Source organism: Escherichia sp. MOD1-EC5990 (assembly GCF_002965285.1).
GTDB lineage: Bacteria > Pseudomonadota > Gammaproteobacteria > Enterobacterales > Enterobacteriaceae > Escherichia > Escherichia coli_F.
Map to the genome: position 1 here is coordinate 230,687 of NZ_PTRV01000003.1, position 103,776 is coordinate 334,462.

At 50.1% G+C, this 103,776-nt stretch carries 98 protein-coding genes and 1 riboswitch (1 of these 99 running past the window's edge); of the genes, 67 read left to right on the forward strand and 31 right to left on the reverse strand.

Translation table 11 applies throughout. The annotated features are described in order from the left end of the window. Together BEB42_RS05145 and BEB42_RS05150 are read right to left on the reverse strand one after the other, a co-directional pair. Nucleotides 1–683, reverse strand: partial view of a flotillin family protein gene (locus BEB42_RS05145; RefSeq protein WP_032185149.1) — the 5' end (the start) only. 979 nt of this gene lie to the left of the window's left edge; 683 of the gene's 1,662 nt are visible here — the first part of the coding sequence; the start codon lies at nucleotides 681–683; the stop codon falls past the left edge of the window. Nucleotides 684–709: 26 nt separating this feature from the next. Continuing rightward, nucleotides 710–1,339: an OB-fold-containig protein gene (locus BEB42_RS05150; protein ID WP_105267200.1), complete on the reverse strand. Its 630-nt coding sequence runs from the start codon at nucleotides 1,337–1,339 to the stop codon at nucleotides 710–712. A gap of 269 nt (nucleotides 1,340–1,608) precedes the next feature. Between BEB42_RS05150 and glgS the strand changes: the two genes are divergently transcribed. Next, the gene (gene glgS / locus BEB42_RS05155) at nucleotides 1,609–1,809 is read left to right on the forward strand and encodes a cell surface composition regulator GlgS (RefSeq protein ID WP_001296424.1); all 201 of its coding nucleotides are present in this window, start codon (nucleotides 1,609–1,611) and stop codon (nucleotides 1,807–1,809) included. Nucleotides 1,810–1,843: 34 nt separating this feature from the next. Here glgS and ubiK read toward each other — a convergent pair whose 3' ends face one another. Beyond that, nucleotides 1,844–2,143 (reverse strand): ubiquinone biosynthesis accessory factor UbiK, encoded by a 300-nt coding sequence (ubiK, locus tag BEB42_RS05160; RefSeq protein ID WP_000566827.1) that lies wholly within the window; start codon nucleotides 2,141–2,143, stop codon nucleotides 1,844–1,846. A gap of 121 nt (nucleotides 2,144–2,264) precedes the next feature. Further along, a riboswitch (FMN riboswitch) is annotated at nucleotides 2,265–2,413 on the forward strand. Nucleotides 2,414–2,516: 103 nt separating this feature from the next. On the opposite strand from ubiK, the gene ribB reads away from it, so the two are divergent. Next, a complete protein-coding gene (gene ribB, locus BEB42_RS05165) occupies nucleotides 2,517–3,170 on the forward strand; it encodes a 3,4-dihydroxy-2-butanone-4-phosphate synthase (protein WP_105267201.1) in 654 nt (217 codons plus the stop codon). Between the two features lie 53 nt (nucleotides 3,171–3,223). Here ribB and BEB42_RS05170 read toward each other — a convergent pair whose 3' ends face one another. From BEB42_RS05170 to BEB42_RS05185, 4 genes are all read right to left on the reverse strand, one after another. Further along, on the reverse strand, nucleotides 3,224–4,279 hold the full coding sequence (locus tag BEB42_RS05170) for a pilus assembly protein (RefSeq protein WP_105267202.1): 1,056 nt from the start codon (nucleotides 4,277–4,279) through the stop codon (nucleotides 3,224–3,226). Next, nucleotides 4,276–5,016 (reverse strand): fimbrial biogenesis chaperone, encoded by a 741-nt coding sequence (locus tag BEB42_RS05175; protein WP_001352929.1) that lies wholly within the window; start codon nucleotides 5,014–5,016, stop codon nucleotides 4,276–4,278. The genes BEB42_RS05170 and BEB42_RS05175 overlap by 4 nt, the downstream gene beginning before the upstream one ends. 15 nt (nucleotides 5,017–5,031) lie before the next feature. After that, nucleotides 5,032–7,554 (reverse strand): fimbria/pilus outer membrane usher protein, encoded by a 2,523-nt coding sequence (locus BEB42_RS05180; RefSeq protein WP_105267203.1) that lies wholly within the window; start codon nucleotides 7,552–7,554, stop codon nucleotides 5,032–5,034. Between the two features lie 86 nt (nucleotides 7,555–7,640). Then, the gene (locus tag BEB42_RS05185; RefSeq protein WP_000915006.1) at nucleotides 7,641–8,204 is read right to left on the reverse strand and encodes a fimbrial-like protein; all 564 of its coding nucleotides are present in this window, start codon (nucleotides 8,202–8,204) and stop codon (nucleotides 7,641–7,643) included. 581 nt (nucleotides 8,205–8,785) lie between these two features. Here BEB42_RS05185 and BEB42_RS26370 point away from each other — a divergent pair. Further along, nucleotides 8,786–8,935, forward strand: coding sequence for a hypothetical protein (locus BEB42_RS26370; RefSeq protein WP_000469269.1), 150 nt, complete (start codon nucleotides 8,786–8,788; stop codon nucleotides 8,933–8,935). An 82-nt stretch (nucleotides 8,936–9,017) separates the two neighbouring features. Here the strand turns inward: BEB42_RS26370 and zupT are convergent, their stop codons facing one another. Continuing rightward, nucleotides 9,018–9,791, reverse strand: coding sequence for a zinc transporter ZupT (gene zupT, locus BEB42_RS05195; RefSeq protein WP_001295627.1), 774 nt, complete (start codon nucleotides 9,789–9,791; stop codon nucleotides 9,018–9,020). Nucleotides 9,792–9,933: 142 nt separating this feature from the next. On the opposite strand from zupT, the gene ygiD reads away from it, so the two are divergent. Then, on the forward strand, nucleotides 9,934–10,722 hold the full coding sequence (gene ygiD, locus BEB42_RS05200; protein WP_001364330.1) for a 4,5-DOPA dioxygenase extradiol: 789 nt from the start codon (nucleotides 9,934–9,936) through the stop codon (nucleotides 10,720–10,722). 37 nt (nucleotides 10,723–10,759) lie between these two features. Here the strand turns inward: ygiD and BEB42_RS05205 are convergent, their stop codons facing one another. The 3 genes from BEB42_RS05205 to tolC form a co-directional block, all read right to left on the reverse strand. Next, nucleotides 10,760–11,920: a glutathionylspermidine synthase family protein gene (locus tag BEB42_RS05205; protein WP_000442860.1), complete on the reverse strand. Its 1,161-nt coding sequence runs from the start codon at nucleotides 11,918–11,920 to the stop codon at nucleotides 10,760–10,762. A gap of 5 nt (nucleotides 11,921–11,925) precedes the next feature. Further along, nucleotides 11,926–12,597 (reverse strand): DUF1190 family protein, encoded by a 672-nt coding sequence (locus BEB42_RS05210; RefSeq protein ID WP_000831534.1) that lies wholly within the window; start codon nucleotides 12,595–12,597, stop codon nucleotides 11,926–11,928. A 147-nt stretch (nucleotides 12,598–12,744) separates the two neighbouring features. Then, nucleotides 12,745–14,226: an outer membrane channel protein TolC gene (gene tolC, locus BEB42_RS05220; protein ID WP_000735298.1), complete on the reverse strand. Its 1,482-nt coding sequence runs from the start codon at nucleotides 14,224–14,226 to the stop codon at nucleotides 12,745–12,747. A 204-nt stretch (nucleotides 14,227–14,430) separates the two neighbouring features. Here tolC and nudF point away from each other — a divergent pair, with 204 nt between their 5' ends. Genes nudF through parE form a run of 5 tightly spaced genes read left to right on the forward strand, consistent with a single transcriptional unit; the run spans nucleotide 14,431 to nucleotide 18,837 of the window. Further along, a complete protein-coding gene (gene nudF / locus BEB42_RS05225) occupies nucleotides 14,431–15,060 on the forward strand; it encodes an ADP-ribose diphosphatase (RefSeq protein WP_000917127.1) in 630 nt (209 codons plus the stop codon). Beyond that, nucleotides 15,061–15,483, forward strand: a complete 423-nt coding sequence (locus BEB42_RS05230; RefSeq protein WP_000833393.1) for a DUF1249 family protein — start codon at nucleotides 15,061–15,063, stop codon at nucleotides 15,481–15,483. 24 nt (nucleotides 15,484–15,507) lie between these two features. Continuing rightward, the gene (gene cpdA, locus BEB42_RS05235; protein ID WP_000444741.1) at nucleotides 15,508–16,335 is read left to right on the forward strand and encodes a 3',5'-cyclic-AMP phosphodiesterase; all 828 of its coding nucleotides are present in this window, start codon (nucleotides 15,508–15,510) and stop codon (nucleotides 16,333–16,335) included. Then, nucleotides 16,335–16,916, forward strand: coding sequence for an esterase YqiA (yqiA, locus tag BEB42_RS05240; protein ID WP_000105733.1), 582 nt, complete (start codon nucleotides 16,335–16,337; stop codon nucleotides 16,914–16,916). The genes cpdA and yqiA overlap by 1 nt, the downstream gene beginning before the upstream one ends. A 28-nt stretch (nucleotides 16,917–16,944) precedes the next feature. Further along, nucleotides 16,945–18,837 (forward strand): DNA topoisomerase IV subunit B, encoded by a 1,893-nt coding sequence (gene parE / locus BEB42_RS05245; RefSeq protein WP_000195269.1) that lies wholly within the window; start codon nucleotides 16,945–16,947, stop codon nucleotides 18,835–18,837. A gap of 47 nt (nucleotides 18,838–18,884) precedes the next feature. Here parE and BEB42_RS05250 read toward each other — a convergent pair whose 3' ends face one another. Both BEB42_RS05250 and mdaB read right to left on the reverse strand, forming a co-directional pair. Then, nucleotides 18,885–19,199 carry a putative quinol monooxygenase gene (locus BEB42_RS05250; protein ID WP_000633737.1) on the reverse strand — a complete coding sequence of 105 codons (315 nt, stop codon included), beginning with the start codon at nucleotides 19,197–19,199 and terminating at the stop codon, nucleotides 18,885–18,887. A 30-nt stretch (nucleotides 19,200–19,229) separates the two neighbouring features. Next, a complete protein-coding gene (mdaB, locus tag BEB42_RS05255) occupies nucleotides 19,230–19,811 on the reverse strand; it encodes an NADPH:quinone oxidoreductase MdaB (protein WP_000065430.1) in 582 nt (193 codons plus the stop codon). 316 nt (nucleotides 19,812–20,127) lie between these two features. On the opposite strand from mdaB, the gene BEB42_RS05260 reads away from it, so the two are divergent. Next, nucleotides 20,128–20,460 carry a DUF2645 family protein gene (locus tag BEB42_RS05260; protein ID WP_000912122.1) on the forward strand — a complete coding sequence of 111 codons (333 nt, stop codon included), beginning with the start codon at nucleotides 20,128–20,130 and terminating at the stop codon, nucleotides 20,458–20,460. Nucleotides 20,461–20,505: 45 nt separating this feature from the next. Here the strand turns inward: BEB42_RS05260 and qseC are convergent, their stop codons facing one another. Both qseC and qseB read right to left on the reverse strand, forming a co-directional pair. Next, nucleotides 20,506–21,855: a quorum sensing histidine kinase QseC gene (gene qseC / locus BEB42_RS05265; RefSeq protein WP_000673371.1), complete on the reverse strand. Its 1,350-nt coding sequence runs from the start codon at nucleotides 21,853–21,855 to the stop codon at nucleotides 20,506–20,508. Then, the gene (gene qseB, locus BEB42_RS05270; protein ID WP_001221493.1) at nucleotides 21,852–22,511 is read right to left on the reverse strand and encodes a quorum sensing response regulator transcription factor QseB; all 660 of its coding nucleotides are present in this window, start codon (nucleotides 22,509–22,511) and stop codon (nucleotides 21,852–21,854) included. Before qseB ends, qseC begins: the two co-directional genes overlap by 4 nt. Nucleotides 22,512–22,662: 151 nt before the next feature. Between qseB and ygiW the strand changes: the two genes are divergently transcribed. From ygiW to BEB42_RS05315, 9 genes are all read left to right on the forward strand, one after another. Next, on the forward strand, nucleotides 22,663–23,055 hold the full coding sequence (gene ygiW / locus BEB42_RS05275) for an OB fold stress tolerance protein YgiW (RefSeq protein WP_000712658.1): 393 nt from the start codon (nucleotides 22,663–22,665) through the stop codon (nucleotides 23,053–23,055). A 52-nt stretch (nucleotides 23,056–23,107) separates the two neighbouring features. Beyond that, nucleotides 23,108–23,590: an AraC family transcriptional regulator gene (locus tag BEB42_RS05280; RefSeq protein WP_000654138.1), complete on the forward strand. Its 483-nt coding sequence runs from the start codon at nucleotides 23,108–23,110 to the stop codon at nucleotides 23,588–23,590. A gap of 108 nt (nucleotides 23,591–23,698) precedes the next feature. Then, complete coding sequence (locus tag BEB42_RS05285) at nucleotides 23,699–25,306, forward strand: ABC transporter substrate-binding protein (RefSeq protein WP_001352933.1); 1,608 nt, start codon at nucleotides 23,699–23,701, stop codon at nucleotides 25,304–25,306. Between the two features lie 137 nt (nucleotides 25,307–25,443). Beyond that, complete coding sequence (parC, locus tag BEB42_RS05290) at nucleotides 25,444–27,702, forward strand: DNA topoisomerase IV subunit A (protein WP_001281881.1); 2,259 nt, start codon at nucleotides 25,444–25,446, stop codon at nucleotides 27,700–27,702. Between the two features lie 233 nt (nucleotides 27,703–27,935). After that, nucleotides 27,936–28,673 (forward strand): 1-acylglycerol-3-phosphate O-acyltransferase, encoded by a 738-nt coding sequence (gene plsC / locus BEB42_RS05295; RefSeq protein ID WP_000965713.1) that lies wholly within the window; start codon nucleotides 27,936–27,938, stop codon nucleotides 28,671–28,673. A gap of 74 nt (nucleotides 28,674–28,747) precedes the next feature. Continuing rightward, a complete protein-coding gene (ftsP, locus tag BEB42_RS05300; protein WP_000059405.1) occupies nucleotides 28,748–30,160 on the forward strand; it encodes a cell division protein FtsP in 1,413 nt (470 codons plus the stop codon). A 50-nt stretch (nucleotides 30,161–30,210) separates the two neighbouring features. Then, on the forward strand, nucleotides 30,211–31,635 hold the full coding sequence (locus BEB42_RS05305; protein ID WP_000348903.1) for a hypothetical protein: 1,425 nt from the start codon (nucleotides 30,211–30,213) through the stop codon (nucleotides 31,633–31,635). 261 nt (nucleotides 31,636–31,896) lie between these two features. Beyond that, entirely contained in the window at nucleotides 31,897–32,571 is a 675-nt protein-coding gene (locus BEB42_RS05310) for an ankyrin repeat domain-containing protein (RefSeq protein ID WP_227456947.1), read from the forward strand. A gap of 115 nt (nucleotides 32,572–32,686) precedes the next feature. Beyond that, entirely contained in the window at nucleotides 32,687–34,906 is a 2,220-nt protein-coding gene (locus BEB42_RS05315; protein WP_000095185.1) for a YgiQ family radical SAM protein, read from the forward strand. 38 nt (nucleotides 34,907–34,944) lie between these two features. Here BEB42_RS05315 and BEB42_RS05320 read toward each other — a convergent pair whose 3' ends face one another. The 5 genes from BEB42_RS05320 to yqhD form a co-directional block, all read right to left on the reverse strand. Continuing rightward, nucleotides 34,945–35,175 carry an LPP leucine zipper domain-containing protein gene (locus BEB42_RS05320; protein ID WP_001037461.1) on the reverse strand — a complete coding sequence of 77 codons (231 nt, stop codon included), beginning with the start codon at nucleotides 35,173–35,175 and terminating at the stop codon, nucleotides 34,945–34,947. 17 nt (nucleotides 35,176–35,192) lie between these two features. Further along, nucleotides 35,193–35,450: a lipoprotein YqhH gene (gene yqhH / locus BEB42_RS05325; RefSeq protein WP_000848528.1), complete on the reverse strand. Its 258-nt coding sequence runs from the start codon at nucleotides 35,448–35,450 to the stop codon at nucleotides 35,193–35,195. A gap of 50 nt (nucleotides 35,451–35,500) precedes the next feature. After that, nucleotides 35,501–36,427, reverse strand: coding sequence for a YbjP/YqhG family protein (locus BEB42_RS05330; RefSeq protein ID WP_105267204.1), 927 nt, complete (start codon nucleotides 36,425–36,427; stop codon nucleotides 35,501–35,503). Between the two features lie 199 nt (nucleotides 36,428–36,626). After that, nucleotides 36,627–37,454, reverse strand: coding sequence for a 2,5-didehydrogluconate reductase DkgA (gene dkgA / locus BEB42_RS05335; RefSeq protein ID WP_000013131.1), 828 nt, complete (start codon nucleotides 37,452–37,454; stop codon nucleotides 36,627–36,629). Nucleotides 37,455–37,558: 104 nt separating this feature from the next. Next, nucleotides 37,559–38,722, reverse strand: coding sequence for an alcohol dehydrogenase (gene yqhD, locus BEB42_RS05340; RefSeq protein ID WP_001058802.1), 1,164 nt, complete (start codon nucleotides 38,720–38,722; stop codon nucleotides 37,559–37,561). A gap of 193 nt (nucleotides 38,723–38,915) precedes the next feature. On the opposite strand from yqhD, the gene yqhC reads away from it, so the two are divergent. Then, nucleotides 38,916–39,815 (forward strand): DNA-binding transcriptional regulator YqhC, encoded by a 900-nt coding sequence (gene yqhC, locus BEB42_RS05345; RefSeq protein WP_001332907.1) that lies wholly within the window; start codon nucleotides 38,916–38,918, stop codon nucleotides 39,813–39,815. Nucleotides 39,816–39,854: 39 nt separating this feature from the next. Here yqhC and yghB read toward each other — a convergent pair whose 3' ends face one another. Together yghB and metC are read right to left on the reverse strand one after the other, a co-directional pair. Beyond that, nucleotides 39,855–40,514 carry a DedA family general envelope maintenance protein YghB gene (gene yghB / locus BEB42_RS05350; protein WP_000268419.1) on the reverse strand — a complete coding sequence of 220 codons (660 nt, stop codon included), beginning with the start codon at nucleotides 40,512–40,514 and terminating at the stop codon, nucleotides 39,855–39,857. A gap of 138 nt (nucleotides 40,515–40,652) precedes the next feature. Then, complete coding sequence (gene metC / locus BEB42_RS05355; protein WP_001352935.1) at nucleotides 40,653–41,840, reverse strand: cystathionine beta-lyase; 1,188 nt, start codon at nucleotides 41,838–41,840, stop codon at nucleotides 40,653–40,655. 251 nt (nucleotides 41,841–42,091) lie between these two features. Between metC and exbB the strand changes: the two genes are divergently transcribed. Both exbB and exbD read left to right on the forward strand, forming a co-directional pair. Further along, nucleotides 42,092–42,826: a tol-pal system-associated acyl-CoA thioesterase gene (gene exbB, locus BEB42_RS05365; RefSeq protein WP_000527844.1), complete on the forward strand. Its 735-nt coding sequence runs from the start codon at nucleotides 42,092–42,094 to the stop codon at nucleotides 42,824–42,826. Nucleotides 42,827–42,832: 6 nt separating this feature from the next. Continuing rightward, nucleotides 42,833–43,258, forward strand: a complete 426-nt coding sequence (gene exbD / locus BEB42_RS05370) for a TonB system transport protein ExbD (protein WP_001240714.1) — start codon at nucleotides 42,833–42,835, stop codon at nucleotides 43,256–43,258. A gap of 158 nt (nucleotides 43,259–43,416) precedes the next feature. On the opposite strand, the gene yghA is transcribed toward exbD, so the two are convergent. Further along, on the reverse strand, nucleotides 43,417–44,301 hold the full coding sequence (yghA, locus tag BEB42_RS05375; RefSeq protein WP_000018753.1) for an NADP(+)-dependent aldehyde reductase: 885 nt from the start codon (nucleotides 44,299–44,301) through the stop codon (nucleotides 43,417–43,419). A gap of 190 nt (nucleotides 44,302–44,491) precedes the next feature. Here yghA and BEB42_RS05380 point away from each other — a divergent pair, with 190 nt between their 5' ends. Then, the gene (locus BEB42_RS05380; protein ID WP_000439331.1) at nucleotides 44,492–44,986 is read left to right on the forward strand and encodes a TIGR00645 family protein; all 495 of its coding nucleotides are present in this window, start codon (nucleotides 44,492–44,494) and stop codon (nucleotides 44,984–44,986) included. Between the two features lie 39 nt (nucleotides 44,987–45,025). Here BEB42_RS05380 and gpr read toward each other — a convergent pair whose 3' ends face one another. After that, nucleotides 45,026–46,066: an L-glyceraldehyde 3-phosphate reductase gene (gpr, locus tag BEB42_RS05385; RefSeq protein ID WP_000262181.1), complete on the reverse strand. Its 1,041-nt coding sequence runs from the start codon at nucleotides 46,064–46,066 to the stop codon at nucleotides 45,026–45,028. Between the two features lie 156 nt (nucleotides 46,067–46,222). Between gpr and yghX the strand changes: the two genes are divergently transcribed. The 10 genes from yghX (at nucleotide 46,223) to hybG (ending at nucleotide 54,250) form a co-directional block, all read left to right on the forward strand. Continuing rightward, nucleotides 46,223–47,110 (forward strand): YghX family hydrolase, encoded by an 888-nt coding sequence (gene yghX / locus BEB42_RS05390; RefSeq protein ID WP_001360974.1) that lies wholly within the window; start codon nucleotides 46,223–46,225, stop codon nucleotides 47,108–47,110. Nucleotides 47,111–47,228: 118 nt separating this feature from the next. Then, nucleotides 47,229–47,516, forward strand: coding sequence for a DUF2623 family protein YghW (gene yghW, locus BEB42_RS05395; protein WP_001059139.1), 288 nt, complete (start codon nucleotides 47,229–47,231; stop codon nucleotides 47,514–47,516). A gap of 188 nt (nucleotides 47,517–47,704) precedes the next feature. Then, nucleotides 47,705–48,823: a hydrogenase 2 small subunit gene (gene hybO / locus BEB42_RS05405; protein WP_000145410.1), complete on the forward strand. Its 1,119-nt coding sequence runs from the start codon at nucleotides 47,705–47,707 to the stop codon at nucleotides 48,821–48,823. Between the two features lie 2 nt (nucleotides 48,824–48,825). After that, nucleotides 48,826–49,812 (forward strand): hydrogenase 2 operon protein HybA, encoded by a 987-nt coding sequence (gene hybA, locus BEB42_RS05410; protein WP_001081887.1) that lies wholly within the window; start codon nucleotides 48,826–48,828, stop codon nucleotides 49,810–49,812. Then, on the forward strand, nucleotides 49,802–50,980 hold the full coding sequence (hybB, locus tag BEB42_RS05415; RefSeq protein ID WP_000017703.1) for a Ni/Fe-hydrogenase cytochrome b subunit: 1,179 nt from the start codon (nucleotides 49,802–49,804) through the stop codon (nucleotides 50,978–50,980). The genes hybA and hybB overlap by 11 nt, the downstream gene beginning before the upstream one ends. Next, nucleotides 50,977–52,680: a hydrogenase 2 large subunit gene (gene hybC / locus BEB42_RS05420; protein WP_000083074.1), complete on the forward strand. Its 1,704-nt coding sequence runs from the start codon at nucleotides 50,977–50,979 to the stop codon at nucleotides 52,678–52,680. Before hybB ends, hybC begins: the two co-directional genes overlap by 4 nt. Next, entirely contained in the window at nucleotides 52,680–53,174 is a 495-nt protein-coding gene (locus BEB42_RS05425; protein WP_001221942.1) for a HyaD/HybD family hydrogenase maturation endopeptidase, read from the forward strand. Before hybC ends, BEB42_RS05425 begins: the two co-directional genes overlap by 1 nt. Further along, on the forward strand, nucleotides 53,167–53,655 hold the full coding sequence (hybE, locus tag BEB42_RS05430) for a hydrogenase-2 assembly chaperone (protein ID WP_001001337.1): 489 nt from the start codon (nucleotides 53,167–53,169) through the stop codon (nucleotides 53,653–53,655). Before BEB42_RS05425 ends, hybE begins: the two co-directional genes overlap by 8 nt. After that, the gene (gene hypA / locus BEB42_RS05435; RefSeq protein ID WP_000544953.1) at nucleotides 53,648–53,989 is read left to right on the forward strand and encodes a hydrogenase maturation nickel metallochaperone HypA; all 342 of its coding nucleotides are present in this window, start codon (nucleotides 53,648–53,650) and stop codon (nucleotides 53,987–53,989) included. Before hybE ends, hypA begins: the two co-directional genes overlap by 8 nt. Before the next feature lie 12 nt (nucleotides 53,990–54,001). Next, the gene (gene hybG / locus BEB42_RS05440) at nucleotides 54,002–54,250 is read left to right on the forward strand and encodes a hydrogenase maturation factor HybG (protein WP_000334896.1); all 249 of its coding nucleotides are present in this window, start codon (nucleotides 54,002–54,004) and stop codon (nucleotides 54,248–54,250) included. Between the two features lie 122 nt (nucleotides 54,251–54,372). Here hybG and yghU read toward each other — a convergent pair whose 3' ends face one another. Further along, entirely contained in the window at nucleotides 54,373–55,239 is an 867-nt protein-coding gene (yghU, locus tag BEB42_RS05445) for a glutathione-dependent disulfide-bond oxidoreductase (RefSeq protein ID WP_001352936.1), read from the reverse strand. Nucleotides 55,240–55,443: 204 nt separating this feature from the next. Here yghU and gss point away from each other — a divergent pair, with 204 nt between their 5' ends. Beyond that, nucleotides 55,444–57,303, forward strand: coding sequence for a bifunctional glutathionylspermidine amidase/synthase (gene gss / locus BEB42_RS05450; RefSeq protein WP_001352937.1), 1,860 nt, complete (start codon nucleotides 55,444–55,446; stop codon nucleotides 57,301–57,303). Between the two features lie 291 nt (nucleotides 57,304–57,594). Continuing rightward, nucleotides 57,595–59,094: an inorganic phosphate transporter PitB gene (pitB, locus tag BEB42_RS05460; protein ID WP_000933296.1), complete on the forward strand. Its 1,500-nt coding sequence runs from the start codon at nucleotides 57,595–57,597 to the stop codon at nucleotides 59,092–59,094. A gap of 48 nt (nucleotides 59,095–59,142) precedes the next feature. Here the strand turns inward: pitB and BEB42_RS05465 are convergent, their stop codons facing one another. After that, nucleotides 59,143–59,835 carry a dTMP kinase gene (locus BEB42_RS05465; RefSeq protein WP_001190762.1) on the reverse strand — a complete coding sequence of 231 codons (693 nt, stop codon included), beginning with the start codon at nucleotides 59,833–59,835 and terminating at the stop codon, nucleotides 59,143–59,145. A gap of 173 nt (nucleotides 59,836–60,008) precedes the next feature. Between BEB42_RS05465 and BEB42_RS05470 the strand changes: the two genes are divergently transcribed. The 7 genes from BEB42_RS05470 to lptG are packed head-to-tail and all read left to right on the forward strand — an operon-like array spanning nucleotide 60,009 to nucleotide 66,478. Then, nucleotides 60,009–60,722, forward strand: a complete 714-nt coding sequence (locus BEB42_RS05470) for a dTMP kinase (protein ID WP_105267205.1) — start codon at nucleotides 60,009–60,011, stop codon at nucleotides 60,720–60,722. A 30-nt stretch (nucleotides 60,723–60,752) separates the two neighbouring features. Then, nucleotides 60,753–61,511, forward strand: coding sequence for a hypothetical protein (locus BEB42_RS05475; protein ID WP_074500947.1), 759 nt, complete (start codon nucleotides 60,753–60,755; stop codon nucleotides 61,509–61,511). Nucleotides 61,512–61,556: 45 nt separating this feature from the next. Further along, complete coding sequence (locus tag BEB42_RS05480) at nucleotides 61,557–62,906, forward strand: lipopolysaccharide biosynthesis protein (RefSeq protein WP_000896872.1); 1,350 nt, start codon at nucleotides 61,557–61,559, stop codon at nucleotides 62,904–62,906. Then, nucleotides 62,906–63,730 carry a hypothetical protein gene (locus tag BEB42_RS05485; protein WP_000984954.1) on the forward strand — a complete coding sequence of 275 codons (825 nt, stop codon included), beginning with the start codon at nucleotides 62,906–62,908 and terminating at the stop codon, nucleotides 63,728–63,730. Before BEB42_RS05480 ends, BEB42_RS05485 begins: the two co-directional genes overlap by 1 nt. An 11-nt stretch (nucleotides 63,731–63,741) precedes the next feature. Continuing rightward, nucleotides 63,742–64,302: a YtfJ family protein gene (locus BEB42_RS05490; protein ID WP_001298770.1), complete on the forward strand. Its 561-nt coding sequence runs from the start codon at nucleotides 63,742–63,744 to the stop codon at nucleotides 64,300–64,302. Nucleotides 64,303–64,331: 29 nt separating this feature from the next. Continuing rightward, nucleotides 64,332–65,402, forward strand: coding sequence for an LPS export ABC transporter permease LptF (gene lptF / locus BEB42_RS05495; RefSeq protein WP_000779656.1), 1,071 nt, complete (start codon nucleotides 64,332–64,334; stop codon nucleotides 65,400–65,402). Beyond that, nucleotides 65,399–66,478 (forward strand): LPS export ABC transporter permease LptG, encoded by a 1,080-nt coding sequence (gene lptG / locus BEB42_RS05500; RefSeq protein ID WP_001352940.1) that lies wholly within the window; start codon nucleotides 65,399–65,401, stop codon nucleotides 66,476–66,478. The genes lptF and lptG overlap by 4 nt, the downstream gene beginning before the upstream one ends. A gap of 34 nt (nucleotides 66,479–66,512) precedes the next feature. On the opposite strand, the gene spt is transcribed toward lptG, so the two are convergent. From spt to BEB42_RS05520, 4 genes are read right to left on the reverse strand one after another with little or no spacing between them, the layout of a single operon-like run. Then, nucleotides 66,513–67,685, reverse strand: a complete 1,173-nt coding sequence (gene spt, locus BEB42_RS05505) for a serine palmitoyltransferase (protein WP_000524932.1) — start codon at nucleotides 67,683–67,685, stop codon at nucleotides 66,513–66,515. Beyond that, the gene (locus BEB42_RS05510; RefSeq protein WP_000248097.1) at nucleotides 67,685–67,933 is read right to left on the reverse strand and encodes an acyl carrier protein; all 249 of its coding nucleotides are present in this window, start codon (nucleotides 67,931–67,933) and stop codon (nucleotides 67,685–67,687) included. The genes spt and BEB42_RS05510 overlap by 1 nt, the downstream gene beginning before the upstream one ends. A 31-nt stretch (nucleotides 67,934–67,964) precedes the next feature. After that, on the reverse strand, nucleotides 67,965–68,879 hold the full coding sequence (locus tag BEB42_RS05515) for an NAD-dependent epimerase/dehydratase family protein (RefSeq protein WP_001077120.1): 915 nt from the start codon (nucleotides 68,877–68,879) through the stop codon (nucleotides 67,965–67,967). Then, entirely contained in the window at nucleotides 68,876–70,585 is a 1,710-nt protein-coding gene (locus BEB42_RS05520) for a fatty acyl-AMP ligase (protein WP_071986652.1), read from the reverse strand. Before BEB42_RS05520 ends, BEB42_RS05515 begins: the two co-directional genes overlap by 4 nt. Before the next feature lie 371 nt (nucleotides 70,586–70,956). Between BEB42_RS05520 and yghO the strand changes: the two genes are divergently transcribed. Next, nucleotides 70,957–72,099 (forward strand): protein YghO, encoded by a 1,143-nt coding sequence (yghO, locus tag BEB42_RS05525; RefSeq protein ID WP_001352942.1) that lies wholly within the window; start codon nucleotides 70,957–70,959, stop codon nucleotides 72,097–72,099. A gap of 138 nt (nucleotides 72,100–72,237) precedes the next feature. Here yghO and glcC read toward each other — a convergent pair whose 3' ends face one another. After that, on the reverse strand, nucleotides 72,238–73,008 hold the full coding sequence (glcC, locus tag BEB42_RS05530) for a transcriptional regulator GlcC (protein ID WP_001352943.1): 771 nt from the start codon (nucleotides 73,006–73,008) through the stop codon (nucleotides 72,238–72,240). Between the two features lie 250 nt (nucleotides 73,009–73,258). Here glcC and glcD point away from each other — a divergent pair, with 250 nt between their 5' ends. From glcD to BEB42_RS05660, 24 genes are all read left to right on the forward strand, one after another. Then, nucleotides 73,259–74,758, forward strand: coding sequence for a glycolate oxidase subunit GlcD (gene glcD, locus BEB42_RS05535; RefSeq protein ID WP_000026098.1), 1,500 nt, complete (start codon nucleotides 73,259–73,261; stop codon nucleotides 74,756–74,758). Then, nucleotides 74,758–75,810 carry a glycolate oxidase subunit GlcE gene (gene glcE / locus BEB42_RS05540; RefSeq protein WP_000943039.1) on the forward strand — a complete coding sequence of 351 codons (1,053 nt, stop codon included), beginning with the start codon at nucleotides 74,758–74,760 and terminating at the stop codon, nucleotides 75,808–75,810. The genes glcD and glcE overlap by 1 nt, the downstream gene beginning before the upstream one ends. A gap of 10 nt (nucleotides 75,811–75,820) precedes the next feature. Next, a complete protein-coding gene (glcF, locus tag BEB42_RS05545; RefSeq protein ID WP_001194807.1) occupies nucleotides 75,821–77,044 on the forward strand; it encodes a glycolate oxidase subunit GlcF in 1,224 nt (407 codons plus the stop codon). A 4-nt stretch (nucleotides 77,045–77,048) separates the two neighbouring features. After that, nucleotides 77,049–77,453, forward strand: coding sequence for a heme-binding protein (locus tag BEB42_RS05550; RefSeq protein WP_105267206.1), 405 nt, complete (start codon nucleotides 77,049–77,051; stop codon nucleotides 77,451–77,453). Between the two features lie 21 nt (nucleotides 77,454–77,474). Then, complete coding sequence (gene glcB / locus BEB42_RS05555; RefSeq protein ID WP_000084047.1) at nucleotides 77,475–79,646, forward strand: malate synthase G; 2,172 nt, start codon at nucleotides 77,475–77,477, stop codon at nucleotides 79,644–79,646. Nucleotides 79,647–80,001: 355 nt separating this feature from the next. Then, nucleotides 80,002–81,684: a glycolate permease GlcA gene (glcA, locus tag BEB42_RS05560; protein ID WP_000259279.1), complete on the forward strand. Its 1,683-nt coding sequence runs from the start codon at nucleotides 80,002–80,004 to the stop codon at nucleotides 81,682–81,684. A gap of 494 nt (nucleotides 81,685–82,178) precedes the next feature. Then, complete coding sequence (sslE, locus tag BEB42_RS05570) at nucleotides 82,179–86,738, forward strand: lipoprotein metalloprotease SslE (protein WP_001034573.1); 4,560 nt, start codon at nucleotides 82,179–82,181, stop codon at nucleotides 86,736–86,738. 296 nt (nucleotides 86,739–87,034) lie between these two features. Beyond that, nucleotides 87,035–87,844, forward strand: a complete 810-nt coding sequence (pppA, locus tag BEB42_RS05580; RefSeq protein ID WP_000895867.1) for a prepilin peptidase PppA — start codon at nucleotides 87,035–87,037, stop codon at nucleotides 87,842–87,844. A 65-nt stretch (nucleotides 87,845–87,909) separates the two neighbouring features. Then, complete coding sequence (gene gspS2, locus BEB42_RS05585) at nucleotides 87,910–88,320, forward strand: type II secretion system pilot lipoprotein GspS-beta (protein WP_001352945.1); 411 nt, start codon at nucleotides 87,910–87,912, stop codon at nucleotides 88,318–88,320. A 15-nt stretch (nucleotides 88,321–88,335) separates the two neighbouring features. Next, a complete protein-coding gene (gene gspC / locus BEB42_RS05590; RefSeq protein WP_000135096.1) occupies nucleotides 88,336–89,289 on the forward strand; it encodes a type II secretion system protein GspC in 954 nt (317 codons plus the stop codon). A gap of 29 nt (nucleotides 89,290–89,318) precedes the next feature. Continuing rightward, nucleotides 89,319–91,379 (forward strand): type II secretion system secretin GspD, encoded by a 2,061-nt coding sequence (gene gspD / locus BEB42_RS05595; RefSeq protein ID WP_000498842.1) that lies wholly within the window; start codon nucleotides 89,319–89,321, stop codon nucleotides 91,377–91,379. After that, nucleotides 91,379–92,872 carry a type II secretion system ATPase GspE gene (gene gspE / locus BEB42_RS05600; protein WP_105267207.1) on the forward strand — a complete coding sequence of 498 codons (1,494 nt, stop codon included), beginning with the start codon at nucleotides 91,379–91,381 and terminating at the stop codon, nucleotides 92,870–92,872. The genes gspD and gspE overlap by 1 nt, the downstream gene beginning before the upstream one ends. Continuing rightward, on the forward strand, nucleotides 92,872–94,095 hold the full coding sequence (gene gspF / locus BEB42_RS05605) for a type II secretion system inner membrane protein GspF (protein WP_105267208.1): 1,224 nt from the start codon (nucleotides 92,872–92,874) through the stop codon (nucleotides 94,093–94,095). The genes gspE and gspF overlap by 1 nt, the downstream gene beginning before the upstream one ends. A 16-nt stretch (nucleotides 94,096–94,111) precedes the next feature. Beyond that, nucleotides 94,112–94,567: a type II secretion system major pseudopilin GspG gene (gene gspG / locus BEB42_RS05610; protein ID WP_001087291.1), complete on the forward strand. Its 456-nt coding sequence runs from the start codon at nucleotides 94,112–94,114 to the stop codon at nucleotides 94,565–94,567. A 3-nt stretch (nucleotides 94,568–94,570) separates the two neighbouring features. Then, nucleotides 94,571–95,134 (forward strand): type II secretion system minor pseudopilin GspH, encoded by a 564-nt coding sequence (gene gspH / locus BEB42_RS05615; protein ID WP_105267209.1) that lies wholly within the window; start codon nucleotides 94,571–94,573, stop codon nucleotides 95,132–95,134. After that, complete coding sequence (gspI, locus tag BEB42_RS05620; protein WP_088541735.1) at nucleotides 95,131–95,502, forward strand: type II secretion system minor pseudopilin GspI; 372 nt, start codon at nucleotides 95,131–95,133, stop codon at nucleotides 95,500–95,502. The genes gspH and gspI overlap by 4 nt, the downstream gene beginning before the upstream one ends. Further along, nucleotides 95,499–96,104: a type II secretion system minor pseudopilin GspJ gene (gene gspJ, locus BEB42_RS05625; protein WP_001255038.1), complete on the forward strand. Its 606-nt coding sequence runs from the start codon at nucleotides 95,499–95,501 to the stop codon at nucleotides 96,102–96,104. The genes gspI and gspJ overlap by 4 nt, the downstream gene beginning before the upstream one ends. Further along, nucleotides 96,101–97,078 carry a type II secretion system minor pseudopilin GspK gene (gene gspK, locus BEB42_RS05630; protein WP_105267210.1) on the forward strand — a complete coding sequence of 326 codons (978 nt, stop codon included), beginning with the start codon at nucleotides 96,101–96,103 and terminating at the stop codon, nucleotides 97,076–97,078. Before gspJ ends, gspK begins: the two co-directional genes overlap by 4 nt. Then, nucleotides 97,075–98,253: a type II secretion system protein GspL gene (gene gspL, locus BEB42_RS05635; protein WP_105267211.1), complete on the forward strand. Its 1,179-nt coding sequence runs from the start codon at nucleotides 97,075–97,077 to the stop codon at nucleotides 98,251–98,253. The genes gspK and gspL overlap by 4 nt, the downstream gene beginning before the upstream one ends. A 1-nt stretch (nucleotide 98,254) precedes the next feature. Further along, entirely contained in the window at nucleotides 98,255–98,791 is a 537-nt protein-coding gene (gene yghD / locus BEB42_RS05640) for a GspM family type II secretion system protein YghD (RefSeq protein ID WP_105267212.1), read from the forward strand. Nucleotides 98,792–99,964: 1,173 nt separating this feature from the next. Beyond that, nucleotides 99,965–100,741: an ABC transporter permease gene (locus BEB42_RS05645; RefSeq protein ID WP_105267213.1), complete on the forward strand. Its 777-nt coding sequence runs from the start codon at nucleotides 99,965–99,967 to the stop codon at nucleotides 100,739–100,741. Continuing rightward, complete coding sequence (locus BEB42_RS05650; protein ID WP_105267214.1) at nucleotides 100,738–101,409, forward strand: ABC transporter ATP-binding protein; 672 nt, start codon at nucleotides 100,738–100,740, stop codon at nucleotides 101,407–101,409. The genes BEB42_RS05645 and BEB42_RS05650 overlap by 4 nt, the downstream gene beginning before the upstream one ends. A 41-nt stretch (nucleotides 101,410–101,450) precedes the next feature. Continuing rightward, a complete protein-coding gene (locus BEB42_RS05655; RefSeq protein ID WP_105267215.1) occupies nucleotides 101,451–102,380 on the forward strand; it encodes a glycosyltransferase family 4 protein in 930 nt (309 codons plus the stop codon). A 6-nt stretch (nucleotides 102,381–102,386) separates the two neighbouring features. Beyond that, on the forward strand, nucleotides 102,387–103,776 hold a 1,390-nt coding region (locus BEB42_RS05660), incomplete at its 3' end, for a capsular polysaccharide export protein, LipB/KpsS family (RefSeq protein ID WP_105267216.1).

A 103,776-nucleotide genomic window follows, 5' to 3' on the forward strand; every position in this document is an offset into this window, starting at 1 on the left:
TCTACATCCTGTTCAACTTCGTTACGTTCGCGGCGACGGCGCTCCGTCTCCTGCGTCAGCTTGGTTAAACCTTCGGCGTCAAAGGCGTTGTTAGGATTGAAATGTTCTTTCGACGTCTGGTTAAAGTTGGTAAGTGAAACGCTTTCCAGTTCCAGGCCGTTTTTCGACAGATCTTCAGCAACGGTATTTTGTACGCCCTGCACGAAGTTCTCGCGGGTATCCTGTAACTCATGCATGGTCATTTGTGCAGCTGTTGCACGGAGGGCATCGACAAATTTATCTTCAACCAACATACGTAAGTCTTCAGGCGACAGGGTGCGTTGCCCCAGCGTCTGGGCGGCGGTGGCAATACCTTCCACTGACGGTTTTACCCGCACAAAGAAAGCGACAACGACATCGACGCGCATACGATCTTTCGTAATCAGGCTATCAATGGTTGAGCGGCTGACTTCCAGCTTCAGAGTATTCATATTGATGGGGATTATTTCATGAAAGATCGGCATCACGATTGCGCCACCGCTCATTACCACTTTTTGCCCACCTAAACCAGTACGAACAAAAGCTTGCTCTGCCGAAGCGCGACGATAGAGCCTGGCGAAAATAATTCCAATAATAAACAGAATGCATACGGCAATAATTGCGGTAAACATCCAGGAGGGCACAGAATTAACAATATCATCCATTATTAAATTTCCTTTTGATTAATAAATTACAGTATTTGGGGCCAGGGATTTTTTTCCGCCAAATATCGCGTTGCAGAAAGTCGGCAAATAATTAATACTTTGTCTCCTTTAGTGAAAGTTTTTTCTTCTTCAGGTTCCAGTAGTAAATAATGTATTTGGCCAAATTGATCGGTGAGTTTTCCTTCACAGGGGTTACCTGAAGTGGCCTGATGTCCGGTAATTAATGCCATGCAGCCAATATAATCGTCTTCTGTAATAGCAGTGCTATGATCTCGTGGTAACCAGGGCGCAATTACTTTACCGGTATAATGCACTGCAATAATCGTTAGCAGTAAACTGACAGGAACCACAAACAGATTTGTGAGTGGTGATTGCCAGACCATGATGCAGACCTGCTGTAGCAGGATGCCAATAAGGCCAAAAAAACCAGCATGTAAGCAGAGAACGACGAGAGCTGGCAATCTTCCAAAATTGAGATAATGAAGTGCCTGGCTAATATGATCTGTGGTTATGGAATCATAATGGTCAAGATGTGCATCAAGAGCACCGGAAAGCATGTGACCGCAGATAAGTGCAAAAATTTCTAAAAGGCCGATCAAAAGTACAAAAGAAATAGCGAAAAGATAAGGGGTGTTATAGTCAGCGAATAAAATCATATGTCACTCCAATGTCCATTTAGTGACGCAATATTTATTTTGCGATAATTTCCTTGCTTACATTTATCTTTGTTAATAATAACATATGTTAGAGATGTTCTGAAAGAGAAAGTCTTTTAATGTTGTTTTTTTATTTTTCACTAAAAAGTGTGATCGGGAACAATATATTTACGCACGTTATGTTTAAAGGCACTACACTGATTGGGGAATACTGAAATCAGAAAAAGCATATGGCCTTAAAAGGTATGCGATAACCGGAGGATGTGCTTATGGATCATAGTCTTAATTCTTTAAATAACTTCGATTTCCTGGCGCGTAGTTTTGCCAGAATGCACGCAGAAGGTCGCCCGGTCGATATTCTGGCCGTTACTGGTAACATGGATGAAGAACATAGAACCTGGTTTTGCGCACGTTATGCCTGGTATTGCCAACAGATGATGCAAACCAGAGAACTGGAATTAGAACATTGATATTACGGGCCGTCTGGCCCGTTTTTGTGGTGCTTTATTCTGCTTTATCAACCGGCGGGATAGCTGGAGGAGATTGAAGTTCTGCTACCGGATTATTGCGCGCTTCCAGTTCGCTGATGCGTTGTTCCAGTAACGCCAGTTTTTCACGAGTCCGTAACAGGACTTGCGTCTGAACGTCGAATTCTTCGCGGCTTACCAGATCGAGACGCGTCAACTGCGCTTGTAGGGTTTGGCGGATTTTTTTCTCCACATCTTCCCCGAACTCCCTGATTCCTTTAGGCATTGATTCGTGAACCTGGCGAGCGATTTGCTCAATTTTTTTCGGGTCAATCATTGTAGTTTCCCTGTACTGATAGGTGTTGAGTGCCATTGTAGTGCGATAAGGGTAAGTCATAAACCAGAATAATGTGAAGCTATGCGTTGCTGCCGCTAATCATTAGCGTTATAGTGAATCCGCTTATTCTCAGGGCGGGGCGAAATTCCCCACCGGCGGTAAATCAACTCAGTTGAAAGCCCGCGAGCGCTTTGGGTGCGAACTCAAAGGACAGCAGATCCGGTGTAATTCCGGGGCCGACGGTTAGAGTCCGGATGGGAGAGAGTAACGATTCTGTCGGGCATGGACCCGCTCACGTTATTTTGGCTATATGCCGCCACTCCTAAGACTGCCCTGATTCTGGTAACCATAATTTTAGTGAGGTTTTTTTACCATGAATCAGACGCTACTTTCCTCTTTTGGTACGCCTTTCGAACGTGTTGAAAATGCACTGGCTGCGCTGCGTGAAGGACGCGGTGTAATGGTGCTTGATGATGAAGACCGTGAAAACGAAGGCGATATGATCTTCCCGGCAGAAACCATGACCGTTGAGCAGATGGCGCTGACCATTCGCCACGGTAGCGGTATTGTTTGCCTGTGCATTACTGAAGATCGCCGTAAACAACTCGATCTGCCAATGATGGTCGAAAATAACACCAGCGCCTATGGCACCGGTTTTACCGTGACCATTGAAGCGGCTGAAGGGGTGACTACCGGTGTTTCTGCCGCTGACCGTATTACGACCGTTCGCGCAGCGATTGCCGATGGCGCAAAACCTTCTGATCTGAATCGTCCTGGCCACGTTTTCCCACTGCGCGCGCAGGCGGGTGGTGTGCTGACGCGTGGCGGCCATACCGAAGCGACTATTGATCTGATGACGCTGGCAGGCTTTAAACCGGCTGGTGTGTTGTGTGAGCTGACTAATGACGATGGCACGATGGCGCGTGCGCCAGGGTGCATTGAGTTTGCCAAGAAACACAATATGGCGCTCGTGACTATTGAAGACCTGGTGGCATACCGTCAGGCACATGAGCGTAAAGCTAGTTAATAACTCAAAATATTGAAGATGAAAACGCCGGGATATTCCCGGCATTTTTCTGGTTAGTTGTAGTTGATTTTAACGATCAGGTCTTTCTGGAACGGACCATAGACCAGAGAGTCACCTGGTTTTTGGCTTAATTCGGCATGATAATTGCGGGTTGCTATTGCTGCACTTTGTCCGGGAATATAAGCGCTAAAAAATTTGAATTGGTTAAATTCAATATCTTCTTGCGTTTTTTGATCGGTAATTCGCATGAGCAACCCGTTACCCATTTCCAGATGCGTGTTATCATATAATGTATCCGAAGTAAAGAAATTGGTGGCAATGTCAAATTTTTCAGTACAATTGGCTGCCACATCTCTTATAGTAGAAACGCTGAATGCCGCTTTCGGTGCGAATGTTGAAATGGAATTCATTGCGATTTGCCCAAAGTTTACTATCTGGCTTTCCGGGAAAATACGGACATCGACACTACAATCAAGAAATGAAATATTATCTAAGCCAGTAATCGCATAACGTAAATTTTTCGCGTTGCGAGCCAGGTTCGCCCCTCCTTCGCCGTCAAACTGGAGTACGTTGACTGTGCCAAAGTTAACTGTCTGATCACCTGCAGGGCGGCTTTTAAATTTTACATAGACACGAAAGTGAGCATTAAATGTCACCCCTTTTTGAAGTGTGCTACCATTGCATACAGGGTCATGATAAATTCCACTATAGATTTGTTCATATTTATCCAGACACCCATTAGTATCAATTCCTTCGTTTATCCCTTCATAGTCCATACCATTATAAGTGACACCAAAGGTTAGATATGGATTGTTAAGCATGTCGGTGCTGTTGATTGCAGGTAATTTAATCCAGGCATAAATGTCTTCTGTTGGATTGTTCCGCGTCCATCCTGTCGCATTGTCGCAATAAACAGTGATATTGACATCTCCGCTTTCCCAAATTTTTTTCCCCGGTTGCGCGTTCTCTGGAATTTTAAACGTTGGCAATGTTACGTTAATTGTATTAATGGGGTTTGAGGTTTTACTATTCTGATAGCAATCAACAGCAAAAGCTGAAACGTTAAAAAACAGGCAAAGAATCGCCAGTAGTCGAAAAAGCGTAATCATATTTTCCCCTTCTTCGCAGGAGTGCTTTGGCAGAGGGACTGGACGGAATTACATACCACTTTAAACATCTCCAGCCCGCCGTAGTCCGCCACAAAGCCTAACTGGAAGATAGAGGGCAGGTTGTTTAAGTGTTGAGTCGCAGAAGCAAATGGTGCCACCATAATACTGTTCGCACCGGGCATCAGTGTCTTGCCATTAGTGCCGATATAGCCGACAGTAATATGATAAGGCGTCGGGTTATTCAGGGTCAGCCCGGCGGCGGTGCGTGTAATCGTCACTTTTTGCAGAGGAACCATCTCTCCCTCTTTTAACTCAATCGCTTTCGGTCGCCAGAACAGTTTCAGACGGCTTTGCATGGCGATTTGCATGACATTCTGTTCTTTGGCACGCGGCGGAATTTCCCGCACGTTATAGTAGAACAGCGTTTCTCTGTCCTGTGGTAAGTTATTTAACGAGGCCAGCGCCATCAGGCGAATTTGTACTTGCTCATTGGCCTCGATACGTTCCATTGGGGGGAGCGTTGATATGTAATCGCGCGTTTTTTTACCACTAGCATCCTCAATCCACGACTGAGCCAAATAAGGATCGATTTTACTTTGGTTGGTCAGGCGAACCGTTGCACTTTTATTCGAAGCATTAAAAATGATGCGCGTCCTGTCGGGGGAGACTGTCGCCTGGGCGAAGTTGCAGATCCCCAGTAAACAAATCATTCCTGTTGCGGTTAATAGCGATTTCATTTTATTCATCCTGAATTAGTTGACTGTTTTACAAGGCAAAATAATGGCACTTTCGCTGATGTTACTTTGGTTAGGGGGAGTAATTTCGCAGGAGTTATCACCCCAGGTTAAACGCAGGGTGCTGTTTTCCTGAATCCCGCTGAGATAAACAAAGCCATCTTCCGCCACCAGGCCCACATCTTTACCTGTCGCTTTATCTGTGACATTCACCCCCAGTGGTGGGAAGCGCCCATTTTCCTGACGAATAACGCCGACGATTTGGTAACCGCTGGTTGCATTCAGTTTTGCGTAGCCGATGGCACCCTGTGTGAGCGTGGTACGAATAACCGAGTTTTCGACATCAACACCTTCTGGTAGATCGTTATTGTTCACCCGTAACATAGAGGTGGTGTAGTTCGATAACGAAGGTACAACAGCAATGCCCAGTCCGTTGGTAACGGTACGGTTAGAGTTGATTTCAACGCCGGAAATACCATCGGTATCGACCATCATGCGGGCGTTATCGCCATAGCTATAATCGTGAAGAGCGACACCATGACGCGTAGCGGTAAGTGAACCGTACCAGCCTGCGGTAACAGAATTATACTGATTCGGCTGCACACTGCCGTTAATGTTCAGACGTCCCCACGGTGAATAGTGCTGGTAGCTGCCACGCAACGTTGGTTCGCCATCGCGAATATTATCGTCCGTTGCTGACGCAGAAATGTTCCAGACATTGTTGCGATCCGACGAGTCATACCAGGAAATCATTTGCGAGGTGTTACTGCCATCCGTGCGCTGCATACTGTAGGAGATGTTGCGACTTTGCTGTAACGGCAGAGAGAAAGAGAAGTAATACTGATTTTCTTCGTCATCATCCCAGCGAATACGACTCACCGCCAGCGATGCGGAAATGCCCTTGAAATCGCCAATATCAAAGTTTTTGCTTACTGATATCGAGTAGTTGGTATTGCTAGGGCTGTCCCAATAAGTATTGCGTGTAACGTTGAGATAAGAGTTTAATTCCAGCGTTTCAAAATACTGATTCAAGGAAATAACATAACTTTCTTTTTCGTTATCGATTGACTCGTCACCATTACGTGAGTTGAGGTACTCATTCATTGACACGTAATTTTTATCAGAAAAGCGATAACCCGCGAAGGTAATCTGGCTGCCCGTTGATTCGAAATGTTTTGCATAGTTAAACCGATAGCTGTAACCACGCAAATTGTCGCTATGTTGTTGCTGTAAAGAGGCATCAGCTCCGGTGACATCGAAAGAAAGCGAACCAAATTGATTGAGATTAAAACCGATGCCAGTGGTGATCGCCTGGTAATCATCCGCAGTGAACATGCCGCCGCCATAGAGCGACACATTGTTCAGCCAGCCCCAGGAGGCTTCTGCCGTCCAGAAAAATGGGTTATTAATATCGTTATGTCCGACAGATGTTGGTTTTCCCAGCGACGTTTTGTAGCGTACTTGCCCTTTACGGGTTAAATAGGGGATGGAAGCGGAACCGACCTGAAAGGTATTGGTACGGCCATCTTCTTCTTCAACAGTGACATCCAGTTGACCCTGGAACGACTGGCCCAAATCAGAAATAGTAAAAGGGCCTGGCGCGACAGTGGTTTGATAAAGTACACGACCATTCTGTGCCACAGTTACTTTAGCGTTGGTCTGCGCGATGCCAGTAATTTGTGGCGCATAACCCTGTAAATCTGGCGGCAACATGCTTTCATCACTTTCCAGCGATGCGCCAGTAAAGTGGAAGGTATCGTAAAGATTGGAGCTCAGGTCGTACTGGCCCATAGTGAATTTTGACGACCAGGAGGGGATAGGGCGAAACAGATAAGTTCGCGCAAATTCGCTGTCGTGGTTTACCGAGCGGCCATCAGCAAAATTCTGATTGTATTGATAATCGCTACGCAAACGCCATGCGCCGAGGTTGAAACCTAAAGTACCGTAGGAACTGATATTTTGGGTGCTGTCTCCGTGATGTGGGTCGTACTGGCTGGCGTATACGTTATAGTCGAGGATAAATCCGGTGATACCGTCATCCCAAAATTCTGGCGGCGTCCAGTTTGTTGCCTGGTATTTCAACCATGCCTGGGGAATGCTAAGCGATAATATCATCGTAGATTTATCTAGCCGTGCAGATAATTCCTGTCGTTGACTTAAATCGAGACACTCGCTTCCAGCAGTGCTTTGTAATGATTCAATAAAGTCTGTATGCAGGCCAAAATTAATTAAATTTTCTCTAGTTAAGCAGAGTAATGAACCGCTTTCATTATCTGCTTTTACCCACTCCAGTATTAATGCTTTCGGTAATATATTTTTATTGATTTGCACTCGGACCAGATATTTACCTGGGGTTATGTAGCCTTTTTTCTCAAAACGAGAGATATCAATATTCTCGCGGTCTTCTGCGTCAATCATATCGACATTGAATTCTACTGCGTGGACTGGCAAAACGAAGAGTAGCGAACACACAACGCCAGACAGGGCATTTTTAATTGCATGGGATAATCTGTCCCCGGTAAACGTGTTTTTATTGTTCATAAAAATCCATTTCTAAAAAGACCCAAAGTTGCCGATGAAATCTCATCGGCTTTACCGCCTGGTGTTGTGTGGGTATTAACTGCCGATTACTTGTAGTCGAGTACGTAATTAGCCTGTGCCTGCACATTACCTGGGGTCGCGGTGCGTCCCAGAGATTCCATACGGGCTTTAAAGTTCAACTCCTGGTAGGAATTAGTCGTCGGGAAGTCGATGGTGATTGGGGTACCAAGAGTCACGTTGGTATTGTCTGATTTCACCAGACGTACGCCTACATCAGTTGCACCGCCGATGTTACCTTCCAGAGTGTTTTTAAGCAGGTTGGAATCGGTAGCGTCAACACTGGCAGAACTAAAGGTGATTTTGACTTTATCAACAGTGTTAGTGCCGTCAGATAAAATACAATCCTGCAAGTGAATGGTGACATCTACAGGCAGAGATTTCTGACCACTTTTTAATACAGTATCAGCAACTTCACCGAGATTTATTGTCTGATCTTCATCACCAGGAGCAATAGAACACGGTGCATCGATAACTTCACCTTTAAAAGTAATTTTACCGGAACCCTGATTCGCATCGTCAGCAAGCGCGTTAAAAGCAACGCCTGATAACAATGCAGTTGCGAACATAGATAACAATGTTTTTTTTAACATGACTATAATCCTTTATAAATTAGGAAAGGCTATGAAAGAGGAAAATATAGGTTTGAATCTTATATTAATTCCGATATGGACATTACCATAGTCAGAGATGATTTTGCTTGTTATTAATACTAAATACTGATTAAGTAAAACTTAAATCATACACTTTTATTATATATTAAGATGCGCATACCTAGATTTTTGTTGTGTGTTGTTGTGAATGATAATTTTTTTGCATGACTCGTGGCGAAAAAATAACCACCTATTGACAAAAGTTTACGTATTATATTGTAAGGTTGTAAAGTATATTTATTAAAACGAGTAGGGGCGTAATAATCGTGAAGATATAATATATATCTAGTGGTGCTTATTAAGTTTTATTATTAATTAGTAATGTTTCATCCTGAAATACGATGCTTCAATAGTCTTGATTGTTCTTTTTTTAACCAAGTGTGGTGTATGATACAACACTTACTATGATCGAAATCATATACTTGATTCACAATTATGCGAGTATATGAATATATTCAACGATGGATATGTGAAATTTTAATGCTAATGTTTAGTAATGTTAAATTTTGAAGGTGAAAAGGATGTTTATTGCCTGGTACTGGATTGTATTAATTGTTCTACTAGCTGGTGGCTATTTTCTTCATCTTAAACGTTACTGTAAAGCTTTTCGTCATGACAGAGATGCGCTGTTAGCTGCCCAAAGTAAATTAGATAACCGCTCTGATAAATAACTATTTGAAAAGCATCAATAATACCTTTAATAACGATACAGATGTTGCCTTTAGCAATGGGCAACATCTGTCATAATCGTCTTTAACCAATTCCCGCCGTTTGTAGCAGCACTAAACTGAATCCCATCACTGACATTCCACATAGCACGCCATAGCTGGGGTTATTATTGGGGTCAATCTCTTTAGCTAGCGGCATTAATTCATCAACCGAGAGCGCCACCATAATTCCTGCAACCGCCGCCATGATTGCCGCCATGACCACCGGAGAAATCATGCTACCGAGGATTAACCACGCCAGCACACCACCAAGAATTTCTGCCAGCCCAGAAATGCCCGCCCACAAAATTGCGGTGCGTTTTGACCCCGTTGCCGCGTAAACCGGCCCCGCAACTGCCAGACCTTCAGGAATATTATGCAATGCAACAGCCAGCGCGATGCCAAAGCCCAGCTCCAGGTTACTGCTCGCCGTGACAAAGGTGGCAATGCCTTCCGGGAAGTTATGCAGACTGATGCCGAGAGTGAGCAGAATGGCTGTGCGCTTGATCGATTTTGGCAACGGCTGCACCGATTTTTGCATTAAATCCTGCGGATGCGCATGTGGCAACATGCGGTCCAGACCAAAATAGCCAAGCAGACCGAAGATAAACATTCCATAACCCAGCACAGGCGACATTCCTTCGGCGGCTAATGCGGCAGGAAGCATTTCCATTAATGAGATGAGCAACATAATCCCCGCCGCAAATCCTAGCGAAAACGCCAGTAAGCGGTTCGAGGGTTTTTGTCCGAGAACGCCGAGAAACGCGCCAATAAACGTGGCTGCCCCCGCCAGTATGGTCAGAATGAGAGGTACTGACATCGACAACTCCTTATAAATCTTTACCTTCAGGCAGATCGTCAAAATAACTGATGATCATCATCATTGTTATCCGGGTTCTTACTCCGCCGAACAAGCGTATTGTGAGGATATCAAAATGACACCTTTAGTTAAGGATATCATCATGTCTTCAACACGTATGCCAGCATTGTTTTTAGGTCACGGTAGTCCGATGAACGTGCTGGAAGATAATTTGTATACCCGCAGCTGGCAGAAGTTGGGGATGACATTGCCACGCCCACAAGCGATTGTGGTGGTTTCGGCTCACTGGTTTACCCGTGGAACTGGAGTGACCGCGATGGAGACGCCGCCCACGATTCATGATTTTGGCGGTTTTCCGCAGGCGCTGTACGACACCCATTATCCTGCTCCGGGTTCGCCTGCGCTGGCACAGCGTCTGGTTGAGCTGTTAGCGCCGGTCCCTGTGACGCTGGATAAAGAAGCCTGGGGCTTTGACCACGGTTCCTGGGGCGTGCTGATTAAGATGTATCCTGACGCCGATATCCCGATGGTGCAGTTGAGTATCGACAGTACCAAACCTGCCGCCTGGCACTTTGAGATGGGGCGTAAACTGGCGGCTCTGCGAGACGAAGGAATAATGTTGGTCGCCAGCGGTAACGTGGTGCACAACCTGCGTACGGTGAAGTGGCACGGTGATAGTTCACCGTATCCTTGGGCGATGTCGTTTAATGAGTATGTGAAAGCGAATCTGACGTGGCAAGGGCCGGTAGAGCAGCATCCTCTGGTGAATTATCTCGACCATGAAGGTGGCGCGTTATCGAACCCAACGCCAGAGCACTATCTGCCGTTGTTGTATGTCTTAGGTGCGTGGGATGGGCAGGAGCCAATTACCATTCCGGTCGATGGTATAGAAATGGGCAGTTTAAGTATGTTGTCGGTGCAGATAGGCTAATAATTACCGGATGGCGAGTGCCATCCGGTATCATGGCTTATTCAACAAAAATATGTGGATAAAACCGAGACATATCCTGGGTGATCAATGCACGGTCTTCACGAATGCCAATTCCGGCAGGTTGATCGTTCACCAGCCAGCTACCAATCAGCATATAGCTGTCGCCGAATTTCGGTAACGGGTGGAATTGCTGAACAATCATCCCTTCTTCGCCATACGGACCTTCCGCTGCTTCAATGGTTTTGCCGTTCTCAATGATCGACACGTTTGCGCCTTCACGGGAGAAGATCGGTTTAACCACATATTTTTCCATTTGCGGATGATCATCTTCCGCAAAATAAGCGGGCAGCAGGTTCGGGTGATTCGGGAACATCTCCCACAGTAGCGGCAGAAGCGCTTTGTTGGAGATAATGCTCTTCCACGCCGGTTCCAGCCAGCGTACGCCTGCATCCTCCAGCTTGGTGGAGAACATCTCACGCAGCATAAATTCCCACGGATACAGCTTGAACAGGTTGGAAATCACCTGATCCTGTAAATCCGTGAACTGACCTTTTTCGCCTAAACCGATATCGTCGATGTAGAGGAATTCGGTAGCGATTTCAGCTTCGGTTGCGCAGTCCTGCAAATATTGAATGGTGCCGCGATCTTCCACCGTATCGCGGCAGCAGGTGAGATGTAGCAACTGGAAGCCATACTGTTCACGCAGCTCGACAAAGCGATCGATCAGCTTCTCTTGCAGACTGTTAAACTGGTCGCTGCCTTCCGGCAGGTTACCGGCGTTAAGCTGATCTTCCAGCCAGATCCACTGAAAGAATGCGGCTTCATACAGTGACGTTGGCGTATCGGCGTTATTTTCCAGAAGTTTAGGTTCGCCAGTACCATCCCACGCCAGATCGAGACGCGAATAAAGCGATGGCTGGTGAGTCAGCCATGACTGGCGCACAAAACTCCAGGTGTGTTTTGGAATGCGGAATTTAGTCATCAGCTCATCGCTGGCGATCACTTTTTCCACCACTTTCAGGCACATCTGGTGCAGTTCGGCAGTGACTTCTTCCAGCTTTTCAACCTGGGCGAGGGTCAACTTGTAGTAAGCATCTTCACACCAGTACGGTTCGCCGTACATGGTGTGAAAATTGAAACCGTATTCGTGGGCTTTTTCGCGCCAGTCCGGGCGCTCGGTAATACTGACTCTTTCCATCGGTATCAGCCACCCATTGAACGAGAAGAGGTGCCGGTTGCGCTACGCTGCATAGTGCTTTGTTTGGCAACAGATTCACCAAAACCGCCACGGGTAACAGTAGTGGTGGTCGCCGGTTTTGGTGCCATTGCCGTCTTCGGTACGGTCATGGTGCGGCCTGGCTGCGCTGCGCCATAGTTTTTACCCGTCGCGTCGGTATATTTACCGTAAGCCGGGCTGGCTGGGTTTTTCGAGGAGAACAGCGGCTGTTGTGCAAAGCCCGCGCCGCCGCCCATCAGACGCCCCATCATGTAACCGGCCATCAGCGGCATCCAGAAACTCCCGCTGGATTGCTGGGCCTGCGCCTGGTTTTCCGGTGCCATGCCAGCCTGGGCTGGTGCCTGCTGGCACTGACCTTCGCCAAATTCGGCAATACAGTCTTCACGAGTGGCGTATTTCGGCGCAGTACGTTCGGCTTCTTTCAGCGCATTGTTGTACGCAGTGGTACATTCGGCGCTTTTGCCTGGGTTTGCAGCTGAACAGTCGTCAGCATTTTGATACAGAGACACTGTTTCATCACTCTTTTCACAGCCTGCCAGCATAAAAACAGTGGCAACAGCAAGAGCGACAGGTGTCAGATGGCGTGCGCTCCAGTTTTTGCGGAACGATGCGTGGCGTATGGATTTTGTCCGTTTCATTTTTGTCTTCCGGGACCAGTGGTAAATACCCATCAGAATAGAGGATGGCTGGTCGAAATTGAAGCGGGAAGGGGGAAGAATGCGGCAGATAACCCGTATCTTTACGTTGCCTTACGTTCAGACGGGGCCGAAGCCCCGTCGTCAGCATCAGTTACGGAAAGGGTTATGACCGTTACTGGTAGTCGTGCGTGCGGATGCTTGCTGAACGGCTGGGGCCGGGCTATCTGGTGCATAACCATCAGCAATAGCATTTTGTTCTGGCGTTTGCGGCGCAACGTTTTCTGGATTAGTGGAAACCGGTTTGCTCAGCGCATTGTTCAGTGCCAGCAGATCCTGCTCGTTCAACGTACCCAGAGCTGATTTAATATTCAACTGGTTAATCAGGTAGTTATAACGCGCATTCGCCAGCTCTTGCTTGGCGTTGTACAGCGTGGTGGTGGCATCCAGCACATCAACAATGGTACGCGTACCGACCGAGTAGCCCGCTTCCATCGCGTCTAATGAGCTTTGAGCGGAAACTACGGCTTGTTTGTAGGCGTTAATGCTGCTGATAGAAGCATTAATGTTGTTGAAGGAGGAACGCACGGTTTGCACGACGCTACGATGCGCGCTTTCCAGTTGTTCGCTGGCACCAACAAAGTTGTACTGTGCCTGTTTCACCTGCGAGTTAACCATTCCGCCCTGATAAATCGGCAGCGAGAAGCTCAGGCCAACTTTGTTCTGTCCCATATTGCTATCGTCATACTGGGTACCAGCGGCACCACGAGTTTTCGAACCGCTATATGAGGTGTCAGATATCCCGGTAGAAGCCGTTAAATCCAGAGTCGGTAAGTGACCATCCTGCGCCTGGCGAATTTGCTCGCGCGCCAGGTCCTGGCTCAAGCGTGCCTGTAACAGCGACAGGTTGCGTTTTTCGGCTTCTTTCAGCAGCGCGTTAACCGGCTGCGGTTTGTCGGTTTTAAAGTTATCGACATTCAGTGCCGCCAGTTCCGGATAGTAATTACCGGTGATCTGACGCAGTTGCTCTACAGCGTTATCGAGGTTATTACGTGCGGTCACTTCATTCGCCAGCACGGTATCGTACTGTGCACGGGCGTTCTGCACGTCGGTGATCGCCACCAGGCCCACGTTAAAACGTTGAGTGGTTTGATCTAACTGACGGTAGATCGCTTCTTTTTGCGCCTGCGTATAGGAAAGAACATCAATGGCATTCAACACGTTGAAATAAGCAGTCGCGGTGTTGAGGATCAAGGTTTGTTGATCGGTCTGATACGTGACGTCCTGAATACCCGCTGCTTTTTCCTGTAGCGTTAACGCACGCCATTTCGACATATCAAAAATGGATTGAGTTAACTGCAGGGACGCACTGGTCGCGTTAGAGTTGATGCCGTTCGCGTCGCGGTAGCCGTTGCTATAGGTGTAATCTGCACCTAAACCTAGCTGTGGCAGTAATGGACTGCGTGCTTCATTAATTTTTTCAAAGGCAGCATCACGATCGGCGGCAGACTTACGCAATTCCGGGTTACTAAGGCGTGCTTGCTGATAAACTTGCATCAGGTTCTCGGCCTGGCTCAACGTACTGAACCCAGAAAGGCTCAGGCCGATAAGAATGGGGAGCAATTTCTTCATTTGCATTCCTTGTGGTGAAGCAGTATTTAGCGCGATCAAACTGTAAAATTATTGCGGATTCTAGCAGAAGCCGCTACCGCAAAAGGTTGGCGTTACGTGCCATAGGGCGTTAATGTGCCTCAATTTAACACATGACTGCTCAAACGGCAGTCAAACGTCGCTGAAATTCACATTTAATTCACTATTAGTGCCAGGACATTAACAATGCTTAAGCCAGACAACCTGCCCGTTACTTTTGGCAAAAACGATGTTGAAATTATTGCACGAGAAACACTTTATCGCGGCTTTTTTTCATTAGATCTTTATAGATTTCGTCATCGTCTATTCAACGGGCAAATGAGTCGTGAGGTACGGCGGGAAATTTTTGAGCGCGGTCACGCCGCAGTCTTGCTACCCTTTGACCCAGTGCGCGATGAAGTTGTGCTGATTGAGCAGATTCGGATTGCCGCGTATGACACCAGCGAAACCCCCTGGCTACTGGAGATGGTGGCCGGGATGATTGAAGAGGGTGAAAGTGTGGAAGATGTCGCCCGTCGCGAAGCGATTGAAGAGGCGGGACTGATAGTCAAACGGACCAAACCGGTGTTAAGTTTCCTGGCAAGCCCTGGGGGCACCAGTGAGCGTTCGTCAATTATGGTGGGCGAAGTGGACGCCACGACCGCAAGCGGTATTCACGGTCTGGCTGATGAAAACGAAGATATTCGCGTTCATGTGGTAAGCCGGGAACAGGCATACCAATGGGTAGAAGAGGGGAAAATCGACAACGCAGCGTCGGTCATCGCTTTGCAATGGCTGCAGCTGCATCATCAAGCGTTAAAAAATGAGTGGGCATAAATGAAGCGTTACACACCTGACTTTCCTGAAATGATGCGCCTGTGCGAGATGAACTTTTCACAATTGCGGCGTTTGTTACCGCGCAATGACGCACCCGGCGAAACTGTAAGCTATCAGGTGGCAAACGCACAATATCGGCTAACGATTGTGGAATCGACCCGATACACTACCCTGGTGACAATCGAACAGACTGCGCCCGCGATCAGTTACTGGAGCCTTCCGTCAATGACGGTGCGTCTGTATCATGACGCGATGGTGGCTGAAGTGTGTTCAAGTCAGCAGATTTTTCGCTTCAAAGCGCGGTATGATTATCCTAATAAAAAGTTGCATCAACGCGACGAAAAGCATCAAATTAACCAGTTTTTAGCGGACTGGTTGCGATACTGTTTAGCACATGGAGCGATGGCGATTCCGGTTTATTAGCGTCGTGAAACCTAAGGACACCATTTGGAAAGCCTGTTAACCCTTCCTCTGGCTGGTGAGGCCAGAGTCAGGATTTTACAAATTACCGACACTCACCTGTTTGCGCAAAAGCACGAAGCCCTGTTGGGGGTAAATACCTGGGAAAGCTACCAGGCGGTGCTGGAGGCGATTCGTCCACACCAGCACGAATTCGACCTGATTGTCGCGACCGGTGATTTAGCGCAGGATCAATCCTCTGCGGCCTATCAGCATTTCGCTGAAGGCATCGCAAGTTTTCGTGCGCCCTGCGTCTGGCTGCCGGGCAACCACGATTTTCAGCCTGCGATGTACAGCGCGCTACAGGATGCGGGGATCTCCCCGGCGAAGCGGGTGTTTATTGGTGAGCAATGGCAAATCCTGTTGCTGGATAGCCAGGTCTTTGGCGTGCCGCACGGTGAGCTGAGCGAGTTTCAGCTTGAGTGGCTGGAACGTAAACTGGCCGATGCGCCAGAACGCCATACGTTGCTGCTGCTGCACCATCATCCGCTACCTGCGGGTTGTAGCTGGCTCGACCAACACAGTCTGCGTAACGCGGGCGAACTGGATAACGTGCTGGCGAAGTTTCCGAACGTTAAATACTTGCTATGTGGACATATCCATCAGGAGCTGGATCTCGACTGGAATGGTCGCCGCCTGCTGGCAACGCCATCGACCTGTGTACAGTTTAAGCCGCATTGTTCCAACTTTACGCTGGACACCATCGCGCCTGGTTGGCGTACGCTCGAGTTACATGCTGATGGTACCCTGACCACCGAGGTGCACCGCCTGGCGGACACACGTTTCCAACCTGATACCGCTTCAGAAGGCTACTGATGTCTACGCTTCTTTATTTACACGGTTTCAACAGTTCGCCGCGCTCTGCAAAAGCGAGTTTGTTGAAAAACTGGCTGGCGGAACATCACCCTGACGTTGAGATGATCATTCCGCAGTTACCGCCGTACCCTTCCGATGCGGCAGAACTGCTGGAATCCATTGTCCTGGAACATGGCGGCGATTCACTGGGGATCGTCGGTTCATCACTGGGGGGATATTACGCCACCTGGTTGTCGCAATGTTTTATGCTGCCCGCCGTGGTGGTAAACCCAGCGGTGCGCCCGTTTGAACTGCTGACGGACTATCTCGGTCAGAACGAGAACCCCTACACCGGGCAGCAATATGTGCTAGAGTCACGCCATATTTACGATCTCAAAGTCATGCAGATTGACCCGCTGGAAGCGCCGGATTTGATCTGGCTGCTGCAACAGACGGGAGATGAAGTGCTGGATTACCGCCAGGCGGTGGCGTACTACGCTTCCTGCCGCCAGACTGTTATAGAAGGCGGCAACCATGCATTCACAGGCTTCGAAGATTATTTCAACCCGATCGTCGATTTTCTTGGTCTGCACCATCTCTGACGATCAACTCGAATTGCTAACTTAAACCATGACGCAAACTTATAACGCTGATGCCATTGAGGTACTCACCGGGCTTGAGCCGGTTCGCCGCCGCCCGGGGATGTATACCGATACCACGCGCCCTAACCATTTGGGGCAAGAAGTCATTGATAACAGTGTCGATGAAGCACTGGCGGGTCACGCAAAACGCGTGGACGTTATTTTACATGCTGACCAGTCGTTAGAAGTGATTGATGATGGTCGCGGGATGCCGGTGGATATTCACCCTGAAGAAGGCGTTCCGGCGGTCGAACTGATTCTTTGCCGTTTGCACGCGGGTGGTAAATTCTCTAACAAAAACTACCAGTTCTCTGGCGGCCTGCATGGCGTGGGAATTTCGGTGGTTAACGCCCTGTCGAAGCGCGTAGAAGTTAACGTACGCCGCGATGGTCAGATCTATAACATCGCCTTTGAAAATGGCGAAAAGGTACAGGATTTGCAGGTTGTTGGCACTTGCGGTAAACGCAATACCGGTACCAGCGTGCACTTCTGGCCGGATGAAGCCTTCTTTGACAGCCCGCGCTTCTCTGTTTCACGCCTGACGCATGTGCTGAAAGCCAAAGCGGTACTGTGCCCGGGCGTTGAGATCACTTTTAAAGATGAGATCAACAACACCGAACAACGCTGGTGCTATCAGGACGGTCTGAACGATTACCTGGCGGAAGCGGTAAACGGTTTACCGACGCTGCCGGAAAAACCGTTTATCGGTAATTTCGCTGGCGATACTGAAGCGGTGGACTGGGCGCTACTGTGGCTGCCGGAAGGTGGAGAACTGCTGACCGAAAGCTACGTCAACCTGATCCCTACGATGCAGGGCGGTACGCACGTTAACGGTTTGCGTCAGGGCCTGCTGGACGCAATGCGCGAGTTCTGTGAATACCGCAACATTCTGCCGCGCGGCGTGAAGCTGTCGGCAGAAGATATCTGGGATCGCTGCGCCTATGTGCTGTCAGTAAAAATGCAGGATCCGCAGTTTGCCGGGCAGACCAAAGAGCGCCTCTCCTCGCGTCAATGTGCGGCATTCGTTTCTGGCGTAGTGAAAGATGCTTTCATCCTGTGGCTGAACCAGAACGTTCAGGCGGCTGAACTATTGGCAGAAATGGCGATTTCCAGCGCCCAGCGTCGTATGCGTGCGGCCAAAAAAGTGGTGCGTAAAAAGCTGACCAGCGGTCCGGCACTGCCCGGAAAACTGGCTGACTGTACCGCGCAGGATCTTAACCGCACCGAACTGTTTCTCGTGGAAGGTGACTCCGCAGGCGGCTCTGCCAAGCAGGCGCGCGATCGTGAATATCAGGCGATTATGCCGCTGAAAGGTAAGATCCTTAACACCTGGGAAGTCTCTTCTGATGAAGTGCTTGCTTCGCAGGAGGTGCACGATATTTCGGTAGCGATCGGTATCGATCCTGACAGCGACGATCTTAGCCAACTGCGTTATGGCAAGATCTGTATTCTGGCGGATGCGGACTCCGATGGTCTACACATTGCCACGCTGCTTTGCGCTTTGTTTGTAAAACACTTCCGCGCGTTGGTGAAACACGGTCACGTTTACGTTGCTCTGCCACCGCTCTACCGTATTGACCTTGGAAAAGAGGTTTATTACGCGCTGACAGAAGAAGAAAAAGAGGGCGTGCTCGAGCAATTAAAACGCAAGAAAGGCAAGCCGAACGTTCAGCGTTTTAAAGGTCTGGGGGAAATGAACCCGATGCAATTGCGCGAAACCACGCTTGATCCGAATACTCGCCGTCTGGTGCAGTTGACCATCGATGATGAAGACGATCAGCGTACTGACGCGATGATGGACATGCTACTGGCGAAGAAACGCTCGGAAGATCGCCGTAACTGGTTGCAAGAGAAAGGCGACATGGCGGAGATTGAGGTTTAAAGGAAAGAACATTGCCCGGTCAGGATGGCCGGGCAAACAAGGCAGGATTAAATCCCTGGCTGCAGAATACGAATATTCATCTCCAGCACGTCGCCTTTTACGGCTTCGCTGTACGCCTTCATGTGCGGGGTTTGCAGGTGCGCTTCAAGGTGCGCGATGCTTTCCCACTGCTCAATCATCACGATAGAATCCGGTGCCATAGACTGGAAACTCACGCCAGCAGCGCAATCCACCATTGGCGCATAGCCGTGGCAACCTTCTTCTTTCAGTACGGTTGGAACGATTTTAGCAAACTGATCCAACACTGCCTGACGGTGATGTTGACCAGGACGAGTACGGATTTCTGCGATTACTGTAATCATGGTTAACTCCTTCTAAAGCCAGAGCTCTAGTTAACCAAAAATTTCCACAAGATGCTTGCGATATTCTTCAGTATAGCGGGGAACATCAGGCATTTTTATCACGTCATTAGCGATAAATGTCGGCAGCGGCTCCATACCAAGGAATTGGTTTGCTTTATGGAATGGTAGATACACACCGTCAACGCCAACCCCGTGGAAGAACTGATCTTTTTCGGTGAAAGCTTCCATTGGTGCGTTCCAGGTCAGTGAAAGCATATATTTTTTGCCCTGTACCAGGCCGCCGGAACCGTATTTTTTTGATGGATCTTTGCGGGTACGACCATCGCTGGCATACAGAGTCCCGTGACCTTCGGTGAATACATCATCAATATATTTTTTCACTGTCCACGGCGCGCCCATCCACCAGCCTGGCATCTGCCAGATCACCACATCAGCCCAGAGAAAGTTTTGTACTTCCGCTTTGACATCGTAGTCGCTGTCGGCGCGAACGATGCGGACATCATGCCCGAGGTCGCGCAGTGTGCCATCCGCGACTTCGGTCAGGGTGTCGTTCAGTTGACCATTGGAGTGGGCGAATTTTTTCGCGCCGTTGATAATCAGGATGTTGCTCATTTTTTAACCTCAAGGTGAGACGTTTGCCGACTATAGTACGTCACAGAGCGGTACGGTGAAATTAGCAAAATGTGCAAAGTCTTTTGCGAATTTAGCAAAAGTCTGATCTTGCTCCGATTCACCGATGCAGGATAAATATTTTCTGAAAATGACAATACTGATAGCCATTCCTCATAATTCCTACTCGCACCGGATTAATTTACAGGTTTGGTTCGGTTTTTTGGGGATTAAAAATATGGCGTTGGATAAGTAAAAATGAAAATATCAACGCGTCACGTTGATAATTATAAATGGATTTTTATGAGCGTGCTAACATATGTTAAAGCATAAAATTCAAACAATATTTGAAGCTCTGTTATATATAATGCTTACTTATTGGTTAATAGATGCTTTTTTTGCATTCAATAAGTATGACTGGATGCTTGAGTCGGGAGACAATATTTGCAGTACACCTTCCGTTTCAGGCGAAGATCGTATATTGCAAACAATGATTGCAGCATTTTTTCTTCTGACGCCACTTATTATTATTATCTTAAGAAAACTCTTTGTGCGAGAAATGTTTGAGTTTTGGTTATATGTAATCTCGCTCGTTATTTGTTTGGTTTGTGGTTGGTGGCTTTTTTGGGGACGGTTTATATTTTGCTATTAATAAAATCTATGAGAGTCGTTTTAACGGCTCTCATAGACAGAGAAGTTACCAGCTTACTTTCGCCTCAAATCCACCTTGTTCCGCATTCCCAAACTCAACATTCATGCCATGCAGCTTGGCGATTCGCTGGACAATTGAAAGCCCAAGTCCACTGCCGGTAGCGGTTTGTCCGGGTGGGCGATAGAAGCGTTCGCCAATTCTCGCCAGTGCCTCTGGTGTCACTCCGGGGCCGTTATCCCTCACGATGAAATTATCGGCATTCAGCGTGACGTCCACCACGCTACCTTGTGGACTGTAGCGCACGGCGTTATCCAGCAAATTTCGCACCAACAAACTTAGCAATAGCGGTTGTCCGGTGCGTTTGATGCCGTGGGCATTGAGTGTCAGTCGCACGTCAATTTTCGCCTGCTGCGCCGTGTGGTAAATATCCATCACCGACGATTGCAGGAGATCTTCAAGCGGGATCTCCGCGACGTCCTGAAGGTTATCCAGTGAGTCCAGCCGCGATAGCGTGAGCAGTTGATCAACCAGACGAGTAGCACGATCGATTCCGGAATGTAATTGAAGCAGCGCTTTTTTCCGCGCCTGCGGATCATCGTCAGAGAGCTGCGCAACTTCGGTTTGCACTTTCAGCGCCGTTAACGGGCTACGAAGTTCGTGAGCTGCGTCGGAGGTAAAGCGTCGTTCACGAACCATCATCGCATGTGTGCGGGCGAACAGTTGATTCAACGACTCAACCAGTGGACGCACTTCGCTGGGTACGCCCGTCGCGTTTAGTGGTTTTTCCGAGTCAGGGTCACGCATACGTAGTGCCAGCGCCAGTTTGTTCAGCGGCGCGAGTTCACGACCCAGTAGTACCATCATGATGATTAACATAATCGGCAGTGCGACAAGCCACGGGATCAATTGCCCGGCAACAATCGCCAGCGCCATGTCTTCACGGTATTCCCATTCCTGACCAACAACGATGCGATATTTGCCATCTGGTGAGGTCATCCAGACAAAACGCCAGGGATCGTCTTCACCGACCAGTTGCCCGTCAGCAAAACCTTCCCGCTGATAGCTATAAGGAATATCTTCTCCGTTATCGCCATCGTTAAGGACCATTCTGCCGTCGTGGGTAAAGATGGCAAAGGTCAGCGCATCGTCATCAACATGACCGTGTTTTAATTTATTTGGCGTCTGTGCCATGCGATCCGCCGCGTTGATTTCGTTGAGATCCAGCGTACTTAACCGTTTGGCAAACAGCATCAGTTGGGTGTCGAACAACTCATCGACGTTATCCGTTGTTTGTTTCCAGGCGACAAAGCTGGAAAGCAGCCAGGTCACCGAGGCCAGAATTAAAAAGATTAGCGTCAGCCTGACTCGCAGACTAAGACGTTGGGTAAATTTCATTTCTCACCTAATGTGTAGCCAATACCATGCACGGTACGAATAAAATCACTACCGAGTTTGCGTCGCAGATGATGCACATGCACTTCAACGGCATTACTGGTGACCTCTTCGTCCCAGGTATACAGTTTCTCTTCAATCAGTTTGCGCGGCAGTACCCGACCAGCGTTACGCATCAGTAATTCCAGCAGGGCAAATTCTTTTGGTTTCAGCGTTAAGGGTTCGCCAGCCAGCGTGGCGATACGTTTGCCGGGGTCGAGCATGACGTTGCCGTGGCGCAGCTCGTTGCTGGCCTGGCCGTTGGTTCGGCGCATCAGAGCTTCCAGCCTGGCGGCGACTTCTATCAACGCAAAAGGTTTACACAGATAATCGTCAGCTCCCAGACGCAGCCCTTCTACACGTTCCGCCAGCGCATCGCGCGCAGTCAGGATTAATACCGGCTCACGCTGACCTTTTTCTCGCCATTCGCGCAAAATATCGCGACCATCCATGCCCGGTAAGGTTAAATCCAGGATCACCGCATCATAAGGTGCGCTATATAGCGCCTCTTTTCCCTGACGACCTTGTGTAAACCAGTCGACGCTAAAACCCATTTTACTAAGGCCCGTTTTGATGCCGTCGCCAATCAGCATGTCATCTTCTATCAGTAAAATTCGCATTTTTTCATCCCTGCGATAACCATATTTGCTGCCAGTAAACCGTGTTGTAACGCGCTCTGTACAGCACTAAATTTTATTTTTTTCCCTTAAGAAGTTGTTAAGGACTATCTTGTTAAATGCTCGAAAACAGACATTAAAGGGAGTAATAAACATGAAAAAATTCGCAGCAGTAATCGCAGTAATGGCCCTGTGCAGTGCACCGGTGATGGCAGCAGAGCAGGGCGGTTTTTCTGGTCCATCGGCAACACAAAGTCAGGCCGGAGGATTCCAGGGGCCGAATGGCAGCGTAACGACCGTAGAAAGCGCGAAATCCCTGCGTGATGACACTTGGGTCACCCTGCGCGGCAATATCGTTGAACGTATCTCTGACGATCTCTACGTGTTCAAAGATGCCAGCGGTACTATCAATGTTGATATCGACCACAAACGCTGGAACGGCGTGACGGTGACCCCGAAAGATACCGTTGAGATTCAGGGTGAAGTCGATAAAGACTGGAACTCTGTTGAAATTGACGTCAAACAGATCCGCAAAGTAAATCCGTAATTGTTAGCGCTCCCGGGACACGTTCCCGGGAATAATTTCGCAGGGAGGCAAAATGAAAGACCTGACACTGGATGTAAATATTATCGATTTCCCATCAATCCCTGTGGCGATGTTGCCACATCGCTGTAGCCCTGAATTGCTCAACTACAGCGTGGCGAAATTTATCATGTGGCGTAAAGAAACGGGGCTTTCTCCTGTTAACCAAAGCCAGACTTTTGGTGTCGCCTGGGACGACCCTGCCACCACCGTACCGGAAGCGTTTCGCTTTGATATCTGCGGCAGCGTTAACGAACCGATTCCCGATAATCGTTATGGCGTGAGTAATGGTGAACTTACCGGTGGACGTTATGCCGTGGCCCGCCACGTTGGCGAGCTGGACGATATTTCACATACGGTATGGGGCATCATTCGCCACTGGCTGCCTGCAAGCGGCGAGAAAATGCGTAAAGCACCGATTCTGTTTCACTACACCAATCTTGCCGAAGGGGTAACAGAGCAGCGACTGGAAACGGATGTTTATGTGCCGTTGGCGTGATGAAGAATCTTTACCGGAGTGTGAGCCAAATCACTCGCGATAAGTTTGAGCGAACAATGCCACAGGCGTATTGTTGTTGGGCTTATAATTTCTCCGGTAAGGAATACCATGTATACGCGAAATTTATTATGGCTGGTCAGCCTGGTAAGTGCGGCTCCTCTCTACGCTGCTGACGTTCCCGCCAACACACCGCTCGCCCCGCAACAAGTCTTTCGTTACAACAATCATAGCGACCCAGGTACGCTCGACCCGCAAAAGGTGGAGGAGAATACTGCCGCGCAGATTGTGCTGGATCTGTTTGAAGGTCTGGTATGGATGGACGGTGAAGGCCAGGTGCAGCCCGCTCAGGCTGAACGCTGGGAGATACTGGACGGCGGCAAGCGCTATATTTTTCATCTGCGTAGCGGTTTGCAGTGGTCAGACGGTCAGCCTCTGACGGCAGAGGATTTTGTCCTCGGCTGGCAGCGCGCGGTTGACCCGAAAATGGCAAGCCCTTTTGCTGGCTATCTGGCACAGGCGCACATTAACAATGCCGCGGCTATTGTTGCGGGTAAAGCAGATGTTACATCGCTGGGTGTCAAAGCGATGGATGATCGTACTATTGAAGTTACGCTTGAGCAGCCGGTTCCTTGGTTCACGACGATGCTCGCCTGGCCGACGCTGTTCCCGGTTCCCCATCATGTAATCGCGAAATATGGCGATAGCTGGAGTAAGCCTGCGCATATGGTTTACAACGGTGCCTTTGTGCTTGATAAATGGGTAGTTAACGAAAAGATTACTGCACGCAAAAATCCAAAGTACCGCGATGCGCAACATACGGTATTGCAACAGGTTGAGTATCTGGCGCTGGATAATTCGGTCACCGGCTATAACCGCTATCGCGCGGGAGAGGTCGATCTCACCTGGGTTCCGGCGCAGCAAATTCCTGCCATTGAAAAATCACTGCCTGGCGAGCTACGAATTATCCCGCGTCTGAACAGCGAATATTACAACTTTAACCTTGAGAAACCGCCATTTAACGATGTGCGGGTGCGTCGGGCGCTATATCTTACGGTTGATCGACAGCTTATTGCGCAAAAGGTACTGGGGTTGAGAACGCCCGCAACCACGCTGACGCCGCCAGAGGTAAAAGGCTTTAGCGCGACGACGTTCGATGAACTGCAAAAGCCAATGAGTGAGCGTGTCGCGATGGCAAAAGCCTTGCTGAAACAGGCGGGATACGACGCCTCTCATCCGCTACGCTTTGAGCTGTTCTACAACAAGTACGATCTGCATGAAAAAACCGCGATAGCGTTGTCTTCCGAATGGAAAAAATGGCTGGGTGCACAGGTGACGCTGCGCACAATGGAGTGGAAAACCTATCTTGATGCCCGACGAACCGGTGATTTCATGCTGTCTCGGCAGTCGTGGGATGCGACGTACAATGATGCTTCCAGCTTTCTGAACACGCTCAAAAGCGATAGTGAAGAAAACGTCGGTCACTGGAAAAATGCGCAGTATGACGCCTTACTAAACCAGGCCACGCAGATCACTAATGCGACAAAGCGTAATGCGTTGTATCAGCAGGCAGAAGTGATCATCAACCAGCAGGCACCGCTGATTCCTATCTACTATCAGCCGTTAATCAAACTGCTTAAACCCTACGTTGGCGGTTTTCCGCTGCATAATCCGCAGGATTATGTCTACAGCAAAGAGTTGTATATCAAGGCACATTGATGCCTTTATCGCTGTCGGAGCACGTCCGGCGGCGCTATTCACGCTGATCTCCTGTGACTCGACGCGGCAGATAATGTAGTATCTCCGGCAATATTGCCCCTTTGAAGGCTGGCGAATAAGTTGAGGAATCAGAATTAATGAGCGATATGGCAGAGCGCCTTGCGCTACATGAATTTACGGAAAACGCCTACTTAAACTACTCCATGTACGTAATCATGGACCGTGCGTTGCCGTTTATTGGTGATGGTCTGAAACCTGTTCAGCGCCGCATTGTGTATGCGATGTCTGAACTGGGACTAAATGCCAGCGCCAAATTTAAAAAATCGGCCCGTACCGTCGGTGACGTACTGGGTAAATACCATCCGCACGGTGATAGCGCCTGTTATGAAGCGATGGTCCTGATGGCACAGCCGTTCTCTTACCGTTATCCGCTGGTTGATGGTCAGGGGAACTGGGGCGCACCGGACGATCCGAAATCGTTCGCGGCGATGCGTTACACCGAATCCCGGTTGTCGAAATATTCCGAGCTGCTATTGAGCGAGCTGGGGCAGGGTACGGCTGACTGGGTGCCAAACTTCGACGGTACTTTGCAGGAGCCGAAAATGCTACCTGCCCGTTTGCCGAACATTTTGCTTAACGGCACCACCGGTATTGCCGTCGGTATGGCGACCGATATTCCACCGCATAACCTGCGTGAAGTGGCTCAGGCAGCAATCGCGTTAATCGACCAGCCGAAAACCACGCTCGACCAGCTGCTGGATATCGTGCAGGGGCCGGATTATCCGACCGAAGCGGAAATCATCACCTCGCGTGCCGAGATCCGTAAAATCTACGAAAATGGTCGCGGTTCTGTGCGTATGCGCGCGGTGTGGAAGAAAGAAGACGGTGCGGTGGTTATCAGCGCATTGCCGCATCAGGTTTCTGGTGCGCGCGTACTGGAGCAAATTGCTGCGCAAATGCGCAACAAAAAGCTGCCGATGGTTGACGATCTGCGCGATGAGTCTGACCACGAGAACCCGACCCGTCTGGTGATTGTGCCGCGTTCCAACCGCGTGGATATGGATCAGGTGATGAATCACCTTTTCGCCACCACCGATCTGGAAAAGAGCTATCGTATTAACCTTAATATGATCGGTCTGGATGGCCGTCCGGCGGTGAAAAACCTGCTGGAAATCCTCTCCGAATGGCTGGTGTTCCGCCGCGATACCGTACGCCGCCGACTGAACTATCGTCTGGAGAAAGTCCTCAAGCGCCTGCATATCCTCGAAGGTTTGCTGGTGGCGTTTCTCAATATCGACGAAGTGATTGAGATCATTCGCAATGAAGATGAACCGAAACCGGCGCTGATGTCGCGGTTTGGCCTCACGGAAACTCAGGCGGAAGCGATCCTCGAACTGAAACTGCGTCATCTCGCCAAACTGGAAGAGATGAAGATTCGCGGTGAGCAGAGTGAGCTGGAAAAAGAGCGCGACCAGTTGCAAGGCATTCTGGCGTCCGAGCGTAAAATGAATAACCTGCTGAAGAAAGAACTGCAGGCAGACGCGCAAGCCTATGGTGACGATCGTCGTTCGCCGTTGCAGGAACGCGAAGAAGCGAAAGCGATGAGCGAGCACGACATGCTGCCGTCGGAACCCGTCACCATTGTGCTGTCGCAGATGGGCTGGGTACGCAGCGCTAAAGGCCATGACATCGACGCGCCGGGCCTGAATTATAAAGCGGGTGATAGCTTCAAAGCGGCGGTGAAAGGCAAGAGTAACCAACCGGTAGTGTTTGTTGATTCCACCGGTCGTAGCTATGCCATCGACCCGATTACGCTGCCGTCGGCGCGTGGTCAGGGCGAACCGCTCACCGGCAAATTAACGTTGCCGCCTGGGGCGACCGTTGACCATATGCTGATGGAAAGCGACGATCAGAAACTGCTGATGGCTTCCGATGCGGGTTACGGTTTCGTCTGTACCTTTAACGATCTGGTGGCGCGTAACCGTGCCGGTAAGGCTTTGATCACCTTACCGGAAAATGCCCATGTTATGCCGCCGGTGGTGATTGAAGATGCTTCCGATATGCTGCTGGCAATCACTCAGGCAGGCCGTATGTTGATGTTCCCGGTAAGCGATCTGCCGCAGCTGTCGAAGGGCAAAGGCAACAAGATTATCAACATTCCGTCGGCAGAAGCCGCGCGTGGCGAGGATGGTCTGGCGCAACTGTACGTTCTGCCGCCGCAAAGCACGCTGACCATTCATGTTGGGAAACGCAAAATTAAACTGCGTCCGGAAGAGCTACAGAAAGTCACTGGCGAACGTGGACGCCGCGGTACGTTGATGCGCGGTTTGCAGCGTATCGATCGAGTCGAGATCGACTCTCCTCGCCGCGCCAGCAGCGGCGATAGCGAAGAGTAGTATGCCGGGGAGGGTATTGCTTCCTCCCGCTTGCAAGGAACGCCGGATGAAACGTTAAGTCGTCATCCGGCAGCATATTCAACCCCCGGAAACGATAAAAATTCCCTTGAAACCGTTGTTTATTCATGCGTTGCGATTAACAATACGCTTTTCCAGAGAGCGGCTTTTAACAATGCCCTAACCTGATTTCAGGTGACGTACAATGCCAGTCTCTCAGACCTTCAGAGGGTGTTATGCTATATATCTTTCGTCTTATTATTACCGTGATTTACAGCATCTTAGTCTGTGTATTCGGCTCCATTTACTGCCTTTTCAGCCCGCGTAACCCGAAACATGTAGCCACCTTTGGGCATATGTTTGGTCGTCTTGCGCCGCTGTTCGGCCTGAAAGTTGAGTGTCGCAAACCTGCAGATGCTGAAAGCTACGGCAATGCTATTTATATTGCTAACCACCAGAACAACTATGACATGGTGACAGCATCGAACATCGTGCAACCGCCGACGGTGACGGTAGGTAAAAAGAGTTTGCTGTGGATCCCCTTCTTTGGTCAGTTGTACTGGCTAACCGGCAACTTATTGATCGACAGAAATAACCGCACTAAAGCTCACGGCACCATTGCAGAAGTAGTGAATCACTTCAAAAAACGCCGTATTTCCATCTGGATGTTCCCGGAAGGTACCCGCAGCCGTGGTCGCGGCCTGCTGCCGTTCAAGACCGGAGCATTTCACGCGGCAATTGCGGCAGGCGTCCCGATTATTCCCGTGTGCGTCTCTACAACTTCGAATAAGATTAATCTTAATCGACTGCACAATGGCTTGGTTATTGTCGAAATGCTGCCGCCAATTGACGTGAGTCAGTATGGTAAAGACCAGGTTCGCGAGTTGGCTGCCCATTGTCGTTCGATAATGGAACAAAAAATCGCTGAGCTCGATAAAGAAGTCGCAGAACGCGAAGCCGCCGGAAGAGTTTAAGTCGGCAATCTGTATTTTTGCGGGGAACACTTTCCTGCACGGTATTACTTTAGCCAGTTTTACATGGAGCAAATATGTCACTCAGTCGGCGTCAGTTCATTCAGGCATCGGGGATTGCACTTTGTGCAGGCGCTGTTCCCCTGAAGGCCAGCGCAGCCGGGCAACAGCAACCGCTACCCGTTCCGCCGCTGCTTGAATCTCGCCGTGGGCAACCGCTGTTTATGACTGTACAACGTGCGCACTGGTCATTTACGCCAGGAACGCGCGCATCGGTCTGGGGAATCAATGGTCGTTACCTGGGGCCGACTATCCGCGTCTGGAAGGGCGATGATGTTAAGCTGATCTACAGTAACCGCCTGACAGAAAATGTCTCAATGACGGTGTCTGGTTTACAGGTGCCTGGCCCGCTGATGGGCGGTCCGGCACGGATGATGTCGCCAAACGCTGACTGGGCACCCGTATTACCCATTCGCCAGAACGCAGCGACATTGTGGTATCACGCTAATACCCCCAATCGCACGGCTCAGCAGGTCTATAATGGCCTTGCCGGAATGTGGCTGGTGGAAGATGAAGTCAGCAAGTCGCTGCCTATCCCCAACCATTATGGTGTGGATGATTTTCCGGTCATTATCCAGGATAAACGGCTGGATAACTTTGGTACGCCAGAATACAACGAACCGGGAAGCGGCGGCTTTGTTGGAGATACGCTGCTGGTCAACGGTGTACAAAGCCCGTACGTTGAAGTCTCGCGTGGCTGGGTGCGCTTGCGACTGCTGAACGCGTCGAACTCTCGTCGCTATCAACTGCAGATGAGCGATGGTCGCCCGTTACATGTGATTTCTGGCGATCAGGGATTCTTGCCTGCTCCTGTATCGGTGAAGCAACTTTCGCTGGCACCGGGCGAGCGCCGCGAGATTCTGGTGGATATGAGCAACGGTGATGAAGTGTCGATCACCTGTGGCGAAGCGGCGAGCATTGTTGATCGTATTCGTGGCTTCTTTGAGCCATCCAGCATTCTGGTTTCTACGCTGGTGCTCACGTTGCGCCCTACCGGGCTACTGCCGCTGGTTACTGACAGCCTGCCGATGCGCCTGCTGCCAACTGAAATTATGGCCGGTTCGCCGATTCGCAGTCGCGATATCAGTCTGGGTGATGACCCGGGTATCAATGGGCAGCTGTGGGACGTCAACCGTATTGATGTCACCGCGCAGCAAGGAACGTGGGAACGCTGGACGGTACGCGCGGACGAGCCGCAAGCGTTCCATATTGAAGGCGTGATGTTCCAGATCCGTAACGTGAATGGCGCGATGCCGTTCCCGGAAGACAGAGGCTGGAAAGATACCGTTTGGGTTGACGGACAAGTGGAGCTGCTTGTTTATTTCGGTCAGCCTTCCTGGGCGCACTTTCCGTTCTACTTCAACAGTCAGACGCTGGAAATGGCGGACCGTGGCTCGATTGGGCAACTGTTGGTCAATCCGGTACCGTAATGGACCAATTCAATGCCCCACAGAGTGGTGGGGCGATACAAGGATGAATCATGGATGGCATGGGATGGATGATTATTTTGGTACTTCCCTTTCTTTGGATGGGCTATGGACTGGCGTTGTTAATCATAACGGGGTGCGCTTTTGAATCTAAGAGGATTCGTCGCGTTCTGCTATGGGGTGTTGCGCCCCAGTTTATTATTCTTTGTATTACGACCTTATTGCTTTATTGGATTAACTCTCGGTTAATTTATGTTTTTGTCTTTTTTCAGCCGGTTTTATGCATCACTACGGCAATTTTTTTGTTTGCTGGTAAAAAAACACAATATTCCAGATTGCTGTTTACTCTGTCTCATGTGATTTTTCTCGCTGGAGTTTTATATCAGGGGCATAGGGAAAATCTGCAACACATAATTAATAGCGACTGGAAGGAATATAAAATAACGCGTTTATTTGAGCAAGTGCAGGACAATGGAGCGCATGCGCTGAATAACGATGTAACTTGTTCAGAATTAATGCAACTACTCACCCTGGCAGCGGAACGTGATGACGTCAAAGAAGAGACGTTACGTACTCTTATTGCAAAGAGAGTATCGCCATTTCTGACAATGTCAGATAACTGTACGGGTGAGGATTCAGTAGAGATTTATTCTGTAGATACTACACCTTTTATGGCGGCTATTCAGAATCATAATATACATTCTGTTCGTTTTTTTAGTCAATTGCTTATGGGAAACTCACCAAAAGCAAAAAATAATCGTGACATTGTGCGCCGGGCAAACCCTTTGATCGAAGTGTATAAATATAGTCATGGTTCAAAAAAACAACGTAACTCAGGGTTAGAAATAAGTAAGCAATTAATCGCTATTATGCCAGAACTATTAACAGATGCCGTCTGGCGTGCCGTGCTCAATGTATATGATGCCGATGCAGCACGATGGTTCTGGCGTAAGCAACCACCAGAAAATCGGTTGTATCGCTTAAAGGCTATGGCATTAATACCACAAACAGATGCGCTGTTGGCAGAGATTCGACATACTCCAGAGGTACTGAATATCTCGTCTGAGGGGGACCTGAATGAAGAGGAGTTTCTCCATTTCTTAATTTATGGAGGAGATACCGCTGTAATACATGCACTGGTTGAAAAAGGAATAGTTAACTGGCAGCACCTTATGAACATTGAGGGGTTTGATAAGGACCCCTTAATATGGTCTATTTCAAAACTGGGAGAAAACGACAATGACCGGGAGGTTTTGGCATTAATTATTCATGATATTAATGCGCAAAACGCACTGCCGGAGGAACGCATTGCCAAATATTTAACGTGGACGGGAGCAATGGGCGAGATTTTTTTAAAGGCGGGCGTACATTGTGATAAGTTATATGCGGCAATTGAGTCCGACAAAAAGCGAAATAATGGCATGTATAGTCAAAACGCCAGGGAAGAAGTGGATCGCGTATGTACGCCCACAAAATAGGAGCAGTTTGGGGCGGTTAAGGAATAAAAAATAAATGCCTTTCGCTATCTGTCAGGGCGAATCTCACCATTTGCTATACCTTCCATTGGCGATGAACAGTATTCTACCCGCACTTTTTTTACGATTGCGTTGAAGCATTACAACGCCCGCGCCATCCGCGCGTTTAGCCGCTTTCTGCAAGGAAATTCCTCAAAAGCGCAGGAATATCGCGCGATTGTTCATCAAAAAAATCCACTGCAGCAGATGTACCGGGGAATAAGTTTGCCAATTCGTTTTAGTGAAGAAGAGATCGCCCGCCACATTGTTGCCGCTCGCGAGATAAGCCTCACCTTGCTGCCCCTGATGCCAGAATTATTAAACGAAGAGGCGTATGCAAATGTCATTGATGCTAATGACAGCGCAACGCTGAAGGCTTTTTGGCAGATCCAGCTGCCGCCCACGCCGGTTTTACGCCTGGAAGCGATGTCGGTAATTCCCATGACAGCGGCACTGGTTCAACAGGTGAGGGAGTCACCAAAGCGGCTTGAACTGGAAGATAAAAGTGGCAGGACAGTACTAACTTACATCGTGCGCTTTGGGAATATTGCCGCAGTACAGGCACTGATTGACGCTAATCTGATCGACTGGCAACGGCTCCGCCAATCGACAGGAAGGTCAACACCATTATTACTGGCGATCTGGCGACAAAAATACGACGATGATTATGTAATCTTCCCATTGATTTTAAAGGACATGCTGGCAAAAAATGCGCCACCCTCAGCAGAGGAAATAATGAACTGCATTAAGGATGGTATGACCGCAGATGATTTTTTATCTGCCGGAATGAGCAACACGCAATTCTGTTCTGCGATTGAACAAAGCCTCCAGGCGAAAACGTCAGTATTACCGGCGAATCGATTACGCCATCTGCAATCCTCGCGGTGTGCAAAGCTGTAACCAACCGGAAGTTAAGTCATCCGCTGAAAACATCGCATTAACTTTTCGATTTCTCTTTCGTTCCGGCTTATAATCCCCGGCCTTTGATTATTTTTTTATCATTTCTGGAAGCAAAATGAGCTCTATCTCCCTGATCCAACCGGATCGCGACCTGTTCTCCTGGCCGCAGTACTGGGCCGCCTGTTTTGGACCGGCACCGTTTTTGCCGATGTCTCGTGAAGAGATGGATCAACTTGGCTGGGATAGCTGCGACATCATTTTGGTTACTGGCGACGCGTATGTCGATCACCCAAGCTTCGGGATGGCGATTTGCGGTCGTATGCTTGAAGCGCAGGGCTTTCGCGTCGGGATCATCGCCCAGCCAGACTGGAGCAGCAAAGACGATTTCATGCGTCTGGGTAAACCGAATCTGTTTTTCGGTGTTACTGCTGGCAACATGGACTCGATGATCAACCGCTATACCGCCGATCGCCGTTTACGTCATGACGATGCCTACACACCGGATAACGTCGCGGGTAAGCGCCCGGATCGCGCCACCCTGGTTTATACCCAACGCTGTAAAGAGGCGTGGAAAGATGTGCCGGTGATCCTCGGCGGTATTGAGGCTAGTTTGCGTCGTACCGCGCATTATGATTACTGGTCTGATACCGTGCGCCGTTCCGTGCTGGTGGATTCCAAAGCCGACATGCTGATGTTCGGTAACGGTGAGCGTCCGCTGGTGGAAGTGGCGCATCGTCTGGCGATGGGTGAGCCGATTAGTGAAATCCGCGATGTGCGTAATACCGCGATTATCGTAAAAGAGGCGTTGCCAGGCTGGAGCGGTGTGGATTCCACCCGTCTTGATACTCCTGGGAAAATCGACCCGATCCCGCATCCGTATGGTGAAGATTTGCCGTGCGCGGATAACAAACCGGTGGCCCCGAAAAAGCAGGAAGCGAAAGCCGTAACCGTGCAGCCACCGCGCCCGAAACCGTGGGAAAAAACTTACGTATTGCTGCCTTCTTTCGAGAAAGTGAAGGGCGATAAAGTGCTGTACGCTCATGCTTCGCGTATTCTGCACCATGAAACCAACCCAGGCTGCGCGCGTGCGCTGATGCAAAAACATGGCGACCGCTATGTATGGATCAACCCGCCTGCCATCCCGCTTTCTACCGAAGAGATGGACAGCGTCTTTGCGCTGCCGTACAAGCGCGTGCCGCATCCGGCTTACGGTAATGCCCGAATTCCGGCTTACGAAATGATCCGTTTCTCGGTCAACATTATGCGCGGCTGCTTTGGCGGCTGCTCTTTCTGCTCTATTACCGAGCATGAAGGTCGCATTATTCAGAGCCGTTCGGAAGATTCGATCATCAACGAGATTGAAGCGATCCGCGACACCGTGCCAGGCTTTACGGGCGTGATTTCCGATCTCGGTGGGCCAACTGCCAACATGTATATGTTGCGCTGCAAATCGCCGCGCGCCGAGCAGACTTGCCGCCGTTTATCGTGCGTTTACCCGGATATTTGTCCTCATATGGACACTAACCACGAACCGACGATCAACCTCTATCGCCGCGCGCGTGATCTGAAAGGCATTAAAAAGATCCTCATCGCTTCCGGCGTGCGTTATGACATCGCCGTGGAAGATCCGCGCTATATCAAAGAGCTGGCGACCCATCACGTTGGCGGTTATCTGAAGATTGCCCCGGAACATACCGAAGAAGGGCCGTTATCGAAGATGATGAAGCCGGGCATGGGCAGCTATGACCGCTTTAAAGAGCTGTTCGATACTTACTCGAAACAGGCAGGTAAAGAGCAATATCTGATCCCGTATTTCATCTCCGCACACCCCGGTACGCGTGATGAAGATATGGTGAATCTGGCGCTGTGGCTGAAAAAGCATCGCTTCCGTCTCGACCAGGTACAGAACTTCTACCCGTCGCCGTTGGCTAACTCCACCACCATGTATTACACCGGGAAAAACCCGCTGGCGAAGATTGGTTACAAGAGTGAAGACGTCTTCGTACCGAAGGGCGACAAACAGCGTCGTTTGCATAAAGCGTTGTTGCGTTACCACGATCCGGCAAACTGGCCGTTAATCCGTCAGGCGCTGGAAGCGATGGGTAAAAAGCATCTGATTGGCAGCCGTCGTGATTGCTTAGTGCCTGCGCCAACCATTGAAGAGATGCGCGAAGCCCGCCGTCAGAACCGCAATACCCGTCCGGCGTTGACTAAACATACGCCGATGGCGACCCAGCGTCAGACACCTGCTACGGCAAAAAAAGCGTCGTCTACGCCATCTCGCCCGGTGAATGCTGGCGCGAAGAAACGCCCTAAAGCGGTGGCAGGTCGTTAAGTGAAATGTGCCCGGCAGCAATGATGCTGCCGGGAAATTTATAACCTTGGTTTATAAGGACTGTTACGAACGTCTAAGCGGTAATGCGCTCTTGCTGTTTCGTCTTTAACTTGCTGAATTTCCGGACGCAGGGCGTCAATATCCTGTTGCAGTTGATTAATTTTGTTATTCAATGCCTGAATATCATGTTCCAGGTGTTCAATTTTGGCATTGCTGGTACAGCCAGCAAGACACAGCGCCAGCGGAATGGATAAGATAAGTTTGTTCATTATGAATTCCAGAACCGTCATTCCGCATACATACGTAAGCAGCGCAGGCAATCGAAATAGTCCTGGGCGTCAAGGCGCGTATTGGCTCTGTTAGCTTCGGATTTTGCCGCATAGATTTGCGGGCGTAATGCTTTCATATCCTGCTCAAGTCGGGCAATTTTGGCATTTAACGTCTGTACGTTGCTCGCCAGCTGATTGACCTTTTGCTCATTGACGCAGCCGCTGAGCAAGCAGGTTGCCAGAACAACAGCCCCCACGGTGAAAATCGTTTTCATATAGTATTCCCTTTTATTTATTGTTCCGACTAATTGTTATTTTATTCAGCTCATTGCTTTAATCTGGCGGCGGTTTTCACCTCAATCTGTTTAAGTAGGCTGCCGCTGTTTAGACGGATAAAATCAGCGATTTCCCACTTACCTTCGCGCCGCTGTAAAATCAATTCTTGCTCTTCGTTGTTGCCATTGGTCAGCGTAAAACGAACATGAATGCGGGCGGAATCGGCGGTTTTCTCCAGGACTCGAATTTCATCAACGCGTGAAAATAGCGACTCTTCGCCAAAACAGATCGGATTGTCGTAAATAAATTGCCGTTCTATTTGCATATCCTCATCGGGATTGTTGGCAGTCTTGAAGGTGGTTTTATAGAAGGCATTGACCGCCTGGCGGTAAGAGTCGGAAACCACCCACGTCCACGGCCAGCTATAATCAGCAATATGTTCAAAGAGTTCGGCAACAAAGGCTTCCGGCTGTTCTTTTTGCAACGAAGCTATAGCGGCCAGCGTTTTTTCATTCTCGCTATTAACTGCTTGTAAGACGCTGCCATGATTGCTGACAATATCGTCAATGACCCAACGACCATTTTCCGCCACCATTTTCAGTGTCTGCGTGGTCTTTTCTTTATCGTCTTTAAAGATACGAAAGCGCACAACGGCATCGGCATGATCGGCGTCAGGTTGGGTTATCGCTACGCTTTCTAACACCAGATCGCCAAAATCCTGACAATCACAAACCGGATCATAATCCAGCCAGCCAATATTGCCCGGCAGCGTAAGATTGTCGTTCAGGGTAAGCGCCTGTTGAATACGCGCAGAAGTTATCGCTCGCTCTCCGGTTTCACCAAAATAAGGCGTACTGGCATCTGATTTATAGTTCTGATAAATCTGCCGGACTGTTTGTTCTACGGTCTGTGAGGGAGGCTGTGCGTGTACGGTAAAACTTGCCAGGGCTGCTAAAAACAGAAGTATTATTTTCATCTGTTTTTCACCTCTCCGTTGCGTTCATCCCGGGTGTAGATGAATTGTTCCTTTAAGAGCTTCCGGCTCTGCATGATGATGCCCTTATATTTGGCGTTCCTGAACAAGGAAGAGTAACAATGGGCGTGACGCGAGGGGAATAAATGATTTCTGAAAAGTCCGGTAGCGGAACATTACCGCCACCGGAAGAATTTGCGCGTTAGCCGCCGAACTGGTCGGGATCGGGGCCGAGGCGTTTGCCCTGGTCGAGTTTGGCAATTTCACCTAGCTCGTCTTTGTCGAGACGGAAATCCCAGACATCAAAGTTTTCGGCAATACGTGAAGGTGTGACCGATTTCGGGATCACCACCAGGCCGTTATCCAGATGCCAGCGGATAACAATCTGCGCCGGGGTTTTGCCGTATTTATCTGCCAGATCGCGAATGACTTTCTGATCGAAAACGCCTTTCCCACCTTGCGCTAATGGGCTCCAGGATTCGGTCTGGATTTTGTGTGTCGCGTTCCAGGCGTGAAGCTGGCGTTGCTGCATCAGCGGGTGGAGTTCAATCTGGTTTATCACCGGCGTCACGCCAGTTTCATCAATCAGGCGTTGCAGGTGGTGGATCTGGAAGTTGCACACGCCGATGCTTTTGATTAAGCCCTCTTTTTGCAATTCGATCATGCCCTTCCATGCTTCGACATAATGGTCGATAGCAGGAACGGGCCAGTGCATTAAGTAAAGGTCGACATAATCAAGCTGGAGTTTTTTCAGGCTGTCGAGCAGGGCTTCGCGGGGGCGCTTGTGGTCGTCGTTCCAAAGTTTAGTGGTGATGAACAGTTCTTCTCTGTTAACTGAGGCATTTTTCAGGGCTTTGCCGACACCTTCTTCGTTCTTATAGGCCGCGGCGGTATCAATCGAGCGATAACCCACGTCTAACGCTTTTTGAATGGCAGTGATTACTTCCTCATTACTTGCTTGCCAGACGCCCAGTCCCAACTGGGGCATGACATTGCCATCCTGTAGCTTAATAACGGTTGGATTAGCCATACGTTCCTCCTTTATATGAACTCACCGGAGCAGGCTCCGGTGAGGTGTTGTGAACTTAAGTCTGGACGAAATGCCCGAAAACGAAAGTTTGAGGCGTAAAAAGCTTAGCGGGCGGCTTCGTATATGCGGCGGCTGACATCCAGCGTAATGTCATGATTTTCGCCCAGTTGGGTCATACCGTGCTCTTCCAGTTTTTTCAACAAAGCCGGGATGGAGCTGCCGTCCAGACCGTAGTCGGAGAGGTGGGTCGGCACGCCTAATTGCTCAAAGAAATTGCGGGTTGCGGCAATCGCGGCGTCAATACGCTCATCGTCAGAACCTTCTGTGATGTTCCAGACGCGTTCAGCATATTGCAGCAGTTTAGCGCGTTTAGTGTCGCGTTTCTCATTCCACAGTGCAGGCAGGACGATAGCCAGCGTTTGCGCGTGATCCAGACCGTGCATCGCAGTCAGTTCGTGGCCCAGCATATGCGTTGCCCAATCCTGGGGTACACCTGCGCCAATTAAACCGTTCAGCGCCTGAGTCGCCGCCCACATAACGTTGGCGCGTACATCGTAGTTTTCTGGCTCTTTCAGGGCTTTCGGACCATCTTCGATCAGCGTCAGCAAAATGCCTTCTGCGAAACGGTCCTGAATTTTGGCATCAACCGGTTTGGTAACATACTGTTCCACGGTGTGCACAAAGGCATCCACTACACCGTTAGCCACCTGACGCGGCGGCAGAGTGTAGGTATAAACCGGATCGAGCACGGCAAATACCGGCTGAACATGGGCAGAATGGAACGCCTGCTTGTCGCCTGTAGTTTTACGGGAGATGACCGCACCTGCGTTGGATTCTGAACCGGTCGCTGGCAGCGTCAGCACACAGCCCATCGGGATAGCGCTTTTAATCTCTTTACCGCCCGTTTGCAGAATGTGCCACGGATCGATATTTTCTGGATAGTTAGCCGCCGCAGCGATAAATTTGGTGCCGTCCAGTACAGAACCGCCGCCAACCGCCAGCAGGAAGGTTACTTTCTGTTCGCGAACCAGTTTCACGGCGTTCATCAGCGTTTCATAAGCCGGGTTTGGCTCAATACCGCCAAATTCCAGCACGTCCATGCCTTTCAGGGCATCCAGAACTTGATCGAGAACGCCGGTTTTTTTCACGCTGCCGCCGCCGTAGGTAATCAATACGCGAGCATCGTGAGGAATTTGTTCGCGTAAACCAGCGATTGCGCCTTTACCAAAAAGAATGCGGGTTGGGGTGTGCAGATTAAAGTTGTTCATTACTTGCTCCCTTTGCTGGGTCAATATGAGGGCAGAGATCGGTCTGCCTGATGTTTTTCATTGTGGTCGCCAGCGCCGTACCTCTCAATGCTCATTTCTGCCAATGTCTTGCCTATTTCTCCAGAGTGCTGGAGAAATGCGACAAAATTGCGCACAATCAAATTGCCGCATTATTCCTAAGAAATTACGCGATATGAAACGTGAAGAGATTTGCCGCTTGCTGGCGGGTAAAGTTAATAAACTGAAAAATAAAGAAAATAGTTTATCAGAGCTATTGCCCGATGTGCGTTTGTTGTATGGCGAGACGCCTTTCGCACGTACGCCGGTGATGTACGAGCCTGGCATCATAATTCTCTTTTCTGGGCATAAAATCGGTTATATCAATGAACGCGTGTTTCGTTATGATGCAAATGAATATCTGCTGCTGACGGTGCCGTTGCCGTTTGAGTGCGAAACTTATGCCACGTCAGAGGTACCGCTGGCAGGGTTGCGTCTCAATGTCGATGTTTTGCAGTTACAAGAGCTGTTGATGGACATTGGCGAAGATGAGCATTTTCGGCCGTCGATGGCAGCCAGCGGGATTAACTCTGCCACGTTATCAGAAGAGATTTTATGTGCGGCGGAGCGGTTACTCGATGTGATGGAGCGACCGCTGGATGCGCGTATTCTCGGCAAACAGATCATCCGCGAAATTCTGTACTACGTGCTGACCGGACCTTGCGGTGGCGCGTTACTGGCGCTGGTCAGCCGTCAGACTCACTTCAGCCTGATTAGTCGTGTGCTGAAACGAATTGAGAATAAATACACCGAAAACCTGAGCGTCGAGCAACTGGCGGCAGAAGCCAACATGAGCGTATCGGCGTTCCACCATAATTTTAAGTCTGTCACTAGCACCTCGCCGTTGCAGTATTTGAAGAATTACCGTCTGCATAAGGCGCGGATGATGATTATCCACGACGGCATGAAGGCCAGTGCAGCAGCGATGCGCGTCGGCTACGAAAGCGCGTCGCAATTTAGCCGTGAGTTTAAACGTTACTTTGGTGTGACACCGGGGGAGGATGCGGCAAGAATGCGGGCGATGCAGGGGAGTTAAATGCGTTCCCGGTACCGCAACCGGGAACGGGGGAAATTGTCAGGCGTTACAGTATTTCTTTTTAATCACCACAAACAGCGTGCCTAACAAGCCTGCAGTTAACAAGGCAATCGGCAGGATCATCAGGAATGTCATTACCTGATCTTCATGCCGTTTAACGAACGGAATCATGCTTAAGGCATAGCCGAAACTGGTTACTACGCTGACCCACAGCAATCCGCTTAGCCAGTTGAAAAACTGGAAGCGGCGGTTTGGCAGACCGGAAATACCCGCCATGGTTGGCAACAGCGTACGGACAAATGCGAGAAAACGTCCAGCCAGCAGCGCCAGCAGACCGTGACGGTCAAACATACAGGTAGCACGCTGGTGATATTTGGCAGGAAGCTGTGCCAGCCAGCCTTTCACCGTTTTAGTATTCCCTAACCAGCGCCCCTGAATATAACTTAACCAGCAGCCCAAACTTGCTGCGGCGGTCAGGATCGCAATCGTTGGCAGAAAATCCATAACCCCCTGGGCAATCAATGCGCCTGCCAGTATCAACAAGCTGTCGCCTGGCAAAAATGAGGCGGGCAGCAGGCCGTTTTCTAAAAACAGCGTGGCAAACATGACAAAGTAAACAACGCTAACAATATGAGGATCCGCCAGCGCGGCAAAGTCGTGTTGCCAGAGCGCAGCGATGATATCTTGAATAACAGCCATGGACTTTCCTGTGGAACAGCGTTTAAGCCTTTATCTGCCTATTGTACTCCTGAATCACCCGGGACGCCTTGATCCCGGACGCAACAATTTAAGACTTTTCACAATTAAATGTCTGCAAATTTGTCCAAACTGGCAACATTACACAATTCGCGCAAAACCGGCGTCCAGATCGGCAATCAAATCATCGACATCTTCCAGACCAATATGCAGGCGAATCAAGGTCCCGCTAAAATCGATCTCGCCTTGCGGGCGAATGGCGGCGATATGTTCTGGTTGATTTGCCAGGATCAACGATTCATACCCGCCCCACGAGTAGGCCATGCTGAATAAACTGTAGTTATCCAGATAGTTCGCCAGCTCTTCATCATTGAGTTTTTTCTTAAGCACAAAGGAAAATAGCCCGCTGCTACCTGTAAAGTCTCGTTGCCAGAATTCGTGACCTTTACTGCCAGGCAGAGCAGGGTGGTTAACTCGCGCTACTTGCGGATGTTCCGCCAGCCATTCAGCTACTTTCAGGCTACTTTCGTGATGTTGACGCAGGCGAACACCCAAAGTGCGCAGGCCACGACTGGTTATATAGGCGGTATCGGCATCGACCATCTGCCCCATCAGATAGGCATTCTCCCGTAGCTGCTCCCAGCAACGGGCATTGCATACGGCAGTACCAATCATCGCATCTGAATGCCCAACCAGATATTTAGTAGCGGCCTGAATGGAAACATCAATGCCAAAATCCAGCGCCTTAAACAGCACGCCGGCCGCCCAGGTGTTATCGATCATAATGATGGCATCTGGCACTACACTGCGCACGGCGGCAACAATCGCCGGAACGTCGTGGACTTCCATGGTGATGGAGCCCGGCGATTCCAGAAATACAATTTTAGTGTTTGGCTGTAGATGTTTAACAATATTCGCGCCAATCAGCGGATCAAACCACGATGTCGTTACGCCCAGTTTGCTGAGGATTTTGCTACAGAAATCCTGACTCGGTTCATAGGCGGTGTTGGTCATCAACACATGATCGCCCTGTTTGACAAAAGCAAGAATGGAATTAGCAACCGCTGCTGCTCCGCAGGGGAACAGCACGCAGCCTGCGCCACCTTCCAGTTCGCACATCGCTTCTTGTAAGGAGAAATGGGTTAACGTTCCACGCCGTCCATAAAACAACTCGCCATTGGCGCGATTGCGTGTCGCGTGTTTTTTGGCTTCCACACTGTCAAAGACCAGCGAAGACGCGCGCTGAATCACGCTATTTACCGCGCCGAGAGTGTATTTTTTGCTGCGTCCTGCGTTGACCAGTTGAGTATCAAGCTTGTTTTCCGCCATGTCCGGATTCCTGTTTTTATACGTCTGGATGTCTAAACTAGCATGAATATTCGCGGGCGCATCCTGAAGAATTGGCATAAAGCAGAAAATTTTTGCAAATGGCGTGCTGGTGACTTTTTTACTGCGTAAACGCAAGGAAAAGAAAGCAAAGGTACGGCAGTATGCAAATAGTAATGAGAACGACTATCAATTCGACGTCGTTTTGATATTATTATGCGCAGATTTTGTGACTTGCGTCCTGGAGATACACAGTGGGTAATAATTTAATGCAGACGGACCTTTCCGTCTGGGGTATGTATCAGCACGCCGATATTGTCGTTAAGTGCGTGATGATTGGGCTTATTTTGGCCTCCGTAGTCACTTGGGCAATCTTCTTCAGTAAGAGCGTTGAGTTCTTTAATCAGAAGCGTCGTCTTAAGCGCGAGCAGCAACTGCTGGCTGAAGCGCGTTCCTTAAACCAGGCCAACGATATCGCTGCTGATTTTGGTAGCAAAAGCTTGAGCCTGCATTTGCTCAATGAAGCGCAGAATGAGCTGGAACTGTCAGAAGGCAGCGACGATAACGAAGGTATTAAAGAACGTACCAGCTTCCGTCTGGAGCGTCGGGTCGCCGCCGTGGGGCGTCAAATGGGCCGCGGTAACGGCTACCTTGCAACCATCGGCGCGATTTCGCCGTTTGTGGGCCTCTTTGGTACGGTCTGGGGCATCATGAACAGCTTTATCGGTATTGCGCAAACGCAGACCACTAATCTGGCTGTCGTTGCGCCGGGTATCGCAGAAGCTCTGTTAGCAACGGCAATCGGCCTCGTGGCAGCGATTCCTGCGGTCGTTATCTATAACGTATTTGCACGCCAGATTGGCGGCTTTAAAGCGATGCTGGGTGATGTCGCAGCGCAGGTATTATTGCTGCAAAGTCGTGACCTGGATCTGGAAGCCAGCGCCGCTGCGCATCCGGTTCGTGTCGCCCAAAAATTACGCGCAGGATAATGTTCGATGGCAATGCATCTTAACGAAAACCTCGACGATAACGGCGAAATGCATGATATCAACGTGACGCCATTTATCGACGTGATGTTGGTTCTGCTGATTATCTTTATGGTGGCAGCGCCGTTAGCGACGGTAGATGTGAAGGTGAACTTGCCTGCTTCTACCAGCACGCCGCAGCCTCGTCCGGAAAAACCGGTTTATCTGTCGGTGAAGGCGGACAACTCGATGTTTATCGGTAACGATCCGGTCACCGATGAAACAATGGTTACAGCGCTGAATGCGTTAACCGAAGGTAAGAAAGATACCACTATCTTCTTCCGTGCGGATAAAACTGTCGATTACGAGACGTTGATGAAGGTAATGGATACGCTGCATCAGGCGGGTTATCTAAAGATAGGTCTGGTTGGCGAAGAAACTGCCAAAGCGAAGTAAAGACAATTGCCTGATGCGCTACGCTTATCAGGCCTACAAAATCTATCGCAACATATTGAATTTGCATGACATGTAGGCCGGATAAGGCGTTTAGACCGCATCCGGCAAGAGTTAAATGCATAATGATGCCCGGTTGCTTTTCGCAACCGGGCATTTTTTTAGCCTAAATGTTCGCCGCCGCACACGCCGTGTACTTCTGCGGTGACATAGCTCGACTCCTGACTTGCCAGATAAACATACACTGGGGCCAGCTCCGCCGGTTGTCCTGCACGTTTCATTGGTGTTTGCTGACCAAACTGCGGGATCTTATCCTGCGTCTGTCCACCGGAAATTTGCAGTGCCGTCCAGATCGGGCCTGGTGCAACAATATTCACCCGAATACCTTTCTCCGCGACCTGCTTCGCCAGGCCACGGCTGTAGTTCAGAATCGCCGCCTTCGTAGCCGCATAGTCCAGCAAATGTGGGCTTGGCTGGTACGCCTGGATTGACGAAGTGGTGATGATACTGGCACCTTTCGGTAGCAGGGGGATCGCTTCCTGGGTTAGCCAGAACAGTGCGAAAACGTTAATGGCAAACGTCTTTTGAAACTGTTCGCTGGCGAGGTCTGCAATATCAGGAATGGCAACCTGTTTCCCGGCGACCAGCGCCATAATATCCAGCCCGCCTAGCGCCTTATGCGCTTCGTGAACCAGCGAACGGGCGAATTTCTCATCGCTTAAATCGCCAGGCAGCAGGACGGCTTTGCGTCCGCATTCTTCAATGATCTTTTTCACATCCTGAGCGTCTTCTTCTTCCACAGGAAGATAACTGATCGCCACGTCAGCGCCTTCACGCGCGTAAGCAATGGCGGCAGCGCGACCGATTCCGGAATCGCCCCCTGTCACCAGTGCTTTACGATCTTTCAGGCGACCGCTACCAACATAGGTTTTCTCGCCGCAATCCGGCACCGGTGTCATTTTCGCCTGGATGCCTGGCGTCGGTTGTTTCTGTTTGGGATATTCACCAGTGTAATACTGCGTGGTCGGGTCTTTTAAATGAGACATTGTTTTTCTCCCTTCAGGTTCAACGTCCTTTAAGGGTAGACGCTCTCGATGCGTTGATAAGGGAACCAGGAAGATCCCTAAACCTCGGATTTATGCGATAAAGGTTTAACGGATATGTTGATTTGCTGTTGCGCGCTGTTTACTCAATTGCGATATACTGTTGCCCGTTTTAACTACACGACAGGAATGTATGGAACGTTTTCTTGAAAATGCAATGTATGCTTCTCGCTGGCTGCTTGCCCCCGTGTACTTTGGCCTTTCGCTGGCGTTAGTTGCTCTGGCGCTGAAGTTCTTCCAGGAGATTATTCACGTACTGCCGAATATCTTCTCGATGGCGGAATCAGATTTGATCCTCGTGTTGCTGTCGCTGGTGGATATGACGCTGGTTGGCGGTTTGCTGGTGATGGTGATGTTTTCCGGTTATGAGAATTTCGTCTCGCAGCTGGATATCTCCGAGAACAAAGAGAAGCTGAACTGGCTGGGGAAAATGGACGCAACGTCGCTGAAAAACAAAGTAGCAGCGTCGATTGTGGCAATTTCTTCCATTCACTTACTGCGCGTCTTTATGGATGCGAAAAATGTCCCTGATAACAAACTGATGTGGTACGTCATTATCCATCTGACGTTTGTGCTCTCTGCATTTGTGATGGGCTATCTTGACCGACTGACTCGTCATAATCACTGATCTGATTCGGGCGCGGTTCTCGCGCCCGTTATTAACAGGTCATTTATCGGAAGACGCCTGCCACAGATTCAGCTCGCCATCGGCGATATGCTGATCAATCTGCGCCAGCTCCTCGGTGCTAAATGTCAGATTATTCAGCGCCTGCACGTTCTCCTCAAGTTGCTCCGCGCGGCTGGCACCAATCAATACCGACGTCACTCGCTCATCTTTCAGCAACCAGCTTAACGCCATTTGTGCCATTGATTGTCCACGCTGCTGTGCCATTTCATTCAATAACCGCAGGCTGTTGAGGTTGGCTTCGGTGAGCATTTTCGGCGTCAGGCCACGAACTTTATTCCCTTCACGATGCATCCGTGAATCTTGCGGAATACCGTTGAGATATTTTCCGGTCAGCAATCCCTGAGCCAGAGGAGTAAAGGCAATGCAGCCCACGCCGTTATGTTGCAGGGTATCCAGCAGGCCGCTTTTATCCACCCAGCGGTTCAGTAAATTGTATGAAGGTTGATGAATTAACAGCGGAATTTTCCATTCGTGCAGCAACTCGACCATTTTTTGCGTCCGCTCTGGCGAGTAAGAGGAGATCCCGACATAAAGCGCCTTACCGCTTTGTACCGCATGAGCCAGCGCAGAGGCGGTTTCTTCCATCGGCGTATTTTCATCGACGCGATGAGAGTAAAAGATATCGACATACTCCAGCCCCATACGCTTCAGGCTTTGGTCGAGGCTGGCGAGCATGTATTTACGTGAGCCGCCAGAGCCGTACGGGCCGGGCCACATATCGTAGCCAGCTTTGGTAGAGATAATCAGTTCATCGCGATAAGCGGCAAAATCCTCCCGCAGCAGGCGACCAAAGTTCTCTTCTGCGCTTCCTGGAGGCGGCCCGTAATTGTTGGCTAAATCAAAGTGCGTAATGCCCAAATCAAACGCTTTGCGCAGGATCGCACGCTGTGATTCCAGTGCGTTAACGTGACCGAAATTGTGCCATAAACCGAGCGATAACGCGGGCAGGCGTAAACCGCTTTTTCCGCAATAGCGGTATTGCATCTGCCCGTAACGTTCGGGATTCGCTAACCAGACCATGACCTCTCCTTTCCACCATTCAATTTCGAAACAATGTTTCCAGTTTAGCGATTTACCAGGGGGGATCCCGTAGCATCGCTCACAGTGTGACGAAAAACTGGGCAAAAACACGTGCTTATGCTTTGCTTAAAAAAACACCAATTGAGGAGTACAATGATGCCGCGTCTGACCGCTAAAGATTTCCCACAAGAGTTGCTGGATTACTACGACTATTACGCTCACGGGAAAATTTCGAAACGTGAGTTCCTCAACCTTGCGGCGAAGTATGCGGTGGGCGGGATGACGGCATTAGCGTTGTTTGATTTGCTCAAGCCAAATTATGCGCTGGCGACTCAGGTAGAGTTTACCGACCCGGAAATTGTTGCTGAGTACATCACGTATTCTTCGCCAAATGGTCACGGCGAGGTACGGGGTTATCTGGTGAAGCCCGCAAAGATGAGCGGCAAAACGCCAGCCGTGGTGGTGGTGCATGAGAATCGTGGACTGAATCCGTATATCGAAGATGTGGCACGGCGAGTAGCGAAGGCGGGGTATATCGCCCTGGCACCTGACGGCTTAAGTTCCGTTGGAGGTTATCCGGGTAATGATGATAAAGGTCGTGAGCTGCAACAGCAGGTTGATCCAACCAAACTGATGAATGATTTCTTTGCCGCAATTGAGTTTATGCAACGCTATCCGCAAGCGACAGGCAAAGTGGGTATTACCGGATTTTGCTATGGCGGTGGTGTATCGAACGCGGCGGCTGTCGCGTATCCGGAACTGGCCTGCGCGGTGCCGTTTTATGGTCGTCAGGCACCCACTGCCGATGTGGCGAAGATTGAAGCGCCTTTACTGCTCCACTACGCGGAACTGGATACCCGAATCAACGAGGGCTGGCCCGCTTACGAGGCGGCGTTGAAAGCCAATAATAAGGTCTATGAGGCGTATATCTATCCGGGGGTTAATCACGGATTCCATAATGATTCCACGCCCCGTTATGACAAATCTGCCGCCGATCTTGCCTGGCAAAGGACGCTGAAATGGTTCGATAAATATCTCTCCTGATAGGTTTATCTCTTACGGGATTACGTCTTAAACAAGCATGAAAAAATAGCGTGCGCAAAAGTCGTTCTTTGCCTAAAATATCGCTATATATGACAATATATAGCGAATGAGGTGAACGATGAATAACCATTTTGGTAAAGGCTTAATGGCGGGATTAAAAGCAACGCATGCCGACAGTGCGGTTAATGTGACAAAATACTGTGCCGATTATAAACGCGGTTTTGTATTAGGCTACTCACACCGGATGTACGAAAAGACCGGAGATCGCCAGCTTAGCGCCTGGGAAGCGGGGATTCTGACGCGCCGCTATGGACTGGATAAAGAGATGGTAATGGATTTCTTTCGTGAGAATAATTCCTGTTCTACGTTGCGCTTTTTTATGGCCGGTTATCGCCTCGAAAATTGATCAAACATACGTATTATCTTGCTTTAATTAATTACACTAATGCTTATTCCCTTCGTTTTAGTGCCCCGCCGCAGTATCATGATATCGATAACCATAATAAATGTGTGGTAAATGGCGCATCGATCGCATTATTGATTTTGCGATTGAGGCAAAATATATGCCAGGTCTTCGCAACGGAATAACTATAAATGACTGGAGATAACACCCTCATCCATTCTCACGGCATTAACCGTCGTGATTTCATGAAGCTTTGTGCAGCATTAGCCGCCACCATGGGGTTAAGTAGCAAAGCCGCTGCAGAAATGGCCGAATCGGTTACTAACCCGCAGCGTCCGCCAGTTATCTGGATTGGCGCGCAGGAGTGCACCGGTTGTACGGAATCTCTGCTTCGTGCAACGCATCCAACGGTAGAAAACCTCGTGCTGGAGACTATCTCTCTCGAGTATCACGAAGTGCTTTCCGCCGCCTTCGGTCATCAGGTCGAAGAGAACAAACATAACGCTCTCGAGAAGTACAAAGGGCAGTATGTGTTAGTGGTGGATGGTTCCATCCCATTAAAAGATAATGGTATTTATTGCATGGTTGCCGGTGAGCCGATTGTGGATCACATCCGCAAAGCGGCGGAAGGCGCAGCAGCCATTATCGCTATCGGTTCCTGCTCTGCGTGGGGCGGTGTTGCCGCAGCTGGAGTTAACCCAACTGGCGCTGTCAGCCTGCAAGAAGTTCTGCCGGGCAAAACCGTTATCAACATTCCGGGCTGCCCACCGAACCCGCACAACTTCCTCGCGACCGTTGCGCACATCATCACTTACGGCAAACCGCCGAAACTGGATGACAAAAACCGTCCGACTTTCGCCTATGGCCGTCTGATTCACGAACACTGCGAACGCCGCCCGCACTTCGATGCTGGTCGTTTTGCCAAAGAGTTCGGTGATGAAGGCCACCGCGAAGGCTGGTGCCTGTACCACCTCGGCTGTAAAGGGCCAGAAACTTACGGCAACTGCTCAACGCTGCAATTCTGCGACGTTGGTGGCGTGTGGCCGGTGGCGATTGGTCACCCGTGCTATGGCTGTAACGAAGAAGGTATCGGCTTCCATAAAGGCATCCATCAGCTTGCCAACGTCGAAAACCAGACTCCGCGTTCGCAGAAACCGGATGTTAACGCTAAAGAGGGCGGCAACGTCTCTGCGGGCGCTATCGGTTTGCTCGGCGGTGTGGTTGGGCTGGTTGCCGGTGTCAGCGTGATGGCGGTGCGTGAACTGGGTCGTCAGCAAAAGAAAGATAACGCTGACTCACGGGGAGAATAACCGTGAACAGACGTAATTTTATTAAAGCAGCCTCCTGCGGGGCATTGCTGACGGGCGCGTTGCCGTCGGTCAGTCATGCGGCTGCTGAAAACCGCCCGCCAATTCCGGGATCGCTGAGTATGTTGTATGACTCGACGCTGTGCGTAGGCTGCCAGGCTTGCGTCACTAAGTGTCAGGATATCAACTTCCCTGAACGTAACCCACAAGGGGAACAGACCTGGTCGAACAACGACAAACTGTCGCCGTACACCAATAACATCATTCAGGTGTGGACCAGCGGCACGGGAGTCAACAAAGACCAGGAAGAGAACGGCTATGCGTACATTAAGAAACAGTGTATGCACTGCGTCGATCCGAACTGTGTCTCCGTGTGCCCGGTCTCCGCGCTGAAAAAAGATCCGAAAACCGGCATTGTCCATTACGACAAAGATGTGTGCACCGGCTGCCGTTACTGCATGGTCGCCTGCCCATACAACGTGCCGAAGTACGACTACAACAACCCGTTTGGTGCGCTGCATAAGTGCGAGCTGTGCAACCAGAAAGGTGTGGAACGTCTCGATAAAGGCGGTCTGCCTGGCTGCGTAGAAGTGTGCCCGGCGGGCGCGGTGATTTTTGGTACGCGTGAAGAGCTGATGGCGGAGGCGAAAAAACGTCTGGCGCTGAAGCCTGGCAGCGAATACCACTATCCACGTCAGACGCTGAAATCTGGCGACACTTACCTGCACACGGTGCCGAAATATTATCCGCATCTGTACGGCGAGAAAGAGGGCGGCGGTACTCAGGTTCTGGTACTGACGGGTGTGCCTTATGAAAATCTCGACCTGCCGAAACTGGACGATCTTTCTACTGGTGCGCGTTCCGAACATGTTCAACACACCCTGTATAAAGGCATGATGCTACCACTGGCTGTGCTGGCGGGCTTAACCGTGCTGGTTCGTCGCAACACCAAAAACGACCATCACGACGGAGGAGACGATCATGAGTCATGATCCACAACCGCTGGGCGGCAAAATCATCAGTAAACCGGTCATGATTTTTGGACCGTTAATCGTCATCTGTATGCTCCTGATTGTGAAGCGTCTGGTGTTCGGTCTGGGCTCTGTCTCTGACCTGAACGGCGGCTTCCCGTGGGGCGTGTGGATCGCGTTTGACCTGTTGATCGGCACCGGCTTTGCCTGTGGCGGCTGGGCGCTGGCGTGGGCGGTATACGTCTTTAATCGTGGGCAATACCATCCGCTGGTGCGTCCGGCACTGTTGGCAAGTCTGTTTGGTTACTCACTGGGTGGCTTGTCGATCACTATCGACGTGGGGCGCTACTGGAACCTGCCGTACTTCTACATTCCGGGTCACTTCAACGTGAACTCGGTACTGTTCGAGACGGCGGTCTGTATGACTATCTACATCGGCGTGATGGCACTCGAGTTTGCTCCGGCACTGTTTGAACGTCTGGGCTGGAAAGTATCGCTACAGCGTCTGAACAAGGTGATGTTCTTCATCATCGCGCTCGGCGCGCTGCTGCCAACCATGCACCAGTCTTCAATGGGGTCGCTGATGATCTCGGCGGGCTACAAGGTGCATCCGCTGTGGCAAAGCTATGAAATGTTGCCGCTGTTCTCGCTGTTGACGGCGTTCATCATGGGCTTCTCGATTGTCATCTTTGAAGGTTCGCTGGTGCAGGCGGGTCTGCGTGGCAACGGTCCGGATGAAAAGAGCCTGTTCGTCAAACTGACCAACACCATCAGTGTGTTGCTGGCGATTTTCATCGTGTTGCGCTTTGGCGAGCTGATCTATCGCGACAAGCTGTCGTTAGCGTTTGCCGGTGACTTCTACTCCGTGATGTTCTGGATTGAAGTCCTGCTGATGCTCTTCCCGCTGGTCGTTCTGCGTGTGGCGAAGCTGCGTAATGATTCCCGCATGCTGTTCCTGTCAGCACTGAGCGCACTGTTAGGTTGTGCAACCTGGCGTCTGACCTATTCGCTGGTGGCATTCAACCCGGGCGGCGGTTACGCCTACTTCCCGACCTGGGAAGAACTGTTGATTTCTATTGGTTTTGTGGCTATTGAGATTTGCGCCTACATCGTACTCATTCGTCTACTGCCGATACTTCCTCCTTTAAAACAAAACGATCATAATCGTCATGAGGCGAGCAAAGCATGAGCCAGAGAATTACTATTGATCCGGTAACCCGTATTGAGGGGCATTTACGCATCGATTGCGAAATCGAAAATGGCGTCGTTTCGAAAGCATGGGCTTCCGGTACCATGTGGCGCGGCATGGAAGAGATCGTGAAAAACCGCGATCCGCGCGATGCATGGATGATTGTGCAACGTATCTGTGGCGTATGTACGACTACTCACGCGCTGTCTTCCGTTCGTGCGGCAGAGAGCGCGCTGAATATCGACGTTCCGGTTAACGCGCAATACATCCGTAACATCATTCTGGCTGCGCACACCACGCATGACCATATCGTTCATTTCTATCAGCTTTCGGCGCTGGACTGGGTGGACATCACTTCTGCACTGCAAGCTGATCCAACCAAAGCCTCCGAAATGCTGAAAGGCGTTTCGACCTGGCATCTGAACAGCCCGGAAGAGTTCACCAAAGTTCAGAACAAGATCAAAGATCTGGTTGCCAGCGGTCAGTTGGGTATTTTCGCCAATGGCTACTGGGGTCACCCGGCGATGAAACTGCCGCCAGAAGTGAACCTGATTGCGGTAGCGCACTACCTGCAAGCGCTGGAGTGCCAGCGTGATGCTAACCGTGTAGTGGCGCTGCTGGGCGGTAAAACCCCGCACATTCAGAACCTGGCGGTAGGCGGTGTCGCGAACCCAATCAACCTCGACGGTCTGGGCGTGCTGAACCTTGAGCGCCTTATGTATATCAAGTCTTTCATCGACAAGCTGAGCGACTTTGTAGAGCAGGTTTACAAGGTTGATACCGCAGTTATCGCCGCGTTTTACCCGGAATGGCTGACGCGCGGTAAAGGTGCGGTGAACTATCTGAGCGTGCCGGAATTTCCGACCGACAGCAAAAACGGTAGCTTCCTGTTCCCGGGCGGCTACATCCAGAATGCCGATCTGTCGACTTACCGTCCGATCACTTCTCATTCCGATGAATATCTGATCAAAGGGATTCAGGAAAGCGCGAAGCACTCCTGGTATAAAGACGAAGCGCCGCAGGCACCGTGGGAAGGCACCACTATTCCGGCTTATGATGGTTGGTCTGATGACGGCAAATATTCCTGGGTGAAATCACCGACTTTCTACGGCAAAACGGTAGAAGTGGGGCCGCTGGCTAACATGCTGGTGAAACTGGCGGCAGGACGCGAGTCTACCCAGAACAAACTGAATGAAATCGTTGCGATTTATCAGAAACTGACTGGCAACACGCTGGAAGTGGCGCAGCTGCACTCCACGCTGGGCCGTATCATTGGTCGTACCGTTCACTGCTGCGAATTGCAGGATATCCTGCAAAACCAATACAGTGCACTGATCACCAATATCGGCAAAGGCGATCACACCACCTTTGTGAAACCGAACATTCCGGCTACAGGTGAGTTCAAAGGTGTTGGCTTCCTTGAAGCACCGCGCGGTATGCTCTCTCACTGGATGGTGATCAAAGACGGAATTATCAGTAACTACCAGGCAGTTGTTCCATCAACCTGGAACTCTGGCCCGCGTAACTTCAATGATGACGTCGGTCCTTACGAGCAGTCGCTGGTGGGTACGCCGGTTGCCGATCCGAATAAACCGCTGGAAGTGGTGCGTACCATTCACTCCTTCGACCCGTGCATGGCCTGTGCGGTACACGTAGTGGATGCCGACGGCAACGAAGTGGTTTCAGTGAAGGTCCTGTAATGCGTATTTTAGTCTTAGGGGTTGGCAATATTTTGCTGACCGATGAAGCCATCGGTGTGCGGATTGTCGAAGCGTTAGAGCAACGATACATTCTGCCGGATTATGTTGAGATCCTCGATGGCGGCACGGCGGGAATGGAGCTGCTTGGCGACATGGCAAATCGCGATCATCTGATTATCGCCGATGCCATTGTGTCGAAAAAGAACGCGCCGGGAACGATGATGATCCTGCGGGATGAAGAAGTTCCGGCGTTGTTTACCAACAAAATCTCTCCGCATCAGCTTGGCCTGGCCGACGTATTGTCGGCCCTGCGCTTCACCGGCGAGTTTCCGAAAAAGCTGACCCTGGTCGGCGTGATCCCGGAATCGCTGGAGCCGCACATCGGCTTGACGCCGACGGTCGAAGCGATGATTGAACCTGCGCTTGAGCAGGTTCTGGTTGCGCTGCGCGAATCAGGCGTGGAAGCCATCCCACGGGAGGCGACTCATGAATGAAGAGATAGCAGGTTTTCAGACCTCCCCGAAGGCGCAAGTACAGGCAGCGTTTGAAGAAATTGCCCGGCGTTCGATGCACGATCTCTCTTTTCTGCATCCTTCAATGCCGGTGTACGTTTCCGACTTTACGTTGTTCGAAGGTCAGTGGACGGGGTGTGTAATCACCCCATGGATGCTGAGTGCAGTTATCTTCCCCGGCCCGGATCAACTCTGGCCGCTGCGCAAAGTGAGTGAAAAAATCGGTCTGCAACTGCCGTATGGCACCATGACCTTTACTGTTGGTGAACTGGACGGTGTTTCGCAATACCTCTCCTGCTCGCTGATGTCGCCGCTTTCGCACAGCATGTCGATTGAAGAGGGCCAACGCCTGACGGATGACTGCGCACGAATGATCCTTTCGCTGCCAGTCACGAATCCGGATGTACCACACGCAGGGCGTCGTGCCCTGCTATTTGGCCGCAGGAGTGGCGAAAATGCATGAGTTGTCGCTTTGCCAGAGCGCCGTTGAAATTATCCAACGGCAGGCGGAGCAGCATGATGTTAAGCGCGTCACCGCCGTGTGGCTGGAAATTGGCGCGCTCTCCTGCGTTGAGGAGAGCGCCGTCCGTTTTAGTTTTGAAATTGTCTGCCACGGAACGGTGGCGCAAGGGTGCGATTTACATATCGTCTATAAACCCGCCCAGGCCTGGTGCTGGGATTGCAGCCAGGTAGTGGAGATTCATCAGCACGATGCGCAATGCCCGCTCTGTCATGGCGAGCGGTTGCGTGTCGATACCGGCGATTCGCTGATCGTCAAAAGTATTGAAGTTGAATAACCGGAGTTAACAATGTGTATTGGCGTTCCAGGCCAGGTGCTGGCTGTCGGTGAAGATATTCACCAGCTTGCGCAGGTAGAAGTATGTGGTATCAAGCGCGACGTGAATATCGCCCTGATTTGTGAAGGTAACCCTGCCGATTTGCTGGGCCAGTGGGTACTGGTACACGTCGGATTTGCCATGAGCATCATCGACGAAGATGAAGCCAAAGCCACATTAGACGCGCTGCGCCAAATGGATTACGACATTACCAGCGCGTGATGATTAGCTTTCGTAGGCCTGATAAGACGCGACAGCGTCGCATCAGGCATTGTGCACGATTGCCGGATGCGGCGTGAACGCCTTATCCGGCCTGGATGGCTTGCTGCGACGAACACCAACCCTTACCCCTGACGCTTATCTTCCGTATTCGTCTCAAAATCACTGGCGTCATGGCGCTCGTGCAACTGCTCGTTCAGCGGCCCGTTGGTGCGGTTAACAATACGCCCACGCTTCACCGCCGGACGTTCGCCCACTTCTTTCGCCCAGCGTTGCACGTGTTTATAACTGCCCGCATCAAGAAACTCTGCGGCATCATACACACCACCTAACACCACGTTGCCAAACCACGGCCAGATCGCCATATCCGCAATGGTGTACTCATCGCCCGCAACAAACTTATGCTGCGCCAGTTGCTTATCCAGCACGTCGAGCAGGCGCTTGGCTTCCATGGTAAACCGGTTGATGGCGTATTCAATTTTCACCGGCGCGTAATGGTAAAAGTGACCAAAACCACCGCCGAGGAACGGCGCGGCACCTTGTAACCAGAACAGCCAGTTCATTGCTTCAGTACGTTTCGCCAGATCCTGCGGCAGGAAGTAGCCAAATTTCTCCGCCAGATAAAGCAGAATCGATCCAGACTCAAACACGCGGATCGGCGGAGTATGGGTATGATCGCGTAGCGCCGGGATCTTCGAGTTTGGGTTCACTTCGACAAAGCCGCTGGAGAATTGATCGCCATCGCCAATACGAATCAGCCAGGCGTCGTACTCTGCACCAGTAACGCCCAGCGCCAGCAGCTCTTCAAGCATAATCGTTACTTTCTGACCGTTTGGCGTACCCAGTGAATAGAGTTGCAGCGGATGTTTGCCCACCGGCAGCGTTTTTTCATGCGTCGGACCAGAAACCGGGCGATTGATATTGGCGAACGCGCCGCCAGCGGATTTATCCCACGTCCAGACTTTCGCGGGCTGATAAGTATTGTCTGTCATAGTGAGTTGCCTTCTGAGTGGTAGTGTTGAAGCAGTGTAGCAGGTCACTTGCTGTACAGAATGTGAATTTTTTAACCCTTTGCGCCAGCCGCTGCGATGAGGTGTATGATTAGTCTGACCTCTGTCCGGTTAATGTCGCTGAGCAGGTAATCAGAGCACAACAATTACGCCAACTGCTTAGGTTGTATTGTTAAAGGTAAAGTGATGAGCAAAGGAACGACCAGCCAGGATGCCCCGTTCGGGACATTATTGGGCTACGCCCCAGGTGGGGTAGCAATCTACTCTTCAGATTACAGTTCTCTCGATCCGCAGGAATACGAAGATGACGCCGTATTCCGTAGCTATATCGACGACGAATATATGGGCCACAAATGGCAATGCGTTGAATTTGCTCGCCGTTTTCTCTTTCTGAATTACGGTGTGGTCTTCACTGACGTGGGTATGGCGTGGGAGATTTTCTCGCTGCGCTTCCTGCGTGAAGTGGTTAATGACAACATCCTGCCATTGCAGGCATTTCCTAACGGCTCGCCGCGTGCGCCGGTCGCGGGTGCGCTTCTTATCTGGGATAAAGGCGGTGAATTTAAAGACACTGGCCATGTCGCCATCATTACCCAATTGCATGGCAACAAAGTCCGTATTGCGGAACAGAACGTGATTCATTCCCCGTTACCGCAAGGGCAACAGTGGACACGCGAGCTGGAGATGGTGGTCGAAAACGGCTGCTATACCCTTAAAGACACGTTTGATGACACCACCATTCTGGGCTGGATGATCCAGACGGAAGATACCGACTACAGCTTACCGCAGCCGGAAATTGCAGGCGAGCTGCTGAAAATCAGCGGAGCGCGTCTGGAAAACAAAGGTCAGTTTGACGGTAAATGGCTGGATGAAAAAGATCCGCTACAAAATGCCTACGTGCAGGCCAACGGTCAGGTGATCAATCAGGATCCGTATCATTACTACACCATTACCGAGAGCGCAGAGCAGGAGCTGATTAAAGCCACCAACGAGCTGCACCTGATGTATCTTCACGCAACCGACAAGGTGCTAAAAGATGACAACCTGCTGGCACTGTTCGACATTCCGAAAATCCTCTGGCCACGTTTGCGTCTCTCCTGGCAGCGTCGCCGTCACCATATGATCACCGGTCGTATGGATTTCTGCATGGACGAACGTGGCCTGAAGGTCTACGAATACAACGCCGATTCCGCCTCCTGTCATACCGAAGCGGGCTTGATCCTCGAACGTTGGGCGGAGCAGGGCTATAAAGGCAATGGCTTCAATCCTGCGGAAGGGCTGATTAACGAACTGGCTGGTGCCTGGAAACACAGTCGTGCACGTCCGTTTGTCCATATCATGCAGGACAAAGATATCGAGGAAAACTATCACGCGCAGTTTATGGAGCAGGCGCTGCACCAGGCGGGCTTTGAAACGCGTATCTTGCGTGGGTTGGATGAACTGGGCTGGGATGCTGCCGGGCAACTGATTGATGGGGAAGGGCGACTGGTTAACTGCGTGTGGAAAACCTGGGCGTGGGAAACCGCGTTTGATCAGATTCGTGAAGTTAGCGACCGTGAGTTTGCTGCGGTGCCGATCCGTACCGGTCATCCGCAAAATGAAGTGCGTTTAATTGACGTATTGCTGCGCCCGGAAGTGCTGGTCTTTGAGCCGCTGTGGACGGTGATCCCCGGCAACAAAGCGATTCTGCCGATCCTCTGGTCGCTGTTCCCGCACCATCGTTACCTACTGGATACCGATTTCACTGTTAATGATGAACTGGTAAAAACAGGTTACGCAGTGAAACCGATCGCCGGTCGCTGTGGCAGTAACATCGACCTCGTCAGCCATCATGAAGAGGTGCTGGATAAAACCAGCGGTAAATTTGCCGAGCAGAAAAACATCTATCAGCAACTGTGGTGTTTGCCGAAAGTGGACGGTAAATACATCCAGGTATGTACTTTCACCGTTGGCGGCAACTACGGTGGGACGTGTTTGCGCGGTGATGAATCACTGGTCATCAAAAAAGAGAGTGATATTGAACCGTTAATTGTCGTGAAAGAGTAATAGATGTTGTAGCAACCCCGTACTGATTATGAAGAATAATCAGTGCGGGGATTAATCAAAATATTCAATATTTATATATTTCAATGTCTATTCATTTTATATGTGAATATATTAACCAGCAGAATACCTGTGTTCTAATTATTTTTAAATATTTTGAATGAATGCTTATTGTCTGATACACAAGAAATAACACTCTTTTTATCGTTAAAAGATGATATTTCACTTTGCCCACGCCGTGAAAGTCACTGATAATGCGTCCGTTCGTAAATTCAAAATGGCGTAATCTAATATATGCTAAATTTATTTGTTGGCCTTGATATATACACAGGGCTTTTGTTATTACTTGCTCTGGCATTTGTGTTGTTCTACGAAGCAATCAATGGTTTTCATGACACGGCGAATGCGGTGGCAACCGTTATTTATACTCGTGCCATGCAGCCACAGCTTGCCGTGGTGATGGCGGCATTTTTTAACTTTTTTGGCGTATTGCTAGGCGGACTTAGCGTTGCCTATGCCATTGTCCATATGTTGCCAACCGATTTGTTGCTGAATATGGGGTCAACTCACGGCCTGGCGATGGTCTTTTCCATGCTGCTGGCGGCGATTATCTGGAACCTGGGAACGTGGTTCTTTGGTTTACCGGCCTCCAGTTCGCATACCTTGATTGGTGCGATTATCGGCATCGGTTTAACCAACGCGCTGTTAACCGGCTCATCGGTGATGGATGCGTTAAACCTGCGTGAAGTGACCAAAATTTTCTCCTCGCTGATTGTTTCCCCTATCGTCGGCCTGGTCATTGCGGGAGGCCTGATATTCCTGCTGCGCCGCTACTGGAGCGGGACGAAAAAGCGTGACCGTATTCACCGCATTCCGGAAGATCGCAAAAAGAAAAAAGGCAAACGTAAGCCACCATTCTGGACGCGTATTGCGCTGATTGTTTCCGCTGCGGGCGTGGCGTTTTCGCACGGCGCGAACGACGGGCAGAAAGGGATCGGACTGGTGATGCTGGTACTGGTGGGGATTGCTCCTGCTGGTTTCGTCGTCAATATGAATGCGTCCGGCTATGAAATTACCCGTACCCGCGATGCCGTCACCAACTTTGAACACTATCTGCAACAGCATCCTGAACTGCCGCAGAAGTTGATTGCGATGGAACCTCCATTGCCTGCGGCATCGACTGATGGCACGCAAGTAACGGAGTTTCATTGTCATCCGGCAAATACCTTTGATGCGATTGCGCGCGTTAAAACGATGTTGCCAGGTAATATGGAAAGCTACGAGCCGTTAAGCGTGAGTCAGCGCAGCCAGCTGCGCCGCATTATGCTGTGCATCTCTGATACCTCTGCGAAGCTGGCGAAACTGCCAGGCGTCAGTAAAGAAGATCAGAACCTGCTGAAAAAACTGCGCAGCGATATGTTAAGCACCATTGAGTACGCTCCGGTGTGGATCATCATGGCGGTAGCACTGGCGCTCGGCATTGGCACCATGATTGGCTGGCGTCGTGTAGCGATGACCATCGGTGAGAAGATTGGTAAGCGCGGCATGACGTATGCGCAAGGCATGGCGGCACAAATGACGGCGGCAGTGTCTATCGGCCTTGCCAGTTATATTGGGATGCCCGTCTCCACAACGCACGTCCTCTCGTCTGCGGTAGCAGGGACGATGGTGGTGGACGGCGGTGGGTTACAGCGTAAAACGGTAACCAGCATCCTGATGGCGTGGGTGTTTACTTTACCGGCGGCGATTTTTCTGTCTGGTGGGTTGTACTGGATAGCATTGCAGTTGATTTAACCTTCCTGAAAATGCCCGGTCCTGGCGATCGGGCATTTCCATTTTTGACTAGTGATAACCACACGCGGTCATAAAATCCGTAATCGCTTTTTCTGCATCAACCAGCACCTTTTCCAGTGGCTGATTGGCGTCGATATCAACCAGTTGTGCACCACCAAAGGTTAACTGTGGCGTTATGGCAATCTTTCTCGCCAGCGATTCCCGTTTATGGTCGGGTTTACGCGCGCAGGCAACTTCAAGGTCAACATTGAGTTTGATAACCAGATCAGGCTTATGGCTCGCCATCCAGTGAAATGCTTTACGTTCCTGGCTTGCCAGCCATGAGACAAACCGGCCGCCTTCAACGTTAGGTGGGAACACCGTACCATCGTAAGCGCCAGGAATTTGGTCCTGAGGATAACGATCGGTTAAGACAATCAGCCCGCGACGACGACAGGCGAGCATATGACGAAAGCGTAACAGTCGGCGGGCGACGAAAGCGGTGATCACCAGGGCCGGAACCGGACCCGGCAATTTTTTTGCCGTTTTCACTTCATTTTTTTCAATAGTCTTGTGCAGAGACTTTCCCATCAACGGTAATTTTGTCACTGCACGACCGACATTTCCGGCCTGTTTTCCTAAATGAACTCTTTCGGCAGCACCATATTTTTCGACAACGGTAATAAGATGTTCACACACCGTTGACTTGCCTGAACCATCGCTACCAATAACGGCAATTAATGGAGGTGTTATTGACTGCATGAATATATCCTTAAATTTAAATATCCATCAAAAATATTTATTTGGTTAATATGTTTTTATGAAAGCGTAATTCAGGTCAATGTCACAATTAACCATTGTCACAATAAGGTTGAACGGATATTCTGAGCACGGACCACGTAATATTCAATACATTATTTTCTGCCGGGTTTTTCGTGAATCAACGTAATATGTCAATAATTAATTCCACGCCAGTGCGTGTTATTGCCATTGTAGGATGTGATGGTTCAGGTAAATCGACCCTCACGGCAAGCCTAGTAAATGAACTGGCAGCAACAATGCCAACAGAACACATTTATCTCGGGCAATCGTCCGGGCGAATTGGCGAATGGATTTCACAGCTCCCTGTTATTGGCGCACCTTTTGGGCGTTATCTGCGAAGTAAAGCGGCACATGTGCACGAAAAGCCCTCCACACCGCTTGGCAATATTACTGCGCTGGTTATTTATCTGCTTTCCTGCTGGCGGGCGTATAAGTTTCGCAAAATGTTGTGTAAAAGCCAGCAAGGCTATCTGCTCATCACCGACCGCTACCCGCAGGTTGAAGTGCCGGGTTTTCGCTTTGATGGCCCGCAACTGGCAAAAAACACGGGCGGTAACGGCTGGATAAAAATGTTAAGACAGCGCGAGCTCAAACTTTACCAATGGATGGCGTCTTATTTGCCCGTATTGTTGATTCGTCTTGGCATTGATGAACAAACCGCGTTTGCGCGTAAACCTGACCACCAACTGGCGGCGTTACAGGAAAAAATCGCTGTTACGCCGCAACTGACATTCAATGGCGCAAAGATCCTTGAACTGGATGGTCGGCAACCAGCCGATGAAATTCTGCAAGCGTCACTACGCGCAATTCACGCCGCGCTTTCCTGATCACCAAATGGATAGGGGATGATTTAACGAATGGATGCACTACAAACACAAACTGTTAATAGTACAACCGCGCCGCAGCCCAACTACATTCCGGGGCTGATTGCGGTGGTCGGGTGTGATGGCACCGGTAAATCCACACTGACCACTGACCTGGTGAAATCGCTGCAACAACACTGGCAAACCGAGCGCCGCTATCTGGGGCTGCTCTCCGGCGAAGACGGCGACAAAATCAAACGGTTGCCGCTCGTTGGCGTCTGGCTGGAACGGCGACTGGCGGCCAAATCCTCGAAAACCCAAAGCATGAAAACCAAATCTCCGGCGCTATGGGCGGCGGTGATTATGTACTGCTTCTCGCTGCGAAGAATGGTGAATCTACGCAAGGTTCAGCGACTGGCGCAAAGTGGCGTTCTGGTGGTCAGCGATCGCTTCCCGCAGGCTGAAATTTCGGGCTTTTATTATGACGGACCGGGGATTGGCGTCGAGCGTGCGACCGGGAAAATCAGCATGTTTCTGGCACAGCGCGAACGGCGTTTATACCAAAAAATGGCGCAATACCGTCCTGAATTAATTATTCGTTTGGGGATTGATATTGATACTGCCATCTCCCGCAAGCCTGACCATGACTATGCCGAGCTGCAGGACAAAATCGGTGTCATGTCGACGATTGGCTATAACGGCACAAAAATTCTTGAGATTGATTCCAGAGCGCCCTACAGCGAAGTGCTGGAACAGGCACAGAAGGCGGTTTCTCTGGTTGCAATCGTTTCTGACCGCCGAAGTTTAACTTAAGGTTGGCGGGATACTTTTTACTATCAACGATAAGGTCAGGCTGAATTGGCGGGGTTTAACATCAAACATTGGTTTGCAGATGGCGCGTTTCGCACCATTATTCGCAATAGCGCCTGGTTAGGCTCCAGTAATGTCGTGAGCGCTTTGCTGGGTCTGTTGGCGCTCTCGTGTGCCGGTAAAGGGATGACGCCCGCCATGTTTGGCGTACTGGTGATTGTGCAATCGTACGCCAAGTCGATCAGCGATTTTATTAAGTTTCAGACATGGCAGCTGGTGGTTCAGTACGGAACGCCAGCCTTGACCAATAATAATCCGCAGCAATTTCGCAATGTCGTCTCATTTTCCTTCTCGTTGGATATCGTCAGCGGCGCGGTGGCGATTGTCGGCGGCATTGCCTTACTCCCTTTTCTTTCCCATTCATTAGGTCTGGATGACCAAAGCTTTTGGCTGGCAGCGCTGTATTGCACGCTCATTCCTTCAATGGCTTCCTCCACACCGACCGGCATTCTGCGTGCGGTAGATCGCTTCGATTTGATTGCTGTACAGCAGGCGACGAAACCTTTTCTGCGCGCAGCGGGGAGCGTCGTAGCCTGGTATTTTGATTTTGGTTTTGCGGGTTTTGTTATTGCCTGGTACGCATCGAATCTGGTTGGCGGCACCATGTACTGGTGGTTTGCCGCGCGCGAATTACGCCGCAGAAATATCCATAACGCCTTCAAATTGAATCTGTTTGAGTCTGCCCGACACATTAAAGGCGCGTGGAGTTTTGTCTGGTCAACCAACATTGCCCACTCCATCTGGTCGGCACGTAACTCGTGCAGCACAGTGTTGGTGGGGATCGTGTTAGGACCCGCTGCCGCCGGGTTATTTAAAATCGCCATGACATTCTTCGATGCCGCCGGAACGCCAGCGGGTTTACTGGGCAAAAGTTTTTACCCAGAGGTAATGCGTTTAGATCCGCGTACCACCAGACCGTGGTTGTTAGGCGTGAAGTCCGGTTTACTGGCGGGCGGAATCGGTATTCTGGTGGCGCTCGCGGTGTTGATCGTCGGCAAGCCGCTCATTTCGCTGGTGTTTGGCGTTAAGTATCTCGAAGCGTATGACCTGATTCAGGTAATGCTTGGCGCAATTGTGATTTCGATGCTGGGCTTCCCACAGGAGTCATTGCTATTGATGGCGGGAAAACAGCGCGCTTTTCTCGTGGCGCAAACCATCGCCTCAATCGGCTACATCGTATTGCTGTTCATGTTCTGTCATCTGTTTGGCGTGCTGGGGGCTGCATTTGCTTACTTCGGTGGGCAATGTCTGGATGTGGTGCTCTCGTTAATTCCAACCTTAAAGGCATTTTTTCAGCGCCATTCCTTGCTTTATAACGCAGCCGGAGAGAAATCCTGATGATGAGAAAATATTTCCCGCTTGAGGCGAGCGAGCGTCTATTTATTGCAGTTGAAGAAGATGATGTCGTTGATGCGCAGGTCAGTTTACCGCCGACTATCGCAACAGGTTGTACCACCGAAATCATTCATGATAATTACGCGTTATGCCTGCAATTCTGGCTGAATGGCGTTGATCGTCAGGAATTACTGCGTTTAATCCACAAACAAGCCAAAGGCGAGGGGCTTACGGCTGACGAGCGTAAACAGTTTAAATATATGCGGGCGCGTTATAAGCATCTGCGTTTCGCTCAGCGACTGTATCTGAAAAAACACAAGGCAGGATTTTTATTCGGCAAAACGACGGTATGTCTGGGCCATTTTCAGGATGGTTTCCGTAACGGTAAAAAAAATATTGTGTCGTATTACGGCAACCTGTTACGGATTTATTTAAGCTCTCCGGTCTGGTCGTTGGTGAACTATTCATTACGCCATAGCCAGTTAGAAAGCGTAAGCGGTTTTATTGCCTATCGGCAAAAGCAAATGCATACCCTGAAAGAGATAATTGCCAAACCGCGACTAACCGGCAGGGAATTTCATGATGTGCGAAAAATCATCAGCCAGCAGGTTTCTTATTACGACACCCTAAGATCGCTTGATCCTGAAAAAAAAGAAGCGTTACAGATTTCCCGCTTCCTCGCCGCCATTAATGGCCTGATGGGGGATAAACACGACGACATGGTGGCGGATGATATGGAAAACCGCCAGTCGTATGATGCACCGATGGCGCTGGATAGCGATATTCGTCAGCGCTTAGAACTGCTGATTTCGCGTTTTCCGCTATAACCGGAGCAATGATGTCATCTCGTTTGATTATTGCGCTGATTATCATGCTCTTAGCCCCGGGTGTGCAGGCACACAATTTCGTCACGGGTAAAACGGTTACCCCTGTTTATATCCAGGAAGGCGGCGAGCTGCTTCTGAATAGCGACGACGAAATTCACTACCAAAAGTGGAACAGCACACAGCTGGCGGGAAAAGTCCGCATTATTCAGTATATCGCCGGGCGTAAGTCGGCGAAGAAAAAGAACTCACTGTTAATTAAAGCGGTTGAAGCGGCAAACTTTCCGCAGGATCGTTTTCAGCCCACCACCATTGTGAACACCGATGATGCCATCTTTGGTACTGGCTATTTTGTCGTTGGCAAAATCGAAAAAAATAAACGCCGCTATCCGTGGGCGCAATTCGTTATTGACGGCAATGGACAGGGACGCGTTGCCTGGCGGTTGCCGGAGCAGAGTTCAACCATTCTGGTGCTGAATAAAGCCGGGCAAATTCAGTGGGCAAAGGACGGCAGCCTGACGCCGGAAGAGGTAGATCATGTCATTGCGCTGGCGCAGAAGCTGATCAATGAATAAAAATTCAAAGGATTGAGGGCGTTAGTGAGATGAAGCTGGTTGAACACTACATCATGCGTGGTACTCGCCGTCTGGTGCTGATTATCGTCGGTTTTCTGATCTTTATTTTCGCCAGCTACTCCGCACAGCGTTATCTGACCGAAGCGGCAAATGGGACATTAGCTCTTGATGTTGTGCTGGATATTGTTTTCTACAAGGTGCTGATTGCACTGGAGATGTTGTTACCTGTTGGACTGTATGTGTCAGTTGGCGTGACGCTAGGGCAGATGTATACCGACTCGGAAATTACCGCTATTTCTGCGGCGGGGGGGAGTCCGGGACGCTTGTACAAAGCCGTTCTTTATCTGGCGATACCGCTAAGTATTTTTGTCACCCTTCTGTCGATGTATGGTCGTCCGTGGGCTTATGCGCAGATTTATCAACTGGAGCAACAGTCGCAGTCGGAGCTGGATGTTCGCCAGTTGCGGGCAAAGAAATTTAACACTAACGATAACGGACGAATGATCCTTTCGCAGACGGTTGATCAGGATAATAATCGCCTGACTGACGTGCTGATTTATACTTCTACTGCCAATCGAACCCGTATTTTCCGCGCCCGTTCGGTTGATGTAGTTGACCCATCACCCGAGAAACCGACCGTTATGTTGCATAACGGGACCGCCTATCTTCTCGATCATCAGGGACGTGACGACAACGAACAGATCTACCGTAATCTGCAATTGCATCTGAATCCGCTGGATCAAAGCCCTAACGTCAAACGCAAAGCAAAATCGGTCACGGAGCTGGCGCGCTCCGCCTTTCCTGCCGATCATGCCGAACTGCAATGGCGACAAAGCCGTGGCCTGACAGCATTGTTGATGGCGCTGCTGGCCATTTCATTAAGTCGGGTAAAACCGCGGCAAGGGCGATTTTCAACGTTATTGCCACTGACGTTGCTGTTTGTTGCCATTTTTTATGGCGGCGACGTCTGCCGTACGCTGGTGGCTAACGGCGCGATTCCCCTCATTCCTGGTTTGTGGTTAGTACCCGGACTCATGCTAATGGGCCTGCTGATGCTGGTCGCACGCGACTTCTCTTTGCTGCAGAAATTTTCCCGATGAATGTTTTCAGTCGCTATTTAATCCGTCATCTCTTTCTCGGTTTTGCCGCCGCCGCAGGGCTATTGCTGCCGCTTTTTACTACCTTCAACCTGATTAACGAACTGGATGATGTCAGCCCGGGTGGTTATCGCTGGACTCAGGCGGTGCTGGTGGTGCTGATGACCTTACCGCGCACACTGGTCGAACTTTCGCCGTTTATCGCCTTATTGGGGGGGATTGTCGGCTTGGGGCAGTTATCGAAAAACAGTGAGCTTACCGCCATTCGCAGCACGGGGTTTTCTATCTTCCGTATTGCACTGGTGGCGCTGGTTGCCGGGATATTGTGGACTGTTTCATTAGGCGCGATAGATGAGTGGGTGGCGTCGCCATTGCAGCAACAGGCGCTGCAAATCAAATCGACTGCCACTGCGTTGGGGGAGGACGATGACATTACCGGCAATATGCTGTGGGCCAGGCGTGGTAATGAATTTGTGACGGTGAAATCGCTGAACGAGCAGGGCCAGCCGGTGGGCGTGGAGATATTTCATTACCGCGACGATCTCTCGCTCGAATCCTACATTTATGCACGCAGTGCCACCATTGAAGACGACAAAACGTGGATCCTGCATGGTGTGAATCATAAAAAATGGCTGAATGGCAAAGAAACGCTGGAAACATCTGATAATCTTGCCTGGCAATCGGCCTTCACCAGTATGAATCTTGAAGAGTTATCGATGCCGGGAAATACTTTTTCTGTCCGTCAACTTAATCATTACATCCATTATTTGCAGGAAACCGGGCAACCCAGCAGCGAATACCGCCTTGCACTGTGGGAAAAACTGGGACAACCCATCTTGACCCTGGCGATGATTTTGCTGGCTGTGCCGTTTACCTTTAGTGCCCCGCGTTCGCCTGGGATGGGTAGCCGTCTCGCTGTAGGCGTCATCGTGGGCTTACTCACCTGGATCAGCTATCAAATCATGGTCAATCTGGGATTGCTATTTGCGTTGAGCGCACCTGTTACCGCGCTCGGTTTACCGATAGCGTTTATGCTGGTGGCGTTGAGCCTGGTGTATTGGTATGACAGTCAACATTAAACCCGCCGTGGCGCAGCACCACAGCGGGCTCACATTACTGCTTCAGAGTAGCAAATGCCTGAATGATGGCATCGATTTGCTCACGAGTGTGGGCAGCGTTTACGCTACAGCGCAGCAGCGTGATGCCTGCAGGCGCGGCAGGTGGCAGGATAAGATTCACATAAACGCCCAGCGAAATAAGCTCGCGCCAGATGCGTAAACCTTCCTCTTTCGAACCGATTATCACTGGCACTACCGGGCTAATATGTGAACTTAACTCGTAACCCAGTTTTTGCAGACCGTCATACAGATGGTTGGCGTTATCCATCAGCTTTTGCCGCAACTCTGGTTGTGAGGCAATGGTTCTTAACGACGAGCGCACGGTCGCAATGCAGGACGGAGAAGGAGAGGCGGTAAAAATATACGGGCGGCTGCCGTAGCGCAGCACTTCCATCGCTTCCGAACCGACAGCAAAACCGCCAATCGAGGCCAGACTTTTACTGAAAGTACCAACGATAATATCCACATCATCTTCAACGCCAACGGCTTCAGCCAGTCCGCGCCCCGTTGCGCCTAACACGCCAAACGAATGCGCTTCATCGACAATCAAATAACCACCGAGACGACGTTTGATATCAACAATTTCCGCCAGCGGCGCAATGTCACCGAGCATACTGTAGATGCCTTCAACGATGATAATCGCCTCTTTTGCCCGTTCACCGAGGCGAACCATGCGCCGTTCCAGATCTTTAGCATCGTTATGGCGGAAACGAATAATTTCCGCTCCACCGAGAGAACAGGCGTCATAAATACTGGCGTGGCTGTCGGCATCCAGTAACACTACGGCGTTATGGTCGGCAAGTGCGCTGATGACACCTAAATTAGCGGTATAACCGGTTGAAAAAACGATAGCGGTAGGGCGATTGAAAAACTCGGCAATTTCTTTCTCTAACGCCAGATGTGGCGCATAGCTGCCATTAGCCATACGAGAACCGGTAGTGCCGGTGCCTTGGGCCGCTAACGCTGCCTGACCTTCGGCGATGGCATCATGATTGAAGGTTAAACCGAGATAATTATTGGTCCCGGCCAGGATCACGTTTTTATCGCCGATCCGGCCTTCGGTGGCGGAATACACTTCATCAATACAGGTACCAAACGGCGTTAACCCGTTGTCACTAAATTGCAGTCGCTCGCCAGCAAGGCGCGCATATTTATCGTATAGCCCCATTATTTATTCTCCAGCCATGGAAGTAGAGTTTCCATTAATTGCGCAGGGGTTTTGACATCCAGCAGAATATTAATAGGAATGGAAATATCGAATCTGTCTTCCAGCATCATTAAGAGATCCATCACTTTGATCGACTCCAGGCCAAGATCGTTGACGAGATCGCTGTCGGGCTTAATTTCCACACCGTTTTCGACCAAATCCTGTAAACAGGAAAGGATGTAATCCATTACTATTTCACGATTTACCATAGAAACGTTAACACACCTTTAAACAAGACAATCAAAATAGCCCGTTGCGTAATGCGTGTTCCAGGCTAATCCCGGGAAACCAATTAATATCTTCAGAAATACGGTTATTACTTGCTGACCAGTCGGTGTGGGTTAATTCACGGATTTTCGAGCGGGTCAGCATAGGTTCTTTACCTGCCAGGCGACTCAACGCGGTACTGATATCCGCAAGGCAGGTGAGTACCGACAGAGGAATACCAACCATTCGAACGGAACCGCAACGGGCGTCGGCGGCAAGTTGCTGTACGCGTTGCCAGTCATAGCCGCCGGCGACGCCATCGCATAATTCATAGGTTTGCGTCTGTACAGTTTCGGCGCTTAACCACTGCCCCACGGCTTGCGCGAAATCGGTGACGTGCAGGAAAGAGAGCTGTGTATCTGGCGCACCAAGTCGTGGCAGCAGGCCGCGCAGCATCCAGTCAAACAGCGGTTTTAACTCTTTATCGCCGGGACCATACACGGCTGTCGGGCGAAAAATGCCCAGCGTAATTTCGTCAGCCATTGCGGTCAGTCGTTGTTCGGCGACGTGTTTGGAATTTGCGTACCAGGAGAGTTCGGGATGGCGCGCCGCCAGCGAAGAGATAAACAGAAAACGTTGGCAAAAGCCGCTCTCTTTTGCCGCTTGCATCAGGCGCAGGCTGCCGTCAACGTTACAGCGGGTAAAAATCTCTTCTTTGTGTCCGCGCACTTGCCCGGCGCAATGGACCACCGCGCTGGCTCCGGCAACCAGTTCGCTAAGCGAATGTGTATCTTCCAGCGAACCGCGCACCCAGATGAGATTATCATTGACGTGAGCGCGGGCAGTACGCGTCAATGCGCGAACGTGAAAGCCGCGGGCGAGCAGGTTATCGATAATATATTTACCGATAAACCCGGTAGCGCCCGTCACCGCGACAGTTTGATTCATGCCATTGATTCCTGCACATGAAGGCTTGCAGCATAACGTTTTTTCGCTTCCGCACGGGCAGGCTTGCCGGAGGACGTTCGGGGAATACTGTGGGGCGGCAACAGATCGATAGCCGCTGTTACGCCAAATTCGCTTTGGATCCGTGCTGCCAGTGCGTGGATAAGCTGCCCACGACGTTCTTCGTCGCTGATCCTACACTGGATCTGCAAAATGATTTTTTCCTGGGCGGTAACAAAAGCAATCGCATCGCCAGAATGAATTTCCGGTTCCTGTTCCGCAATATATTCAATATCCTGCGGCCAGATATTACGGCCACGAATAATAATCAGATCTTTAATGCGCCCGGTGACATACAGATAACCGTCCAGCAGATAACCGAGGTCGCCGGTATCTAACCAGCCCGTCGCGGCAATCTCGTCTTGCGAAACCTGGTCGCCAAAGTAACCGCTCATCAGGCTGGGGCCGGAGATGCAAATATGGCCTACCACACGTTCCGCGACTGGCATACCTGCTTCATTGCGGATTTCAATGCCATGTTCCGGCAACGCTTTACCGCAGTTGACGAAAGTCGATACGGCGCGTGTTTCAGCACCCGGCGTGACGGCTTTGCCCTGATATTCAAGAATGTCGCGATCCACTTCGTTAACCACAACCCCGGAGGCTTCATCAGAGAAGCTGACAGCCAGCGCATTTTCTGCCAGTCCGTAGCACGGCATGAAAGTTTTATCGTCAAAGTTAACCTGACGGAAACATTCAGCGAATTGATGGAGTTGTTCTGCGGAGATCGGCTCAGCACCAATACCAGCAACGCGCCAGCAGGAAAGATCCAGTTCAGCGAGATCTTTTTCATTCACGCGGCGCTGGCACAATTCATAGCCAAACGGCGGCGCAACGGAAACGGTGCCGCGATTTTTACTGATCAATTTAAGCCATTGCAGAGGACGCATGGCAAAATCCTGAGTGCGCAAATAATCTACTGAGAGCTGCGTGGCGACGGGGGTCAGGAGAAAGCCGACCAGTCCCATATCATGGTAGAAAGGCAGCCAGGAGACGCAGCGGTCGCCAGGGCGTAATTTAATGCCATCGTGGCTTATAGCACGTAGATTAGCCATCACTTCGCGATGGGTGATAATGACGCCACGGGGAAAACGGGTGCTGCCGGAGGTGTACTGGAGGTAGGCGATATCGTTCGGAACTGGACGCTGGAGTACAACATCGGCTTCCGGTAATGCCTTAAACCAGGCGTGGCTTAAAACATGTAATTCGGGGTTGTTATGCGTAGCAGCATTGACCAGTGGCAACCACTCATCACCAGTGATAATGGCTGCGGGCTGGCAACTTGCCAGTAGACCCTGCAGTTTGGCGCTCCAGGAATCCCGCTGACCGACGCCCATTGGAATTGCCAACGGGACGGCGACTAAGCCGGCATACTGGCAGGCAAAAAAAGCCTCTACAAACCCGCTACTCGTTTCGGCAATCAGCGCCACGCGATCGCCTTTTTTCAGATTCAGTGATAACAACCGCTTCGCACCAGCTTCGGCACGCGCTTTTAACGTCTGATATTCCAGTTGATCTTCAAGTTGGCAACGTCTGTCATAAAAATTCATTCCGGCGCTACTCAGAGCGGCGTAGTCCAAAGCATCAACCAGCGTTGGAAAATCGGCATAGCGCATAGGTAGGGAATGCGTAAAGATGTTATTAGACATATACACCACGAAAAAAATTGGATATCAGAAATAAAATGACAATAATGCGGTGGATTATATAGGCATAAAAGATAAATGAGATAGTATTTTCATCGGTGCGATATTGAACATTGATTTAAATAATAGGTTTGGCTTTGTTGTTTTTATTGTGAATGATATTTAATTTATGAATATATTAAGAAGAAGCCTTGTTTGGTTGCCTTAAATCGACAAAAGGCATTGAGGCGCTTCTGTGTAGTCTCTGACCTTATCTTAATTATTAATAAATACTATTTATTCTTTGTTTGTATTCATTGGGTTGATTATTAAGATGCCGTTCGTTGCTGTTGCAATCTGTTTGTCACCGTTAATTATTTGTTATCCACAGAGATATGGAATGCGATCTGCTGATGATTAAAATTGAAAAAGTAATTAATAAAAATGACATTAAGGCATTTATCGCTTTTCCGTCATCACTTTATCCCGATGATCCAAACTGGATACCCCCTTTGTTCATTGAACGCAGCGAGCATTTGTCGGCGAAGAATCCGGGGACGGACCATATTATCTGGCAGGCGTGGGTAGCAAAAAAAGCGGGGCAGATAGTCGGGCGGATTACCGCGCAAATCGATACCTTGCACCGCGAGCGTTACGGTGACGATACCGGTCATTTTGGCATGATTGACGCCATTGATGATCCGCAGGTTTTTGCCGCTTTGTTTGGCGCAGCGGAAGCATGGTTGAAGTTACAAGGTGCCAGTATGATCAGCGGGCCTTTCAGCCTGAATATCAATCAGGAAAGCGGATTACTGATTGAAGGTTTCGACACTCCGCCCTGTGCGATGATGCCGCACGGTAAACCGTGGTATGCCGCGCATATTGAACAATTGGGTTATCACAAAGGTATTGATTTACTGGCGTGGTGGATGCAACGAACCGATCTCACTTTCTCTCCGGCGCTAAAAAAACTGATGGATCAGGTACGCAAAAAGGTGACCATTCGTTGCATCAATCGTCAGCGGTTTGCTGAAGAGATGCAGATCCTGCGTGAGATTTTCAACTCTGGCTGGCAGCACAACTGGGGATTTGTGCCGTTTACCGAACATGAATTCGCTACCATGGGCGATCAACTAAAGTATCTGGTACCGGACGATATGATCTACGTCGCTGAGATTGGTTCTGCACCCTGCGCGTTTATTGTCGGCTTGCCGAACATCAACGAGGCGATTGCCGATCTGAACGGATCGCTCTTTCCCTTCGGCTGGGCAAAATTGCTGTGGCGCTTAAAAGTCAGCGGTGTGCGAACTGCGCGAGTGCCGCTGATGGGCGTGCGTGACGAGTATCAGTTCAGCCGCATCGGCCCGGTGATTGCGCTGTTATTGATTGAAGCCTTACGCGATCCGTTTGCTCGCCGGAAGATCGATGCGCTGGAAATGTCATGGATCCTCGAAACCAATACAGGCATGAATAACATGCTGGAACGCATTGGAGCGGAGCCGTACAAGCGTTACCGATTGTATGAAAAGCAGATTTAATACCAGATCCCATTAAGCGCACGGACGGTCATTCGGGAGAGTGTATAGATGAACAGATTTAACATCAGATCCTATTAAGCGCAGGGGCGGTCCCCTCGCCCCTCAGGGAGAGGGTTAGGGTGAGGGGGAAAACTCGGCTCACATTCCCCCCTTGTTCATCTCCAGTGGCACCGCCGAGCGAATCAAATGGTGGCCTTCCAGTTCGATATCGTGGAGATTCTTTTTCACGGTCCGCACATGATCACGTGCGGCGCGCTGGGCGACGTGCGGCAGTCGCTGCAACACCGCGTTGTAGATCCGCGCATGTTGGCGATCGATCTGCTTTTTTTGCTGTGGTCGATGGTAGAGATTATTTACGCTGGCAAACACTGAATTAAACATCAGATCGGTCAATGATTGCAGCGTAAAAACTAGCACCTGATTGTGGGAAGCCTGACAAATGGCAAGATGGAAAGCATGATCCAGCTGCGCGTGTTCGATCAGCGAAATTTCTTTGTTGTTTTCACTGGCGGCGAGCATTTTTTCATAACAGCGGGTTATCAAAACAAAATCCGCCTGGGTTCCCAGCGTAGCTGCCAACCTTGCCGATTCGCCTTCCAGCAATGCGCGAACGTCGAGTAGATCGTATAGCGTTCGCGGCTGTGTACTGAACAGATGGATCAGCGGGCTGGTGTCCTGCACGCGATTAAGGCGTGCGACACGAGAATCGCGCCCCTGTGCTGTTTCAATAATCCCGCGTCCGCGCAGCACGGTCAGCCCTTCACGCAGTGCGGAACGCGAGAAGCCGAGCTTTTCACACAGTCGACGCTCCGAAGGAAGCGGCTGACCGACCTTCAGCACGCCGTCGATAATTAACCGTTCGATACTCTCTGCAACCACTTCGCAAATAGGGCGACGTTCATCTTTCATTCCCGGACCTCGTGCACAGGTAGGACCAATTTTTCTGTTCTTGATTCGCAAAACACGCACATCACGTAAGTGATTATGTTACATCAATTTAACATTAAGTTAACCAAGGCAAGGTCACAGAGCTGGAAAAAAAATGGTCTGACCGGTAGCTAAAGAGATAGACGAAAACGAAAAGCCCGCTTAATAACTGTTCACAGAAGCAGCGCGCAAAAATCAGCTGCCACACAACACAACAAAGCGAACCCTACTCATGAGCATCTTGTACGAAGAGCGTCTTGATGGCGCTTTACCCGATGTCGACCGTACATCGGTACTGATGGCACTGCGTGAGCATGTCCCTGGACTGGAGATCCTGCATACCGATGAGGAGATCATTCCTTACGAGTGTGACGGGTTGAGCGCGTATCGTACGCGTCCATTACTGGTTGTTCTGCCTAAGCAGATGGAACAGGTGACGGCGATTCTCGCTGTCTGCCACCGTTTGCATGTACCGGTAGTGACCCGTGGCGCAGGCACCGGACTTTCTGGCGGTGCGCTGCCGCTGGAAAAAGGTGTGTTGTTGGTGATGGCGCGCTTTAAAGAAATCCTCGACATTAACCCCGTTGGTCGCCGTGCGCGTGTGCAGCCGGGCGTGCGTAACCTGGCGATCTCCCAGGCTGTTGCGTCGCATAATCTCTATTACGCGCCGGATCCTTCCTCACAAATCGCCTGTTCCATTGGCGGCAACGTGGCGGAAAACGCCGGGGGCGTCCACTGTCTGAAATATGGTCTGACCGTACATAATCTGCTGAAAATTGAAGTGCAAACGCTGGATGGCGAGACACTAACGCTGGGATCGGACGCGCTGGATTCGCCCGGTTTTGACCTGCTGGCGCTGTTCACCGGATCGGAAGGCATGCTCGGCGTGACCACCGAAGTGACGGTAAAACTGCTGCCGAAGCCCCCTGTGGCACGAGTTCTGTTAGCCAGCTTTGACTCAGTAGAAAAAGCCGGACTTGCGGTTGGCGACATCATCGCTAATGGCATTATCCCCGGCGGGCTGGAGATGATGGATAACCTGTCGATCCGCGCGGCGGAAGATTTTATTCATGCCGGTTATCCCGTCGATGCCGAAGCAATTTTATTATGTGAGTTGGACGGCGTGGAGTCTGATGTACAGGAAGACTGCGAGCGAGTTAACGACATCTTACTGAAAGCGGGCGCGACTGACGTCCGTCTGGCGCAGGATGAAGCGGAGCGCGTGCGTTTCTGGGCCGGTCGCAAAAATGCTTTTCCAGCGGTAGGACGTATTTCCCCGGATTACTACTGCATGGACGGCACCATCCCGCGCCGCGCGTTGCCTGGCGTACTGGAAGGCATTGCCCGTTTATCGCAGCAATATGATTTACGCGTTGCCAACGTCTTTCATGCCGGAGACGGCAATATGCACCCGTTAATCCTTTTCGATGCCAACGAACCCGGTGAATTCGCCCGTGCGGAAGAATTGGGTGGGAAGATCCTTGAACTCTGTGTTGAAGTAGGCGGCAGTATCAGTGGGGAACATGGCATCGGGCGCGAAAAAATCAATCAGATGTGCGCCCAGTTCAACAGTGATGAAATTACTACCTTTCATGCAGTCAAGGCGGCGTTTGATCCTGATGGTTTGCTGAACCCTGGGAAAAACATCCCCACACTGCACCGCTGCGCTGAATTTGGTGCCATGCACGTGCATCACGGTCATTTACCTTTCCCTGAACTGGAGCGTTTCTGATGCTACGCGAGTGTGATTACAGCCAGGCGCTGCTTGAGCAGGTGAATCAGGCGATTAGCGATAAAACGCCGCTGGTGATTCAGGGCAGCAATAGCAAAGCCTTTTTAGGTCGTCCTGTCACCGGGCAAGCGCTGGATGTGCGTTGTCATCGAGGCATTGTTAATTACGACCCGACCGAGCTGGTGATAACCGCGCGTGCCGGAACGCCGCTGGTGGCGATTGAAGCGGCGCTGGAGAGCGCGGGGCAAATGCTCCCCTGCGAGCCACCGCATTATGGTGACGAAGCCACCTGGGGCGGTATGGTCGCCTGCGGGCTGGCAGGGCCGCGTCGCCCGTGGAGTGGTTCGGTACGCGATTTTGTCCTCGGTACGCGCATTATTACCGGTACTGGAAAACATCTGCGCTTTGGTGGCGAAGTGATGAAAAACGTTGCCGGATACGATCTCTCGCGGTTAATGGCCGGAAGCTACGGCTGTCTTGGCGTGCTCACTGAAATCTCGATGAAAGTGTTGCCGCGACCGCGCGCCACACTGAGCTTGCGTCGGGAAATAAGCCTGCAAGAAGCCATGAGTGAAATCGCCCAGTGGCAACTCCAGCCATTACCCATTAGTGGCTTATGTTACTTCGACAATGCGTTGTGGATCCGCCTTGAAGGCGGTGAAGGATCGGTAAAAGCAGCACGTGAACTGCTGGGTGGCGAAGAGGTTGCGGGTCAGTTCTGGCAGCAATTGCGTGAACAACAACTGCCGTTCTTCTCATTACCGGGCACTTTATGGCGTATTTCCTTACCCACCGATGCGCCGATGATGGATTTACCCGGCGAGCAACTGATCGACTGGGGCGGCGCGTTACGTTGGCTGAAATCGACAGCCGATGACAATCAAATCCATCGCATTGCCCGCAACGCAGGCGGTCATGCGACCCGCTTTAGTGCCGGAGACGGTGGCTTTGCCCCGCTACCGGCTCCTTTATTCCGCTATCACCAGCAGCTTAAACAGCAGCTCGACCCTTGCGGCGTGTTTAACCCCGGTCGCATGTACGCGGAACTTTAAGGAGCAGGCTATGCAAACCCGGTTAACTGAAGAGATGCTTCAGAACGCGCGTGCGCTGGAAGCCGACAGCATCCTGCGCGCCTGTGTTCACTGTGGATTTTGTACCGCAACCTGCCCAACTTATCAGCTTTTAGGCGATGAACTGGACGGGCCGCGCGGGCGCATCTATCTGATTAAACAGGTGCTGGAGGGCAACGAAGTCACGCTTAAAACGCAGGAGCATCTCGATCGCTGTCTCACTTGTCGCAATTGTGAAACCACCTGTCCTTCTGGTGTGCGCTATCACAATTTGCTGGATATCGGGCGTGATATTGTCGAGCAGAAAGTGAAACGCCCACTGCCAGAACGAATGCTGCGCGAAGGGTTGCGCCAGGTTGTGCCGCGTCCGGCGGTCTTCCGTGCGCTGACGCAGGTAGGGCTGGTGCTGCGACCATTGTTACCAGAGCAAGTCAGAGCAAAATTGCCCGCTGGAACCATGAAAGCCAAACCGCGTCCGCCGCTGCGCCATAAGCGCCGGGTTTTAATGCTGGAAGGCTGCGCCCAACCTACGCTTTCGCCCAATACCAACGCGGCAACTGCGCGAGTGCTGGATCGTCTGGGGATCAGCGTGACGCCAGCTAATGAAGCAGGCTGTTGTGGCGCGGTGGACTATCATCTTAATGCGCAAGAGAAAGGGCTGGCGCGGGCGCGCAATAATATTGATGCCTGGTGGCCCGCGATTGAAGCAGGTGCCGAGGCAATTTTACAAACCGCCAGCGGTTGCGGCGCGTTCGTGAAAGAGTATGGGCAGATGCTGAAAAGTGATGCGTTGTACGCCGATAAAGCGCGTCGGGTCAGTGAACTGGCGGTCGATTTAGTCGAACTTCTGCGCAAGGAACCGCTGGAAAAACTGGCAATTCGCGGCGATAAAAAACTGGCCTTCCACTGCCCGTGTACCCTACAACATGCGCAAAAGCTGAACGGCGAAGTGGAAAAAGTGTTACTTCGTCTTGGATTTACCTTAACGGACGTTCCCGACAGCCATCTGTGCTGCGGCTCTGCGGGAACATATGCGTTAACGCATCCCGATCTGGCGCGCCAGCTGCGGGATAACAAAATGAATGCGCTGGAAAGCGGCAAACCGGAAATGATCGTCACCGCCAACATTGGTTGCCAGATGCATCTGGCGAGTGCCGGTCGTACCTCTGTGCGTCACTGGATTGAAATTGTAGAACAAGCCCTTGAAAAGGAATAACAAAATGAAAACTAAAGTCATTCTTAGCCAGCAAATGGCGAGTGCAATTATTGCCGCAGGTCAGGAAGAGGCGCAGAAAAATAACTGGTCTGTTTCCATTGCTGTTGCCGATGACGGCGGTCATCTGCTGGCGTTAAGTCGCATGGACGATTGCGCGCCGATTGCGGCTTACATCTCCCAGGAGAAAGCGCGTACCGCCGCGCTGGGGCGTCGTAAAACTAAGGGCTATGAAGAGATGGTGAACAACGGACGTACCGCGTTCGTGACTGCGCCGTTACTGACGTCGCTGGAAGGTGGCGTACCGGTTATTGTGGATGGGCAAATTATTGGTGCCGTGGGCGTTTCTGGTTTAACCGGAGCACAGGATGCGCAGGTCGCGAAAGCGGCAGCAGCGGTGTTGGCGAAATAAGCGAAAACGAGGAGATAAACAATGAGTCAAACCATAACCCAGGGCCGTTTACGCATTGACGCCGACTTTAAACGTTTTGTGGATGAAGAAGTTTTGCCTGGCGTGGAACTGGATGCTGCCGCGTTCTGGCGCAATGTTGATGAGATTGTTCACGATCTGGCGCCAGAAAATCGTCAGTTGCTGGCAGACCGCGATCGCATTCAGGCGGCGCTTGATGAGTGGCATCGCAGCAATCCGGGGCCGGTAAAAGATAAAGCGGCCTATAAATCTTTCCTGCGTGAACTGGGCTACCTGGTGCCACAGCCTGACCACGTTACGGTGGAAACCACGGGCATCGACAGCGAAATCACCAGTCAGGCGGGGCCACAGCTGGTGGTTCCGGCAATGAATGCTCGCTACGCGCTGAACGCGGCGAACGCTCGCTGGGGATCGCTGTACGACGCGCTATACGGCAGTGACATCATCCCGCAGGAAGGGGCGATGGTCAGCGGCTACGATCCGCAGCGCGGTGCGCTGGTTATCGCCTGGGTTCGACGTTTCCTCGATGAATCACTGCCGCTGGAAAATGGCAGCTATCAGGATGTGGTGGCGTTTAGCGTGGTCGACAAACAATTACGTATCCAGTTGAAAAATAGTCAAGAAAGCACGTTACGTACACCGGCACAGTTTGTCGGTTACCGTGGCGATGCCGCTGCGCCAACCTGCATTTTGCTGAAAAATAACGGCCTGCATATCGAGCTACAAATCGATGCCAACGGGCGGATTGGCAAAGACGATCCGGCGCACATCAACGATGTTATCGTCGAAGCGGCCATCAGTACCATTCTCGACTGTGAAGATTCGGTCGCAGCGGTTGATGCGGAAGATAAAATCCTACTGTACCGCAACCTGCTGGGCCTGATGCAGGGGACTCTGCAAGAGAAAATGGAGAAAAACGGTCGGCAAATCGTGCGTAAACTGAATGACGATCGTCAGTACACCGCCGCCGATGGCTCTGAAATTTCTCTGCACGGACGTTCGCTGCTGTTTATCCGCAACGTAGGTCATTTGATGACCATTCCTGTGATTTGGGACAGCGAAGGTAATGAAATTCCGGAAGGTATTCTTGATGGCGTCATGACTGGTGCGATTGCCCTCTACGACTTAAAAGTGCAGAAAAACTCGCGTACCGGCAGTGTTTATATTGTGAAACCGAAAATGCACGGTCCACAGGAAGTGGCTTTTGCCAACAAACTGTTTACCCGCATTGAGACAATGCTTGGTATGAAACCGAATACCCTGAAAATGGGCATTATGGATGAAGAACGCCGGACCTCGCTGAACTTGCGTAGCTGTATCGCTCAGGCGAGCAACCGCGTGGCGTTTATCAACACTGGCTTCCTCGACCGTACCGGCGATGAGATGCATTCGGTGATGGAAGCGGGCCCGATGCTGCGTAAAAACCAGATGAAATCGACGCCGTGGATCAAAGCCTACGAGCGCAATAACGTGCTTTCCGGCCTGTTCTGCGGGCTGCGCGGTAAAGCGCAAATCGGTAAAGGGATGTGGGCAATGCCGGACCTGATGGCAGACATGTACAGCCAGAAGGGCGATCAGTTACGCGCCGGGGCGAACACGGCCTGGGTTCCGTCGCCAACTGCCGCTACACTCCATGCGCTGCACTACCATCAAACCAACGTACAGAGTGTGCAAGCCAACATTGCCCAGACCGAGTTCAATGCTGAATTTGAACCGCTGCTGGACGATCTGCTGACCATTCCGGTTGCTGAAAACGCTAACTGGTCGGCACAAGAGATCCAACAAGAGCTGGATAACAACGTACAGGGGATTCTGGGTTACGTGGTGCGCTGGGTGGAGCAGGGGATTGGTTGTTCAAAAGTGCCGGATATTCACAACGTGGCGCTGATGGAAGACCGTGCAACGTTGCGTATCTCCAGCCAGCATATCGCCAACTGGTTACGTCACGGTATTTTGACCAAAGATCAGGTGCATGCGTCGCTGGAGAACATGGCGAAAGTGGTGGATCAGCAAAATGCTGGCGATCCGGCATATCGTCCGATGGTCGGGAATTTCGCTAACTCGTGTGCCTTTAAAGCTGCCAGCGATTTGATCTTCCTCGGCGTGAAACAGCCAAACGGTTATACCGAACCGTTATTACACGCCTGGCGTTTACGTGAAAAAGAAAGTCATTAATAGCATCAAAAAAGCCCCGGCAAGTTTTATTGTCGGGGCTATGATAGTAACTGCGGTAGTATATTTATCCCGGAAATAACCGGGGCGATTATCAGGGTTTAACAATATTAAATACCCGTAGCGCATCACTAGCGGGACTAAAACAACATTATGGACATCTTTACGATACTCTGCGCCTGTGTGTGCGGAACAGAAACCCTTACCCGATATACTTGTTATGCCAGAGGTAGCAATTGCGTTAGCGGCGTGCTGTTGCTGTAAAGTATAACGCCTATATTTTACAGTTCAGTCCTCTTTTGCTTATTACAAACCTTAAATATATCAAGTATATAAAGATAATAAGAGACTGAACAATATGGTTACCTGGACCCAAATGTATATGCCGATGGGAGGACTGGGGCTATCCGCTCTGGTCGCCCTGATCCCGATAATATTCTTCTTCGTTGCACTCGCGGTATTACGTCTGAAAGGGCATGTTGCTGGAGCAATAACCCTTATATTATCTATCCTGATTGCGATATTCGCCTTTAAAATGCCAATTGATATGGCATTTGCTGCTGCGGGCTATGGCTTTATTTATGGATTATGGCCTATTGCGTGGATTATTGTCGCGGCGGTATTCCTGTATAAATTAACCGTTGCCAGCGGGCAGTTTGATATTATCCGCAGTTCGGTTATCTCCATCACCGATGATCAGCGTTTGCAGGTGTTACTGATTGGTTTCTCCTTTGGCGCACTGCTGGAAGGAGCGGCTGGCTTTGGCGCGCCGGTGGCGATTACAGGCGCTCTGCTGGTGGGGCTGGGCTTCAAACCGTTATATGCGGCGGGGTTGTGTCTGATTGCCAACACTGCGCCGGTGGCGTTTGGTGCGTTGGGCGTGCCGATTCTGGTCGCTGGTCAGGTAACGGGAATCGATCCGTTTGATATTGGCGCAATGGCGGGACGTCAGTTACCGTTCCTGTCGGTTCTTGTGCCATTCTGGCTGGTGGCAATGATGGACGGTTGGAAAGGGGTGAAAGAGACCTGGCCAGCGGCGCTGGTTGCAGGGGGAAGCTTCGCTGTCACGCAGTTCTTTACCTCTAACTACATTGGTCCGGAACTGCCGGATATTACTTCGGCGCTGGTGAGTATTGTCTCACTCGCTTTATTCCTTAAAGTCTGGCGGCCGAAAAATACCGAAACGGCAATCAGCATGGGGCAATCCGCAGGTGCGATGGTGGTAAATAAGCCATCTTCTGGCGGTCCCGTGCCTTCAGAATATAGTCTGGGGCAAATCATTCGTGCATGGTCACCGTTTTTAATCTTAACGGTACTGGTTACCATCTGGACGATGAAACCATTTAAAGCGTTATTTGCTCCGGGCGGTGCGTTTTATTCGCTGGTGATTAATTTCCAGATCCCTCATTTGCATCAACAAGTGTTGAAAGCGGCACCCATTGTCGCCCAGCCAACGCCAATGGATGCGGTGTTTAAATTCGACCCCCTCTCTGCTGGCGGCACCGCTATTTTTATTGCGGCGATTATCTCTATCTTCATCCTCGGCGTGGGGATCAAGAAAGGTATTGGCGTCTTTGCCGAAACGCTAATTAGCCTGAAGTGGCCGATACTGTCGATTGGCATGGTGCTGGCGTTCGCCTTCGTCACCAACTATTCCGGTATGTCCACCACGCTGGCGCTGGTACTGGCGGGCACAGGCGTGATGTTCCCGTTCTTCTCACCGTTCCTTGGCTGGTTGGGTGTATTTCTCACGGGTTCGGATACGTCTTCTAACGCCCTGTTTGGTTCACTGCAATCAACGACGGCGCAGCAAATCAACGTCTCTGACACCCTGCTGGTGGCAGCAAACACCAGCGGTGGCGTGACCGGCAAGATGATCTCCCCGCAATCTATCGCCGTGGCCTGTGCCGCGACAGGTATGGTGGGTCGAGAATCTGAACTGTTCCGCTACACCGTGAAGCACAGTCTGATTTTTGCCAGCGTTATCGGCATTATCACCCTGCTGCAGGCGTATGTGTTTACCGGAATGTTAGTCTCGTAAATCAATAAAGCCGGATGATCGTTAATATCATCCGGCTTCATTCTTTGTTCATTACATTATTCTGTCTTATTAATTTAAAATCATTTCCTGCTTTATTATCTATACAGTAATAATGTATTGCATTCAGATAACATACTAAATAATTAAGGGTGTGAGAATATCTGTTTTTTTATCACGCAAAACAAGTCTGTATTAATTATGTTCGCTTGATGAGCAAACACCGTTCTATCTGTTGCTTTTGCAATCTAAATCGTTAAAACTATCAACGAATTTATATGGTTACGCTGTGAAAAGTTGTTGATTTTTTGTTTGTTGAAATTTCGTAAAAATAACCTGGCAGATATCGTATAGGGGATATTCTTATAGATTTCACCTGTTTTTCTATAAATGATGCCGTTTTCTTAAGAATGGAGGAAGTTATTAGAGAAAATAAAGCATAAAACTATTTTCCCAGTTACAAATTCTTTAATTTTATTTTGTCACTTGCGTTATTAATGAATAAGAAATTTAAATATAAAAAATCGCTTTTAGCGGCTATTTTAAGCGCAACCTTATTAACCGGTTGTGATGGCGGTGGTTCAGGATCGTCCTCCGATACGCCGTCTGTAGATTCTGGAGCAGGGACTTTGCCGGAAGTGAAACCCGATCCAATACCAACCCCGGAACCGACACCTGAGCCGACGCCGGACCCAGAACCTACACCAGACCCGACACCCGATCCAGAGCCGACACCAGAACCGGAGCCAGAACCTGTTCCTACGAAAACGGGGTATCTGACCCTGGGCGGAAGCCAGCGGGTAACTGGTGCTACCTGTAATGGTGAATCCAGCGACGGCTTTACCTTTACGCCAGGCAATACCGTGAGTTGTGTGGTGGGCAGTACGACCATTGCAACATTCAACACCCAGTCAGAGACTGCGCGTAGCCTGCGTGCGGTTGACAAAGTGTCGTTTAGCCTTGAGGACGCGCAGGAGCTGGCGGATTCTGCAAATAAGAAAACCAACGCCATCTCTCTGGTGACGTCCAGCGACAGTTGCCCCGCAGATGCAGAACAGCTTTGTCTTACTTTCTCGTCAGTGGTTGATCGCGCGCGTTTTGAAAAACTGTATAAGCAAATTGATCTGGCAACAAACGATTTCAGCAAGCTGGTCAATGAAGAGGTGGAAAACAATGCTGCGACTGATAAAGCGCCGTCCACCCATACCTCAACGGTAGTGCCAGTCACGACAGAGGGAACAAAACCGGATCTGAACGCGTCCTTCGTGTCGGCTAACGCGGAACAGTTTTATCAGTATCAACCAACTGAAATCATTCTTTCCGAAGGCCATCTGGTGGATAGCCTGGGGAACGGTGTTGCTGGCGTAGACTACTACACCAATTCAGGCCGTGGCGTAACTGACGAAAACGGTAAATTCTCCTTTAGCTGGGGCGAAACCATCTCCTTTGGTATCGATACCTTTGAACTGGGCTCAGTACGCGGCAATAAGTCGACTATTGCGCTGACTGAATTGGGTGATGAAGTTCACGGCGCGAATGTTGATCAGCTTATCCACCGCTATTCGAAAGCCGGACAAAATAATACCCGTGTTGTTCCGGACGATGTACGCAAGATCTTTGCCGAATATCCCAACGTCATCAACGAGATTATCAATCTCTCGTTATCCAATGGCGCGACGCTGGATGAAGGCGATCAAAACGTTGTGCTGCCTAACGAATTTATCGAGCAGTTTAAGACGGGTCAGGCCAAAGAGATCGATACCGCGATTTGTGCGAAAACCGACGGTTGTAACGAGGCTCGCTGGTTCTCGCTGACGACGCGCAATGTTAATGACGGCCAGATTCAGGGCGTTATCAACAAGCTGTGGGGCGTGGATACGAACTACCAGTCTGTCAGCAAGTTCCATGTATTCCATGACTCTACCAACTTCTATGGCAGCACGGGAAATGCGCGCGGTCAGGCGGTGGTGAATATCTCCAACGCGGCATTCCCGATTCTGATGGCGCGTAATGATAAAAACTACTGGCTGGCGTTTGGCGAAAAACGCGCCTGGGATAAAAACGAGCTGGCGTACATTACGGAAGCGCCTTCCATTGTGCAGCCAGAGAACGTTACGCGCGATACCGCCACCTTCAATCTGCCGTTTATTTCGCTGGGGCAAGTCGGTGAGGGCAAACTGATGGTTATCGGTAACCCGCACTACAACAGCATTTTGCGTTGCCCGAATGGTTACAGCTGGGCCGGTGGTGTTAATGATAAAGGTGAGTGTACGCTCAGCGGTGATTCAGATGACATGAAGCACTTCATGCAGAACGTACTGCGCTATCTGTCAAACGACATCTGGCAGCCAAATACCAAGAGCACAATGACCGTGGGTACGAACCTGGAAAACGTTTATTTCAAAAATCATGGCCAGGTTACGGGGAGCCGTGCTGCGTTTGGCTTCCATCCGGATTTCGCAGGTATTTCTGTTAAACATTTGACCAGCTATGGCGATCTGAATCCGGAAGAAGTTCCGTTGCTGATCCTCAACGGCTTTGAATATGTGACTCAGTGGTCTGGTGATCCCTATGCAGTGCCTCTACGTGCAGATACCAGCAAACCGAAGCTGAGCCAGCAGGATGTGACCGATCTGATAGCCTATCTGGACAAAGGCGGTTCGGTGCTGATCATGGAAAACGTGATGAGCAATCTTAAGGAAGAGAGCGCGTCTGGCTTTGTGCGCCTGCTTGATGCCGCAGGCCTGTCAATGGCACTGAACAAGTCGGTGGTGAATAATGATCCTCAAGGGTATCCGAACCGCGTTCGTCAGCAGCGCGCAACGGGCATTTGGGTCTATGAACGTTATCCTGCCGTAGACGGTGCGTTGCCATACTCCATCGATAGCGAGACAGGGGAAGTTAAGTGGAAATATCAGGTAGATAACAAACCTGATGACAAACCGAAACTGGAAGTTGCCAGCTGGCTGGAAGATGTAGATGGCAAACAGGAAACGCGCTATGCCTTTATTGATGAGGCGGAGTTTAAAACCAAAGAGTCTCTGGAGGCTGCAAAGGCAAAAATCTTTGAGAAGTTTCCTGGATTACAGGAGTGTAAGGACTCGGCATACCACTATGAGGTCAACTGCCTGGAATATCGTCCTGGCACGGGGGTTCCGGTTACTGGTGGCATGTATGTTCCGCGCTATACGCAACTGAATCTTGACGCCAACACGGCGAAAGCGATGGTGCAGGCTGCGGATTTAGGCACCAACATTCAGCGCCTGTATCAGCATGAGCTTTATTTCCGTACTAAAGGCAGTAAAGGTGAGCGTCTGAACAGCGTCGATCTGGAGCGTTTGTACCAGAACATGTCGGTCTGGTTGTGGAACGATACGGCTTATCGTTATGAAGAAGGCAAAAATGACGAGCTGGGCTTTAAAACGTTCACCGAGTTCCTGAACTGCTACGCTAACGATGCTTACGATGGTGGCACGCAGTGCTCCGCAGAGCTGAAACAATCGCTGATCGATAACAAGATGATCTACGGAGATAATACTGCCAAAGCGGGCATGATGAACCCGAGCTACCCGCTCAACTATATGGAAAAACCGCTGACGCGCCTGATGCTGGGCCGTTCCTGGTGGGATCTGAACATTAAAGTTGATGTCGAGAAGTACCCGGGAGCCGTATCGGAAGAGGGGCAGAACGTTACTGAAACCATCAGCCTGTACTCGAACCCGACCAAATGGTTTGCGGGTAACATGCAGTCTACTGGTCTGTGGGCACCGGCTCAGAAAGAGGTCACCATTAAGTCTTCGGCGTCAGTCCCAGTGACTGTTACCGTGGCACTGGCTGACGACCTGACTGGACGTGAGAAGCATGAAGTTGCGCTGAACCGTCCGCCAAGAGTCACTAAAACCTATTCTCTGGCGGCTAACGGTGAATTGACGTTCAAGGTGCCTTACGGTGGCCTGATTTATATCAAAGGCGACAGCAATGACAATGAATCTGCCACCTTCACCTTTACTGGTGTAGTAAAAGCGCCGTTCTATAAAGACGGTAAGTGGCAACACGATCTGAACTCCCCTGCGCCGCTGGGCGAGCTGGAGTCAGACGCTTTCATCTACACCACGCCGAAGAAGAATCTGAATGCCAGCAATTACACTGGCGGACTGGAGCAATTCGCTAAAGATCTGGATACCTTTGCCAGCTCGATGAATGACTTCTATGGCCGTGATAGCGAAAGCGGTAACCACCGGATGTTTACCTATAAAGCATTGACGGGGCATAAACATCGTTTCACCAACGATGTGCAGATCTCCATTGGTGACGCGCACTCTGGTTATCCGGTGATGAACAGCAGCTTCTCGCCGAACAGCACCACGCTGCCGACGACGCCGCTGAACGACTGGCTGATCTGGCATGAAGTAGGGCATAACGCCGCAGAAACGCCGCTGACTGTTCCAGGCGCGACCGAAGTGGCGAACAACGTGCTGGCGCTGTACATGCAGGATCGCTATCTCGGCAAGATGAACCGTGTTGCTGACGATATTACCGTTGCGCCGGAATATCTGGAGGAGAGCAACGGTCAGGCATGGGCGCGCGGCGGTGCGGGTGATCGTCTGCTGATGTACGCGCAGCTGAAGGAATGGGCTGAGAAAAACTTTGATATCACTAAGTGGTATCCAGAAGGTAACCTGCCTAAGTTCTACAGCGATCGTGAAGGGATGAAGGGCTGGAACCTGTTCCAGTTGATGCATCGTAAAGCGCGCGGTGATGAGGTTGGCGACAAAACCTTTGGCGGCAAGAATTACTGTGCTGAATCCAACGGTAACGCAGCGGACACGCTGATGCTGTGTGCCTCCTGGGTCGCCCAGACGGATCTTTCCGCATTCTTTAAGAAATGGAATCCGGGCGCGAATGCTTACCAGCTGCCGGGGGCGAGCGAGATGAACTTCGAGGGCGGTGTGAGCCCGTCGGCTTACGAGACGCTCGCGGCGCTTGGTCTGCCGAAACCGCAGCAAGGGCCGGAAACCATTAATCAGGTTACCGAGCATAAGATGTCAGCCGAGTAAGCCCGTAGGCCGGATAAGGCGCTTGCGCCGCATCCGGCATGAAATAAGGCGCACCGGGTCAACACATTTGCCCGATGCGCCAGCTTATCGGGCCTACAGACAGGGAAAGCCGTGATTATTTTCGCTGGCAGACACCCGTAGGCCGGATAAGGCGCTCGCGCCGCATCCGGCATAAAATAAGGCGCATTGGGTTAACACATTTGCCCGATGCGCAAGCTTATCGGGCCTGGAGGAAAGCCGTATGGCATACACCTGCAGGCCCGCATCCGGCAAGTTACAACAAACAACCTTTAACCATGCTTTTTGATGTTTTTCAGCAATACCCTGCGGCGATGCCCATACTGGCAACCGTCGGAGGATTGATCATCGGCAGTTTTTTGAATGTGGTGATTTGGCGTTACCCCATCATGCTGCGCCAACAAATGGCGGAGTTTCACGGTGAAATGCCGAGTGCGCAGTCAAAAATAAGCCTGGCGCTGCCGCGTTCGCACTGTCCGTATTGTCAGCAGACCATCCGCGTTCGTGACAACATCCCGCTACTCTCCTGGTTGATGCTCAAAGGGCGCTGCCGTGATTGTCAGGCGAAAATCAGCAAGCGTTATCCGCTGGTGGAGTTATTGACGGCACTCGCTTTTTTGCTGGCGAGCCTGGTCTGGCCGGAAAGTGGATGGGGGCTGGCGGTGATGATATTATCCGCCTGGCTTATTGCCGCGAGCATCATCGACCTCGACAACCAATGGCTGCCCGATGTTTTTACTCAGGGCGTATTGTGGACAGGACTGATTGCGGCATGGGCGCAACAGAGTCCGTTAACGCTACAAGACGCAGTTACCGGCGTCCTGGTGGGATTTATCACTTTTTACTCCCTGCGCTGGCTGGCCGGAATAATTCTGCGTAAAGAAGCATTAGGCATGGGCGATGTATTACTCTTCGCCGCGTTAGGTGGCTGGGTGGGCGCGTTGTCGCTGCCCAATGTGGCTTTAATCGCCTCATGCTGCGGCCTGATATATGCCGTTATTACAAAAAGAGGATCAACCACACTGCCTTTTGGACCGTGTTTAAGTCTGGGCGGTATAGCAACACTTTATCTACAGGCATTGTTTTAATGATAACCCCGTCATTATCAAAGTGACATTTTAACTCTTATTAATAACCTTAGAGATTATTTACCATGTCGATAAAACAGATGCCAGGGAGGGTATTAATATCGCTATTATTGAGCGCTACAGGATTATTAAGTGGCTGTGCCAGCCATAATGAAAATGCCAGTTTACTGGCGAAAAAACAGGCGCAAAATATCAGCCAAAACCTGCCGATTAAATCTGCGGGTTATACCTTAGTGCTGGCGCAAAGCAGCGGCACGACGGTAAAAATGACCATCATCAGCGAAGCGGGTGCTCAGACCATGCAGACGCCTGACGCCTTTTTAGCCAGCTACCAACGACAAATGTGTGCAGACCCAACGGTGAAATTAATGATCACCGAGGGAATTAATTACAGCATAACGATTAATGATACACGTACAGGTAACCAGTATCAGCGGAAACTGGATCGCACTACTTGTGGAATAGTCAAAGCATAACGTCGGGTATATAAATTGGCGCGGGTTGTTTTTCGTGACGCACGAATTTATCTCATTCAATGGCTGACTAAAATTCGTCACACTCTTAACCAGAGACAATCTCTTAATACAAACAAAGAGCATCTTCGCAAAATTGTACGCGCGATGTTCTGGCTGATGCTGCTTATTATTTCTGCAAAAATGGCGTATTCACTCTGGCGCTATTTCTCCTTTTCTGCGGAATATACGGCGGTTTCTCAATCGGTGAATAAACAGCCCCATGCGGATGTAAAAACGTTCGATAAAAAAGATGTGCAATTAATCAGCCAGCAAAACTGGTTTGGTAAATATCAGCGCGTCGCCACACCGGTAAAGCAACCTGAACCTGTAGCAGAAACGCGTCTTAATGTGGTGCTGCGCGGGATCGCCTTTGGTGCCAGACCCGGCGCGGTGATTGAAGAAGGTGGCAAACAGCAGGTCTATTTGCAGGGTGAACGGCTTGGCTCTCACAACGCAGTGATTGAGGAAATCAACCGCGACCATGTGATGCTGCGCTATCAGGGAAAAATAGAGCGGCTCAGTCTGGCAGAAGAGGAGCGTTCCACCGTAGCCGTGACCAACAAAAAAGCCGTCAGTGACGAAGCAAAGCAAGCTGTTGCTGAGCCTGCTACCCGTGCGCCCGTTGAGATCCCGGCTGCTGTGCGTCAGGCACTGGCGAAAGATCCGCAGAAAATTTTTAACTATATCCAGCTTACGCCTGTGCGTAAGGAGGGAATTGTCGGTTATGCAGTGAAGCCGGGGGCAGATCGTTCTCTGTTCGATGCCAGCGGTTTCAGGGAAGGCGATATCGCCATTGCGCTCAATCAGCAGGATTTCACTGATCCACGAGCAATGATTGCTCTGATGCGGCAGTTACCTTCAATGGATTCCATTCAACTTACGGTTTTACGCAAGGGTGCGCGCTACGACATTTCCATCGCGCTGCGCTAACCGCATTTAATCCAGGAGAATCATTCATCGTGTTTTGGCGTGATATTACGTTGTCGGTCTGGCGTAAGAAGACAACTGGCCTCAAAACAAAAAAGCGTTTACTGCCGCTGGTGCTGGCAGCGGTATTATGCAGTTCACCGGTCTGGGCGGAAGAAGCCACTTTCACCGCTAATTTTAAAGATACCGACCTGAAATCGTTCATCGAAACCGTCGGCGCTAACCTTAATAAAACCATCATTATGGGGCCGGGCGTACAGGGGAAAGTGAGTATTCGCACCATGACCCCGCTCAATGAACGCCAGTATTACCAGTTATTCCTTAATCTGCTGGAAGCGCAGGGGTATGCCGTCGTACCGATGGAAAACGACGTGCTGAAGGTGGTGAAATCAAGCGCCGCGAAAGTCGAGCCACTGCCGCTGGTCGGTGAAGGCAGCGACAACTACGCGGGCGATGAAATGGTCACTAAAGTAGTGCCGGTACGTAATGTTTCGGTACGCGAGCTGGCACCGATCCTGCGCCAGATGATTGACAGCGCAGGCTCAGGCAACGTTGTTAATTACGATCCCTCCAACGTGATTATGCTCACCGGGCGCGCCTCCGTCGTGGAACGGCTGACAGAAGTGATCCAGCGCGTGGATCATGCGGGAAACCGCACTGAAGAGGTGATCCCGCTGGATAACGCCTCGGCCTCGGAAATTGCCCGCGTGCTGGAAAGCCTGACTAAAAACAGCGGCGAGAACCAGCCAGCAACGCTGAAATCTCAAATTGTCGCTGATGAACGCACCAACAGCGTGATTGTCAGTGGTGACCCTGCCACGCGAGACAAAATGCGCCGCCTGATCCGTCGGCTGGACTCAGAAATGGAGCGCAGCGGCAACAGCCAGGTGTTCTATCTCAAATACAGCAAAGCCGAAGATCTGGTCGATGTGTTGAAACAGGTCAGCGGCACGCTCACAGCGGCTAAAGAAGAGGCGGAAGGCACGGTTGGTAGCGGGCGTGAGGTTGTCTCCATCGCCGCCAGCAAACACAGTAATGCCCTGATTGTCACCGCGCCGCAGGACATCATGCAGTCGCTGCAAAGCGTGATTGAACAACTGGATATTCGCCGTGCTCAGGTGCATGTCGAGGCGTTGATCGTGGAAGTTGCCGAAGGCAGCAATATCAACTTCGGCGTGCAGTGGGCGTCGAAAGATGCCGGATTAATGCAGTTTGCTAACGGTACGCAGATCCCTATCGGTACGCTGGGCGCAGCCATTTCTCAGGCGAAACCGCAGAAAGGTTCAACGGTGATCAGCGAAAACGGTGCCACCACCATTAACCCGGATACTAACGGCGATCTCTCCACGCTCGCCCAGCTTCTTTCTGGCTTTAGCGGTACGGCGGTTGGCGTGGTGAAAGGCGACTGGATGGCGCTGGTACAGGCGGTTAAAAACGACTCCAGCTCGAACGTTCTCTCCACGCCGAGCATCACTACGCTGGACAACCAGGAAGCCTTCTTCATGGTGGGCCAGGATGTTCCGGTATTAACCGGCTCTACCGTTGGCTCCAATAACAGCAATCCTTTCAATACAGTAGAAAGGAAAAAAGTCGGCATCATGCTGAAAGTCACGCCGCAGATTAACGAAGGAAACGCGGTACAGATGGTGATTGAGCAGGAAGTGTCGAAGGTGGAAGGACAGACCAGCCTCGACGTCGTGTTTGGCGAGCGCAAACTGAAAACTACCGTGCTGGCAAACGATGGTGAGCTGATCGTGCTTGGCGGTCTGATGGACGATCAGGCGGGAGAAAGCGTGGCGAAAGTGCCGCTGCTGGGCGATATCCCGTTGATTGGTAACCTGTTTAAATCGACGGCGGATAAAAAAGAAAAACGTAACCTGATGGTGTTTATCCGCCCGACCATTCTGCGTGATGGTATGGCGGCAGACGGCGTGTCGCAGCGCAAATATAACTATATGCGCGCCGAACAGATCTATCGCGATGAGCAAGGCTTAAGCCTGATGCCGCACACCGCGCAGCCGGTACTGCCAGCGCAAAATCAGGCTCTACCGCCGGAAGTTCGTGCGTTCCTTAATGCCGGGAGAACGCGTTAATGGTGCCTGTAGCACAGGAAACCACCGCTAACACCGTGCGTCTGCCCTACAGTTTCAGCCGTCGGTTTAGCCTGGTGGCATGGTGCGAAGCGTCGCTGGAGATCCTCCATGTGCATCCGTTGTCGCTCTCTGTTTTGCAGGAGCTGCAGCGGGGGCTGAACGCGTCTTTTACGCTGCGGCAAATCGACGAGGCCGAATTTGAACAGCGGCTGAATGCGGTCTGGCAGCGGGACTCTTCCGAGGCCCGCCAGCTGATGGAAGATCTCGGTTCTGCTGAGGACTTTTTTACTCTCGCAGAAGAACTACCGGAAACGGAAGATCTGCTGGAAAGTGACGACGATGCGCCAATCATCAAACTGATCAACGCCATGTTGGCAGAGGCGATTAAAGAAGGCGCTTCGGATATCCACATCGAGACGTTTGAAAAGAGTCTGGTGATCCGTTTTCGTGTTGACGGCACACTACATGAAATGCTGCGTCCGGGGCGCAAACTGGCCTCGCTGCTGGTCTCGCGTATTAAGGTGATGGCACGGCTGGATATCGCCGAAAAACGCGTACCGCAGGATGGGCGCATTGCGCTGCTGCTGGGCGGTCGGGCGATTGACGTGCGTGTCTCCACTATGCCTTCCGCCTGGGGCGAGCGCGTGGTGCTGCGACTGCTGGACAAAAACCAGGCCCGCCTGACGCTGGAGCGTCTGGGGTTGAGCCATGAACTGACCGCGCAGTTGCGCCAGTTACTGCACAAACCGCACGGCATCTTTCTGGTGACGGGGCCGACAGGTTCCGGCAAAAGCACCACGCTGTACGCCGGATTGCAGGAGCTGAACAACCACTCGCGCAACATTCTCACGGTTGAAGACCCCATCGAATACATGATTGAAGGGATCGGTCAGACACAGGTTAACACCCGCGTCGGCATGACCTTCGCCCGTGGCCTGCGCGCGATTTTGCGTCAGGACCCGGATGTGGTGATGGTCGGTGAAATCCGCGATACCGAAACCGCAGAAATCGCCGTCCAGGCGTCATTGACCGGACACCTGGTACTTTCCACGCTGCATACCAACACGGCGGTGGGGGCGATCACGCGTTTGCAGGATATGGGCGTTGAGCCTTTCCTGCTCTCTTCCAGCCTGACGGGCGTGATGGCGCAGCGACTTGTTCGCACACTGTGCACCGACTGCCGCCAGCCCGCGCCTGCCACTGATGAAGAAAAACGCCTGCTGGGAATTACCGATGTGCGTACCGTCACGCTGTACCATCCGCAGGGCTGCCCCGCCTGTAATCACAAAGGTTTTCGCGGACGTACCGCTATCCATGAACTGATCGTGGTGGACGCCACATTGCGTGATTTGATCCACCGTCAGACCGGGGAACTGGAGCTGGAACGTTATGTCCGGCAACACTCTGCGGGTATCCGCAGCAACGGCATTGAGAAAGTGCTCGCCGGAGAAACCTCTCTCGATGAAGTGCTGCGGGTAACGATGGAGGCGTAATGGCACTGTTTTACTATCAGGCGTTACAGCGTAATGGTCGCAAAACCAAAGGTATGATTGAGGCGGATTCCGCGCGTCATGCCCGCCAGTTGTTGCGCGGTAAAGAGCTTATCCCCGTACACATTGAAGCCCGGATGAATGCTTCGTCAGGGGGAATGTTGCAGCGTCGGCAACACGCACATCGTCGTGTGGAGGCGGCAGATCTGGCGCTGTTCACTCGCCAACTGGCAACGCTGGTGCAGGCAGCAATGCCGCTGGAAACCTGCTTACAGGCGGTCAGTGAGCAAAGTGAAAAACTGCATGTAAAAAGCCTCGGAATGGCGCTACGCAGCCGGATTCAGGAAGGTTACACCCTGTCGGACAGCCTGCGCGAACATCCCCGCGTCTTTGACTCCCTATTTTGTTCGATGGTGGCTGCCGGAGAAAAATCCGGGCATCTCGACGTGGTACTCAATCGCCTGGCGGATTACACCGAACAGCGACAGCGCCTGAAATCACGCCTGCTGCAGGCCATGCTCTATCCGCTGGTACTGCTGGTGGTGGCAACGGGCGTGGTCACTATTTTGCTGACGGCGGTGGTGCCGAAAATTATCGAACAGTTTGATCATCTCGGACACGCGCTGCCTGCCTCCACCCGCGCTCTTATCGCTATGAGCGACGCGTTGCAGACCAGCGGCGTTTACTGGCTGGCGGGTCTGCTGGGGCTTCTGGTGCTGGGGCAACGACTACTCAAAAATCCTGCTATGCGCCTGCGCTGGGATAAAACCTTGCTGCGCCTGCCCGTGACGGGGCGTGTTGCGCGCGGACTGAATACGGCGCGCTTTTCCCGCACCTTAAGCATCCTCACCGCCAGCAGTGTTCCGTTGCTGGAAGGCATTCAGACCGCCGCTGCCGTGTCGGCAAATCGCTATGTCGAGCAACAACTGCTGCTGGCGGCAGATCGCGTCCGCGAAGGGAGCAGTCTACGCGCTGCGCTAGCGGAGTTGCGCCTGTTTCCGCCGATGATGCTGTACATGATCGCCTCCGGCGAACAGAGTGGCGAGCTGGAAACCATGCTTGAACAGGCCGCAGTCAACCAGGAACGGGAATTTGATACCCAGGTAGGGCTGGCGTTGGGGCTGTTTGAGCCTGCTCTGGTGGTGATGATGGCGGGTGTGGTGCTGTTTATCGTCATCGCCATCCTCGAGCCGATGCTGCAACTGAATAATATGGTTGGAATGTAATTTACGGAGTTATCACATGAACTCGTTATCCCGCACACAAAAACCACGGGCAGGTTTTACCCTGCTGGAAGTGATGGTGGTGATTGTTATTCTTGGCGTCCTGGCAAGTCTGGTGGTGCCTAACCTTTTGGGCAACAAAGAGAAAGCAGATCGGCAAAAAGCCATCAGCGATATCGTGGCGCTGGAGAACGCGCTGGATATGTATCGACTGGATAACGGGCGTTATCCGACCACCGAACAGGGGCTTGAGGCGCTGATCCAGCAACCGGCCAATATGGCGGACTCCCGCAACTACCGTCCTGGTGGATACATCAAACGGCTGCCAAAGGATCCGTGGGGCAATGATTATCAGTATCTCAGCCCGGGTGAAAAAGGACTGTTTGATGTTTACACCTTAGGGGCGGATGGTCAGGAAAACGGGGAAGGGGCTGGCGCAGATATCGGTAACTGGAATTTGCAGGAGTTTCAGTAATCAGTGCCCAAACGCGGATTCACACTTCTGGAAATCATGCTGGTGATTTTCCTTATCGGCCTTGCCAGTGCGGGCGTGGTACAGACTTTTGCGAGCCGTTCTGAATCGCCCGCGAAAAAAGCGGCGCAGGATTTTCTGACTCGCTTTGCGCAGTTTAAGGACAGGGCAGTGATCGAAGGGCAAACACTCGGTGTGCTAATCGACCCGCCTGGTTATCAGTTTATGCAGCGTCGTCACGGGAAGTGGTTGCCCGTTTCCGCGATCCGGTTATCGGCACAGGTTACGGTGGCGAAACAGGTGCAAATGCTATTACAACCCGGAAGTGATATCTGGCAGAAGGAATATGCGCTGGAGCTGCAGCGTCGCCGCCTGACGCTGCACGATATTGAACTGGAGCTGCAAAAAGAGGCGAAAAAGAAGACGCCGCAGATCCGTTTTTCGCCTTTTGAACCCGCCGCGCCGTTTACGCTGCGCTTCTACTCGGCGGCGCAAAACGCGTGTTGGGCGGTAAAGCTGGCGCACGATGGCGCGTTATCCCTCAATCAATGTGATGAGAGGATGCCATGAAGCGCGGATTTACCTTGCTGGAAGTGATGATCGCACTGGCGATTTTTGCGCTGGCTGCCACGGCGGTGTTACAGATTGCCAGCGGTGCGCTGAGTAATCAGCAAATCCTTGAGGAAAAAACGGTAGCGGGCTGGGTAGCTGAAAACCAGACCGCACTGCTCTACCTGATGACCCGCGAACAACGGGCGCTCAGGCACCAGGGCGAGAGTGATATGGCAGGAAGCCGCTGGTACTGGCGAACCACACCGCTGAGTACAGGCAACGCGCTACTCCAGGCGGTGGATATTGAAGTCAGCCGTCACGAAGACTTTTCGTCGGTGATTCAGTCACGACGCGCCTGGTTTAGCGCCGTGGGAGGCCAACAGTGAGAAGGACTCGCGCTGGTTTCACGTTACTGGAAATGCTGGTGGCAATCGCCATTTTTGCCTCGCTGGCACTGATGGCACAGCAGGTGACAAACGGCGTCACACGCGTGAATAGCGCCGTCGCCGGACACGATCAAAAACTGAACCTCATGCAGCAAACGATGAGTTTTCTGACCCACGATCTGACCCAAATGATGCCGCGTCCGGTAAGAGGCGATCAGGGGCAGCGAGAACCTGCGTTACTGGCGGGCGCTGGCGTGCTGGCCTCTGAGAGTGAAGGAATACGCTTTGTGCGCGGCGGTGTGGTTAATCCATTGATGCGTCTGCCGCGCAGTAATCTGCTCACCGTCGGTTACCGCATTCATGACGGTTATCTCGAACGGTTAGCCTGGCCGCTGACCGATGCCGCAGGCAGCGTGAAGCCAACAACGCAAAAGTTGATTCCGGCGGATTCACTTCGTTTGCAGTTTTACGACGGCACTCGCTGGCAGGAAACCTGGTCATCAGTGCAGGCGATCCCTGTGGCAGTGCGCATGACTCTGCATTCGCCGCAATGGGGCGAGATTGAACGCATCTGGTTGTTACGCGGGCCGCAATTATCATGATCACTTCACCACCAAAACGCGGAATGGCACTGGTCGTAGTGCTGGTATTGCTGGCGGTCATGATGCTGGTAACCATCACGCTTTCCGGGCGGATGCAGCAACAACTTGGGCGAACGCGCAGCCAGCAGGAGTACCAGCAGGCGCTGTGGTATAGCGCCAGTGCAGAAAGCCTCGCGCTGAGCGCACTCAGTCTGAGCCTGAAAAATGAAAAGCGCGTGCATCTGGCGCAGCCGTGGGCTTCCGGCCCTCGTTTGTTGCCACTGCCGCAGGGGCAAATTGCCGTCACTCTGCGTGACGCTCAGGCCTGCTTTAACCTGAATGCCCTTGCTCAACCAACAACGGCGTCGCGTCCGCTCGCGGTACAACAACTGATTGCCCTGATCTCGCGCCTGGATGTGCCTGCTTATCGGGCCGAACTGATAGCCGAAAGCCTGTGGGAATTTATTGACGAGGACCGCTGCGTGCAGACGCGTCTGGGCCGTGAAGACAGCGAGTATCTCGCCCGTTCGGTACCGTTCTACGCCGCGAATCAACCGCTGACCGATATCAGCGAAATGCGCGTGGTACAGGGAATGGACGCCGGACTTTATCAAAGACTGAAACCGCTGGTCTGTGCGCTGCCGATGACCAGCCAGCAAATCAACATCAACACCCTGGACGTCACGCAAAGTGTGATTCTTGAGGCGCTGTTTGACCCGTGGTTAAGCCCTGTTCAGGCGCGGGCGTTATTACAACAACGTCCGGCGAAGGGCTGGGAAGATGTCGATCAGTTTCTTGCACAGCCGCTACTTGCTGACGTCGATGAACGTACTAAAAAACAGCTAAAAACCGTCCTGAGCGTGGACAGCAATTACTTCTGGCTGCGTTCAGATATCACCGTGAATGAGATTGAACTGACGATGAATTCGTTAATTGTCCGCATGGGCCCACAACACTTTTCGGTTCTCTGGCATCAGACAGGAGAAAGTGAGTGAGTTCCATGCTTGAGATTTTTTTCCCGCTTTGCGCCGCTGATTCCATCCGTTGGCAGCGTCGTACCGCCGACGTGGAGTGCGGCATCTGGCCTGACGTTGCTGACGAACGTCTCCAGCAATGGCTGCAAACCGATGCGATTCGACTCTACATTCCCGGCGAATGGATCAGCGTCTGGCAGGTTGAACTGCCTGATGTCGCCCGCAAGCAGATACCGACTATTCTGCCCGCCTTGCTGGAAGAAGAGCTGAATCAGGATATCGATGAACTGCATTTCGCCCCGTTGAAAATCGACCAGCAACTGGCAACCGTAGCAGTGATTCACCAACAGCATATGCGTAACATTGCGCAGTGGTTGCAGGCAAACGGCATTACCCGCGCTACCGTCGCGCCGGACTGGATGTCCATTCCTTGTGGCTATATGGCTGGCGATGCGCAACGGGTTATCTGCCGCATCAATGAGTGCCGGGGATGGAGCGCCGGGCGAACGCTGGCTCCGGTCATGTTCCGCGCACAGCTCAATGAGCAGGATTTACCGCTTTCACTAACCGTGGTCGGCATTGCACCGGAAGAACTGTCTGCATGGGCTGGTGCAGACGCCGAACGCCTGACCGTTACGGCTCTGCCCGCCATTACCACTTATGGCGAACCGGAAGGGAACCTGCTAACAGGGCCGTGGCAGCCTCGTGTCAGCTACCGAAAACAGTGGGCGCGCTGGCGGGTGATGATTCTGCCGATATTGCTGATTCTGGTTGCGCTGGTAGTGGAACGGGGCGTGACGTTATGGAGCGTCAGCGAACAGGTGGCGCAAAGCCGCACCCAGGCGGAGAAACAGTTCTTAACGCTATTCCCGGAGCAGAAGCGGATTGTGAATTTACGCTCTCAGGTGACGATGGCGCTGAAAAAATATCGCACACAGGCCGACGATACCCGGCTGCTCGCAGAATTGTCAGCGATCGCCAGTACCCTGAAATCAGCGTCACTTACCGACATCGAAATGCGTTGTTTCACCTTTGATCAAAAACGCCAGACGCTTCACCTCCAGCTACGGGCTGCGAACTTTGCCAGCTTCGACAAACTGCGTAGCGCACTGGCAACCGATTATGTTGTGCAACAGGACGCGTTACAGAAAGAGGGTGATGCGGTTTCCGGCGGCGTAACGTTGCGGAGGAAATAACATGTTACGCGATAAATTTATTCACTATTTTCAGCAATGGCGTGAACGCCAGTTAAGCCGTGGCGAACACTGGCTGGCACAACACCTGGCGGGGCGTTCTCCGCGTGAAAAAGGCATGTTACTGGTAGCGGTGGCGTTCCTGTTTAGTGCCGGATATTACGTCCTCATCTGGCAGCCGTTGAGCGAACGGATTGAGCAACAGGAGACAATGTTGCAGCAGCTGGTGGCGATGAACACCCGACTGAAGAGCGCCGCGCCGGATATTATTGCGGCGCGAAAATCCGCCACAACAACGCCTGCGCAGGTATCGCGGGTCATCAGCGATAGTGCTTCCGTACACTCTGTGGTCATCAAGCGAATAGCCGAGCGCGGGGAGAATATCCAGGTCTGGATAGAACCTGTGGTGTTTAATGACCTGCTGAACTGGTTAAACGCGCTGGATGAAAAGTACGCGCTGCGGGTGACACAAATTGATGTCAGTGCGGGTGAGAAGCCTGGGATGGTGAATGTGCAGCGACTGGAGTTTGGACGGGGGTAGGTATTGCCATTTCCTTAACCCCACCTGATAACCTTAGCCCAAAGGTGAGTGCGGAACTGTCAAACCCGCTCACCAGGCTGAGTTCTGATGTAGTAAGAATTATCTCCCTCCAGACCACCACGGAATGTTCGACAATACTGTAGGAATTCGTTTTTCAGTATGTAGCCTTCGTTAATCATCACCTTTCTCAGACTGTAAAGATGCTTAAGTTTTTTGACACATTATGATTATTAATAGTTGCAATAAATCATTGGGTAACAATTGATAGGTCAAAACATATAGGATAATTCTTGTGTGATCTGTATTTTGTGTAGCCTGGAAATTAGTAAAATTCCTGGAGATAATCAGAAAGGGAATTTTAAATAAACACAATAATTTCCCAGGAAACTATTCGTCGATTTTAAGAAATATCTGCTCAGGTATATCTGCTGAGGGATAATGCTGGCTGTAACGCTGGTTAAAATAAATACACAAAATAATCAAGATGTATATTTTAATCGATGATAATAATTACTCGCGGAATTATTGACGCGACTTAAATAATACCGTTTAAATGTGATGTAGATCACAAATATGACTGTAAAGAGGGTGCTGTAGATATAAATAAGAAGTACATGCGTGAATTTTAAATAGGGAAATAGTTTCTCGGTAAACGATTTATTGGTAATCAATCGCGTGCGTTCTGGTTTGAGACAGATTGCAGGTGTTGTTACGCATAAAATTCATAGGGGGGGCATTATAATCAAGTAGTTAACAGTAATAGTAAAAAATAATTTCTCGCGAAATTAGCGACCCATTTTGAATAAGTGTGTTACGGAGCAATCCAGAACGCATGGGGCCTTACGTCTTTTTCAAGCCATATTGGTTAAGCAAAAAGGGGTAAAAATAATTTCCTGAGAAATTAACTCTACATTCTAAAACGGCCAGTTTTCTGAAATTACCAGAAGACCGAATACATTCATGCCTGAAGAATGGATTAGAAGAAACGAGACGGTAATAGAACAGTTTATTCCTGCTGAAATAATTTCTGCTGAAATTGTTTGCGGCTATTAAAAAGGCCGAACCGTCTGAACGAAATTTATCCAGTTGCAAATAAGTATTACCTCCAGTGTATTGGTAGCTGTTAAGCCAAGGGCGGTAGCATACCTGAAGATATTAGGATCACATCATCAAATGGCAAGAAGTGGATTTGAAGTCCAGAAAGCCGCTGTTCATGCTCTCTTTTTACGAGAGTTAAAAACACGCTTTGGTAAATATCGCCTTGGATATTTATGGGCGATACTAGAACCTGCCTCTCATATGTTGATTTTATTTTTCATATTTGGTTTCATCATGCATAGAACCATGCCAGGCATATCATTCCCAGTTTTTTTGCTAAATGGTATTATTCCATTCTTTATATTCTCGAATATATCAAGCAGATCTATAAACGCAATTGAGGCAAACCAAGGGTTATTTAACTATAGACCCGTAAAACCTATTGATACTATTATTGCACGAGCTATTTTAGAAATATTAATTTATTTATTAGTATATGTTATTTTGCTTATTATATTATTTACATTTAAAGAACAATTTTCATTCGAGCGATTGTTATTATTAATAGTTACATGGTTCCTGCTTTTTTTAGTATCTATAGGAATAGGGACCATATTTATGATCATTGGCAACACTTTTCCTGAAACTGAAAAATTGCTCCCTATTTTATTAAAACCATTATATTTTGTGTCCTGTATAATGTTCCCATTGCATTCAATACCTAGAGAATATTGGTCATATTTATTGTGGAACCCATTAGTGCATATCGTGGAGCTTTCAAGGATAGCCATGTTAAACAACTACAAATCTGATGGTGCAAGTCTATCTTATTTATCACTATGTGCACTAATAATACTGTTTTTTTCATTAGCATCATACAAAGTTAAAGAAAAAGAGATGTTAACATCATGATTCATATTGATAATTTAACAAAAAGTTATAGAACATCGAAAGGGATACACTTTGTTTTTAAAAATATAAATTTAAAAATCCCAAGTAACAAAAATGTTGCTTTAATAGGACGTAACGGTGCCGGCAAATCAACTTTATTAAGGATAATTGGTGGAATTGACAGGCCGGATAATGGGAATATTATTTGTAATAAAAAAATATCATGGCCAGTAGGCCTTTCCGGAGGATTCCAAGGCAGTCTTACTGGTCGAGAAAATGTTAAATTTGTTGCTAGGTTATATTCTAAAAAAAATGAATTACAATCAAAAATAAAGTTTGTTGAAGATTTTTCTGAGCTTGGGCATTATTTTGATATGCCTATAAAAACTTATTCATCTGGGATGAAATCACGCCTTGGCTTTGGCTTAAGTATGGCATTTGATTTTGATTATTATTTAGTTGATGAAGTCACAGCTGTTGGCGATGCTCGATTTAAAGAAAAATGCTCGAGGATTTTTAAAGAACGTTATGAAAAATCTAATATTATAATGGTATCTCATAGTTTAAACGCATTAAAAGAATTTTGTGATATAGCTATATATCTTAAAGCATATGATGAGATAAAATATTATGACTCTGTAATAGATGCTCTTGATGAATATTCTTTCGATATAAAAAATGCAAAATAACTTTATTTATTATTCCTGCCAAATTATATAAGTATATTGTTATGTCTATAATAGTTAATCATGTAATGTCATCCAATATTACAAGTGGAATCTTTACGGATCTTCTTTCTTATTATAAAAAATATTGTGACAAAGAGATATCGATAGTTGAAAGTTGCAGACCAATTGATAACGCAGATCTCTATCACTACCACCGACCTCATTTGGAAAGCGAACTAAAAGCAAACTCTGTTGTAACTATTCACCATGACTTAAATGATACAGATCCTTGGTTAAATTATGAAAAATTCCATCCTAGATATATGGAGGCAAAGAAAATATTATGTCTTAATTCAATGCAACAAGCATTCATACATAATAAGGGGTTAACAAATACTGAAGTTATCCCACATGGTTATAATTCAGATGTATTTTGTCATACACTAATGTCAAAGAAAAAAACAGATAAGATTAATATCGGTTTTATTTCAAAAAGATATGGTCGCAAAGTTAAGGGGGAAGCTTATCTTTATGAGATTTTCAAAAGACTGGATTCACAAAAATACAAATTTATTTTTGTCGGCGTTGATAGAACAATAACAGCATATAAAGCTGCACAATATGGTTTTGAAGTGAAATGCTATGAAAGACTACCATATTTTTGTTATGGAGATTTATATAAACAACTCAATTTCCTTTTAGTAACTAGCTTATATGAAGGTGGCCCTGCAAATATCCCTGAGGCAATTGCATCAGGCACGCCAATAATATCAACACCTGTTGGAATGGTGAATGACTATGTTAAAAATGGTGTGAATGGTATTATTTTAACTGGTGATATTGAAAAAGATATTGATAATATTAACCATTTTTCTCAAGACATTAATTATCAAGAATTAGAAAAAAATGCGCTTGCAAGTTCAAAAAATATAATGACATGGCAAGATGTCATGGAAAAAACCTCATTAATCTATAAAAATATGGTAAGGTAATTTATAATGAAAAATATAAGCATTTTATTTTCCGATAGCGTACACTTTCATGTAAGGAATTTTAAAAGTTTATTTGATTTTATTGAAAGGCATAAGATATATCATACTTTTGTACGCGAAAGAAATAAATGGGTAAGCGCTTACGGGAATTATGAGTGTTTTTTTGAGGAATTGCAACCAAAATATAATGAATTGCTGGAACAAGATAGAGAGAAATTATATTGCTTTACAGTAAATGGAATTAATCTTTTTAAAGTATGCAGAGATGAAGCATTATCATATTATTTGCCAATTGACAGCTTTAGACTTTTATTAAGTGGTGTGCCTGATGATAACGATTTATTTTTATTCATGATGCAAACGGACTCTAGGGCATTACTGCTAAACTTAGCTGCTGCCTGGTCTTGGATTGATTTTTGGAAAGATAAACTGAGTAATATAAAAAACCATACATATGCTTGTATTTTTTCTGGAGCTCAAATATATAACAGAGTTTTATTAGAGATTCTTAAAACTCACCCAACAACACCTCTTGTCTTGGAACATTTTTTCACAGGGAATGAATACTATATTGAAGAGAAGTATGACCCTATTCCTAATAATACAAATTTAAAGATAAGTAATGTCTATAACTCAGTTAATATAGAAGAAAACGGTTTTGAGTTAGAAAGGACAAGGATCAAAGCGATTAATAAGGTTCTCCTGGCTAAAAACAAGAATGTTACCCAACCGTCAGAAACATTCTTAATTGAAAAAAAAGGTAGCAAGACAGTTACTATTATAGGTCAAGTTGTAAATGATTTCTCTGTCATTTGTACTGCAAAGAAATATCTTTCAACTATAGATTTTTATATTGAATTGATTGATAGGCTGTTATGCGATGATGAGGTTTTTGTTATATTTAAATCCCATCCTTGGGAAAGACACAAAAACAATATACGTTCTGCATTGACCTTTGAAAAGATCCATGAATATATTAAAGAACTTCCTGATGATAAATCATCAAGAGTATTCATTATAGAGGATTTCAATTTAGAGAGCCTAATAAAACAATCTGATCATATAGTAACTTTATGTTCTCAATCTGCAATCGAGGCTGCATTTTTAGGTGTTAAGCCAATACAACTTGGTAATGCATTTTATGGGCAAAAAGGATTCACATATGATTTTGATAGTATTGAGGAGTTTTTTACTGCCTTAAAAGAAAATAAATTAAATAAATATCTTACTATTGATGAGTACAGTAATCTTGAACTTTTTTTGATAAAGTTTCTTGAAAAAAGTCTTGTCTCCATCCATAAATCAGGGATTCTAAGTTTAGAGAAAAAGTTGAAACTTCCATCTTATATATCTTTAGTTAAACCAATTGTTGGAGAAAAAAAGAAAATAAATCACA

Coding starts and splice junctions, on each gene's coding strand:
- BEB42_RS05150 (WP_105267200.1), bottom strand. CDS start 1,339: ATGATTTTATTCGCTGACTATAACACCCCTTATCTTTTCGCTATTTCT.
- glgS (WP_001296424.1), top strand. CDS start 1,609: ATGGATCATAGTCTTAATTCTTTAAATAACTTCGATTTCCTGGCGCGT.
- ubiK (WP_000566827.1), bottom strand. CDS start 2,143: ATGATTGACCCGAAAAAAATTGAGCAAATCGCTCGCCAGGTTCACGAA.
- ribB (WP_105267201.1), top strand. CDS start 2,517: ATGAATCAGACGCTACTTTCCTCTTTTGGTACGCCTTTCGAACGTGTT.
- BEB42_RS05170 (WP_105267202.1), bottom strand. CDS start 4,279: ATGATTACGCTTTTTCGACTACTGGCGATTCTTTGCCTGTTTTTTAAC.
- BEB42_RS05175 (WP_001352929.1), bottom strand. CDS start 5,016: ATGAAATCGCTATTAACCGCAACAGGAATGATTTGTTTACTGGGGATC.
- BEB42_RS05180 (WP_105267203.1), bottom strand. CDS start 7,554: ATGAACAATAAAAACACGTTTACCGGGGACAGATTATCCCATGCAATT.
- BEB42_RS05185 (WP_000915006.1), bottom strand. CDS start 8,204: ATGTTAAAAAAAACATTGTTATCTATGTTCGCAACTGCATTGTTATCA.
- BEB42_RS26370 (WP_000469269.1), top strand. CDS start 8,786: ATGTTTATTGCCTGGTACTGGATTGTATTAATTGTTCTACTAGCTGGT.
- zupT (WP_001295627.1), bottom strand. CDS start 9,791: ATGTCAGTACCTCTCATTCTGACCATACTGGCGGGGGCAGCCACGTTT.
- ygiD (WP_001364330.1), top strand. CDS start 9,934: ATGTCTTCAACACGTATGCCAGCATTGTTTTTAGGTCACGGTAGTCCG.
- BEB42_RS05205 (WP_000442860.1), bottom strand. CDS start 11,920: ATGGAAAGAGTCAGTATTACCGAGCGCCCGGACTGGCGCGAAAAAGCC.
- BEB42_RS05210 (WP_000831534.1), bottom strand. CDS start 12,597: ATGAAACGGACAAAATCCATACGCCACGCATCGTTCCGCAAAAACTGG.
- tolC (WP_000735298.1), bottom strand. CDS start 14,226: ATGAAGAAATTGCTCCCCATTCTTATCGGCCTGAGCCTTTCTGGGTTC.
- nudF (WP_000917127.1), top strand. CDS start 14,431: ATGCTTAAGCCAGACAACCTGCCCGTTACTTTTGGCAAAAACGATGTT.
- BEB42_RS05230 (WP_000833393.1), top strand. CDS start 15,061: ATGAAGCGTTACACACCTGACTTTCCTGAAATGATGCGCCTGTGCGAG.
- yqiA (WP_000105733.1), top strand. CDS start 16,335: ATGTCTACGCTTCTTTATTTACACGGTTTCAACAGTTCGCCGCGCTCT.
- parE (WP_000195269.1), top strand. CDS start 16,945: ATGACGCAAACTTATAACGCTGATGCCATTGAGGTACTCACCGGGCTT.
- BEB42_RS05250 (WP_000633737.1), bottom strand. CDS start 19,199: ATGATTACAGTAATCGCAGAAATCCGTACTCGTCCTGGTCAACATCAC.
- mdaB (WP_000065430.1), bottom strand. CDS start 19,811: ATGAGCAACATCCTGATTATCAACGGCGCGAAAAAATTCGCCCACTCC.
- BEB42_RS05260 (WP_000912122.1), top strand. CDS start 20,128: ATGTTAAAGCATAAAATTCAAACAATATTTGAAGCTCTGTTATATATA.
- qseC (WP_000673371.1), bottom strand. CDS start 21,855: ATGAAATTTACCCAACGTCTTAGTCTGCGAGTCAGGCTGACGCTAATC.
- qseB (WP_001221493.1), bottom strand. CDS start 22,511: ATGCGAATTTTACTGATAGAAGATGACATGCTGATTGGCGACGGCATC.
- ygiW (WP_000712658.1), top strand. CDS start 22,663: ATGAAAAAATTCGCAGCAGTAATCGCAGTAATGGCCCTGTGCAGTGCA.
- BEB42_RS05280 (WP_000654138.1), top strand. CDS start 23,108: ATGAAAGACCTGACACTGGATGTAAATATTATCGATTTCCCATCAATC.
- BEB42_RS05285 (WP_001352933.1), top strand. CDS start 23,699: ATGTATACGCGAAATTTATTATGGCTGGTCAGCCTGGTAAGTGCGGCT.
- parC (WP_001281881.1), top strand. CDS start 25,444: ATGAGCGATATGGCAGAGCGCCTTGCGCTACATGAATTTACGGAAAAC.
- plsC (WP_000965713.1), top strand. CDS start 27,936: ATGCTATATATCTTTCGTCTTATTATTACCGTGATTTACAGCATCTTA.
- ftsP (WP_000059405.1), top strand. CDS start 28,748: ATGTCACTCAGTCGGCGTCAGTTCATTCAGGCATCGGGGATTGCACTT.
- BEB42_RS05305 (WP_000348903.1), top strand. CDS start 30,211: ATGGATGGCATGGGATGGATGATTATTTTGGTACTTCCCTTTCTTTGG.
- BEB42_RS05315 (WP_000095185.1), top strand. CDS start 32,687: ATGAGCTCTATCTCCCTGATCCAACCGGATCGCGACCTGTTCTCCTGG.
- BEB42_RS05320 (WP_001037461.1), bottom strand. CDS start 35,175: ATGAACAAACTTATCTTATCCATTCCGCTGGCGCTGTGTCTTGCTGGC.
- yqhH (WP_000848528.1), bottom strand. CDS start 35,450: ATGAAAACGATTTTCACCGTGGGGGCTGTTGTTCTGGCAACCTGCTTG.
- BEB42_RS05330 (WP_105267204.1), bottom strand. CDS start 36,427: ATGAAAATAATACTTCTGTTTTTAGCAGCCCTGGCAAGTTTTACCGTA.
- dkgA (WP_000013131.1), bottom strand. CDS start 37,454: ATGGCTAATCCAACCGTTATTAAGCTACAGGATGGCAATGTCATGCCC.
- yqhD (WP_001058802.1), bottom strand. CDS start 38,722: ATGAACAACTTTAATCTGCACACCCCAACCCGCATTCTTTTTGGTAAA.
- yqhC (WP_001332907.1), top strand. CDS start 38,916: ATGAAACGTGAAGAGATTTGCCGCTTGCTGGCGGGTAAAGTTAATAAA.
- yghB (WP_000268419.1), bottom strand. CDS start 40,514: ATGGCTGTTATTCAAGATATCATCGCTGCGCTCTGGCAACACGACTTT.
- metC (WP_001352935.1), bottom strand. CDS start 41,840: ATGGCGGAAAACAAGCTTGATACTCAACTGGTCAACGCAGGACGCAGC.
- exbD (WP_001240714.1), top strand. CDS start 42,833: ATGGCAATGCATCTTAACGAAAACCTCGACGATAACGGCGAAATGCAT.
- yghA (WP_000018753.1), bottom strand. CDS start 44,301: ATGTCTCATTTAAAAGACCCGACCACGCAGTATTACACTGGTGAATAT.
- BEB42_RS05380 (WP_000439331.1), top strand. CDS start 44,492: ATGGAACGTTTTCTTGAAAATGCAATGTATGCTTCTCGCTGGCTGCTT.
- gpr (WP_000262181.1), bottom strand. CDS start 46,066: ATGGTCTGGTTAGCGAATCCCGAACGTTACGGGCAGATGCAATACCGC.
- yghX (WP_001360974.1), top strand. CDS start 46,223: ATGCCGCGTCTGACCGCTAAAGATTTCCCACAAGAGTTGCTGGATTAC.
- yghW (WP_001059139.1), top strand. CDS start 47,229: ATGAATAACCATTTTGGTAAAGGCTTAATGGCGGGATTAAAAGCAACG.
- hybO (WP_000145410.1), top strand. CDS start 47,705: ATGACTGGAGATAACACCCTCATCCATTCTCACGGCATTAACCGTCGT.
- hybB (WP_000017703.1), top strand. CDS start 49,802: ATGAGTCATGATCCACAACCGCTGGGCGGCAAAATCATCAGTAAACCG.
- hybC (WP_000083074.1), top strand. CDS start 50,977: ATGAGCCAGAGAATTACTATTGATCCGGTAACCCGTATTGAGGGGCAT.
- BEB42_RS05425 (WP_001221942.1), top strand. CDS start 52,680: ATGCGTATTTTAGTCTTAGGGGTTGGCAATATTTTGCTGACCGATGAA.
- hybE (WP_001001337.1), top strand. CDS start 53,167: ATGAATGAAGAGATAGCAGGTTTTCAGACCTCCCCGAAGGCGCAAGTA.
- hypA (WP_000544953.1), top strand. CDS start 53,648: ATGCATGAGTTGTCGCTTTGCCAGAGCGCCGTTGAAATTATCCAACGG.
- hybG (WP_000334896.1), top strand. CDS start 54,002: ATGTGTATTGGCGTTCCAGGCCAGGTGCTGGCTGTCGGTGAAGATATT.
- yghU (WP_001352936.1), bottom strand. CDS start 55,239: ATGACAGACAATACTTATCAGCCCGCGAAAGTCTGGACGTGGGATAAA.
- gss (WP_001352937.1), top strand. CDS start 55,444: ATGAGCAAAGGAACGACCAGCCAGGATGCCCCGTTCGGGACATTATTG.
- pitB (WP_000933296.1), top strand. CDS start 57,595: ATGCTAAATTTATTTGTTGGCCTTGATATATACACAGGGCTTTTGTTA.
- BEB42_RS05465 (WP_001190762.1), bottom strand. CDS start 59,835: ATGCAGTCAATAACACCTCCATTAATTGCCGTTATTGGTAGCGATGGT.
- BEB42_RS05475 (WP_074500947.1), top strand. CDS start 60,753: ATGGATGCACTACAAACACAAACTGTTAATAGTACAACCGCGCCGCAG.
- BEB42_RS05485 (WP_000984954.1), top strand. CDS start 62,906: ATGATGAGAAAATATTTCCCGCTTGAGGCGAGCGAGCGTCTATTTATT.
- BEB42_RS05490 (WP_001298770.1), top strand. CDS start 63,742: ATGTCATCTCGTTTGATTATTGCGCTGATTATCATGCTCTTAGCCCCG.
- lptF (WP_000779656.1), top strand. CDS start 64,332: ATGAAGCTGGTTGAACACTACATCATGCGTGGTACTCGCCGTCTGGTG.
- lptG (WP_001352940.1), top strand. CDS start 65,399: ATGAATGTTTTCAGTCGCTATTTAATCCGTCATCTCTTTCTCGGTTTT.
- spt (WP_000524932.1), bottom strand. CDS start 67,685: ATGGGGCTATACGATAAATATGCGCGCCTTGCTGGCGAGCGACTGCAA.
- BEB42_RS05510 (WP_000248097.1), bottom strand. CDS start 67,933: ATGGTAAATCGTGAAATAGTAATGGATTACATCCTTTCCTGTTTACAG.
- BEB42_RS05515 (WP_001077120.1), bottom strand. CDS start 68,879: ATGAATCAAACTGTCGCGGTGACGGGCGCTACCGGGTTTATCGGTAAA.
- BEB42_RS05520 (WP_071986652.1), bottom strand. CDS start 70,585: ATGTCTAATAACATCTTTACGCATTCCCTACCTATGCGCTATGCCGAT.
- yghO (WP_001352942.1), top strand. CDS start 70,957: ATGGAATGCGATCTGCTGATGATTAAAATTGAAAAAGTAATTAATAAA.
- glcC (WP_001352943.1), bottom strand. CDS start 73,008: ATGAAAGATGAACGTCGCCCTATTTGCGAAGTGGTTGCAGAGAGTATC.
- glcD (WP_000026098.1), top strand. CDS start 73,259: ATGAGCATCTTGTACGAAGAGCGTCTTGATGGCGCTTTACCCGATGTC.
- glcE (WP_000943039.1), top strand. CDS start 74,758: ATGCTACGCGAGTGTGATTACAGCCAGGCGCTGCTTGAGCAGGTGAAT.
- glcF (WP_001194807.1), top strand. CDS start 75,821: ATGCAAACCCGGTTAACTGAAGAGATGCTTCAGAACGCGCGTGCGCTG.
- BEB42_RS05550 (WP_105267206.1), top strand. CDS start 77,049: ATGAAAACTAAAGTCATTCTTAGCCAGCAAATGGCGAGTGCAATTATT.
- glcB (WP_000084047.1), top strand. CDS start 77,475: ATGAGTCAAACCATAACCCAGGGCCGTTTACGCATTGACGCCGACTTT.
- glcA (WP_000259279.1), top strand. CDS start 80,002: ATGGTTACCTGGACCCAAATGTATATGCCGATGGGAGGACTGGGGCTA.
- sslE (WP_001034573.1), top strand. CDS start 82,179: ATGAATAAGAAATTTAAATATAAAAAATCGCTTTTAGCGGCTATTTTA.
- pppA (WP_000895867.1), top strand. CDS start 87,035: ATGCTTTTTGATGTTTTTCAGCAATACCCTGCGGCGATGCCCATACTG.
- gspS2 (WP_001352945.1), top strand. CDS start 87,910: ATGTCGATAAAACAGATGCCAGGGAGGGTATTAATATCGCTATTATTG.
- gspE (WP_105267207.1), top strand. CDS start 91,379: ATGGTGCCTGTAGCACAGGAAACCACCGCTAACACCGTGCGTCTGCCC.
- gspF (WP_105267208.1), top strand. CDS start 92,872: ATGGCACTGTTTTACTATCAGGCGTTACAGCGTAATGGTCGCAAAACC.
- gspG (WP_001087291.1), top strand. CDS start 94,112: ATGAACTCGTTATCCCGCACACAAAAACCACGGGCAGGTTTTACCCTG.
- gspI (WP_088541735.1), top strand. CDS start 95,131: ATGAAGCGCGGATTTACCTTGCTGGAAGTGATGATCGCACTGGCGATT.
- gspK (WP_105267210.1), top strand. CDS start 96,101: ATGATCACTTCACCACCAAAACGCGGAATGGCACTGGTCGTAGTGCTG.
- yghD (WP_105267212.1), top strand. CDS start 98,255: ATGTTACGCGATAAATTTATTCACTATTTTCAGCAATGGCGTGAACGC.
- BEB42_RS05645 (WP_105267213.1), top strand. CDS start 99,965: ATGGCAAGAAGTGGATTTGAAGTCCAGAAAGCCGCTGTTCATGCTCTC.
- BEB42_RS05650 (WP_105267214.1), top strand. CDS start 100,738: ATGATTCATATTGATAATTTAACAAAAAGTTATAGAACATCGAAAGGG.
- BEB42_RS05655 (WP_105267215.1), top strand. CDS start 101,451: ATGTCTATAATAGTTAATCATGTAATGTCATCCAATATTACAAGTGGA.